This window comes from Intrasporangium calvum DSM 43043, assembly GCF_000184685.1.
Taxonomy (GTDB): Bacteria; Actinomycetota; Actinomycetes; order Actinomycetales; family Dermatophilaceae; genus Intrasporangium; species Intrasporangium calvum.
The window spans coordinates 281,213-395,139 of record NC_014830.1; the positions used below are offsets into that span (position 1 = coordinate 281,213).

General features: G+C 69.4%; 104 protein-coding genes, 5 tRNA genes and 3 pseudogenes (2 of these 112 running past the window's edge). 64 read left to right on the plus strand and 48 right to left on the minus strand.

Annotation, left to right across the window (positions count from 1 at the left end; genetic code table 11):
- From INTCA_RS01310 to INTCA_RS01325, 4 genes are all read left to right on the plus strand, one after another.
- A protein-coding gene (locus INTCA_RS01310) for an acyl-CoA dehydrogenase family protein (RefSeq protein WP_013491136.1) crosses the window boundary here: on the plus strand, positions 1-608 show its 3' portion. Its footprint begins 451 nt before the window's first position; only the last 608 of its 1,059 coding nucleotides appear in the window; its start codon lies beyond the left edge, outside the window; the stop codon is at positions 606-608.
- Between the two features lie 36 nt (positions 609-644).
- Positions 645-1,421: an enoyl-CoA hydratase-related protein gene (locus tag INTCA_RS01315; protein WP_013491137.1), complete on the plus strand. Its 777-nt coding sequence runs from the start codon at positions 645-647 to the stop codon at positions 1,419-1,421.
- 158 nt (positions 1,422-1,579) lie between these two features.
- On the plus strand, positions 1,580-2,716 hold the full coding sequence (locus INTCA_RS01320) for an MFS transporter (RefSeq protein ID WP_234423873.1): 1,137 nt from the start codon (positions 1,580-1,582) through the stop codon (positions 2,714-2,716).
- Positions 2,717-2,932: 216 nt separating this feature from the next.
- Positions 2,933-3,670, plus strand: coding sequence for a GAF and ANTAR domain-containing protein (locus INTCA_RS01325; protein ID WP_013491139.1), 738 nt, complete (start codon positions 2,933-2,935; stop codon positions 3,668-3,670).
- Positions 3,671-3,760: 90 nt separating this feature from the next.
- On the opposite strand, the gene INTCA_RS01330 is transcribed toward INTCA_RS01325, so the two are convergent.
- Positions 3,761-4,630, minus strand: coding sequence for a maleylpyruvate isomerase family mycothiol-dependent enzyme (locus tag INTCA_RS01330; RefSeq protein WP_013491140.1), 870 nt, complete (start codon positions 4,628-4,630; stop codon positions 3,761-3,763).
- A gap of 26 nt (positions 4,631-4,656) precedes the next feature.
- On the opposite strand from INTCA_RS01330, the gene INTCA_RS01335 reads away from it, so the two are divergent.
- The 6 genes from INTCA_RS01335 to INTCA_RS01360 all read left to right on the plus strand — a co-directional run bounded on the left by INTCA_RS01335 (position 4,657) and on the right by INTCA_RS01360 (position 11,858).
- Positions 4,657-6,693 carry a bifunctional copper resistance protein CopD/cytochrome c oxidase assembly protein gene (locus INTCA_RS01335; protein WP_013491141.1) on the plus strand — a complete coding sequence of 679 codons (2,037 nt, stop codon included), beginning with the start codon at positions 4,657-4,659 and terminating at the stop codon, positions 6,691-6,693.
- Between the two features lie 212 nt (positions 6,694-6,905).
- Positions 6,906-7,091, plus strand: a complete 186-nt coding sequence (locus INTCA_RS01340; RefSeq protein WP_013491142.1) for a DUF6767 domain-containing protein — start codon at positions 6,906-6,908, stop codon at positions 7,089-7,091.
- Between the two features lie 42 nt (positions 7,092-7,133).
- A complete protein-coding gene (locus INTCA_RS01345; RefSeq protein WP_013491143.1) occupies positions 7,134-7,949 on the plus strand; it encodes a carbon-nitrogen family hydrolase in 816 nt (271 codons plus the stop codon).
- A complete protein-coding gene (locus INTCA_RS01350) occupies positions 7,946-9,820 on the plus strand; it encodes an NHL domain-containing thioredoxin family protein (RefSeq protein WP_013491144.1) in 1,875 nt (624 codons plus the stop codon). Before INTCA_RS01345 ends, INTCA_RS01350 begins: the two co-directional genes overlap by 4 nt.
- A 275-nt stretch (positions 9,821-10,095) precedes the next feature.
- Complete coding sequence (locus INTCA_RS01355) at positions 10,096-10,377, plus strand: DUF6458 family protein (protein WP_013491145.1); 282 nt, start codon at positions 10,096-10,098, stop codon at positions 10,375-10,377.
- Between the two features lie 92 nt (positions 10,378-10,469).
- Positions 10,470-11,858, plus strand: a complete 1,389-nt coding sequence (locus INTCA_RS01360) for an acyltransferase family protein (RefSeq protein WP_013491146.1) — start codon at positions 10,470-10,472, stop codon at positions 11,856-11,858.
- Positions 11,859-11,864: 6 nt separating this feature from the next.
- Here INTCA_RS01360 and INTCA_RS01365 read toward each other — a convergent pair whose 3' ends face one another.
- From INTCA_RS01365 to INTCA_RS01380, 4 genes are all read right to left on the minus strand, one after another.
- Positions 11,865-12,869, minus strand: a complete 1,005-nt coding sequence (locus INTCA_RS01365) for a GNAT family N-acetyltransferase (protein WP_013491147.1) — start codon at positions 12,867-12,869, stop codon at positions 11,865-11,867.
- 144 nt (positions 12,870-13,013) lie between these two features.
- Positions 13,014-14,876, minus strand: coding sequence for an acyl-CoA dehydrogenase (locus tag INTCA_RS01370; protein ID WP_013491148.1), 1,863 nt, complete (start codon positions 14,874-14,876; stop codon positions 13,014-13,016).
- Between the two features lie 160 nt (positions 14,877-15,036).
- Positions 15,037-15,669 carry an alpha/beta hydrolase gene (locus INTCA_RS01375; protein WP_013491149.1) on the minus strand — a complete coding sequence of 211 codons (633 nt, stop codon included), beginning with the start codon at positions 15,667-15,669 and terminating at the stop codon, positions 15,037-15,039.
- Positions 15,666-16,301: an NADPH-dependent F420 reductase gene (locus tag INTCA_RS01380; protein ID WP_013491150.1), complete on the minus strand. Its 636-nt coding sequence runs from the start codon at positions 16,299-16,301 to the stop codon at positions 15,666-15,668. The genes INTCA_RS01375 and INTCA_RS01380 overlap by 4 nt, the downstream gene beginning before the upstream one ends.
- A gap of 88 nt (positions 16,302-16,389) precedes the next feature.
- Between INTCA_RS01380 and INTCA_RS01385 the strand changes: the two genes are divergently transcribed.
- A complete protein-coding gene (locus INTCA_RS01385; protein ID WP_013491151.1) occupies positions 16,390-16,842 on the plus strand; it encodes a MarR family winged helix-turn-helix transcriptional regulator in 453 nt (150 codons plus the stop codon).
- Between the two features lie 122 nt (positions 16,843-16,964).
- On the opposite strand, the gene INTCA_RS01390 is transcribed toward INTCA_RS01385, so the two are convergent.
- The 4 genes from INTCA_RS01390 to INTCA_RS01405 form a co-directional block, all read right to left on the minus strand.
- Positions 16,965-17,035: transfer RNA gene (locus INTCA_RS01390), tRNA-Gly, on the minus strand.
- Positions 17,018-17,917, minus strand: coding sequence for a hypothetical protein (locus tag INTCA_RS18885; RefSeq protein WP_013491152.1), 900 nt, complete (start codon positions 17,915-17,917; stop codon positions 17,018-17,020). The genes INTCA_RS01390 and INTCA_RS18885 overlap by 18 nt, the downstream gene beginning before the upstream one ends.
- Positions 17,918-18,046: 129 nt before the next feature.
- Positions 18,047-20,236, minus strand: a complete 2,190-nt coding sequence (locus tag INTCA_RS18470) for a cell wall-binding repeat-containing protein (protein ID WP_013491153.1) — start codon at positions 20,234-20,236, stop codon at positions 18,047-18,049.
- The gene (locus INTCA_RS01405; RefSeq protein ID WP_013491154.1) at positions 20,233-20,787 is read right to left on the minus strand and encodes a hypothetical protein; all 555 of its coding nucleotides are present in this window, start codon (positions 20,785-20,787) and stop codon (positions 20,233-20,235) included. Before INTCA_RS01405 ends, INTCA_RS18470 begins: the two co-directional genes overlap by 4 nt.
- Positions 20,788-21,296: 509 nt before the next feature.
- Here INTCA_RS01405 and INTCA_RS01415 point away from each other — a divergent pair.
- Both INTCA_RS01415 and INTCA_RS01420 read left to right on the plus strand, forming a co-directional pair.
- Positions 21,297-21,626, plus strand: coding sequence for a nucleotidyltransferase family protein (locus INTCA_RS01415; RefSeq protein ID WP_013491155.1), 330 nt, complete (start codon positions 21,297-21,299; stop codon positions 21,624-21,626).
- Positions 21,616-21,963: a HepT-like ribonuclease domain-containing protein gene (locus INTCA_RS01420; protein ID WP_013491156.1), complete on the plus strand. Its 348-nt coding sequence runs from the start codon at positions 21,616-21,618 to the stop codon at positions 21,961-21,963. The genes INTCA_RS01415 and INTCA_RS01420 overlap by 11 nt, the downstream gene beginning before the upstream one ends.
- Before the next feature lie 126 nt (positions 21,964-22,089).
- Here the strand turns inward: INTCA_RS01420 and INTCA_RS01425 are convergent.
- Positions 22,090-22,163: transfer RNA gene (locus INTCA_RS01425), tRNA-Gly, on the minus strand.
- An 83-nt stretch (positions 22,164-22,246) separates the two neighbouring features.
- Here INTCA_RS01425 and INTCA_RS01430 point away from each other — a divergent pair.
- The 12 genes from INTCA_RS01430 (at position 22,247) to INTCA_RS19360 (ending at position 32,474) form a co-directional block, all read left to right on the plus strand.
- Positions 22,247-22,678, plus strand: a complete 432-nt coding sequence (locus INTCA_RS01430; RefSeq protein WP_013491157.1) for a hypothetical protein — start codon at positions 22,247-22,249, stop codon at positions 22,676-22,678.
- A 166-nt stretch (positions 22,679-22,844) separates the two neighbouring features.
- Positions 22,845-23,708: a hypothetical protein gene (locus INTCA_RS01435; protein WP_148236447.1), complete on the plus strand. Its 864-nt coding sequence runs from the start codon at positions 22,845-22,847 to the stop codon at positions 23,706-23,708.
- Between the two features lie 9 nt (positions 23,709-23,717).
- Complete coding sequence (gene dcd / locus INTCA_RS01440; RefSeq protein ID WP_013491158.1) at positions 23,718-24,296, plus strand: dCTP deaminase; 579 nt, start codon at positions 23,718-23,720, stop codon at positions 24,294-24,296.
- A 23-nt stretch (positions 24,297-24,319) separates the two neighbouring features.
- Entirely contained in the window at positions 24,320-25,021 is a 702-nt protein-coding gene (locus tag INTCA_RS01445) for an alpha/beta fold hydrolase (protein WP_013491159.1), read from the plus strand.
- Positions 25,022-25,180: 159 nt separating this feature from the next.
- Positions 25,181-26,299 carry an ABC transporter ATP-binding protein gene (locus INTCA_RS01450; protein ID WP_013491160.1) on the plus strand — a complete coding sequence of 373 codons (1,119 nt, stop codon included), beginning with the start codon at positions 25,181-25,183 and terminating at the stop codon, positions 26,297-26,299.
- Positions 26,296-26,943, plus strand: coding sequence for an ABC transporter permease (locus INTCA_RS01455; RefSeq protein WP_013491161.1), 648 nt, complete (start codon positions 26,296-26,298; stop codon positions 26,941-26,943). The genes INTCA_RS01450 and INTCA_RS01455 overlap by 4 nt, the downstream gene beginning before the upstream one ends.
- Complete coding sequence (locus tag INTCA_RS01460) at positions 26,940-27,725, plus strand: ABC transporter permease (protein ID WP_013491162.1); 786 nt, start codon at positions 26,940-26,942, stop codon at positions 27,723-27,725. The genes INTCA_RS01455 and INTCA_RS01460 overlap by 4 nt, the downstream gene beginning before the upstream one ends.
- 2 nt (positions 27,726-27,727) lie before the next feature.
- A complete protein-coding gene (locus INTCA_RS01465; protein ID WP_013491163.1) occupies positions 27,728-28,651 on the plus strand; it encodes an ABC transporter substrate-binding protein in 924 nt (307 codons plus the stop codon).
- A gap of 111 nt (positions 28,652-28,762) precedes the next feature.
- A complete protein-coding gene (locus tag INTCA_RS01470) occupies positions 28,763-29,527 on the plus strand; it encodes an alpha/beta fold hydrolase (RefSeq protein ID WP_013491164.1) in 765 nt (254 codons plus the stop codon).
- A 2-nt stretch (positions 29,528-29,529) separates the two neighbouring features.
- On the plus strand, positions 29,530-30,864 hold the full coding sequence (locus INTCA_RS01475) for a cytochrome P450 (protein ID WP_013491165.1): 1,335 nt from the start codon (positions 29,530-29,532) through the stop codon (positions 30,862-30,864).
- A 57-nt stretch (positions 30,865-30,921) separates the two neighbouring features.
- Complete coding sequence (locus INTCA_RS01480) at positions 30,922-31,944, plus strand: WD40 repeat domain-containing protein (RefSeq protein ID WP_013491166.1); 1,023 nt, start codon at positions 30,922-30,924, stop codon at positions 31,942-31,944.
- Complete coding sequence (locus tag INTCA_RS19360) at positions 31,941-32,474, plus strand: WD40 repeat domain-containing protein (RefSeq protein WP_013491167.1); 534 nt, start codon at positions 31,941-31,943, stop codon at positions 32,472-32,474. The genes INTCA_RS01480 and INTCA_RS19360 overlap by 4 nt, the downstream gene beginning before the upstream one ends.
- A 193-nt stretch (positions 32,475-32,667) precedes the next feature.
- Here the strand turns inward: INTCA_RS19360 and INTCA_RS01490 are convergent, their stop codons facing one another.
- From INTCA_RS01490 to INTCA_RS01500, 3 genes are all read right to left on the minus strand, one after another.
- A complete protein-coding gene (locus INTCA_RS01490) occupies positions 32,668-32,856 on the minus strand; it encodes a hypothetical protein (protein ID WP_013491168.1) in 189 nt (62 codons plus the stop codon).
- Between the two features lie 117 nt (positions 32,857-32,973).
- Entirely contained in the window at positions 32,974-33,693 is a 720-nt protein-coding gene (locus INTCA_RS01495; protein ID WP_013491169.1) for a hypothetical protein, read from the minus strand.
- Between the two features lie 111 nt (positions 33,694-33,804).
- Positions 33,805-35,067: a GAF domain-containing protein gene (locus INTCA_RS01500; protein WP_013491170.1), complete on the minus strand. Its 1,263-nt coding sequence runs from the start codon at positions 35,065-35,067 to the stop codon at positions 33,805-33,807.
- Positions 35,068-35,226: 159 nt separating this feature from the next.
- On the opposite strand from INTCA_RS01500, the gene exaC reads away from it, so the two are divergent.
- The gene (exaC, locus tag INTCA_RS01505; protein WP_013491171.1) at positions 35,227-36,750 is read left to right on the plus strand and encodes an acetaldehyde dehydrogenase ExaC; all 1,524 of its coding nucleotides are present in this window, start codon (positions 35,227-35,229) and stop codon (positions 36,748-36,750) included.
- 4 nt (positions 36,751-36,754) lie between these two features.
- A complete protein-coding gene (locus tag INTCA_RS01510; RefSeq protein ID WP_013491172.1) occupies positions 36,755-37,213 on the plus strand; it encodes a DUF779 domain-containing protein in 459 nt (152 codons plus the stop codon).
- A gap of 214 nt (positions 37,214-37,427) precedes the next feature.
- Here INTCA_RS01510 and INTCA_RS01515 read toward each other — a convergent pair whose 3' ends face one another.
- The 7 genes from INTCA_RS01515 to INTCA_RS01545 form a co-directional block, all read right to left on the minus strand.
- Positions 37,428-38,225: a slipin family protein gene (locus tag INTCA_RS01515; RefSeq protein WP_013491173.1), complete on the minus strand. Its 798-nt coding sequence runs from the start codon at positions 38,223-38,225 to the stop codon at positions 37,428-37,430.
- A 5-nt stretch (positions 38,226-38,230) separates the two neighbouring features.
- Entirely contained in the window at positions 38,231-38,911 is a 681-nt protein-coding gene (locus INTCA_RS01520; protein WP_013491174.1) for a hypothetical protein, read from the minus strand.
- Positions 38,912-38,919: 8 nt separating this feature from the next.
- On the minus strand, positions 38,920-41,229 hold the full coding sequence (locus INTCA_RS01525) for a nitric-oxide reductase large subunit (protein ID WP_013491175.1): 2,310 nt from the start codon (positions 41,227-41,229) through the stop codon (positions 38,920-38,922).
- Positions 41,230-41,438: 209 nt separating this feature from the next.
- On the minus strand, positions 41,439-42,119 hold the full coding sequence (locus INTCA_RS01530; RefSeq protein ID WP_013491176.1) for a cupredoxin domain-containing protein: 681 nt from the start codon (positions 42,117-42,119) through the stop codon (positions 41,439-41,441).
- A gap of 13 nt (positions 42,120-42,132) precedes the next feature.
- Positions 42,133-42,936: a hypothetical protein gene (locus INTCA_RS01535; RefSeq protein WP_013491177.1), complete on the minus strand. Its 804-nt coding sequence runs from the start codon at positions 42,934-42,936 to the stop codon at positions 42,133-42,135.
- Positions 42,937-42,945: 9 nt separating this feature from the next.
- Positions 42,946-43,668 carry a hypothetical protein gene (locus INTCA_RS01540; protein ID WP_013491178.1) on the minus strand — a complete coding sequence of 241 codons (723 nt, stop codon included), beginning with the start codon at positions 43,666-43,668 and terminating at the stop codon, positions 42,946-42,948.
- A gap of 83 nt (positions 43,669-43,751) precedes the next feature.
- Positions 43,752-46,115, minus strand: a complete 2,364-nt coding sequence (locus tag INTCA_RS01545) for a (Fe-S)-binding protein (RefSeq protein ID WP_013491179.1) — start codon at positions 46,113-46,115, stop codon at positions 43,752-43,754.
- 238 nt (positions 46,116-46,353) lie between these two features.
- Between INTCA_RS01545 and cysK the strand changes: the two genes are divergently transcribed.
- On the plus strand, positions 46,354-47,283 hold the full coding sequence (cysK, locus tag INTCA_RS01550; RefSeq protein ID WP_013491180.1) for a cysteine synthase A: 930 nt from the start codon (positions 46,354-46,356) through the stop codon (positions 47,281-47,283).
- A gap of 15 nt (positions 47,284-47,298) precedes the next feature.
- Positions 47,299-48,009 (plus strand): serine O-acetyltransferase EpsC, encoded by a 711-nt coding sequence (epsC, locus tag INTCA_RS01555; protein ID WP_013491181.1) that lies wholly within the window; start codon positions 47,299-47,301, stop codon positions 48,007-48,009.
- Positions 48,010-48,186: 177 nt separating this feature from the next.
- Here epsC and INTCA_RS01560 read toward each other — a convergent pair.
- A tRNA-Ser gene (locus INTCA_RS01560) sits at positions 48,187-48,277 on the minus strand.
- 202 nt (positions 48,278-48,479) lie between these two features.
- Between INTCA_RS01560 and folP the strand changes: the two genes are divergently transcribed.
- Positions 48,480-49,418, plus strand: coding sequence for a dihydropteroate synthase (folP, locus tag INTCA_RS01565; protein ID WP_013491182.1), 939 nt, complete (start codon positions 48,480-48,482; stop codon positions 49,416-49,418).
- 225 nt (positions 49,419-49,643) lie between these two features.
- A complete protein-coding gene (locus INTCA_RS01570) occupies positions 49,644-49,847 on the plus strand; it encodes a cold-shock protein (RefSeq protein ID WP_013491183.1) in 204 nt (67 codons plus the stop codon).
- Between the two features lie 97 nt (positions 49,848-49,944).
- Here the strand turns inward: INTCA_RS01570 and INTCA_RS01575 are convergent, their stop codons facing one another.
- Together INTCA_RS01575 and INTCA_RS01580 are read right to left on the minus strand one after the other, a co-directional pair.
- Complete coding sequence (locus tag INTCA_RS01575) at positions 49,945-51,504, minus strand: LCP family protein (RefSeq protein ID WP_013491184.1); 1,560 nt, start codon at positions 51,502-51,504, stop codon at positions 49,945-49,947.
- A 92-nt stretch (positions 51,505-51,596) separates the two neighbouring features.
- A complete protein-coding gene (locus INTCA_RS01580) occupies positions 51,597-53,162 on the minus strand; it encodes an LCP family protein (protein ID WP_013491185.1) in 1,566 nt (521 codons plus the stop codon).
- A 172-nt stretch (positions 53,163-53,334) separates the two neighbouring features.
- Here INTCA_RS01580 and INTCA_RS01585 point away from each other — a divergent pair.
- Positions 53,335-53,424 (plus strand) — tRNA-Ser (locus INTCA_RS01585).
- 106 nt (positions 53,425-53,530) lie between these two features.
- Here the strand turns inward: INTCA_RS01585 and INTCA_RS01590 are convergent.
- Positions 53,531-54,028: a DUF6328 family protein gene (locus INTCA_RS01590; RefSeq protein ID WP_013491186.1), complete on the minus strand. Its 498-nt coding sequence runs from the start codon at positions 54,026-54,028 to the stop codon at positions 53,531-53,533.
- 139 nt (positions 54,029-54,167) lie between these two features.
- A complete protein-coding gene (locus INTCA_RS01595) occupies positions 54,168-55,988 on the minus strand; it encodes a phosphoenolpyruvate carboxykinase (GTP) (protein WP_041307128.1) in 1,821 nt (606 codons plus the stop codon).
- 508 nt (positions 55,989-56,496) lie between these two features.
- Here INTCA_RS01595 and INTCA_RS01600 point away from each other — a divergent pair.
- From INTCA_RS01600 to INTCA_RS01640, 9 genes are all read left to right on the plus strand, one after another.
- Positions 56,497-56,569, plus strand: a tRNA-Arg gene (locus INTCA_RS01600).
- 223 nt (positions 56,570-56,792) lie between these two features.
- Positions 56,793-56,993 (plus strand): helix-turn-helix domain-containing protein, encoded by a 201-nt coding sequence (locus INTCA_RS20615; protein WP_013491188.1) that lies wholly within the window; start codon positions 56,793-56,795, stop codon positions 56,991-56,993.
- Positions 56,983-58,182, plus strand: a complete 1,200-nt coding sequence (locus INTCA_RS01610) for a tyrosine-type recombinase/integrase (RefSeq protein ID WP_013491189.1) — start codon at positions 56,983-56,985, stop codon at positions 58,180-58,182. Before INTCA_RS20615 ends, INTCA_RS01610 begins: the two co-directional genes overlap by 11 nt.
- Positions 58,183-58,243: 61 nt before the next feature.
- Entirely contained in the window at positions 58,244-59,317 is a 1,074-nt protein-coding gene (locus tag INTCA_RS01615) for a tyrosine-type recombinase/integrase (RefSeq protein WP_013491190.1), read from the plus strand.
- Positions 59,314-60,249 carry a tyrosine-type recombinase/integrase gene (locus tag INTCA_RS01620; protein WP_041307131.1) on the plus strand — a complete coding sequence of 312 codons (936 nt, stop codon included), beginning with the start codon at positions 59,314-59,316 and terminating at the stop codon, positions 60,247-60,249. The genes INTCA_RS01615 and INTCA_RS01620 overlap by 4 nt, the downstream gene beginning before the upstream one ends.
- Positions 60,246-60,656, plus strand: coding sequence for a hypothetical protein (locus INTCA_RS20045; protein WP_199921606.1), 411 nt, complete (start codon positions 60,246-60,248; stop codon positions 60,654-60,656). Before INTCA_RS01620 ends, INTCA_RS20045 begins: the two co-directional genes overlap by 4 nt.
- Before the next feature lie 318 nt (positions 60,657-60,974).
- Positions 60,975-62,279: an ATP-binding protein gene (locus INTCA_RS01630; protein ID WP_013491191.1), complete on the plus strand. Its 1,305-nt coding sequence runs from the start codon at positions 60,975-60,977 to the stop codon at positions 62,277-62,279.
- A 119-nt stretch (positions 62,280-62,398) separates the two neighbouring features.
- Positions 62,399-62,980: a hypothetical protein gene (locus tag INTCA_RS01635; protein ID WP_148236449.1), complete on the plus strand. Its 582-nt coding sequence runs from the start codon at positions 62,399-62,401 to the stop codon at positions 62,978-62,980.
- A 155-nt stretch (positions 62,981-63,135) separates the two neighbouring features.
- Positions 63,136-63,516: a hypothetical protein gene (locus tag INTCA_RS01640; protein WP_041307134.1), complete on the plus strand. Its 381-nt coding sequence runs from the start codon at positions 63,136-63,138 to the stop codon at positions 63,514-63,516.
- 662 nt (positions 63,517-64,178) lie between these two features.
- Here the strand turns inward: INTCA_RS01640 and INTCA_RS18895 are convergent.
- The 3 genes and pseudogenes from INTCA_RS18895 to INTCA_RS01665 form a co-directional block, all read right to left on the minus strand.
- Positions 64,179-65,097 (minus strand): annotated as a pseudogene (locus INTCA_RS18895) (IS5 family transposase).
- A gap of 383 nt (positions 65,098-65,480) precedes the next feature.
- Entirely contained in the window at positions 65,481-65,666 is a 186-nt protein-coding gene (locus tag INTCA_RS01660; RefSeq protein ID WP_013491195.1) for a YegP family protein, read from the minus strand.
- Between the two features lie 93 nt (positions 65,667-65,759).
- Positions 65,760-66,677 (minus strand): hypothetical protein, encoded by a 918-nt coding sequence (locus tag INTCA_RS01665; RefSeq protein ID WP_148236450.1) that lies wholly within the window; start codon positions 66,675-66,677, stop codon positions 65,760-65,762.
- Between the two features lie 427 nt (positions 66,678-67,104).
- On the opposite strand from INTCA_RS01665, the gene INTCA_RS01670 reads away from it, so the two are divergent.
- Together INTCA_RS01670 and INTCA_RS01675 are read left to right on the plus strand one after the other, a co-directional pair.
- A complete protein-coding gene (locus INTCA_RS01670) occupies positions 67,105-67,659 on the plus strand; it encodes a hypothetical protein (RefSeq protein WP_013491197.1) in 555 nt (184 codons plus the stop codon).
- Between the two features lie 263 nt (positions 67,660-67,922).
- The gene (locus INTCA_RS01675; protein ID WP_013491198.1) at positions 67,923-69,239 is read left to right on the plus strand and encodes an ISL3 family transposase; all 1,317 of its coding nucleotides are present in this window, start codon (positions 67,923-67,925) and stop codon (positions 69,237-69,239) included.
- 784 nt (positions 69,240-70,023) lie between these two features.
- Here INTCA_RS01675 and INTCA_RS01685 read toward each other — a convergent pair.
- A complete protein-coding gene (locus tag INTCA_RS01685; RefSeq protein WP_013491199.1) occupies positions 70,024-70,458 on the minus strand; it encodes an IS110 family transposase in 435 nt (144 codons plus the stop codon).
- A 534-nt stretch (positions 70,459-70,992) separates the two neighbouring features.
- Between INTCA_RS01685 and INTCA_RS18900 the strand changes: the two genes are divergently transcribed.
- The 3 genes from INTCA_RS18900 to INTCA_RS19735 all read left to right on the plus strand — a co-directional run bounded on the left by INTCA_RS18900 (position 70,993) and on the right by INTCA_RS19735 (position 75,133).
- Positions 70,993-72,744, plus strand: a complete 1,752-nt coding sequence (locus INTCA_RS18900) for a cell wall-binding repeat-containing protein (RefSeq protein WP_013491200.1) — start codon at positions 70,993-70,995, stop codon at positions 72,742-72,744.
- Between the two features lie 390 nt (positions 72,745-73,134).
- Complete coding sequence (locus INTCA_RS01695; RefSeq protein WP_013491202.1) at positions 73,135-74,697, plus strand: outer membrane protein assembly factor BamB family protein; 1,563 nt, start codon at positions 73,135-73,137, stop codon at positions 74,695-74,697.
- Positions 74,698-74,974: 277 nt separating this feature from the next.
- Positions 74,975-75,133 carry a hypothetical protein gene (locus INTCA_RS19735; RefSeq protein ID WP_169312899.1) on the plus strand — a complete coding sequence of 53 codons (159 nt, stop codon included), beginning with the start codon at positions 74,975-74,977 and terminating at the stop codon, positions 75,131-75,133.
- A gap of 12 nt (positions 75,134-75,145) precedes the next feature.
- Here the strand turns inward: INTCA_RS19735 and INTCA_RS01700 are convergent, their stop codons facing one another.
- Both INTCA_RS01700 and INTCA_RS18475 read right to left on the minus strand, forming a co-directional pair.
- Complete coding sequence (locus INTCA_RS01700) at positions 75,146-75,391, minus strand: hypothetical protein (protein WP_013491203.1); 246 nt, start codon at positions 75,389-75,391, stop codon at positions 75,146-75,148.
- Positions 75,388-75,909 (minus strand): lectin-like protein, encoded by a 522-nt coding sequence (locus tag INTCA_RS18475; RefSeq protein WP_013491204.1) that lies wholly within the window; start codon positions 75,907-75,909, stop codon positions 75,388-75,390. The genes INTCA_RS01700 and INTCA_RS18475 overlap by 4 nt, the downstream gene beginning before the upstream one ends.
- A 204-nt stretch (positions 75,910-76,113) precedes the next feature.
- Here INTCA_RS18475 and INTCA_RS18905 point away from each other — a divergent pair.
- The 4 genes and pseudogenes from INTCA_RS18905 to INTCA_RS01720 form a co-directional block, all read left to right on the plus strand.
- A pseudogene (locus INTCA_RS18905) lies at positions 76,114-76,404 on the plus strand (ISL3 family transposase); the annotation flags it as partial.
- 65 nt (positions 76,405-76,469) lie between these two features.
- On the plus strand, positions 76,470-77,369 hold the full coding sequence (locus INTCA_RS01710) for an SMP-30/gluconolactonase/LRE family protein (RefSeq protein ID WP_013491205.1): 900 nt from the start codon (positions 76,470-76,472) through the stop codon (positions 77,367-77,369).
- A 340-nt stretch (positions 77,370-77,709) separates the two neighbouring features.
- A complete protein-coding gene (locus INTCA_RS01715; RefSeq protein WP_013491206.1) occupies positions 77,710-78,342 on the plus strand; it encodes a nucleotidyltransferase domain-containing protein in 633 nt (210 codons plus the stop codon).
- On the plus strand, positions 78,339-78,716 hold the full coding sequence (locus tag INTCA_RS01720; RefSeq protein ID WP_013491207.1) for a HEPN domain-containing protein: 378 nt from the start codon (positions 78,339-78,341) through the stop codon (positions 78,714-78,716). Before INTCA_RS01715 ends, INTCA_RS01720 begins: the two co-directional genes overlap by 4 nt.
- A 921-nt stretch (positions 78,717-79,637) precedes the next feature.
- On the opposite strand, the gene INTCA_RS01725 is transcribed toward INTCA_RS01720, so the two are convergent.
- Entirely contained in the window at positions 79,638-79,847 is a 210-nt protein-coding gene (locus INTCA_RS01725) for a hypothetical protein (protein ID WP_013491208.1), read from the minus strand.
- A 5-nt stretch (positions 79,848-79,852) separates the two neighbouring features.
- Positions 79,853-81,502, minus strand: coding sequence for a sigma-54-dependent Fis family transcriptional regulator (locus INTCA_RS01730; RefSeq protein ID WP_218916283.1), 1,650 nt, complete (start codon positions 81,500-81,502; stop codon positions 79,853-79,855).
- A gap of 318 nt (positions 81,503-81,820) precedes the next feature.
- Between INTCA_RS01730 and INTCA_RS01735 the strand changes: the two genes are divergently transcribed.
- The 6 genes from INTCA_RS01735 to INTCA_RS01760 all read left to right on the plus strand — a co-directional run bounded on the left by INTCA_RS01735 (position 81,821) and on the right by INTCA_RS01760 (position 88,451).
- Entirely contained in the window at positions 81,821-82,846 is a 1,026-nt protein-coding gene (locus INTCA_RS01735) for an NAD(P)-dependent alcohol dehydrogenase (protein WP_013491210.1), read from the plus strand.
- Between the two features lie 26 nt (positions 82,847-82,872).
- On the plus strand, positions 82,873-84,480 hold the full coding sequence (locus INTCA_RS01740) for an extracellular solute-binding protein (protein ID WP_013491211.1): 1,608 nt from the start codon (positions 82,873-82,875) through the stop codon (positions 84,478-84,480).
- Between the two features lie 88 nt (positions 84,481-84,568).
- Entirely contained in the window at positions 84,569-85,444 is an 876-nt protein-coding gene (locus tag INTCA_RS01745) for a carbohydrate ABC transporter permease (RefSeq protein ID WP_013491212.1), read from the plus strand.
- Position 85,445: 1 nt separating this feature from the next.
- Complete coding sequence (locus tag INTCA_RS01750) at positions 85,446-86,288, plus strand: carbohydrate ABC transporter permease (protein WP_013491213.1); 843 nt, start codon at positions 85,446-85,448, stop codon at positions 86,286-86,288.
- Complete coding sequence (locus INTCA_RS01755; RefSeq protein ID WP_013491214.1) at positions 86,285-87,364, plus strand: ABC transporter ATP-binding protein; 1,080 nt, start codon at positions 86,285-86,287, stop codon at positions 87,362-87,364. The genes INTCA_RS01750 and INTCA_RS01755 overlap by 4 nt, the downstream gene beginning before the upstream one ends.
- 4 nt (positions 87,365-87,368) lie before the next feature.
- Positions 87,369-88,451, plus strand: a complete 1,083-nt coding sequence (locus INTCA_RS01760; RefSeq protein WP_013491215.1) for an ABC transporter ATP-binding protein — start codon at positions 87,369-87,371, stop codon at positions 88,449-88,451.
- 415 nt (positions 88,452-88,866) lie between these two features.
- Here INTCA_RS01760 and INTCA_RS01765 read toward each other — a convergent pair whose 3' ends face one another.
- From INTCA_RS01765 to INTCA_RS01780, 4 genes are all read right to left on the minus strand, one after another.
- Positions 88,867-89,331, minus strand: coding sequence for a site-specific integrase (locus tag INTCA_RS01765; RefSeq protein WP_041308191.1), 465 nt, complete (start codon positions 89,329-89,331; stop codon positions 88,867-88,869).
- Positions 89,332-89,705: 374 nt separating this feature from the next.
- Positions 89,706-90,356, minus strand: a complete 651-nt coding sequence (locus INTCA_RS18480; protein WP_052337944.1) for a class I SAM-dependent methyltransferase — start codon at positions 90,354-90,356, stop codon at positions 89,706-89,708.
- A 53-nt stretch (positions 90,357-90,409) separates the two neighbouring features.
- Positions 90,410-92,020, minus strand: coding sequence for a hypothetical protein (locus INTCA_RS01775; protein WP_013491217.1), 1,611 nt, complete (start codon positions 92,018-92,020; stop codon positions 90,410-90,412).
- Positions 92,021-92,278: 258 nt separating this feature from the next.
- Positions 92,279-93,673 carry an IS1182 family transposase gene (locus INTCA_RS01780; protein WP_148236706.1) on the minus strand — a complete coding sequence of 465 codons (1,395 nt, stop codon included), beginning with the start codon at positions 93,671-93,673 and terminating at the stop codon, positions 92,279-92,281.
- Between the two features lie 224 nt (positions 93,674-93,897).
- Between INTCA_RS01780 and INTCA_RS01785 the strand changes: the two genes are divergently transcribed.
- Positions 93,898-95,508, plus strand: a complete 1,611-nt coding sequence (locus INTCA_RS01785) for a hypothetical protein (RefSeq protein ID WP_013491217.1) — start codon at positions 93,898-93,900, stop codon at positions 95,506-95,508.
- Positions 95,509-95,849: 341 nt separating this feature from the next.
- Here the strand turns inward: INTCA_RS01785 and INTCA_RS01790 are convergent, their stop codons facing one another.
- From INTCA_RS01790 to INTCA_RS01805, 4 genes are all read right to left on the minus strand, one after another.
- The gene (locus INTCA_RS01790) at positions 95,850-96,113 is read right to left on the minus strand and encodes a type II toxin-antitoxin system RelE family toxin (protein ID WP_013491220.1); all 264 of its coding nucleotides are present in this window, start codon (positions 96,111-96,113) and stop codon (positions 95,850-95,852) included.
- A complete protein-coding gene (locus INTCA_RS01795; protein WP_041307144.1) occupies positions 96,110-96,373 on the minus strand; it encodes a type II toxin-antitoxin system Phd/YefM family antitoxin in 264 nt (87 codons plus the stop codon). The genes INTCA_RS01790 and INTCA_RS01795 overlap by 4 nt, the downstream gene beginning before the upstream one ends.
- A gap of 158 nt (positions 96,374-96,531) precedes the next feature.
- The gene (locus tag INTCA_RS01800; protein ID WP_013491222.1) at positions 96,532-96,921 is read right to left on the minus strand and encodes a type II toxin-antitoxin system death-on-curing family toxin; all 390 of its coding nucleotides are present in this window, start codon (positions 96,919-96,921) and stop codon (positions 96,532-96,534) included.
- The gene (locus tag INTCA_RS01805; RefSeq protein WP_013491223.1) at positions 96,918-97,115 is read right to left on the minus strand and encodes a ribbon-helix-helix protein, CopG family; all 198 of its coding nucleotides are present in this window, start codon (positions 97,113-97,115) and stop codon (positions 96,918-96,920) included. Before INTCA_RS01805 ends, INTCA_RS01800 begins: the two co-directional genes overlap by 4 nt.
- Here INTCA_RS01805 and INTCA_RS18910 point away from each other — a divergent pair.
- The 5 genes and pseudogenes from INTCA_RS18910 to INTCA_RS18485 all read left to right on the plus strand — a co-directional run bounded on the left by INTCA_RS18910 (position 97,114) and on the right by INTCA_RS18485 (position 103,426).
- Positions 97,114-97,848 carry a GntR family transcriptional regulator gene (locus tag INTCA_RS18910; protein WP_013491224.1) on the plus strand — a complete coding sequence of 245 codons (735 nt, stop codon included), beginning with the start codon at positions 97,114-97,116 and terminating at the stop codon, positions 97,846-97,848. The two genes, INTCA_RS01805 and INTCA_RS18910, sit on opposite strands and share 2 nt — an antisense overlap.
- Positions 97,849-98,030: 182 nt before the next feature.
- Positions 98,031-98,177 (plus strand): annotated as a pseudogene (locus tag INTCA_RS19370) (dihydrofolate reductase family protein); the annotation flags it as partial.
- Between the two features lie 337 nt (positions 98,178-98,514).
- Entirely contained in the window at positions 98,515-100,146 is a 1,632-nt protein-coding gene (locus tag INTCA_RS01820; protein ID WP_013491225.1) for an AMP-binding protein, read from the plus strand.
- A gap of 131 nt (positions 100,147-100,277) precedes the next feature.
- On the plus strand, positions 100,278-101,321 hold the full coding sequence (locus INTCA_RS01825) for a DUF2157 domain-containing protein (protein WP_013491226.1): 1,044 nt from the start codon (positions 100,278-100,280) through the stop codon (positions 101,319-101,321).
- 167 nt (positions 101,322-101,488) lie between these two features.
- Positions 101,489-103,426, plus strand: a complete 1,938-nt coding sequence (locus INTCA_RS18485) for a sunset domain-containing protein (RefSeq protein WP_013491227.1) — start codon at positions 101,489-101,491, stop codon at positions 103,424-103,426.
- 171 nt (positions 103,427-103,597) lie between these two features.
- Here INTCA_RS18485 and INTCA_RS01835 read toward each other — a convergent pair whose 3' ends face one another.
- The 7 genes from INTCA_RS01835 to INTCA_RS01865 form a co-directional block, all read right to left on the minus strand.
- Positions 103,598-104,848, minus strand: coding sequence for a phenylacetate--CoA ligase family protein (locus tag INTCA_RS01835; RefSeq protein WP_013491228.1), 1,251 nt, complete (start codon positions 104,846-104,848; stop codon positions 103,598-103,600).
- Positions 104,849-104,859: 11 nt separating this feature from the next.
- Complete coding sequence (locus tag INTCA_RS01840; RefSeq protein WP_013491229.1) at positions 104,860-105,714, minus strand: ABC transporter ATP-binding protein; 855 nt, start codon at positions 105,712-105,714, stop codon at positions 104,860-104,862.
- Positions 105,711-106,928: an ABC transporter substrate-binding protein gene (locus tag INTCA_RS01845; RefSeq protein WP_013491230.1), complete on the minus strand. Its 1,218-nt coding sequence runs from the start codon at positions 106,926-106,928 to the stop codon at positions 105,711-105,713. Before INTCA_RS01845 ends, INTCA_RS01840 begins: the two co-directional genes overlap by 4 nt.
- A gap of 92 nt (positions 106,929-107,020) precedes the next feature.
- Positions 107,021-108,079: a branched-chain amino acid ABC transporter permease gene (locus tag INTCA_RS01850; RefSeq protein ID WP_013491231.1), complete on the minus strand. Its 1,059-nt coding sequence runs from the start codon at positions 108,077-108,079 to the stop codon at positions 107,021-107,023.
- 3 nt (positions 108,080-108,082) lie between these two features.
- The gene (locus INTCA_RS01855) at positions 108,083-108,955 is read right to left on the minus strand and encodes a branched-chain amino acid ABC transporter permease (protein WP_013491232.1); all 873 of its coding nucleotides are present in this window, start codon (positions 108,953-108,955) and stop codon (positions 108,083-108,085) included.
- Positions 108,952-110,988 carry an AMP-binding protein gene (locus INTCA_RS01860; protein WP_013491233.1) on the minus strand — a complete coding sequence of 679 codons (2,037 nt, stop codon included), beginning with the start codon at positions 110,986-110,988 and terminating at the stop codon, positions 108,952-108,954. Before INTCA_RS01860 ends, INTCA_RS01855 begins: the two co-directional genes overlap by 4 nt.
- Positions 110,988-111,836 (minus strand): ABC transporter ATP-binding protein, encoded by an 849-nt coding sequence (locus INTCA_RS01865; protein ID WP_013491234.1) that lies wholly within the window; start codon positions 111,834-111,836, stop codon positions 110,988-110,990. Before INTCA_RS01865 ends, INTCA_RS01860 begins: the two co-directional genes overlap by 1 nt.
- A gap of 161 nt (positions 111,837-111,997) precedes the next feature.
- On the opposite strand from INTCA_RS01865, the gene INTCA_RS01870 reads away from it, so the two are divergent.
- Positions 111,998-112,756 carry an IclR family transcriptional regulator gene (locus tag INTCA_RS01870; protein ID WP_013491235.1) on the plus strand — a complete coding sequence of 253 codons (759 nt, stop codon included), beginning with the start codon at positions 111,998-112,000 and terminating at the stop codon, positions 112,754-112,756.
- On the plus strand, positions 112,749-113,927 hold the 5' portion of the coding sequence (locus INTCA_RS01875; RefSeq protein ID WP_013491236.1) for an AMP-binding protein. It continues 720 nt past the right edge of the window; only the first 1,179 of its 1,899 coding nucleotides appear in the window; its start codon is at positions 112,749-112,751; the stop codon falls past the right edge of the window. The genes INTCA_RS01870 and INTCA_RS01875 overlap by 8 nt, the downstream gene beginning before the upstream one ends.

Sequence of the window (113,927 nt, forward strand, 5' to 3'; positions counted from 1 at the left end):
CGACGGAGCGAGTCGGCCTGACCCAGTCCCGCAACCTCGCCGGAGAGCCCTGCGACACGGTGGAGTTCGAGCTCGTCGACCTCGCGTCCGCGCCCTTCGTGGACGACTCGGTCGGCCACCAGTTCCACCTCCGAGGGGCGCTGGCCCGCTCGGCGCAGGTGTGCGGAGCGATGGAGCGGGTCCTCGAGGTCGTCCTCACCCACACCCGCGAGCGGGAGCAGTTCGGCCGGCCCATCGGCCGGTTCCAGGCGGTCCAGCACCTCGTGGCCGACATCGCCACGGAGTCGTCGCTGGCCCGCGCCGCGACCGACACGGCGGTGGCCCGGGCGGCGGCCTCGCAGTGGCAGGACCCCGGCATGCTCTTCGCCGTCGGGGTGGCCAAGTCCTGCGTGGGCCATGCGGCCTCGGTCGTCGTGCGCAACGCCCACCAGGTCCTCGGGGCCATCGGCACGACTCTCGAGCACGAGCTCCACGTCCTCACCAAGCCGATCCTCGTCCGGCGCAGCGAGTACGGCTCGGTGCACGAGTGGGACGAGACGCTCGCCGAGCTCGCGGCCTCCGCCGGACGCGACCGCCTGTGGCCGCTCATCCTCACCGGCCGACGCTGACCGCGGCCGGCCACGACCGAGACGAAGGAGACCCCCGTGAGTGAAGTGACCTACACCGTGGCGGACGCAGTCGCGACGATCACCCTGTCCGCCCCGGAGCGGCGCAACGCCCTGTCGGTCGAGATGTCCCGCGAGCTGATCGACGCCGCGCAGGCCGCGGGGCAGGACCACGCCGTGGGCGCCGTCGTCGTCACGGGCGGCCCGCACTTCTGCGCCGGCGCCGTCCGCGCCGTCCTCGCCGACACCGGCCTGGACCCCGTCGAGGACGAGGCCTACCGCAACCTCGAGACGGTCTACCGCGCCTTCACGACCATCGGCGACCTCGCCGTGCCGACCGTCGCGGCCGTCCGCGGGGCCGCCGTCGGCGCCGGCCTCAACCTGGCGCTGGCCACCGACCTGCGCATCGTCTCCACATCCGCCCGGCTGCTGCCCGGCTTCGCCCAGATCGGCATCCATCCCGGCGGCGGGCACTTCACGCTCCTGGGCCGGGTGGCCGGGCGGGAGGCCGCCGCGGCGATGGGCCTCTTCGGCGAGGAGGTCGACGGTGCGCGGGCCGTCCAGCTCGGCCTGGCCTGGGCCGCCCACGACGACGCCGACGTCGAGGCGGAGGCGCACGCCCTGGCCGCCCGCGTCGCCAAGGACCCGGAGCTCGCCCGTCGCCTCGTGCGCAGCTTCCGGCGGGAGACCGCCCCCGGTGGCATCCCGTGGGACGTCGCCGTCGAGCTCGAGCGCTCGCCGCAGATGTGGTCGCTGCGGCGCAAGCACGGTCCGCGAGCCGATCGGGCCGAACGAGCTGAACCAGACGGTCGCTGACGCAGTCGGTCGCCAGCCGTGCCACTATGGCTCGGGCCGACCCTGCGTCGGCACCCCACCCGCCCGGCCCTCCACCCGACACCCAGGATGCTCTTGTGCTGTCGTCGTACCGTCCTCTGTTCGAGGTGCCGGGAGCACGGACCTTCATCATCGGAGGGATGACCGCCCGTTCCGCGGGGGCGATGTTCGCCGTGGCCACCGTCGCCATGGTCGCGGCGCGGCGCGGCTCCTACGAGCTGGCCGGCGCGGTCATGGCAGCCGGGCTCGTGGCGCTCGCCGTCGCGGCACCCGTCCTGGGGAGGCTCGTCGACCGCTACGGGCAGAGCCGGGTGGCCGTCCCCTTCTTCATCTGGTCCGGGTTCTGGGCGGCCATGACGATGGTCGCCTCCTGGCGCGGGTGGCCCTCGTGGGTGCTGTTCATCACCTTCCCCCTGTGCGCCGTCATCCCCAACCTCGGCACGATGGCGCGCGCCCGGTGGTCGCACATCTTCGCCCACGACCCCCGCAGCCTCCACACGGCGATGTCGTTCGAGCAGGTGATGGAGGAGGTCACCTTCGTCATCGGGCCGGTCCTGGCCATCTGGCTGTCGACGACGTTGTTCCCCGAGGCCGGGTTCCTCTTCGCGGCGATCTGCTACGCGGTCGGCGTGCTCGTCTTCGTCTCGGCTCGCTCCACCGAGCCACCGATCGTGCCGCACCACGAGCGTCCGGGTGGGGGCGCGCACCGCCATCCCGGAATCTTGCCGCTCGCGTTCATCATGGTGATGACCGGCGCGATCTTCGGGGTGAACGAGGTCGTCACGCTCGCCGTCGCCGAGGACGCCGGTCACCCCAACGTCGCCGGGGCGGTCCTCGGGCTCTTCGCAGTCGGCTCCGCGGCCTCCGGCCTCGTCTTCGGCCAGATCTCGCACGGGCGCAACCTGCTCAAGCTGCTGCTCGTCGGCACGCTCGGAATGATGGTTCTCGAGGCGCCGGTGCTCCTCGCCGGAAACCTCTGGGTCCTCGCCGGCATCATGCTCGTCGCAGGCATGGCCACGGCTCCGACGCTCATCACGACGATGAACCTCATCGAGCGGATCGTCCCGAGGGCCCAGATCAACGAGGGCATGACGCTCGTCCTCACCGGGCTGATCATCGGCATCGCCGCCGGGTCGGCGGTCTCGGGTGCGGTGATCGACCGGGTCGGGCCGCGCCACGGCTACTGGGTCGCCGTCGTCGCCGGCGGAGCCGCTTTCCTCATGGCGCTCGCCACGCGGCGCTTCCTCTCGCGACGGGACATGCACAACCTCCGCTGACCCCGCCGACCCTTTCGCGTCACGTGCAGCGGGTGCCGGCTGAGCGGCATACGGCTGCCGTATGCCGCTGGGCTCGCCCCGCGGCCGAGGGCACCCGGGTGCCACCTCCCTCCCAGGGGGACCGGCCCGGGGGGCACGCATGGACGGGATCGTGCGAGGATGAGCGCAGCGGGGCGCAGCGCCCGGCTTGAGGCGACCACGAGCGAAGGACAGGGGATGAGCGAGCACCTGCCGGCCGACCAAGGCACTCGCGACGTCTTCGTGCGGCTGTCCGCACTCATCTACGCCGGGGCGGACGAGGCCGACGTCTACCAGACGATCGTCGATGCGGCGCGACGGCTCGTCGACGGGTGCGAGCGAGCCTCGATCATGCTCAAGCGGCGGGACCGGTTCGTGACCGCCGCGTCGACCGACGACATCGCCCGGCTCGCGGACCAGATCGAGCGGGAGGTCCGCGAGGGCCCCTGCTACGACGCGGTTCTCGACGAGGCCTACCAGCACGACACCGACCTCACGTCGGGGACCAGCCCGTGGCCCCGGTTCACCGAGCGGGTCCTCGCCGAGACCCCGGTGCGGTCGGCCATCGGCTACCGACTCTTCCTCGACGGCGACAAGGTCGGGGCGCTCAACCTCTTCGCCGACGAGCCGGGCGCGCTCACCGAGCGCTCCGCCGACCAGGGCGCGGTCCTGGCCTCGTTCGCGTCGGTGGCCCTGATGGCCGTCCGAGCGCGTGAAGAGGCGGCGACGCTCCGCCTCGGTCTCCAGAGCAACCGTGAGATCGGCAAGGCCGTGGGGCTGCTCATGGCGGCGCACCACATGGGTTCCGAGCAGGCCTTCGGCGTGCTCCGGCGGACGTCCCAGGAGCTGAACATGAAGCTGACCCAGGTCGCCGAGGAGGTGGTCCGAGGGCAGGAGCAGCAGTTCGGCAGCACGTCCTCGGACGGGCAGGGATGACCGGCGGCGACACTCGAGCCGTCCTCGCAGGGCGGCTCGACCCCGCCTGACTCGAGCTCGTCGCGGAGCAGCCCGGGGTGGCCGGATCAGTCAGGAGGCAGCGGGGCCGAGCACGTCGAGCGCATCGAGGATCCGGTGACCCACCGACTCGTCACCGAGGATGGTGAAGTGGATCTCGTCGCGGGTCCGCCGCCCCGCGGCCCTCCGGGTCAGGGCCTCCGTCGTCAGCTGGATCGTCGTCACGTCGAGGGGCTCCCCGGCCTCCGGGTCCTGACCGCTGAACAGCGCCTCGCCGACCGGTCGACCGTCGGGGCCCTCGACGACGCGGGCGCCGCCCCTCGCGAGGACCGGACCGGTCACGTCCAGGACGACTGCCGACCCCGGCTCGATCCCCGCGTCCCGGACGGCGACGAGGGGGAGGGCATCGACGATGGCTGCGGTGAAGACCGCGGCCGCCGGTGAGTCGAGGTTGCCGGGGCGGTCCAGGGCCGTCCGGACATCCTGTTCGTGCACCCACGTCTCGGTGATCTGCGCGCGGAGCTGGTCGCCGAACGTCGTGCGCTCCCGGAAGAAGCCGGCGATCTCGGTGTCGAGGTCGACGTCGAGGGAGCGCAGCTGGGACATCCGGTGCTGGTGGAAGTCAGCGAGCTCGGAGATGACGCTGCGCCCGGTCCACTGCCGGCGCGCCGCGACCTCGAGGTCCACCATCCGGTTGAACTCGTTGCGCACCTCGGCCCGGTTGGCGGGGCCGTGCGGCTCGCGCGGGAGGGCGGCGAAGGCCTTCTCGGTCGCGACCACCTTGACCATGTGGTCCTTGACGGTCCAGCCCGGGCATTCGGTCGGCTTCTCGAAGTCTTCCTCACGGCAGGCCCAGCCCAGGTCGACGATCGCCTGGACCACCTGCTCGAAGGCGTCGAGAAGGCCGCCTTGGTCGTCGGGTGCGGCCGGGTGCAGAGGCATGCCCCCAGACTACTTAGGCTGGAGCCATGCCCTCAGCCGCCCGTGACGTCGCCGTGGGTCGTTCCGTGCTGCCGTGGGCCGTCGCTCTGGCCGTCGTGGCCGGACTCGCCGCCAGCGTGCTCGCCGCAGTCTTCAGCGGCGCCGTCGCAGCGCCACCGGCCGGCCTCACCGACGCGGGTCCCGTGGTGCGCTGGGCCCTGCCCCTGGTCCGGGTCGTCCATGACGTCGCGGCGGCCCTCACCGTGGGCGCGCTGCTGCTGGCCGCGACGATGATCCCCGGTCCCACACGGGCCGCGTCTGCGGCGCTCGAGGAGCCCCGTCGGGCCGCGGCCTTCCGGGTCGCGACGGCGGCGGCGTTCGTCTGGGCCAGCGCCGGCGCGGTCGGCGTGGTCTTCACGTTCGCCGATGCGGCGGGGCTCCCGCTCGACCACCCGGCCTTCGCTGCCGAGCTGCTCCGCTCCGTGTGGTCCATCGACACGCTGCGGGTCGAGCTGATCTCGACGATGGCGGCCTTCATCGTCGCCTCCTTCGCCTCGCTCGGTCGCGCCCGGTCGGTGGCTGTGGCGCTGGTGGTCCTCGCCGTCCTCGGCGTCGTCGTGCTCGGACTGACCGGCCACGCCGGCGGGTCCGCGGACCACGAGACCGCGGTCAACGCCCTCGCGGTGCACCTGCTCAGCGCCACCCTCTGGACCGGTGGTCTGCTCGCCCTCATCCTGCTCCGGGGTGCCCTTGGTGATGCCCTCGCCGTGGTGGCCCGGCGCTACTCGTCCGTGGCGCTCTGGGCCTTCGTGGCGTTGGGCGTCTCCGGGGTGATGGCCGCCTCGACGCGGTTCGCCCGAGTGGAGGACCTGACGTCCCCCTACGGCGTCCTCGTGCTGCTCAAGGCCGGGGCGTTCATCGTGCTCGGCTTCGCGGGCTGGTGGCACCGGCGCGTCACGATCCATGCCCTCGAGCGGGAGCGCGCCGAGTCCCGTCCGGGCTGGGCCTTCCTCCGTCTGGCGATCGGCGAGATCGTCGTCATGGGTGTGGCGTTCGGCCTCGCCACGGCCCTGGCCCGGACCCAGCCGCCTGTCCCCGAGACCGTCGCGAACCCCAGTGCCGCCCTCGCGCTGACCGGCTTCCCCGAGCCGCCGTCCCCCACCGCCCTCTCCTGGGTGACCGCCTGGCGGGTCGAGTGGCTCTTCCTCGCCACGGCGCTGCTCGCGATCGGCCTCTACGTCGCCGGTGTGGTCCGACTGGCCCGCCGAGGGGACCGGTGGCCGGTGCTGCGCACCGTGAGCTGGGTCGCGGGCTGGCTCGTCTTCATCTGGGCGACGAACGGCGCGCTCGGGATCTACGGGCGGGTCGCCTTCTCCTGGCACATGACTCTCCACATGGTCGAGGCCATGGTCGTGCCGATCTTCCTCGTGCTCGGCGCCCCGGTGACCCTCGCGCTGCGCAGCCTCCGGGCCCGGCTGGACGGGACCCTCGGTCCCCGCGAGCTCCTCCTGGGCCTCGTCCACTCGCCGTACCTCAAGGTCGTCGGCAACCCCATCTTCGCGGCGGCGTTCTTCTTCATGAGCCTCGTCGTTTTCTACTGGACGGACCTGTTCTACCTGGCCCTGACGACCCACACCGGGCACCTCATCATGACCGCGCACTTCCTCATCGCGGGCTACCTCTTCGCCTGGGTGCTCGTCGGCTCGGACCCCGGCCCGGCGAAGTGGAGCCCGGCCCTGCGGCTCATCGTGCTGTTCGCGACGATCGCCTTCCACGCGTTCTTCGGGGTCGCGATGATCAGCGGCACGGCCGTGCTGGCTCCAGACTTCTTCACGGCGATCGACCTGTCCTGGGTCGACGACCCGTTGGCCGACCAGCGCAACGGCGGAGCGGTGGCGTGGGCCATCGGCGAGCTCCCGTCCCTCGCGCTCGCCCTCCTCGTCGCCGTCCAGTGGTCCCGGACCGACAAGGCGGAGGGGCGCCGACGGGACCGGCACGCCGACCGTGACGGCGACGCCGAGCTGACGGCCTACAACGAGCACCTGGCCCGCCTGGCCCGGCACGACGAGCGGCCCCGCCCCTGACCTCTCCCCAGTCGAGTGTGCACTTCCTGCCGAGGACCCGCTGGCATCTGCTGCACACTCGATGCGATGAAACCGGCAAGAAGCGCACCCTCGAGTGAGAGGGCGGGAGGGCTGGGACCCGCGCCGGTCTCGGGGAGCGAGCCCAGCGGCATACGGCCAAGTAGTTTCGCGTTTAACTACTACACAATGTAGGATTGCCGCAGGAGGTTCCCATGGCCGGTGTGCCCACGCCCAAGTGTCCGATCCGGATCGGCGAGCCGTGCACCCTGTGCTTCCCCGGGGCGAGCGGACCCCAGGACTGCGGCCTCGTCTACCTCGTCCAGTCCGACGACGAGTGGCGCGACCAGCTCGCCGACAAGCGGCGCGAGGTCCGGGCCGGCGGCACCCTCGCCAGCTGACACGAGGCGGCCGACCCAGCCGGCATGTGTGAGAGTTGGCGCATGAAGGTAGCCCTCATCCAGCTCGCCTACGGTGACGACGAGAGCGTCGCCGATCGCACGGCCCGCGTCGTCGACCTCGTCCTGGCCCAGGAGGGTCACGACCTCGTCGTCCTCCCGGAGCTGTGGCCGGCCGGAGGCTTCGACTACCGAGCCTGGGACGAGCGTGCGGAGCCCGTCGACGGCCCCGTCGCCCGGGCGCTCGCGGCCGCGGCCCGCGAGGCGCGCGTCACCCTCCACGGCGGGAGCATCGTCGAGCGAGCCACCCCGACCGACGGCGACGGCCACGGCCTCTGGAACACCTCGCTCGTGTTCTCCCCCGCTGGGGAGCTCGTCGCGACCTACCGCAAGATCCACCGGTTCGGCTTCGGCGAGGGGGAGCCGAAGCTGATGGACCCCGGCGCGGACCTCGTCGTCATCGACGTCCCCGTGGCATCGGCCGGGCCTCGCGCCTCCGTGGCCGTCGGCCTGTCGACGTGCTACGACCTGCGCTTCCCGGAGCTCTACCGCGCCCTGCTCGACCGTGGCGCCGAGGTCTTCGTCATCCCCGCGGCCTGGCCCGCCAAGCGGGTTGCGCACTGGACCCTGCTCGGCCAGGCCCGGGCGGTCGAGGACCAGTGCGTCGTCATCCAGTGCAACACCGCCGGCACCCACGCCGGCCACGAGATGGGTGGCCGGTCGCAGGTCGTCGACGCCCAGGGCGTCGTGCTCGCGACCGCCGGTCACCACGAGGAGGTTCTCAGCGTGGAGTTCGACCCCGCCGAGACCCACGCGTGGCGGGGGGCCTTCCCCGTGCTCGCCGACCGGCGGCTGCGGTGACGACTGAGCCATCCCTCCGGGCCCGGGTCAAGGTCCGGGCTCCCGAGCTCGTCGGCCGCGGCTGGCTCAACACCGGCGGACGGGCCTTGTCGCTGGCCGACTTCCGGGGTCGCGTCCTCGTTCTCGACTTCTGGACCTTCTGCTGTGTCAACTGCCTCCACGTCCTCGACGAGCTGCGTCCGGTCGAGGCGCAGTACCCTGACGCGCTGACGATCGTCGGGGTGCACTCGCCCAAGTTCGAGCACGAGGCCGACCCGGACGCACTCGCCGCGGCGGTCGAGCGCTACGCCGTCCACCATCCCGTCCTCGACGACCCCGAGCTCGTCACGTGGCGCGCCTACACGGCTCGCGCCTGGCCGACCCTCGTCGTCGTCGACCCCGAGGGCTACGTCGTCGCGTCGATGTCCGGCGAGGGGCACGGCCCCGGTCTGGCCGCCCTCGTGGGCGAGCTCATCGAGGAGCATGCGGCCAAGGGCACGCTCCAGCCGGGAGGCGACCCCTTCGTCCCGCCGCCCGCGCCCGACACGGCCCTCCGTTTCCCGGGCAAGGTCGTGGCCCTCGACGACGGATCCTTCGTCGTGTCCGACACGGCCAACCACCAGGTCGTCCACCTCGAGGCCGATCTTGAGACGGAGCGCCGGCGCTGGGGCGGTCCCGGTGTCCTCAACGAGCCCCAGGGACTCGTCCTCGCCACGTCCAAGGTGCGCGACCAGTACGGCGTCGACCTCGTCGTCGCCGACTCGGTGAACCATCAGGTCAAGGGAATCCGGTTCTCGGACGGCACGATCCACCCGCTGGTCGGCACGGGACGACAGCTGCGCCAGCGTCGCGGGGGCGCACCCGCGCGGCAGCAGGACCTCTCGACGCCGTGGGACCTCGCATGGCTCGATGGTCGGCTCATCATCGCCATGGCCGGCACCCACCAGCTCTGGGCGTGGTCGCCTGCCGGCCCGCCCGAGACGGCACCCACTCCGGGTGGGACGGTCGAGGTCATCGCCGGCACGACCAACGAGGGCCTGCGGGACGGTCCGGGCGCACAGGCCTGGTTCGCCCAGCCGTCAGGGCTGTGCACCTCCGCCGACGGGCGGCGCGTGTGGGTCGCCGACAGCGAGACGTCCGCCCTGCGATCCGTCGCGATCGACGACACCGGCGGCCTCACCGTCCAGACCCACGTGGGAACGGGCCTGTTCGACTTCGGCCACCGTGACGGACCCGCAGCCCAGGCCCTCCTGCAACACCCACTCGGCGTCACCGAGCTCCCCGACGGGTCGGTCGCCGTCAGCGACACCTACAACGGGGCGATCCGCCGCTACGACCCGGTCACCGGGGAGGTCACCACCCTGGCCCGCGACCTGGCCGAGCCGAGCGACGCGGTGGTCGAGGGTGATCCCGAGAGCGGCCGGACCCGCCTCGTCGTCGTCGAGTCGGCTGCCCACCGGCTCACCCGGATCGCCCTTCCCGAGGACGCCCAGCGGGTCGACGGCCCGGCCCGCCGGACCCAACGGCCGGCGACCGAGCTCGCCCCCGGGGAGGTGCGACTCGAGGTCACCTTCGTGCCGCCCAAGGGCCAGAAGCTCGACGACCGGTGGGGCGATCCCACCGTGCTCGACGTGTCCGCCTCCCCCGAGGGCCTCCTCCTCGACGGAGGCGGCAGGACACGGGGGCTGCGCCGCACCCTCACCCTGGCGAGCGGCATCCGGACGGGCACGCTGCACGTGTCGGTGCAGGCGGCGGCCTGCGACGGGGACCCAGAGACGGATGACCTGCCCGAGCACGCGGCCTGCCACCTGTTCCAGCAGGACTGGGGCATCCCGCTCACGCTCGTGGCCGACGGGCCGACTGAGCTGACGCTGGACCTCCGAGGAGCGTGAGGAGCCCGAGGTCGAGCGTGGATGGGAGGCGGGACTTCGCGACGCGTTCACCGAACTCGTCCCGGACCCCGTCGGCTCCGCCGTCATCGCCGCCGCCCACCAGCACGCCGAGGAAGGCCTGCCCGGGCGACGGCGCTCGCCCTGTGGGTGTCGGCGGGTTTGCTCGCGGTTGCGGTGATTCTCGGCTTGACGCGTGTGATCTTCGGCCGTCGCGGGTAAGTGAGGTCCGAGGCGGGCGCGTGGCCCGCCCGAGAAGGCACGGAGAAGGAGACGACATGGGTATCGGACTCGGTATCACGTTGCTGGTTCTCGGGGCGATCCTGACGTTCACCGGACTCGACGAGAACATCCTCAACTACAACCTCGACACCGTGGGGATCATCCTCATGGTGGGTGGCGCACTCGCCCTCATCATGGGCATCATCCAGAACGCCCAGCGCACGCGGCACACCACGGTCACCGAGCACCGCGGAGCGCCCGAGGTCGTCGAGCGTCGCGGCCCGGACGTCGTCGAGCGTCGCGACGAGATCATCGACCGCCGGGACGAGCGGTACTGATCCCTCCCTCATCAGGTTCCTCCCACGGACCCACGAAGGCGGGTTGGGCGCAAAGTGACGCGCCCGACCCGCCTTCGTAGTTCCATGGGAGAGTGACGACCCGTTCCACGACGGCCTCACCCGACCCGGCCGCGCAGGCTGCCGCGGCGACCCCCGCGCACCGGGATCGCTGGGTCGACGCCCTGCGGGCCGGCTCCCTGCTCGTGGTGGTCCTCGGTCACTGGCTCATGGTGGGTCTCACGCCGGGGGGCGAGATCACCAACGCGCTCACCGAGGTGCCCGCCCTGCAGCCGCTGACGTGGTTCCTCCAGGTCATGCCGATCTTCTTCCTCGTCGGTGGCGTGGCTCACTCGTACGCGCTGGAGTCGCTCGACCGCCGCGTGGCGCCGGGTACGCCGGGCCGCTACGCGACGTTCTTCCGGGGCCGGGCGGTGCGCCTCCTTCGTCCGACGCTCGCGTTCCTCGCGCTCTGGGTCGCGCTCGGTGTCGTCGCCCACGTGACCGGACTGACGGCGCGGCCGGGGACCGTCGGGCGGTTCGCCCGCGATGCCCTCGTTGGCGTGCCGCAGCTGCTGTGGTTCGTCGGCATCTACCTGGGGGCGTGCGCGCTCGCTCCGGTGATGCGGACGTTCCATGAACGATGGGGGCCGTATGCCGCTGGGCTCCTCGCCGGGGCGGCTGTCCTCGTGGACGTGGTCCGGTTCAATGCGGTGGGGCTCGCCGGCAACCTCAACTTCGCCCTGGTGTGGCTCGCCTTCCACCAGCTCGGGTTCCTGTGGCGGGACGACCGGCTCACCCCTCGCGTCGGATGGTTGATGGTCGTGGCCGGCTACGCCGGGATGCTGGTCGCCGTGACCGTCGGCCCCTACCCGACGTCGATGGTGGGCCTCCCGGGCGAGCCGGTCTCCAACATGGCCCCGCCGACCGTGGCCCTGCTCGCCCAGGGGATCGGCATCTGCGGCCTCGCCGTGGTGGCCCGGCCTGTGATGAACCGGGTCCTCCGGCGCCCCCGTGCGTGGCTGGTCGTGGTCCGGGCCGCGCCGTTCGCGATGACCGCCTTCCTGTGGCACCTCACGGCGCTCATGGTCGTCCTCGTCACCTTGTGGGCGCTGGGGGTCGAGCAGCCGGCGGTGGCGTCGTGGAGGTGGTGGTTGACGAGGCCGCTGCTCTTCGCGGTGCTCCTCGTCGTCACGGCTGTCGTCGTGGCGGTGTTCGTCCGTTTCGACCGGGGGCCCCGTACCGCGTCGGACGTCCCGACGACGGCAGCTCGTCGCTCCGATGTCGCGGCGGCGCTGTCGGCGGTCCTGGTCTTCTTCGGGATCCTGATGGTCTCGATCGTCGGGGTCGACGTTCTCGGCAGCCGACCCGTCTTCTTCCTCCTGGGGGAGGTCACTCCGGTCGTGGGCCTCGGGGTGCTCGCTGCCGGTTTGGCCGTGCTGCCAGGAGCCAGCCGCGCCTGGTGGCACCGCGCCGCTGGCTGACCGGTCTCAGTCCAGCTTGCGCTGGTAGGCCGGACTCAGCTCGACGACGTGGAAGCCGAGCGCCTCGTTGATGCTGACCATCCAGGAGTTGGTGCCGTCGTTGCCGGTGACGACCCGGCGGCGCTCGGGGTGGTCAGCCTGCAGCCTTCGGAGGTTCTCCACCTTGATCGCCATTCCGAGGCGGCGGCCACGGTGCTCGCGGTGGACGTAGGTGCCCCACTGGAACACGGTGGTCGGTGCACCGGCCGGCAGCACGAGGTCCGAGTAGCCCACGACCTCTCCGGCGGCACCCAGGGCGACCGTCGTGAGCCGGGTCCGGGCCATCTGCCGTTCCACGCCGAGGTGCTCCCGGTAGCGGCCGGGACTCATCGACTCGGGCTCGTACTCGATCTCCCCGGTAGGGGCGTCGACGATGAGCTGGTTCATCACCTCGCACAGGGACGGCTGGAGCGCCTCCGGCACTCCGTTGACATAGGTCTCGAGCCGGTAGTCGCCGGCCCACCTGGGCCGGCTCGCGGAGTCCAGGTGCTGCAGCTGGGAGTCGGGAACGGGAAGATCGAGGTGGCGGACGACCTCGGTGTTGCTCAGGGTGTAGCCGTGGCGCTCGACGAAGCGCCGGTACCCGTGCTCCGGCTCGTCGACCGGAACCATGAACTCGGTGACGAGCGAGGTACGGCGGGCATCCTTGGCCCGCTCCACCACGCGGTCCATGAGCGCGGAGCCGTGGCCGCGGCGGCGGTGCTCAGGGTGCACGTGGAGGTCGCACCACGCGAGCCAGGTGTTGTCCTCCATGGGCAGGTAGAGCATGGCGAGGCCGGTGACCTCACCGTCGTGCTCGGCGACCCAGATCTCCTTCGGCTCGGCCTGGTCCTCGTGCCGCCAGTCGACGACGGTCTCCTCGAACGACGGCGGCTCGTACCACGGTCGGCCGACCGCCCGGCTCGCGGTGAGCGCCTGGTGGGCCTGCCGGGTGAGGCGGTCGTCGTTGACATCCAGCTGAACGGTGCCCATGGACACGACGGTAGGCAGGTGCCCGAGGCGGGTGCCACCGAGTTTCCGCCGGCCCTCGTCGAAAGAGCAGTTCGTGACACGCCTCCCACATCGAAAGAGCAGTTCGTGACACCGCGGGTGTCACGAACTGCTCTTTCGATGGTGTCAGAAGGCCGACTCGGGCACGTCCATCAGGTCGTTGTCGATGCTCTCGGCGATGGCCCGCTCCGCGGCGAGCTTCGGCAGGACGTTCTTCGCATAGAAGGACGCGGCGGCCACCTTTCCCCGGTAGAAGTCGGCGTCCCTGCCCGTGGCGCCCGCGTCAAGGGCGGCCTGGGCGATGGCGGCCTGGCGGAGGAGGAGCCAGCCGACGATGAGGTCACCGGCGCTGAGGAGCAGTCGCGACGTGTTCTGGCCCACCTTGTAGAGGTTGGTGATCTCGCCGCCGACGCGCGGGTCGCTCTTCATCAGGTCGTTGATCATGTGACCGACGATGGCCTGGACGTCCTCGAGGGCCTTGCCGAGGAGCTCGCGCTCGGTGTCGAGCGAGCCACCGAGGTCCTTGGCGAACTCCTGGATCTGACCGGCGACGTGCTGGAGGGCCTGGCCCTTGTCCCGGACGATCTTGCGGAAGAAGAAGTCGAGCCCCTGGATCGCCGTCGTGCCCTCGTAGAGGGTGTCGATCTTGGCGTCCCGGACGTACTGCTCGATCGGGTAGTCCTGCAGGAAGCCGGAGCCGCCGAGGGTCTGCAGCGACTCGGTGCCGAGCAGGACCCAGGCCCGTTCCGACCCCAGGCCCTTGACGATCGGCAGGAGCAGATCGCTCACCCGGCTGGCGAGCTCGGCGTCGGAGCCCTTCTCGACCGCGACGGTACGGTTTCCGTTCTGGGCCTGGGCGACCGTGTCGAGCTGGGTCGCCGTGTACAGGACGAGCGCGCGCAGCCCCTCGGCGTAGGACTTCTGGAGCATGAGCGAGCGGCGGACGTCGGGGTGGTGGGTGATCGTGACGCGCGGAGCGGTCTTGTCGGTCATCTGCGTCAGGTCCGCGCCCTGGACGCGCTGCTTGGCGTACTCGAGCGCGTTGAGGTAGCCGGTGGAGAGGGTGGCGATGGCCTTGGTCCCGACGAACATGCGCGCGTTCTCGATGACGTGGAACATCTGGGCGATGCCGTCATGGACGTCGCCGAGGAGCGTGCCGACGGCTGGCTCCTTGTCTCCGAAGGTCACCTCGCACGTGGTGCTGACCTTGAGCCCCATCTTGTGCTCGACGTTCGTGACATAGGCGCCGTTGCGCTCACCCAGCTCACCCGTCTCGAGGTCGACGTGGAACTTCGGCACGATGAAGAGCGAGAGCCCCTTGGTCCCGGGGCCGGCACCCTCCGGCCGGGCGAGGACGAAGTGGACGATGTTGTCGACGAGGTCGGACTCCGCCGACGTGATGAAGCGCTTCACGCCCTCGATGTGCCACGTGCCGTCGGGCTGCTGGATCGCCTTGGTCCGTCCGGCGCCGACGTCCGAGCCGGCGTCCGGCTCGGTGAGGACCATGGTCGTGTGCCAGGCCTTGTCGACGATGTGCTTGGCCAGCTTCTTCTGGTCGTCGGTGCCCAGGTGGTAGAGCAGGTTCGCGAACGAGTAGCTCGCGGTGTACATGTGCACGGCGGGGTTGGCGCCGCAGACCATCTCGGCGGTCGCCCAGCGCAGTGACGGTGGGATGACCATGCCGCCGAGCTCGGCCGGGACGTCGAGGTTGCCCCAGTCGCCGTCGACGTAGGCCTTGAACGACTTGTGGAAGGACTCGGGCATCGTCACCGAGTGGGTGGCCGGGTCATAGACGGGCGGGTTGCGGTCGGAGTCGAGCAGGCTCTCGGCGAGCTCGTTCTCGGAGAGGCGGGCCACCTCGCGCAGGATGTCCTTGGCGGCGTCCACGTCGACGTCGCTGTAGAGGCCCTGTCCGAGGATCTCGCCTCGGCCGAGCACCTCGAAGAGGTTGAACTCGAGGTCGCGTACGTTGCTCTTGTAGTGGCCCATGGGGTCCTCCACTCGCTCTCGTCAGGAAAGATGACGCCCTTCGGGCGCACGCCAAGTTACTGGCGGGTCACTTCCATGATGCTACTGCTCGGTAACGAATGCAAGAGGGTGTGGGGAGTCGAACAGCCCCCGGCTCGGCACCGGGGGCGTTCCACGGGCGTCAGGCCTGCGTGATGGAGGCGACCCAGTCGCGCAGCTCGGCCGCCGTCTCCCCGGTGATGCCGTGGCCGCCCGGGTCGCGACGGGTGCGAGCCGTCGCGCCGGACTCGCCGGTGACGTAGTCCCAGGTGCGGTCGAGCAGCTCCCGCGGGATGACGTGGTCCGCGTCGCCCTGCGCCACGAACACGTCTGTGCCCGCCAGGTGCCCCGGCGTCACGGGCACGCCCGCGTCGAACGGGAGGGTTCCGTAGAGGATGGCCGCACCGGCGAAGCGCTGCGGGTCCGCGAGGAGGAGCCCCCCGGCGAACGCGGCGCCACCGCTGAAACCGACGAGCACGACGGGCCGGCCAGCGGGGGCCACACCGTCGAGCCACTCGCGGAACCAGGCCATGGTCGCCGTCAGCGACTCGGCCACGGGTCGCCCGATGCCGCGGTTGGCGAACCAGGCGTAGCCGCCACCCTCGCCGATGGGCGCTCGCACCGCAGCGTAGGCGGGGCCGTCGGGCAGATGGGGAGCGATCGAGAGGATGGAGCGCTCATCCGCTCCACGGCCGTGCAGGAGGACGACCAGGGGCGCGGCCGGGTCCTCGGACCCGGCCCACGCCACCTGCGCGGGACCGAAGTCCGAGCTCACTGGGCTTCCGTCGGGCCGACGAGCTTCCAGCCGCTCTGCCAGGTCCAGCCGTTGCCGGCGTTGAGCGAGATGTTGAGGAAGGCCATCTCCTCGAGGGCGCGCGCCATCCGGAGGCTGCCGGCGTCGATGACGCGGTAGCCGAGCGAACCGGCCAGCTCTGCGGCCTTGGCCTTGGCGGCGGCGTCGTCGCCGGCGATGTAGGCGTCCAGCGGCTGGCCACCCTCGCTCGGGTTGCCGTGACGGCTCGCGAAGATCGTGTTGAAGGCCTTGATGACGGGGACGCCGGGGACGCGCTCCTGCAGCTCCTCCGCAGCGGACCGGTCGGTGGTGAACGTGTCGGTGAAGCTCTCGTTGAGCGGGTTCGTCGCGTCGATGACGACCTTGCCCTGCAGGGCGTCGCGCAGCTCGTCGGCGACGGCCGGGACCGCGAGGCCGGGGATGGCGAGGACGACGACGTCCGCGTCGCGCACGGCCTCTGCGTTGGTCGCAGCTGCGGTCGCGCCGGTCCGGCCGGCGACCTCGGCGGCGTGGGCGGCGTCGGCCGCGGACAGGGTGACCGAGTGACCGGCTGCGATTGCGGCGCCTGCGAGCGCGCCGCCGACGTTGCCGGAACCGATGATTGCCACGTGCATGATGTCTCCTCAGTAGATTGATTGACTCGTCAACTATCTTGCACTCCGAGTGGCGGCGTGTCAAATAGTTGCGTGTTAAACTACTTTCATGACCACCACGACCACCGACCACGACCTGGTCTCCACTTTCGGCCTGCTCATGGAGGCGTACAACTCCTTGGAGAAGCAGCTCGGCGACTCCTTGGAGCGCGAGGCCGGCGTGCCGCACACCTGGTTCGAGGTCATGCTGCGCATCTCCCGGGCTGACGCCGGCCTGGCCCCCATGGGGTGTCTGGCCGAGCAGGTCGCCCTCACTGGGGGCGGCGTCACCCGGATGGTCGACCGGATGGTGGCGGCCGGCCTGATCGAACGGGTCCCCTGCGCGCAGGACCGCCGGGTCGTCTATGCAGCCCTCACCACGCAGGGCCAGCAGGTCCTCACGAAGGCGGTCGCGGTGCACGAGGGCAACCTGCAGCGCATCCTGTCCGACTTCGCCCCGGGCGAGCTCGACACGCTCGACGAGACGCTTCGACGCCTCCGCACCGCGCGCCTGCCCGACTGACCCCGCCGTCCACCCAGGGGGACGTATGCCGCTGGGCCGGCTCAGCGGCATACGCCTCCTTGGGTGGGAGGTTGCGGAGACGACGGAGGGCCCGGTCAGCTGACCGGGCCCTCCGTGCGTCGAGCGGGCGGCAAGAATCGCACTCACGTCTCCTCCCTGGAAGGGAGGTGTTCTGCTACTGAACTACACCCGCGGGGTGCGGGTCGATGTTAGCGGACACGGGATCGGAGACCGAATCGGGCTCGCCGAACTCGTCGTGTGGGTCGTCCAGGTCGCGGGCGCCGGCCGGGATGAAACCCAGTCGTTTGAGCAGGCGGGGGCCGGGCTCGGCCCAGATCGGCCAGCCGCCCTGAGGCTCCCTCGCCGCGATCTGGCGGTACAGCGCGGTCGTCATCTCGACCGTGACGTCGCCGAAGAAACCATCCGCGATCTGGGTCTCCTTCAGGTGGTTCGCGGCAAGGATCCTCGCGCGAGTGGCTGCCGCGAGCCGGCGCCACACCGCAGCCTGGTAGCGCTTGACGTCGCCGTTCCTGCGTCCGTGCTTGAGGTTGGCGACGGCGATGGTCGCCTGCGGTGCGGGTGGTCGCACGCCCTGCCGGTCGCTGCGGTACTGCTTCCACGTCTGGCGCAGATGGGTCCGGTCCCCGTCGTCGGGGTCGCTGCCGACGAGGCCGTTCCCACCGGAGTACCAGTCGCGCAGCTGGGTCCGCGCCTCCGGGGAGAGATGACGGCAGTCCTTGAGCAGCATGTGCAGGTGGGAGGACCACTTCTCACTGAGCCACTGCCTCCGGGTCGGCGACCACCATGTCGGCTCCCGGATGTCGGCGTAGAAGCCGATCCGCCGCGCCAGGCCCTCGAGCCGGAGCTTCTGCTCGGGAGTGAGGCCCCGCAGGGCGAGATCGACGTGTCCACCCCCGGAGCCCGTCCCCGCCGACGCAGTCCGGCCGACCTGGTACGAGCCGAACCCCTTGATGGGCGAGACGAGGATGTCCTTCCCGGATGCCCGCGCGAGCTCGTCGAGCGGCTCCTTCAGGCAGGGGCAGATCGTCACGCCACGCCACGTCGGATGGGTCATGCTGCCTCCTCACGGTTCGCTGTCCATGGTGTCCCGTGGAGGCTCCCCGCGGGAGGCGAATGCCCGGATCGTCAGGGGCTGGGTCAGGGGCTGGGTCAGGGGCTGGGTCAGGGCTGCGTCAGGGCTGGGTCAGGGGCTGGGCGGCACCTCGTAGTTGTAGAGCCGCTTGGACACTGCGTCAGAGACCGCAGCCGTGCCACCGAGCACGACGACCTTGCCGGGCGCGAGGCGAGTCAGCTCGTCGGCGGTCGTCGCCGGCAGGGTGTCCGGGCGGGTGATGAGGACGGGGCCGCCCAGGTCGCCTCCCATGGGTCCGCCGGAGAGCGCGTCCGGGAAGTTGGTCCCCGTGGCGACGAAGACCACGGGCACGCCCGGAGAGAACGTCCGTCGTGACGTCTCGGCCGCGGTGGCGAAGCGGTCGTCGCCGGCGACCCGGACCACGGAGGGCGCGTAGTCGTGGAGGACGGACTCGACCTCAGGCGAGATCGCGCTGGTCCCGCCCAGCACGACGATGCTCGCCGGGTTGAGGCGGCCGAGCTCGGTGAGCGTCGGCGCTGGCACGGTGGCACTGGTCGTGAGCAGGAGCGGCCCCCCTCGGAAACCGCCCGCGGGCCCGCCGGCCAGAGCGTCGGGGAAGTTTGCGCCGGTGGCGATGTAGGCGACCGGGACGCCGGTGCCGAAGGTTCGAGCGGACACGGCCGCCGCCGTCGAGTACCGGTCGGCTCCCGACACGCGCGTCACGGTCGGGGCCCACACGGCGAGCTCAGACCTGACCGCGTCCGAGACGGCCGCCGTTCCGCCGAGGATGACGATCTCGGCGGGCTTGAGCCGCTGCAGTTCGGTCTCGGTGTCCACCGGGAGCGAGCTCCTGGTCGTGAGCAGGACCGGCCCGCCCCGGTACCCGCCCGCCGGGCCGCCGGCGAGCGCGTCGGGGAAGCTGGCGCCGGTGGCGATGTACGCGACGGGGGCTCCCGGCGCGAAGGTCGCCGCCGAGGCCGCGGCTGCGGTGGCGTAGCGGTTGATGCCGGCGTATCGGGGGGCGCTCGGTGACAGGGCGGCGGTGGCGGTCCGCAACGAGGGGAGGGTGGCGTAGAGGTACTGCCCGGGGCATTCGGTCTGGTTGACGTTCCGGTGGCCCGAGATGTTGTCGTACGTGACACCGCCGATCGTCGTCGTGCCGAGGACGTCGAAGCGGTGCACGTCCGCCTTCCACGCGATGAGGTCGCGCAACGCCGTACCGATGGCCTGTTTGTCAGCATCCGGTGGTGCGGTCGTCTCGAAATCGCCCAGGACGGAGGCGCCCATCGACCAGGAGTTGACGCCGTAGGCGTGCGCGCCGACGACGGCCCGGTCCACGCCACCGTAGCGACCCTCCCAGATCCGGCCGAACCGGTCGACGAGGAAGTTGTAGCCGATGTCGCGCCAGCCCCTCGTCTTCACGTGGTACGCGTAGATGCCCCGGATGATGCCCGGCACGTCCGCCTCGGAGTAGCTGTTGGACCCGGCCGTGTGGTGCACGACCGCGAGGTCCACCGAGCCGTAGTCCGGCTCGGAGGGGTCGCGGAGCGTCTCGTCGGCGCCCCAGTCGGCACGGGTGCGGATCACCGGCTCGGCCACGCCGGTCATCGTCCCCGGCGTGGTCGAGGTGCCGGGTGTGCTGTCCGAGGTCGTCGGGGCCGTGGGCTGGGGGGAGGTCCCAGAGGTCCCCGGATCGATCACTGCGAGCTGCGCGTCGTCGGGCGTCGACCCGTCCGCGGCGAGGACTCGGACCTGGACCTGCTCGGAGTCCGTCGTCACGAGCGGTGCGGAGCCGTCGCGCGCCCCGCCGAGCTTTGCGGCTGCCTCCTTCGCTTCCGCGTCGTCAGGGGCGTGGTCGCCATCGAGCTCGAGGAACGCCCAGTCCGACCACGTCGACCCGTCGAGGGTGCGGTACTGGATGCTGGCACCGGGGGCGGAGCCGGCGCGCCAGGTCACACCGACGACGCCGAGGTCGGGAAGGGTGACGGGCGTCGAGGCGGAGACGACCTTGACGGATTTGCCGCCGGCGTGCTCGGCGGCCTCGGCGGAGTCAGCGGCGGCGAGGGCCGTGACGCCCGGCACCTGGTCGGCCCCGAGGAGCGCGTGGTTCGTCTGGCGCGTGGTCGGCGGGCGGGTACTGGCCGACGCGGTGACCGTTGACGAGGCGCGGGCCGGGGATCCGGTCTCGCTCGGCTGGACCTGGGCAGACGCCGAGGCTGCCGCGGAGAGCACGAAGGGCAGGAGGAGCGCGGCGGCCGCCAGGGTCGTCGGTCCCAGGTTTCGTCTGGTGGAGGGGGTCATGGAGAACCTTGGAATAGGGTGATTTCGGGCACAGGGACTCTACCTTCCCACGGTTGGGGCAGCACGGCTTCCGGGACGCTGAAGACGAGCGCGCGCCCGAGCTGGGGACTCCAGTCCTCGTCGGCGACCACTGGGCACTCGTGGTCGGCGATCGCGATGTCGGACCGCCGGATCACCTGGGCGAAAGTGCCGTCGAGTCCGGTGTCGACCGGCTGCACAGCGTGGTAGGGCTCGCGGTCGGGTGGGTCGACGACGGTCGGCGCGGCGTACCGTGCGGTCCCCCCACCGAAGACCCAGTCCCACCCCTTGCCTCGGGCCACGGCCTGGGTCGCAGCGCCGCGGTCGGCGCACAGGCTCCCCAGGTTCGTGAGAGTCCAGATCTCAGACGGGTCGTATGCCGCCCAGCTCGCTTCCAGCCCAGCCCCCGGTTCCGACGTGGCGAGGACCGGGTAGTCGAGGGCCCTGGCCTTCTCGTCCCCGAACAGGTCGGGGCCGAACATGCCGAACGGCCCCTTGCCGGTGATCGACAGCACCTTGGTGGCCGGCTGCACCAGGCCAGGAGGGAGGTTGGTCAGTCCGGTGACGACGGCCAGCGGGAACGTCGGGGGCGCTGCGGTGGGGATCGGGGAGGAGGAGGACGACGGTGCGCTGACCGAAGCTGTCGCGGTCGCGGCAGAACCGGAAGAGGCGGTCGGGGCGGTCGGCGCTCTCGCGGGTGGCCCCGCGGTGCTCGTGCAGGCAGCGAGAGTCAGCAGCGCGAAGGCGCCTGCAGCACTCCGGACTCTCCCCGCACAGTCCACTCGGCCAGCGTAGGCGCGCAGCCCGCCGAGGGTGGGTCGCGACCCGCTGGAGGAGGGTGTCAGTTCAGGATGTCTTGAGCCAGCACAGGGAGCGGCGGTTGGACGCGGTCGGTACGAGGGTTGGCCTTCACGGACGCGAGTGAGGTCGCGCGGGTGCGGGTGCATCGGAAGACGTCACATCGGTGGGTCGGTCGGTGTTTGCCGGGCGAGCCCGACGCTGGGGAAGTCGTGATGTGACGCGACGCCGATACGATGGGGCTATGACCGAGACTGCAGCACCGGCTCGTGGGCCACTCAGTGGCCCAACAGGCCGACTCGTCGCAGCTCACCGGGAGGAGTTGCGCGAGGTGCTGCGCCGCCACGGTGTGACCAACGCCCAAATATTCGGAAGCGTTGCGCGCGGGGACGATCGCCCCGGCAGCGATCTCGACCTGCTCGTCGAGCTCCCCCGCGGGACGAGCCTCTTCGACCTGGCAGGCATTCAGGTCGAGTTGGAAGAGGTTCTGGGCGTTGAGGTCGACCTCGGAACCATCGGAAGCCTCAAGCCGCGCATCCGTCCGCGCGTGGAACGAGACTTGGTTGCTCTATGAGCCGTTCGGACTCGACCGGCTCTATGACATCGCCGACGCAATTGCGGCCATTCGGTCCCATGTTGCACAGGGGACTCTCAGCGAGGCTGTGGTGTTCGACGCGGTGCGGATGCGACTCCTCGAAATCGGCGAGGCCGTCAAGGGTCTCAGCGAAGAACTCACAGCAAGGGAGCCTGCCATTCCGTGGCGCACGATTGCGCGGTCGCGAGACAACTTGGCCCATCACTACTTCGCGACCGAACTGCAGATCGTCGAGGACACCATCAAGGCGGACTTGGCGCCACTCGACGAGGCCGTCGCCCGGCTGATCGCGGAAGTCGAGCGGCCGAGAGGGTAAGGCGCCTCCTGTGCCGTGGAGCGCGCATCACCCTCTATTGCACGTATGTTGCCCGCTGGCTGTATGAGGCCTCGGGAACGACGAAGCCGCAGGCCGGGACATGTGGCCTGACCTGCGGCTTTGCGTTGGAGCGAGCGACGGGAATCGAACCCGCGTATCCAGCTTGGGAAGCTGGCGCTCTACCATTGAGCTACGCTCGCGAAGCCGCTGCACCGAGGTGTCGGCGGCACGCGGCGTCAGTGTAGCCGACGCTGTGCCGCTCCACCGAAGGACCCTCCACCGCATGGATCTCGTCAAGCAGGACGCCCTGATCACGCATGTCCGGGAGCGGGGCGGCCACGAGACCCAGGTGGCCGTCACCCTCGAGCAGTTCTTCGACGGCAACGACTGTGAGTGGTGCATCGCCCCGAACCGGTCCGAGGACCTCACCCTCGGCGACGTCCGCCGCGCCCTCGTCGAGCTGCGCGGGCACCCGGACGTCCACGACGTGCTCGTCGAGCTGGACCAGCTCGAGTTCGGGACCTACCCGGACGACGAGTGGCCGTACGCGAGCGGAGCCGCCGTCATCACGACCCTCATGCCGGACGAGGTCGACGCGTTGCTCCTGGAGGTGGAGGTCGACCCGAGCGGGGGGCCGGCCTCCAGCCTCGACTGGCTCGTCGACGCGCCGGCCATCCCGGCGGGGCACCACTACGTCGGCGTGTGGTGGAGCTGACGAGGTCAGGGGCGATCTTGGCGGCGGCGTGGATGTGCTGGAGGGCCCCACGGCTCAGCAGCACTGCCGTCGTTCCGGGAGTGACGCTGAGCAGGTAGCGAACCGTGTGCGTGTTGCTCGTCCCGGGCGGCCCGTAGAGCAGGACCCCGCGCTTGAGGTGCTGCCCGTGCCGCTGGAGCCGAGCGCGCTGCCGCCCGATGCCGACGACGTGGTGCTCGATGCGGTCGAGCGTCCCCGTCGGGAGGACGATGTCGGCCGCGGTGAGGTCGGGGCGCTCGAGGAAGGTGGCCCCGGCCAGTCCCGGGCCGTACGGGTCAGCGGCGAGGGTGATCACCTGGCCACGCAGGATGCTGCGCTCGTCCATCAGTGCGCGCAGGCGAGCCACGACCCGCTCCGCCCGCTCGCGCTCCGGAGCCAGGACCTCGAGGACCGCGGCCTCGCGACCGACGTGCGGGTTGCGACCCAGGATCCGAACGGCGACCGGCAACTCGTCGTGGCGGAAGAGGCGGATCCCCGAGCTGATCACCTGTCTCGTGTCCTCCGGGCGCGGCCCCGTGTCCAGCCGGAGGTAGTCGACCTGCCCCACGGGGACCCGGCCCGGCCCGTGCTGCCCGCTCTGGAGCAGGTCGCCGAGCGTGAAGTGGTGGCGCATGTCCCCGCCACCGATCCCGATGAGCTGCGCCCCGGGGTCGGGCTGCGCCAGCTCCTCCAGGGCGATGTCGGCGTCGACGAGCCGGTGCTGCGGGACCTCCTCGGTGACGACGGCGAGCCCTTCTGCGGCCATCCCGAGGTGCGCCGTCAGGACCTCGACCAAGGGCGTGCCTCCCGAGTCCGGGGGGCCGAGCTCGAGGTCCATCCGCCGGAGCACCCCTTGGAGCTGCCGCATGAACTCGAGGACCTCGCCGTCCCCGCCGAACCCCTGTCCCGTCATGTCGCCCAACCCAGGCCGACCCGGAGACCGCGGAAAGGGCTGGGAGCGAGCTGGGCGGCATACGACATCGACGCCGGTCAGCGGCACTGCGCGCGGTAGCCTCCCTACGTGCTGCTCTCAGACAAGGACATCCGGGCCGAGGTCGACGGCGGGCGGGTCGTGCTCGACCCCTGGGACCCGGCGATGATCCAGCCCTCGAGCATCGACGTGCGGCTCGACAAGTACTTCCGGCTCTTCGACAACCACAAGTACCCCTACATCGACCCCGCCCAGGAGCAGCCCGACCTGACGCGCCTCGTCGAGGTCGGGCCGGACGAGGACGGCTTCGTCCTGCACCCGGGTGAGTTCGTGCTCGGGTCGACGTGGGAGAAGGTGACCCTCCCCGACGACCTCGCCGCGCGCGTCGAGGGCAAGTCCTCGCTCGGCCGGCTCGGGCTGCTGACGCACGCCACGGCGGGCTTCGTCGACCCCGGCTTCTCGGGCCACGTGACGCTCGAGCTGTCCAATGTGGCGACCCTGCCGATCATGCTCTACCCGGGGATGAAGATCGGGCAGCTCGCGTTCTTCCGGCTCAGCTCGCCAGCCGAGAACCCTTACGGGTCAGGCGTGTACGGCTCGCACTACCAAGGTCAGCGCGGGCCCACCGCCTCCCGCTCCTTCCAGAACTTCCACCGCACCCGGGTGTGAGCGCCGTCCCGACACCAGGCCGTATGCCGCTCGCCTCCTTGGCGTGGGACGCGCGGCCCGCGCGGGCCGGGGCGGTCGCGCTCGTCCTGCACGGGGGAGCGGTCGACGGGCGCGAGCCCAACCACCCGTGGTCGCACAACGTGGCCCGGCTCGTGCCGTTCGCCCGGGCCCTGCGGAAGGTCCCCGGTCCGCTCGCCGTGGCCCGACTGCGGTTCCGATACCGCGGCTGGAACGGCGCCGAGGCGTCACCGGTGGAGGACGCCCGGTGGGCGCTGGCGCAGATCCGCGCCGACTACCCCGACGCGCCGGTCGCCCTGGTCGGCCACTCCATGGGAGGGCGTACGGCCCTGACCGTCGCCGACGAGGACAACGTGCGACTCGTCGTCGGCCTCTCGCCCTGGATCGAGCGCGGTGACCCGGTTCCGCGCGACGGACGGAAGACCGTCCTCATCCACGGTGACCGAGACATCATCACGCCGCTGTCCGCGTCGCGCCGGATCGTCGAGGGGCTGCTCGACGACGGGCGTGACGCGACCCTGATCCGCGTCGCGCGCGGCGACCACGCGATGCTCGTGCGGGCGGGCCTGTGGAGCACCCTCGTCGTGGACATCGTCGGATCGACGTTCGCCCGAGAGCTCGGGGGCTGGTCCGAGCCGCGGTCCGGGCCGATCGGCGCGGTCGTCGCGCGCGCGGTGCACGGCAGCGGTGGCATCCTCGACATCTGACGGCAGCGCGCCCCTGCCGCCGGATCGCCTCTCGCAGCATGGTTGGTCAGAGGTATTCAGCGACTCCCTGTGGTCGACCATCACCTCGAACGACGGTTCCTCGAAGTCGGCCACTCGGTTTCCCCGGCCGTGTCGCACCCGGTCGGTAGGTTGGGCGGCATGATCCGCTTCGAGCGCGTCACCAAGACCTACGGTGCCGGCACCGCCGGGGCGACGACCGCGGTCGACGACCTCACGCTCGAGGCCCCCACCGGCCGGATCACCGTCCTCGTCGGCCCGTCGGGCTGCGGCAAGACGACGACGCTGCGGATGGTCAACCGGATGATCACGCCGACGTCCGGCACCATCACGATCGACGGTCGGGACACTGCCGCTCTCGACGTCGCCGAGCTGCGCCGCAACATCGGCTACGTGATCCAGCATGCCGGGCTCTTCCCGCACCGCACCGTCGTCGACAACGTCGCGACCGTGCCCCGCCTCCTCGGTGTCGACCGGCGCACCGCCCGAGCCCGGGCGATGGAGCTCATCGAGCGGGTCGGTCTGGACCCCAGCCTCGCCCGGCGCTACCCGGCCCAGCTGTCCGGCGGGCAGCAGCAGCGTGTCGGCGTCGCCCGTGCGCTCGCTGCCGACCCGCCCGTCATGCTCATGGATGAGCCCTTCTCCGCCGTCGACCCGGTCGTGCGCGAGCAGCTGCAGAACGAGTTCCTCCGGTTGCAGTCCGACCTCGGCAAGACGATCCTCTTCGTCACGCACGACATCGACGAGGCGATCAAGCTCGGCGACCAAGTGGCGGTCCTGCGCGTCGGCGGCGTATTGGCCCAGCTCGACACGCCCGCTCGCCTCCTCGCCGACCCGGTCGACGACTTCGTCGCCGAGTTCGTCGGGCGCGACCGCGGCTACCGGGCCCTCGCCTTCGAGGACGCGCCGGAGCTTGCCCTGACCACCGAGCCGACGACCCGTCTCGGCGCGCCCGGCGACGAGGTGCGGGCGATCGGCCAGCCCTGGGTGCTCGCCCTCGGCGCTGACGGCGACCCGGTCGGCTGGGTGCGGGCCGACGCCGTGACGACCACCGTCGACGCCACGCTCCTCCACCGAGGCGGCACCGTCGCCCGGTCCGACGGCTCTCTCCGCGCGCTCCTCGACGCGGCCCTCAGCTCCCCCAGCGGTCGCGGCGTCGTCGCCGACCGTGACGGCCGCTTCCTCGGCACCATCCTCGCGTCGCAGGTGGTGCCCGCCATCGAGGCCCGTCGTGAGCACAAGGAGGTTCCGGCCTCGTGAGCTGGGCCCTCGACCACCTCGGCGAGATCCTCTCGCGCGCAGGTCAACACGCCTGGCTCGCCGGGATCCCCTTGGTGCTCGGGCTGCTCATCGCGCTGCCGCTCGGCTGGCTCGCCGCGCGCAAGGCGTGGCTCAAGGGGCCGCTGCTGAGCGGCACCGGCCTGCTCTACACGATCCCGTCGCTGGCGCTGTTCATCCTCCTGCCGAGCATCCTCAAACGCGGCATCCTCGACCCGGTCAACGTCATCGTCGCCATGACGATCTACACCGTGGCGTTGCTGACGCGAACGGTGGCGGACGCGCTGTCGAGCGTCGACCCGTCCACCCGGGCGGCCGCCACGGCGATGGGCTACGGCGGCTTCGCCCGCTTCCGTGCCGTCGACCTGCCCCTCGCCGTCCCGGTGCTCGCGGCCGGCCTGCGCGTCGCCGCCGTGAGCAACGTCAGCATCGTCAGCGTGGCCTCGCTCATCGGCGTCAACCAGCTCGGCTACTTCCTCACCAACGGCTATGCGCGCAGCTTCGCCACCGAGGTGTGGGTCGGCATCATCGCGTGCGTCGCGCTCGCCGTCGTCTTCGACGTGGCCATCCACGGGATCGCCCGCCTGCTCACGCCCTGGGCTCGAGCGGCGGAGGCGAGGTCATGATCGACGACCTGGTCACCTGGCTGCAGGACCCGGCCCACTGGAGCGGGCCCGACGGCGTGCCGGCGCGGCTCAGTGAGCACGTGGTGTACACGGCGGTCACGGTCCTCGTCGCCGTGGTGCTCGCCGTGCCGCTCGGGGCGTGGGTCGGGCACACCGGGCGCGGGCGCTGGCTCGTGACCGGCGCCAACGCGCTGCGCGCCGTCCCGAGCCTCGGGCTCCTCTTCGCCATCTCGATGCTCGTCGGGCCGCTCATCCAGAGCAGCCTCGCCTTCACCCTGCCGAGCATCATCGTCCTCGTCATCCTCGCCATCCCGCCGCTGTTGTCCGGCAGCTACGCCGGTGTCGAGAGCGTCGACCCCGCCGCCCGGGACGCAGCGCGCGGCATGGGCATGCGTGGTCCCCAGGTCCTGGCCCAGGTCGAGCTGCCCATCGCCATGCCGCTCCTCCTCTCCGGGCTGCGGTCCGCCACCCTGCAGGTCATCGCCACGGCGACGATCGCGGCGTCGATCAGCCTCGGCGGGCTGGGTCGCTACCTCATCGACGGGCTGGCCGCCCGGGACCTGTCCCAGATGGTGGCGGGGTCCGTCCTCGTGGCCCTGCTCGCGCTGTTCACCGACGGGGCGCTTGCTCTCGTCCAACGTTTCCTCGTCTCGCCGGGAATCTCCGGCAGACGCACCCGTGTTGGACCTACCGACGTCGCCCGGATCGGCTCCCCCCGAGCCGGCGTCAGCTCCACCCCACGTGGCACCAGCCCCGCGGTCTCCCCCAACGGAAGTGACTGAAGATGCCTCGCACGCGCACCCTGCTCGCCGGACTCCTCGCCGCCGCGGTCCTTCCGCTCGCCGCCTGTGGCAGCGCCGAGGATCCTCTCGCCCCCAGCCAGCCGGCCGGCACGAACGCCGGCACGGGCGGCGCCTCGTCGGTGACGATCGGTTCAGCCGACTTCCCCGAGTCCGCGCTCCTCGGCGAGATCTACGCGCAGGCGCTCGAGGCCAAGGGCGTCACCGTGCAGCGCCAGTTCAACATCGGCAACCGCGAGACCTACCTCAAGGCGATCGAGGGCGGGGAGGTCGACATCCTCCCGGAGTACACCGGCTCCCTGACGAACTACTTCGACAAGACCGTCACCGCGACCAACCCCGACGAGGTCTACGACGCGCTCAAGAGCAAGCTCCCCGGCGGCCTCACCGTCCTGGCGAAGTCCACGGCAGAGGACAAGAACTCCATGGTCGTGACCAAGGAGACCGCTGATGCGTGGTCCCTCAAGGCGATACCCGACCTCGTCGCCCACCAGGACGAGCTGTCGATCGCCGCGCCGCCCGAGTTCCGCACCCGACAGCAGGGCCTCGTCGGTCTCAAGGAGGTCTACAACCTCGAGCCGAAGGAGTTCCGCCCGCTCGCCAGCCAGGCCACCGTCGAGGCGCTCAAGAACGGCCAGGTCAAGGCCGCCAACATCTTCAGCACCGACCCCTCCATCGCCGCCAACGGGTTCGTCGTCCTCGAGGACCCCGAGCTGCTCTTCGGCTCGGACAACGTCGTTCCGCTGGTTCGCGACGACGTCGCCGGATCGGTCCAGGCGCCGCTCGACGCCGTGTCGGCCAAGCTCGACACGACAGCCCTCGCCGACATGGTCAAGCAGGTCGTCGTCGACAAGAAGGACGCGAGCGTCGTCGCCAAGGAGTGGCTCACCGGGGCGGGCCTCATCTGACGCGGGTGCCCCGTCCCCGACGGGGAGGGCGGGAGGAGCGGCGCGGCAGGGACGCGCGGACTAGGCTCAGCGGCATACGGAAACCTGTTTGTCGGAGCTCGAAGGAGAGTCATGTCGATCGCTCATCGCGTCGTCGGGTCCGGCCCGCGCACCGTCATCGTCAGCCACGGCTGGTTCGGTTCCTCCGAGGGCTGGGGGCTGTTCCCCGACTACCTCGACGGTGACGCGAACACCTACCTCTTCGCCGACCTGCGCGGCTACGGCGCGCGCAGGGACGTCGAGGGCAACCAGACCCTCGACGAGATCGCCGACGACCTCATCGCCCTCGCCGACGAGCACGGAGCGGAGCGGTTCGCCCTCCTCGGACACTCGATGAGCGGCGCCTTCATCCAGCGGGTCCTCGCACGCGTTCCCGAGCGCGTGGAGGCGCTCGTCGCGCTCTCGCCGGTGAGCAGCAGCCCGTTCCCCTTCGACGACGCCGGCCGCGAGCTCTTCTGGGGCGCCGTCGACGACCGCGACAAGCGGTACGCGATCATCGACTACACGACCGGCAACCGCAACTGCGCCCCCTGGGTCAACCGGATGGTCGACTTCTCGTTGGCGACGTCGACCCGCGACGCCTTCGCCAACGCCCTTGAGGCCTGGGCCAACCCGGACTTCGCCGACGAGGTGCGCGGCAGCGACGCTCCGGTCCTCGTCCTCGTCGGTGAGCACGACCCCGCGCTCAGCGCGGACTACGCCCGCGCCTACTGGCTGCCGCTGTTCACCAAGGCGAAGATCGAGGTCATCCCCAACGCCGGGCACTACGCGATGTTCGAGACGCCGGTCAACCTCGCGACCCGGATCGATGACTTCCTCAAGGACGTCGGCTCCTGACCGTGTCGGAGACGGCCGAGGCGACCCGGCTGCTGCACGACCCGTCCACCTATGTCGACGGCGTGCCCTTCGGGGTGCTGGCCGACCTGCGCCGGGAGCACGGTGTCGTGCGGGTCGAGGAGCCGGCGCAGGTCGGCTGGCCCGAGGGGCCCGGCTACTGGTTGGTGCTGCGGCATCCCGACGTGGTGCGGGTCCTCCGCGAACCGCGCACGTTCTCGTCCTGGCTCGGCGGCACGCAGATTCGTGACCCCGCGACGCCGGCGGACCTCGCCTTCGTCCGCCGGATGATGCTGAACATGGACCCGCCCGAGCACTCGCGCCTGCGCCGGATGCTGGCGAAGTCCTTCACGCCGCGGGCCGTCGCCGCCCTCGAGGGGCAGATCGGCGCCCACGCCCGGACCATCGTGGACCGGATGCTCGACGGCCCGCGTGAGTGCGACTTCGCCAAGGACGTGGCCGCGGACCTGCCCCTGCTCGCCCTCGCCGACATCCTCGGTGTGCCGCCTTCGGATCGTTGGCTCATGTTCGACTGGTCGAACCGGGTCATCGGCTGGCAGGACCCGGACTACGCGTCGAGCGCGGCGTTCACCGGCGAGGGCGGGTCCGATCTGGCGGCGGCAGCGTTGGCGGTCCGGCCGTCGCCCGGGCCGGACGGCCGGATGCCAGATCCCCGGAGTCGCGCGGGCATGCCCGACCTCTACACGTATGCCGCTGGGCTGGGTGAGCGCAAACGCGCCGACCCCGGACACGACGTCATGTCGATTCTCATGGCGCAGCGCGACGACTCGGCGGGTGGGGACGGGCACGTGTCTGTCGAGGAGTTCGAGAACCTCTTCTGGCTCTTCGCCGTCGCCGGCAACGAGACGCTCCGCAACGGCCTGCCGGGGGCGATGATCGGGCTGCTGGACAACCCCGATGCGCAGGAGGCGTTGCGCCGCGACCCGGCCCGGATCGCTCCCGCCGTCGACGAGCTGCTCCGGTGGTGGACTCCCGTGATGACGTTCCGCCGGACGGCGACGGTCGACACGGAGATCGCGGAGCAGCCGATCGCGGCGGGTGACAAGGTCGTGGTGTCGTTCGCGTCGGCGAACCGCGACGAGGCTGTGTTCGCCGACCCCGACGGGCTCGACCTCGACCGCAACGCCAAGGCCCACCTGGCCTTTGGGCACGGGCCGCACTTCTGCCTCGGGGCGCACCTGGCCCGGGTGCAGATGAGTGCGCTCTTCACCGAGGTGCTGACGCGGACGTCGTGGATCCAGGCCGCGGGGGAGCCTGCCCATCTGCGCTCCAACTTCCAGCGTGGGGTGAAACGGCTGCCGGTCCGCTGGACCGCCTGAGCCGCCGACACCGGCGAGCCGCGCTGGCAGGTCGACTCGGGCGGTCCTCAATTCCACATGCCCACCATCTCGCCCGATGCCCAGCGCGTGGCGGTGCAGCACTACGGCCCGGGCCAGACCCTCGAGCTGCGCTCGGCCGCTGACGGTGCGGTGCGGTGGAGCAAGACCCTCGAGGACCTGGGCGACCAGAGCCCCGAGGGACCCCTGGAGGACATGGCCGACGGCGTCGTCTGGCTCGATGCGTCGACGCTGGCCGTCGTGGGCGCAACCCAATGGCTCGAGCTCGACGCGGACAGCGGCGCGATCGAGAAGGCTCACCCCTTCCCCGACCAGCTGCCCTTCATCACCGAGGTCCGCGACTTCGGGGGTGGCCGGTTCGGGGTGTCCGTCGAAGGAGACCAGACGCTCGTCATCGACCGGAGCCGGCCGACTGACGGAGGACAGCGGATCGACGGTTACCTTTTCGGTCATCCCGGCACGGGCCGAGCGGTCACCGTGGTCGAGCACAAGGCTGACAACACCATGGCGCTGACTCCGCTGCGCTCCACCCGGGACCCACGGCCCGCAGGCGGGTCCGTGACCGTCGACGGCTTCGCCCCCTGGGTCAGCTTCACCCGGGACGGCGCGCAGCTCGTCGTCTGCGTGGAGAACCGGGTGGAGCTTCGAGATGCCCGGACCGGAGCCCTTCGACGAACGTTCGTCGGGCACAGCGGCTCGGTGATGCAGGCGCGCGTCGCCGGGTCGGCACGACCTGGTCTGGACGGCAGGGCGGGACGGCGCGACCGCTTCGGCGAGCTTCCCCTGGGTGAGTGCCCGGGCGACTGCCAAGTGGCAGCCACGGCGATGAGCCCCGACGGTGCGACCGCCTACGGCTCCGTCGAGTACATCGTCGACATGGGCCCGGGCGACCGGGGCGTCGTCGTCGCCTGGGACGCGGCCACGGGTGAACGCAGGGCGACGTGGCCGACGCCCTGGCCGGCCTACAGCATCTCCGTGACCCTCTCAGGACGCACGGCGCTCCTCAACGGCCGGTGGGGCTGGGGCCTCATGGACCTGTCCTCGGGCGCGCTGGTGTGGTGAGTCGTGACGACGGCCTGCACCTGGTCGACCTGCGAGACGGTCGGGTCGTGACGACCAGGACGAGCGACGACCTGGCGGCGTCGTTCACGTGGACGGCCGACGGGCGGACCTTGGTGGCGGGCACGATGGGGGGCCGGGTCCACTTCGTCGACCCGAGCACACTCGCCGACCGTGCTCCCTCGCGTCTCGTCGTCGGCGGGTTCGTCATCGACCTCGCGACGAGTCCCGACGGGAAGCTCATCGCCAGCCTCGGCACCGACGGCGACGTCATGCTGTGGGACCCCGCGACGATGCGCCCCTATGGCAGGCCCGTGACCGGGATGCGGTTGTGGGGCCTGTTGTCCTTCTCCTCCGACAGCGACACCGTGCGGGTCCTCTTCGAGAACGGCACCCGGACCGACATCGACGTCGACCCGGACGACTGGGTCCGGGCCGGATGCAGGGTCTGGGGCCGCGACCTGAGCGCCGAGGAGTCGGCCGTCATCCGCCCCGGCCAGCCGCCTCGCTCCACCTGCGCGGGCCTCATCTGACCGGAGCCACCTTCAACACGCGTGACCACCGTCGAGCCCCGGCCGCGACCGCGTCGGACGCGAATCCCCCGTCCCGGCCACCGCGCTCGCCGAGCGAACGGTGGGAGCGAGCCCAGCGGCATACGGCATCGGCTGGTCGGCACACGGAGTCGCCGGCCGCCCCCCGGCCAGCCGGCGCCTCCGCCCCCCACCCTCAGTCGTGCTGCTCGGTGTACTCCACCGCCGACTGGACGTCGGTCAGGTGGAACGGGTCGTGGGTCGTACCGACCTCGACGCCGCAGTGCGAGATGTTGACGTAGACCGTGGCCCGGAAGGTCGGCTCCATCTCGTCCGTGTAGCCGGCGTGCGTCGCCGTGCCCGCCTGGTCGAGGCCCTCGTGCACCGCGTGGACCGCGCCAACCCTCGGGCGGCCGGTGTGGCCGCCTCCGAGACGAGGGTCACGCGCCGTGGTAGCGGTTGGGTCGCGGTTCGGTCGCGACCCCACCGCTGGCCGAAGCCGTCAGTGGGCGGCCTGCGAGCGGACTTCCTGCATCGCCATCGGCAGGGCCGCGGTCGTTCGGCTGGCAGCCTGCTCGGCCGCGACCGCCTTGGTGTCGTCGATGGCCTGCCGCAGCAGTCGGACGAGGTCGGCCGACGGGTCGTCGACGCAGGCCCGGGCGATGCCGTTGACGGCCAGGGCCACGACCTTCGCGGCCGCTTCAGCGCGCAGGTCCCGCGTGCCCACCCGACGGACGAAGTCGTGGGCCCACTTCTCGGCGCCCGGGACGGCGGCGAGGGCGGCCGTGGTCTCCGGTGTGAGCTCGTCGGGGTCGCGGCCCGCGAGGTCGTTGAGGTGCCGCTCGGCACCCATCACGGCGAGCGCCATGATGTTCTGCCGCTCGGCCGAGGCGATGGGCAGCGCGGCCAGGGCCGCCCGTCGCATCAGCAGGGGTGCCACCCGCCGGTCGTCGGGGTTGAGCCCGACGACCTCCGGGATCATCACGGCGAGCTCCTGCCGTCGGACGTCGCCGAGGGCGTCGTTGACGCAGCGGGCCAAGGAGGCGAGGACGGCATGGGTGCACTTGGGGTGGTCGCTCCACCGTTCGCCCGCCAGGTAGGAGGCCATCTCCATGAAGCAGGCGCCCTTGCGGGGGTTCCGATGGCGGCCACGGGAGAGGACCGGCACTCCGTCCGGCACGGTGTCGAGCGGCTGGGGCGTGGCGGCTGGTCGACCGAACATGTTGGCTCCCTGGTGTGCGGTGCGCTGACCTCTACCCAGCATGCGCGCAGTGACACCCGCGTGACCAGACCTTTGGCGGATTCGGAGGAGCGCCTGCGTCAGGCGCCCAGCTCAGCGGGCAGTCCGTATGCCGCTGGGCTCAGTTCCCGTGCCGAGCTCGCGGTCGAGCCGGGCGAGCTGGGCGGTCACGAGGGGCCGGAGCGGGGATCGGGTGCCGAGAGCGCTCAGCTGGGCCTGCCACATCTCGTAGTCGTCGGCGCCCCAGGACGACCGTGTCCAGGTGGACATGAGGTCCGCCTCCCGGCTGGCAAGGACGGCCCTGCGGACCGACCCCGCGAGGCCGTCCCGCAGTCGCGACACGCCGGGGGCCGCGGACCGGGGCAGGAGGGGGCCGCGGTAGGCGCGGAGGGCCTGCCCGATGGCTCCCGCCGCGAGGTGAGACTCCACGGCGAGCCAGTCGGAGGAGACGTCCGCCACGAGCCGGTACGGACGCGACGCGAGGAGCTCGTCGCCGAGCAGCGACCTGAGCCGGCCGAGCTCGACGCGAAGCGTGGACGGGCTCACGTCGTCCTCGTAGAGCAGGACGGCGAGCTCGTCCCCGGACAGGCCGCGCGGGGCGGCCGCGAGGAGCAGGAGGATCTCGCTGTGCCTCCGGCTGAGGCGCAGGGTGCTCTGGCGGCCGTGTCCGTCGTCGACGCGGAGCAGCGCCTCGTCCCGCCCGAGGACCTCGAGCATCGCGCCCAGCCCGGGCCGCTGCCGCTCGGTCCCGGAACCACCGGGGCGGGACCGGACGAGCAGCTCCCGGGCCAGCTCTGCCTCCGCCATCCGGGCGGCGGCTCGCACCATGGCCATCGTCTGGGGGACGACGAGCTCGTCGGCGCAGGTGATGTCGAGGACGCCCAGCAGCGACTGGTCGCTCGGGTCGTGGATCGGCGTGGCGGCGCAGCTCCAGCGCTGGACCGAGCGACGGAAGTGCTCTGCCCCGATGATCCTGACCGGCGCGTCGAGACGCAGGGCCATTCCCGGGGCGTTGGTGCCGGCCACGCGCTCGTCCCAGTTCGAACCCTCGACGAAGCCGATCGCCTCGGCCCGTCGGAGCACGCTCGGCGTCCCGCAGACCCAGAGCAGCTGGCCGGCCGCGTCGGACACTGCCATGATCGCGTCGCAGTCGCGGGCCGCCTGGCCGAGCACGTCGTCGAGGGCGGGGAACACAGCCGCGAGCGGGTGGGCCTCGCGGTGGTCGTGCAGGACATCGGCCGCCAGGGTGATCGGTGCGTCGACGGTGTCCGCCTGCACCCCGGCCGCGGCGGAGCGCACCCAGGACTCGGCGACCTGGGCGCGAACCCCGCGGTCCCGGTACGGCTGCATTGCCATGTCCCTGATTGGACCCCACGGGAGTCCTCCCGGCAAGGAAACGGCCGAAACTCGATGCAACGTGGATGCAACCTCGTGCTGCCTAGCGTCACGCCAATGCCCGGTGAAGGTCACTCCGGTCCCTCACCGGGCCACCACCAAGGACGTTGGGAGAACACCATGACCATCTACGCCCCGCCCGGATCGGCGGACTCGCTCGTCAGCGTGGAGCCGCGCTACGGCCACTTCATCGGCGGCAACTGGGTCGAGCCGAAGAAGGGCGAGTACTTCGAGAACATCTCCCCGGTCACCGGGCGCGCCTTCTGCGAGGTGGGCCGCGGGACGGAGGAGGACATCGAGGCGGCCCTGGACGCCGCCCACGCCGCGGCACCGGCGTGGGGACGCACCTCGCTCGGCGACCGCTCACTCATCCTCAACCGCATCGCCGACCGGATCGAGGAGAACCTCGAGATGCTCGCCGTGGCGGAGACGTGGGAGAACGGCAAGGCCGTCCGAGAGACGCTCGCCGCGGACCTGCCCCTGGCCGTCGACCACTTCCGCTACTTCGCGGGTGTGCTTCGGGGACAGGAGGGTTCGAGCTCGGAGATCGACGAGAACACCGTCGCCTACCACTTCCACGAGCCGCTCGGGGTCGTCGGCCAGATCATCCCCTGGAACTTCCCGATCCTCATGGCCGTGTGGAAGCTCGCGCCCGCGCTCGCGGCTGGCAACTGCGTCGTCCTCAAGCCGGCCGAGCAGACCCCGTGGTCGATCCTCAAGGTCGTCGAGCTCATCGGCGACCTCCTCCCGGCAGGCGTCCTCAACGTCGTCAACGGGTTCGGCGTCGAGGCCGGCAAGCCGCTCGCATCCTCCCCGCGGATCGCCAAGATCGCCTTCACGGGCGAGACGACGACCGGCCGGCTGATCATGCAGTACGCCTCGCAGAACATCATCCCGGTGACGCTCGAGCTGGGCGGCAAGAGTCCCAACGTCTTCTTCGACGATGTGGCGCAGGAGCGGGACGCGTTCTATGACAAGGCCCTCGAGGGTTTCACCATGTTCGCGCTCAACCAGGGCGAGGTGTGCACCTGTCCGTCGCGCGCGCTCGTCCAGCGCTCGATCTACGCCGACTTCGTGCCGGACGCGATCGCCCGCGTTGAGAAGATCGTCCAGGGCAACCCGCTCGACACGACGACGACGATGGGTGCACAGGCGAGCAACGACCAGCTCGAGAAGATCCTGTCCTACATCGACATCGGCCGGCAGGAGGGGGCCAAGGTCCTCACCGGTGGGGAGCGCAACGTCCTCGACGGCGACCTCGCCGGGGGCTACTACGTGACGCCGACCGTCTTCGAGGGAAGCAACTCGATGCGGATCTTCCAGGAGGAGATCTTCGGCCCGGTCCTCTCGCTGACCGGCTTCGACGATGAGGCCGACGCGCTGTCGATCGCCAACGACACCCTCTACGGCCTCGGCGCCGGGGTCTGGACGCGCGACGGCTCGCGGGCGTACCGGATGGGTCGTGGCATCAAGGCCGGACGGGTGTGGACGAATTGCTACCACCAGTACCCTGCGCACGCAGCCTTCGGTGGCTACAAGCAGTCGGGCATCGGCCGCGAGAACCACAAGATGATGCTCGACCACTACCAGCAGACGAAGAACCTTCTCGTCTCCTACTCTCCTGACGCCCTCGGCTTCTTCTGAGCCGATGGACGAGACCCGGCTGAGCCGGGTCGAGCTGACGCGTGAGGCGGCGGACCTGCTCCGCCGCCTCACCGCGCGGCACGGCCCGCTGATGTTCCACCAGTCCGGTGGCTGCTGTGACGGCAGCGCGCCCATGTGCTACCCGGCAAACGAGTTCCTCACCAGCGACGCGGACGTGCTCCTCGCGGCGCTGGTCGTTCCCGACGTTCAGGACGCCGTACCGTTCTGGATGTCGCGGGTGCAGTACGAGTACTGGAAGCACACCCACCTTACGGTCGATGTCGTTCCCGGCCGGGGCAGCGGCTTCTCGGTCGAGGCCCCCGAGGGGGTCCGGTTCCTCATCCGCTCGCGGCTCCTCACGGACGCAGAGGCCGAGGCCTGGGGCATCCAGCCGCCCTCGCTGCTCGGGCCCGAAGCCCTCTTCGGTCCCCCTGGGGCGGCACCCCCGGGACTACGTCACTGACCCCCCACGCGAGTCAGTGGGTACCACTGACCCCCCACGCGAGTCAGTGGGTACCACTGACCCCCCACGCGAGTCAGTGGGTACCACTGACCCCCCACGCGAGTCAGTGACGTAGTCACGGCGGACGAGGAATCCCGGATGCCGCTGGGCCGGCTCCTGGTCTCGCGCGCGGTTCTCCTGGCGCGCGGTTGCCGCCAAGAGTCGGCTGCGACAACTAACTGCTGGCAGGCGGGTTCGCCGGCGGGTTTGCCGGCGGCGGAGCGAGCCGGTTGAGAAGCGGCCCCACGATGTCCATGGGCAACGGAAAGACCACTGTGGAGTTCTGGTCGGCCCCGAGCTCCAGCAGCGTCTGCAGGTAGCGCAGCTGCAGCGACGCGGGGCTCTGCGACAGCACGTCAGCGGCCTGCTTCAACTCACCGGACGCCTGAAGCTCGCCCCGGGCGTTGATCACCTTGGCGCGCCGCTCGCGTTCGGCCTCGGCCTCACGAGCCATGGCCCGCTGCATCTGCTCGGGGATCTCGACGTCCTTGATCTCGACGACGGAAACATCGACGCCCCACGGCTTGGTCTGCAGCTCGATGATCTCGCGCAGGTCGCGGTTGAGGTCGTCGCGGTGGGCGAGCAGCGTGTCCAGGTCGGCGCGGCCGAGCACCGAGCGCAGCGTCGTCTGGGCGATCTGCGAGGTGGCGACCGCATAGTTCTCCACCTGCATCACGGCGGCCTCGGGGTCGACCACGTTGAACAGGACGACAGCATTGACGCGCGCCGGGACGTTGTCCTTGGTGATGACCTCCTGCGGCGGGATCGTCAGGGTCACGACGCGCAGGTCGACGCGTTGGAGGCGGAACACGCCGGGAACGAGCAGGTGAAGTCCGGGCTGGTAGAGCGGCCGGAGCTTGCCGAGCCGGAAGACGACGCCTCGCTCGTACTGTGGGATGACCCGGAGCGACGTCGCGATGACCGCGGCGACGATGACCAGGACTGCGAGGACAGGGGCGATGAAGCCGGGCATTCAGTTCACTTCCGTGTCTTGGGGTCAGGCAGGTCGACGCGACGCCGGTCGCTCGCCCACCGGGTCTGGTAGCGGTCGAGCAGGTGGTCGAGCGGGGCCACGGCGGCATCAGCGGTCGGCTCGGGCATTCCGGGGGCGTCGCTGGAGGCGTCGCTGCGCAGGTGCTGAGGGAAGTTGGTGGGTGCGTTCCACAGGTGCTGGGCCAAGGGCACACCGGCGATGATCCCGACCGCGACCGTCGTCACGAGGACGATGACGTCGCCGGCCCCGTGGGCGCCGAGGAGCATCGCGGTCGGCATGAAGACTGCGACGGACGCCACGGCGAGAGCGATCCCGCGGTGGAAGCGGCCCGCCTCGGAGTGCGGCCACGGGTCGACCTGGCGGGTCAGCTCCCGAGGGCCGGGCGTGGGCGAGCACTCGGTCTTGACGGGGCAGCGCCCGCAGATCGCGTGCTGGCCCTCGTAGCGGATCACCCGCTTGTCGGGGTCGAAGGACGCGGGCCAGAGCCACTGGTCCTGGTGGCACTTCCAGGCGTCCTGGTCCTCGTGGTAGATGAAGTTCCCCGTCCGCCACCGCGCCGACCGTTCAGCGGATCGCGCCCCCATGCGGTCGAAGAGCCAGGCGACGACGAGGAGGACGGCAGAGTACCCACTGACGAGCAGCACGGTGACGGACGGGGTTCGCATGGTGGTGCCTACTTCTTCTTGACGGGCTCGAGCTCGACGAAGAGCACGTCCTGCGGCAGCTCGTCGACGACCGTGCCATCTCGGTAGTGTCGCAGCCCGAGCCAGGTGATCCAGAGGAACGGCAGCACGCCGCCGATGATGAAGATGAGGTCGCCGGGCATGCGGCCCCACTCGAGCAGCGCGTTGGTGTTGTTGGTGATGAACGCGAGCTCCCGCGCCTCGTAGTAGCCCTGGCCCACCGAGTGGTAGAGCTGCAGCACGCCGAGGGGCAGCAGGGTCGCGAACACCATCCACGCCAAGCCGATGTTGAGGCTCCAGAAGGAGACCTTGGCCCACTTCTCGGGCCACTTGTCCGGCGGGATGAGGTAGCGCAGGGCGAACATCGCCAGGCCGACGGCAAGCATGCCGTAGACGCCCATCATCGCGGCATGGCCGTGGTTGGCGGTCAAGGCCGTGCCGATCTCGTAGTAGCTGACGATCGGCAGGTTGATGAGGAAACCGAACACACCGGCGCCGAGGAAGTTCCAGAAGCCGACGGCGACGAGGAACATGACGGCCCAGCGGTGCGGGAACGGAGCGGACGTCTTGGCCTCCTGCCGGGCACCGAGCTGCATGAACGCCCAGGCCTCGACGGTGAGGAAGGTCAGCGGGATCACTTCAGCGGCGGAGAAGAATGCACCCAGCGCCATGTGCTCCACCGGCGTGCCGGAGAAGTACAGGTGGTGCATCGTCCCGATGACGCCACCCATGGAGTAGAGGATGACGTCCATGAAGATGATGCCGAGGGCGATCTTCTCCCGGACCACGCCGAGCATGACGAAGATGTACGCGACCATGACGGTCGTGAACAGCTCGAGGAAGTCCTCGACCCAGAGGTGCACGACCCAGAAGCGCCAGAACTCAGCGACCGTCAGGTGCGTCTCGCTCGAGGCGAGCAGGCCGACGGCGTAGAACGCCGGGATGGCGAGGGCCGAGAAGAAGAAGAGCCAGGGCATGTTGCCCTTGGACTCGCCCTTGAGGCGGGAGCGGATTCCCCTGAAGATCATGGTGATCCACAGGATCATGCCGACGGTGAGCAGGATCTGGAAGATGCGCGGCAGGTCGAGGTACTCCCACTGCTGCTGGAACAGCGGGCCCTTGGCCCATTCGACGCCGTGGATGGACAGCGCCTCCGCGGTGAGCGACCCGAAGACGACGACCGCGAGGGCCCCGAGGAGCGCGTAGGCGATCCGGTGCTGGCCCTTCGGCTCGCGGCCGGAGATGAGCGGCGTGAGGAAGATGCCGGCTGCGAGGAACCCTGCGGCGGTCCAGAAGAGGGACAGCTGGACGTGCCAGGTCCGCGCCAGGTTGTAGGGCAGCCACTGGGCCAGGTCGAAGCCGAAGAAGGACAGGATGTCGGCCCGGTAGTGCTCCGCCGCGGCCCCGACGACGACCTGGATGAGGAAGAGCAGCGCGATGACGAAGAAGAACCAGGCCGTCGCGCGTTGTGCGAGGGTGAGGCCGACGGTGCCCGGCTGCCGGAAGGCGATGGCGGGCGCCTCCTCGGAGTGCCAGCCGATCTTGCGGCTCCAGCGACCGTAGATGGCGAAGAGCAGCCCGGTCCCGCCGATGAGGGCGATGAGGGACAGGCCGGACCAGACGAGCAGGTCTGGGGTGGGGCCGTTCTCGACGCGGGGCTCCATCGGCCAGTTGTTCGTGTACGAGTAGTCGAACCCGGGGCGTTCGGCAGCGGAGGCCCAGGCGGTCCACGCGAAGAACGCGGTGAGCTGGTGGATCTGCTGCGGGTCGGTGATGAGACGCGGTTTGAGCCCGTACTTGGTGGAGTTCTCGCCGAAGAAGCCGGTGTAGTAGGCCTTGGCGTCCTGGAACGCGCTCACCTGGTTGTCGGTGAAGGTGAGTACCCCGGTGGTCTCGTCGTAGCGGTTGGTGCGCCACTCCTCGACGTTGAGGGTCCGGGGGTCCTGGGCGCCGCTGTCGCGGATCTGGTGCTCGGTGAACTCGGTGGCGTGGCGGAGGTACTCGGCGGTGAAGTCCGGTCCGAGGTACCCGCCGTGGCCCATGATCGAGCCGTACTGCATCAGCCCGCGGGCCTGGAAGATGACCTGGCCGGCGGTGATGTCCTCGGTGGTGAAGACGGTCTCGCCGCTCTGGCTCACCACCTTGTCCGGCTGGGGCATCGAGGCGGTGTAGGTCCGGTAGGCGAGGATCCCCATCACGAAGAACCCGAAGAGCATGACGAGGGCGACGCCCTGGACCCAGCCCTTTCCTACCAGCATCTGTCGTTGCGAGGTGTCCCTCTGGGTTGGCGTAGCAACCATGCGCTGCTCCTGGAGTTTTCTACGGTCAAGGCCAGTGAAAATCAGTGGAACTGTAGCAGTGGTTGGGACCGTACTACTGAGGGGGTCGGGCCGCGAGGGGTGACACGGTCGGACAGCCCCCCGCCGTCGTGGCGGGGGGCTGTGGCCGTATGCCGCTGGGCTCGGTTCCGTCTGCCGGCTCACTCGGGTGGTGGGCCCGATTGACCTGCTCAGCGGACGGGGGCGGCCTTGCGGTAGAAGGCTCCTCCCTTTCCGGGCCGGTCGTGCTCGAGGAGGGACTGGTCGGTGATGGTGATCCCGGGGCCGGCGACGACGGCGAAGAACACCGTCTGTCCGACGACGACATCGACCTCCGCCGGCTCGGCCTGGCCGTCGTTGACCATGACGACGGTGCCCTGGCGCTGGGACCGGGCCCAGGCGCGCTGCCCCTTGGCCGTGGAGACGTCCGGGTTGGTGACGCGGACAACGCCCCGGGCACCGGAGCCGTGCGCGTCGGCCCACTCGTAGACGCCCTCGCTCGTGAAGGCGTGGGTGTAGCCGGACTCGTTGACGAGGCGCTCGCTGGTGAAGAACTCCTTCTCCCCGACGACGACGAAGGGGCGCGTGCCCGCTCCGGGTGCGTGCCACATCACCATGTCGCCGGCGTTGATGCTCAGCTTCGGCTGGTCGGGCACGAGCGTGCGGCCCTCGCGGTGCACGACGACGAGGGTCTGGCGCATCTCGCCGCGCTTCGGCTCGCCCTCACCGACGGTGATGACGTAGGGGTGGTCCTGCGTGTAGCGCCCGGTCCCGGCGGGGCCCAGCGCGTAGCGGTAGGTGCCGGGCCGCATGAACCGCTGCCCGTAGGTGTCGGTTCCCCGCAGTGCCCTGCTGTCAAGGTGGTCTGTCATGGCTCGGCCCTCCTCAGGCGCTGATGTCGGCGGTGAGGACGAGCTCGTCCTCGGGTGCGTTGTGCTGGACCTCTGCGCCGATGGCGTCGAGGTGGACGAAGACGGCTGGGTCCGAGGCCCCGGCGGACGGGAGCACCTCGAACCACTCGGGTTGGTCGTAGACCGGGAAGCGCGTCCCCGAGATGAACGGCGAGATGATCGGCCCGAGCCACCCGGTGAGTCCGGCCACGCCGATGGCGGACGCGACGGCGATGGCCAGCCCGGCGAGGAACGGTCCGATGAAGGGGACCCAGGCGACGGCTGCAGCGACGGCGAGCCCGATGGCCGTGACGATGGCGGCGGTGCCGGGGCCGAACGAGAGGCTGGGCACACCCTGGACGACACCCTCGACCTTCCAGACGCCACCGGCGAGGCCGACGACGATGCCCAGGTCCACGGTCGCCTTGACGAAGTCGCCGAACGACAGCGGGACCGACAGGGTGGGCCAGGTGATGTCGATGGCCGGCGTGCAGACCTTGCCGACGCACGGGATGGTGACGCACACCTGTGGGATGTGGATCTCGGGCAGGAAGTCGCCGAGGTCGATGCTCAGCGTGAGGGTGGCGGTCCAGTCGAGCCGCAGGTCGGCGACCCGGATCGTGTCCGGCGGGATGAGGTCGACCGTACCGTTCGTGAGCGTGCCCGTGACGGAGTAGGACGCCCCGAACGGGCCGAGGCTCGAGGAGCCGGAGGTCGACTGCGGGCCGACTCCGGCGACGACGATGTCGAGGAAGTCGTTGGCGGCGCCCTCGTCGATGGCGGCGATGATCTCTGACATGGCTGGCTCCTAGAGGTTTCCGCGCGCGAGGACGACGTCGGTGTCGATGAGCGGCCCGACGGTCGGGGTCAGGCTGAAGGCGCCCGCCTGCAACGCCGAGACGGGAAGGCGGACCTGGGCGAGTGCGGCGCGCAGCATCTGGGCGAGGAGGCACTCGAGGACGGACTCGAGCTCGTCGGGGTGGATGTCGACGATCTCGACGGCGTCGAGGGCGAACCCGACGGCCGGTCCGCCGGCCGTGGACGTGCCCACGAGGTGCCCGACGGCGAAGACGTCGAGCTTGGTGCAGACCGGGTGCTCGACCTTGCTGGGCTTGTCGTCCCACGGCCGGTCCCGGTTGGGCTCGTCCGGGTGGTCGTGCCCGTCGTCCTTCCCGCCGTCGTCCTTCCCGCCGTCGTCGCGGCGCCCGCCCTTGCGGCAGTCGACGCAGAGCTCGACCGTGGTCGAGAGGCTGAACTGCCCGGGCCCGAGCGACAGCTCCGGCGGCAGCGGGCTGTCCTCGTCGAACAGGTCGAGGTGCGGGATCGAGAACCGGACGTGCCACTCGATCCCGCCGCTGCCCGGGAAGAGGATCGGTGGCATCTGCGTGTCGTAGACGTCCGAGGCCGGGACGAACGCGGGCGAGCCGTAGGACAGCAGGTGCGGCCTCGTCTGGCAGATCGCCGTGACGAGGTCGTTGATCGCGGTCTCGTGTGCGGACACGAAGACCTCTGAGCTCTCGGTGAGACTCATGTTTCCCCCAATGTGATGTGACAGCCGGCGTGGAGCCGACTGTCACATCAGATGGGGGGCGGACGGGCCGTGATACCTCTCGGTCAGATGGCGGGCTCCGGGGTCGGTGCGTCGGGCACGGCGTGCGCCTGCTCGACACTCGCGCCGCCGTCACCACGGCGGACCGCGGCGAGGAGCATCTGGGCGACGTCGACGACCTCGACCTCACCCTCGGCCTTCTTGCCTTCCTGGACGGCGGCGTTGAGGCCGTCGGTGAGCATCACCTTGCAGAACGGGCAGCCGATCGCGATCCGGTCGGCTCCGGTGGCCAGGGCCTCCTCGGTGCGGTTGGTGTTGATCCGGGTGCCGAGCTTCTCCTCCATCCACATCCGGGCGCCGCCGGCGCCGCAGCAGAAGGACTTCTCGCCGCTGCGCTCCATCTCGGCGTACTCGACGCCGGGCAGGATCTGGAGCAGCTCGCGCGGCGGCGCGTACACCTGGTTGTGCCGGCCGAGGTAGCACGGGTCGTGGTAGGTCACCTTCGATCCGGTCGATCCGGCGCGGGACATCCCGAGACCGTCCCCGTCGCCGGGCCGGGCGACCGGGGTGAGGCGCTTCTCGCGGACGAGCCGGTTGAGCAGCTGGGTGTGGTGCAGCACCTCGTAGGTCCCCCCGAGCTGCGGGTACTCGTTCTTGATCGTGTTGAAGCAGTGCGCGCAGGTGACGACGATCTTCGTCGCGCCGACCTCGTTGAGGACCTCGACGTTCTGCTGGGCGAGCATCTGGAAGAGGAACTCGTTGCCGGCGCGCCGAGCCGAGTCGCCCGTGCACGCCTCGCCGTCGCCGAGGACGGCGAACCTCACGTCGGCCAGGTGGAGCAGCTCGGCGACCGCGCGGGTCGTCTTCTTGGCCCGGTCCTCGTAGGCGCCGGCGCAGCCGACCCAGAAGAGGTAGTCGACATCTTCCAAGGCCTCGACGTCTGAGCTGCCTGAACCGCCGACCTGTGGCACGTCGAAGGGCAGGTCCTTGGCCCAGTCCATCCGCAGCCGCGGGGCGAGACCCCAGGGGTTCGCGTTCTTCTCGAGGTTCTTGAACAGGCCGCCGAGCTCGGACGGGAATGCCGACTCGATGAGGTTCTTGTAGCGGCGCATGTCGACGATCGCGTCGACGTGCTCGATGTCGACCGGGCACTGCTCGACGCAGGCGCCGCACGTGGTGCAGGACCACAGCACGTCCTGGTCGATGACCGCGCCGCCCCCGTCCGGAGCGCCGTACGGCTGGTAGGCGCCGAGCGGGTCGGTGATGTCGTACCCGGTCTCGCCGACGAGCTGGTCGACCGCGACGGCGGCCTTGGTCCTCTCGGAGAAGGAGCCCGCGTCGATCCCCTTGGCGCGGACCTCCTCGGAGGCCTGTAGCCACGGCGCCTTGGCGTGGGCGTGATCGCGCAGGGACATGACGAGCAGCTTCGGGGACAGCGGCTTGTCGGTGTTCCACGCGGGGCACTGGCTCTGGCAGCGGCCGCACTCGGTGCACGTCGTGAAGTCGAGCAGGCCCTTCCAGGTGAAGTCCTCGATCTTGCCCACGCCGAGAGCGGCGTCCTCGTCGAGGTCGTCGACGTTCTCGAAGTCGAGCGGCTCGCCGTTGACCCGGATCGGCTGCAGCTCGCCCAGGGAGGTGCGCCCGTCGGCGTGGCGCTTCCAGAAGATGTTGAAGAACGCGAGGAAGCGGTGCCAGGCGACCCCCATCGTCGGGTTGAGCGCGATGGTGATCATCCACGCCATGGAGATGAGGATCTTCAGGGTGGCGATGACGACGATGGCGCCCTCCAGCGCCGCGACGGACAGACCGGTGAAGGACTCGCCGAGCCAGGCAGTCATCGGGAAGTTCAGGGCGCTCGCCGTGTCGAGGCCCTCGACCTTGGCCAGGGCGTACTCGAGCACGCGCAGGGCGAGGATGCACAGGGTGACGCCGAGGATGGTCAGCTCGACGTAGTAGGCCTGCCACCACGTCGACCCGAAGAACCGGCTCCGACGGCCGTGCTCGCCGGCTGCGGAGCGCGGGTGGTTCTGCTGGCGGATCGCCATCAGCAGGACGATGCCGAGGAGGCCGGTCCAGGCGAAGAACTCGGTGATCCACTCGTAGGGCGGGAAGTGGCCGATGAGGGGCAGCGTCCAGGACGGCTCGAAGAGCTGCCCGAACGCGTTGATCAAGGTGAAGAAGAGGATCCCGAAGCTGACCATCGTGAACCAGTGGGCGATGGCCACCACGGGCAGGCGCGACATCCGGGTGTGCCCGAGGAACTCGCGCACCAAGGTGACGGTCCGGGCCCCCTTGTCGTCCCCGCGGTACTCCGGCTGGCCGAGCCGGAAGGTCGCCACGTAGTGGTTGATCGTCTTGGTGAGCAGCGCGACCCCCACCACGGTGATGGCGAGGCTGATCACGATCGCGATGATCTGGAGGACAGTCATGCGGGGAAGTGTACTGAGGCCTGAGCGGCCGCTTAGTGGTTTGTGACGGCGGTCCCAGCCTCCGGGTGGGGGACCTCACTCGGCGTTTTCTCCGCCCCGTACTTGGCAAGTGATAACCAAGTATTGGAATATGCATAAGGAGAACTCGGTTGTCGGGGACAATCGGGGAACCCAGACCATCCAGCTGCTCCGATCCCGCTCCGATCCCGCTCCGACAACCGCTCAAGAGGTGCTACCCATGCCGATCTACGACGACGTGACCAAGCTCATCGGCAACACGCCGCTGGTCCGCCTCAACAAGGTGACCGACGGGGCCGAGGCCACCGTCGCCGCCAAGCTCGAGTTCTACAACCCCGCGAGCTCGGTGAAGGACCGCATCGGTGTCGCCATCGTCGACGCGGCCGAGGCGAGCGGTGAGCTCAGGCCGGGCGGCACCATCGTCGAGGCCACCTCCGGCAACACCGGTATCGCCCTCGCCATGGTGGGCGCGGCTCGCGGTTACGACGTCGTGCTGACGATGCCCGAGTCGATGTCCAAGGAGCGCCGCGCCCTGCTGCGGGCCTTCGGCGCCGAGCTCGTCCTCACCGACCCGGCCACCGGCATGAAGGGCGCCGTCGAGCGCGCCGAGCAGATCGCCGCCGAGCGGGGCGGGGTGCTCGCCCGCCAGTTCGCCAACGAGGCGAACCCGGAGATCCACCGCAAGACGACCGCCGAGGAGATCTGGAAGGACACCGACGGCCAGGTCGACATCGTCGTGGCCGGCATCGGCACCGGCGGCACCATCACCGGCGTGGGTCAGGTCCTCAAGGCGCGCAAGCCGGGCGTCAAGATCATCGCGGTCGAGCCCGAGGAGTCGGCCATCCTCAACGGCGGCCAGCCCGGCCCGCACAAGATCCAGGGGATCGGCGCGAACTTCGTCCCCGAGGTCCTCGACACCACCGTCTACGACGAGGTCATCGACATCAACGCGTCGACCGCCGTCGAGTACGCCCGCCGGGCCGCCACCGAGGAGGGCCTCCTCGTCGGGATCAGCTCCGGCGCCGCCATCGCCGCCGCCGTCCAGGTGGCCGCGCGCCCCGAGAGCAAGGGCAAGACCATCGTCGTCATCGTCCCGTCGTTCGGCGAGCGCTACCTCTCCACGATCCTCTTCGAGGGTCTCGTCGACTGAGCCGAAGGGCCCATCATGACCACCGCCGCGAAGCGTGAGGACGTCGCACCGACGCCCGCGCACGCCACCCCGCTGAAGCTCGTCCGCACGCCCGACGGCGAGCCGGCTCAGCGGCATACGGCAAAGAAGACGTCGTATGCCGCTGGGCTCGGTCTCGTCCGGAAGGTCACCCAGCGCGTCCGCGAGGACCTCGACGGCGCCCTCGAGCGCGACCCCGCCGCGTCGTCACGGCTCGAGGTGGCGCTGACCTCGCCCGGGCTGCACGCCATCTGGGCGCACCGCGGCCTCCACGAGCTGTGGAAGCTGCCCGGTGGGCGGCTGCCGGCCCGGGTCCTCGCCACGGTCACGCGTTCGGTCACCGGCGTCGAGATCCACCCCGCCGCACAGATCGGGCGTCGGTTCTTCATCGACCACGGCATGGGCGTCGTCATCGGCGAGACGGCCGAGGTGGGCGACGACGTCATGCTCTACCACGGTGTGACTCTCGGGGGCCGCTCGATGGAGCACGTCAAGCGCCACCCCACGGTCGGCAACCGCGTCACCATCGGCGCGGGCGCGCGCGTGCTCGGCCCGGTCCTCGTCGGCGACGACACGCAGATCGGTGCGAACGCCGTCGTCGTCAAGGACGTGCCCTCCGGAGCCGTCGCCGTGGGTGTGCCCGCCGAGCTGCGGTTCCCCAAGCGGGACGCCACCAACCACTGGCTCGACCCCGCGATGTTCATCTGAGGGAGCCGGCGTCGGTGTTTGCCGGTCGCCGCCCCGGGTATCCGTGGAGCGAGGCGTTCTGCCTCCGAGCGGCCCCGCTGCGCACCCCCCGGCGCAGCGGGGCTCTCCCTTCCCGTCGAGCGGGCACTTCGCGCCGGGCTCGGCTCCCCTCGAGTGTGCACTTCGCGCCGGCGGCACTGGCGGAGGGCGTGGGATTCGAACCCACGATGGGCTATGAACCCATAGCGGTTTTCAAGACCGCCGCACTAGGCCACTATGCGAGCCCTCCAAGTGCGCCGAGTCTAGCCAAGCCGCCGCCGAAGCCCGAATCCCGCTGGCAAGAAGTGCACACTCGACCCGGGGGTGTGTCGTGGCAAGAAGTGCTCACTCGATGTCGGTGGTGGCGACGTAGGGTACGACTCGTGACCGGAGATGAGCCGAGCCGCCCGACGCGTCCTGGCGATCCCCGCCACGAGGCCCTCGCATCCGTCCTGTCGGGGCTCCGCCCGGTCGACCCGGTCCCAGCGCCACCCCTTGTCCTCCGGGGACGTACCTTCGACGCCGGCCGCCCGGCGGTGATGGCGATCGTCAACCGGACCCCGGACAGCTTCTTCGGCGGCAACCGGCATGCCGACCTCGACTCCGCGAAGCGCGCCCTGGAGGAGGCGCTCGCGCTCGGCGCCGACATCATCGACGTCGGCGGGGTCCGGGCCGGTCAGGAGGGCGAGCCGGTCGACGAGGACGAGGAGGTCCGGCGCGTCGTGCCCTTCCTCGAATGGGCTCGCCGAGCGCACCCGGACGTGATCCTCAGCCTCGACACCTGGCGCTCAGGCGTCGCCCTGGCCGCTGCGGGGGCCGGTGTCGACATGGTCAACGACACGTGGGCCGGCGCGGACCCGGACCTCGTCCGCGTCGCGGCCCGGCTCGGCGCCGGGTACGTCATCTCCCACACCGGCGGGCTGCCCCCGCGCACCGACCCGGTCGCGGTCACGTATGGCGACGACCCGCTCGACGTCGTCCGGGACGTCGTGACCACGCTGGCCGACGGTGCCCGCGCGGCTGAGCTGAGCGGCATACCGCCGGAGCGGATCCTCGTCGACCCGACGCTGGACTTCGGCAAGACGACCATGCACTCGCTCGAGGTGCTCCGGCACACCGCCGACGTCGCAGCTCTCGGCTACCCGGTGCTCCAGGCGCTCTCGCGCAAGGACTTCGTCGGCGAGAGCCTCGACGTGCCCGTCGAGGACCGTCTCGAAGGGTCGCTCGCGGCGACCGCGGTCGCGGCCTGGTTGGGGGCCACCGTGTTCCGGGCGCATGACGTCCGAGCGACTCGTCGGGTGGTCGACATGGTCGCGACGATTCGGGGCGATCGGCCCCCGGTCCACGCGAGGCGTGGGACCCCCCAGACCGGTTCCGCGAACTCTCGGTGAATCCCGCAAAACGTGCTGGATTCCACCAAGACGACCCGTCGGTAGCGTGCTAAGTTCGACGTGGTTGCAGTTGCAGTTCCGCGCAGTCGAGTAGGTGCCCGTCACCCACAAGGTGACGGGTTTTCAGTATCGACGTCGACGGGTTCGCCCGACGAGTGGCAGAAGCGGCAGCCTGGGACTCGCGAGGTGCGGGTCCCACTGGCTAAGAAGGAAAGAGTTACCCGTATGGCACAGGGAACCGTCAAGTGGTTCAACGCTGAGAAGGGCTTTGGTTTCATCGCCCAGGACGGCGGCGGCCCCGACGTTTTCGTCCACTACTCGGCAATCCAGTCGAACGGCTACCGTTCGCTGGACGAGGCGCAGCGCGTCGAGTTCGAGGTCACGCAGGGTCCGAAGGGCCCGCAGGCTGACGCAGTCCGTCCGCTCTGACCACGATCGCGCGCAACGAGCGACACACCTAGTCGTTTGTGACAGAGCCCCCCGGCTTGGCCGGGGGGCTCTGTTCGTCCCCCGGGGAGGGGAAGGCTCAGGCGCACTCGTCGACGTCGGCGGGCTCCGTCACCGTGGTGGAAGGCGTCGGGATCGTTGCCTCCGTCGGAGTGGTCACGGCGGGCTTGGGCTTGCTCTTCTTGGTGGGCGGGTCGATCGCCTTCTGGACGAGCTCGCGGACGAGTTGGTAGTCGGGGTTGCTGCTGTAGGGGAACCCGTTCTTGTCGGTGAACCCGAGACTCGTGATCTTCGCCTTCTGGACCCGTTCCACGAGCTCCGCGAAGGCGGGCAGGTTCGCCCCAGGGATGTCCGTGTAGACGTTCTCCTTGAGGATGTGCGCGATGCTCGCGTACTTCGCCAGCATGAAGGCAGGGTCGACCTGGTCGACGACGGCCTGGACGACGCAGCGCTGCCGGCGCTGCCGGTGGTCATCGTTGTCGGCTGCCCGTGTCCGGGCGTACCACAGCGCCTGGTAGCCGTTCAGCTGCTGCGGGCCGAGGTCGTCGAAGTAGTGGGCGTAGCTGCCGTCTGCGAACTTCTGTCCGTACGGGAGCGGGGTCTTGCCGTCGAAGCCGCCGAGCTTGACGTTCACCTCGACGCCGCCCATCGCGTTGACGAGATCCATGAAACCCTGGAGGTCGATGACGACGAGGTGGTCGATCTTCAGGCCGAGGACCTCCCCGACGACGTCTCGGGTCTCGCTTCGTCCCGGCACGACCTCGTCCGCGTAGGCGTCGGGGTTCGCTTCTCGGAACTGGTCGACCTCGGTCCAGATCGCGTTGATCGCGCAGGGGTCCGCAGCGTCGGCGGCCTTGCGCGGGCAGTCCGGCTGGTCGTGGGTGCCGCCATAGAAGCCGCCCGGCCAGCGCTCCCGGAGCGGGCTGTCCGCGGGCAGCGGGGCCCATTCGAAGTTGCGCGGCACGGAGATGAGGGCGGTGCGGCCGGTCCTGGTGTCGACGCTGGCGACGATCATCGAGTCAGGGCGCGTGCCGGTCCGCCCGATGCCGGCGTCGGAGCCCATCAGGAGCAGGTTGACCCGCGGGGTGTCCCGCCACGGGTCGACGTCCGGCTCGTTCACGACCTTGGCGCCTTCTCCGGGCCGGAGTCCCTCGGCGCTGAACACGCCGCGGATGGTGTCGGTGGTGATGAGGGCAGCCTCCGCCCCCTTGTAGGTGCCCGCGCCCACCAGACCGACCAGCAGGGTGGTGAAGACCGCGAGCACGCGCGTGCGGGTCCGGTCCAGCCGGTCGGGCCGTGCCGCCACCGCGGTGGCGATGATCGAGGCGCACCAGAAGAGGCCGCCCACAGCGAGGAGCACGCCGAGACCCTGGAGCACGTCCGGGTGGCTGAGCACATAGAGCCCGACGTCCTTCGCGCCCTGGGACACGATGAGGGCCACGCCGACCGCGATGGCCAGCAGAAAGGCCAGGAAGATGGCCCAGCCCGCCATCCGTGCCCGGGTGCGGATGAGTCCTGTCCCGGGAATCGCCGCGCTGAGGGCGACGAGCCGCATCGAGCGTCGGAAGTGCGTCCGGAGCTGGTGACGAGCTGAACGCCGCCCCACGGGCGCGGTCTCGCGCCGGTCGTGCACGGTCATTCGGTCCCCTCGATGGTGGCTGGTGGAGGCAGCCCCAACATTGTGCACGCTCCGGGCCGAAGTGCCAGCCGAAGGGTCGCGGACAGGCGGTTTCAGGCGCAGGGGTCCACGTCGGCCGGGTCCGTGGTGGGGGTGGTCGTCGTGCCCGGTGCGGGTGTGCGCGTCGGCGTCTGCTGTCCGCCGGTCGTGCTCGTGCTCCTCGGCTTCGGCGCCGGCGGGGTGATGGCCTGCTGGACGATCGTGCGGATCTTGTCGTAGTCGGGGTTGCCGGTGTTGATCCCGTGCGTCGGGTCGATGCCGACGCTGACGTACTTGCCGGCCTTCTGGATGCGCTCGACGAGCTCGACGAAGGCGGGCAGGTTCTCCGCCGGGATGTCCGTGTAGATGTTCTCCCGGGCGATCCGCGCGATCTCGGCGTACTGGCCGAGCATGGCCGTGGGGCTCACCTGGTTGACGACGGCCTGGACGACGCACCGCTGGCGTGACATGCGGTTGTAGTCGTCATCTGCGGCACGAGAGCGGGCGTACCAGAGCGCCTGGTAGCCGTTCATCTTCATCGGCCCGGGTTTGTCGAACGCGTGGGCGTAGGTGCCGTTGGCCGTGAGGGGGCCATAGGGGATGGGGGTCTTGCCGTCGTAGCCGCCGAGCTTGACGTTGATCGTCACCCCGCCCATGGCGTTGATCAGCTGGCGGAAGCCCTCGAGGTCGACGACGACCGTGTGGTCGATCTTGAGCCCGAGCACCTCGCCGATGACGTCGCGGATCTCCGAACGGCCGGGGGCCTCGTCGTCGGCCGGATAGGCGCCGGGGTTCTGGGCCCGGAAGGCGTCGACCTCCATCCAGATCGCGTTGAGCATGCAGGCGTCGGAGGCTTCCTTCTCCTGGCGGGGACAGTTGGGAATCCCGTACACGCCACCCGGCCACCAGGCCCGGAGCTTGCTCGTCTCCGGCAGGGGCACCCGCTGGAGGTTGCGTGGGAGGGAGATGAGGACCGTACGGCCCGTCTTGGTGTCCGTGCTCGCGACGATCATCGAGTCGGTCCGCGTCCCCTCGCGGCCGACGCCGGCATCCGAGCCGAGGAGCAGGATGTTGACCCGCGGGGTGTCGCGCCACGGGTCGACGTCCGGCTCGTTGACGACCTTGGCACCCTGGCCCGGCTTGAGGCCCGAGGCCTTGAAGATGACACCGACCGTGTCGCGTCCGATCAGCGCGAACTCGGCGCCCTTGTAGGCGGTTCCGCCCACCACGGCGACCATGAGCGTCGTGAAGATGGCGAGCGATCGAGTCCGAGCCCGGTCGAGACGTCTGGGCCTGGACTGGACCGCGGTCGCGATGATCGAGGCGCACCAGACCAGACCGCCCACAGCAAGGACCAGAGTCAGGATGAGCAGGTAACGGGTGTTGCTGGCGATGACCAGCCCCACCTTCGTCACCCCGCGAGTCGCGGCCAGGACGACCACCGTGGCGATGCTGCCGAGGAAGGTCAGCAGGAGGAACCAGCCCCAGGCGCGGCTGCGGGTGCGCGTCAGGCCGGCGCCCGGGAGGAGCGTCCCGAGGGCGGTCAGGCCCAGAGCGCGTCGGAAGCCCGTGGAGAGCTCACGACGCAACATCCTGCGGCCCCCGCTCGTCGCGGGCGGCCGGTCCGGCTGGTCGCTCATGGGGTCCTTTCGGGCATGCAGGCGCGGTGACCGCGCGTCATCATTCTGCACCGTTCATCTGTGAGGACGTCCCGAACGCCGAGAACGTTGTCAGGGGGGCCGGTTTGGGTCAGCGCGCGGTCCCCCGGTAGCCTGTGCTGGCTTGCGGTCCCCTGCTGGGGCTCACGAGTGGGGAGGCGTCGCATAGTGGCCTAGTGCGCCCGCCTGCTAAGCGGGTTGAGGATAAAACCTCTCGCGGGTTCAAATCCCGCCGCCTCCGCCAGACGAAGAAGGACCCCGACACGCCTTTCGTCGGGGTCCTTCCTCGTTTGAAAGGGACGGGGGACTTGGGAGGAACGGGAGCGGGAGCCAGCCCAGCGGCATACGGCCTAGCTCTCGGGCTTCTCGGGCGGCGCGACGCGCCGCTTACGGGCGGCGGGCACGAGGTACCACAGGACCACGGTGAGCGCCGCGACCGCTCCCCCGACCCACATGGCGAGCGTGTGGGCGATGAGCACGTCGAGGACGAGCACGAGGCCACCGACCACCGACAGGGCGAGCGCGACGAGGCCGACGGAGGCGAGCTTTGAGGTGTAGGCGACGATGAAGTCCTTCAGCCCCTGCCGGAAGAGCACGCGGTGGACGGCCACCGGTGCCGTGAAGAGCACCACCGCGACGGCCGACGCGAGGAGCGTGCCCAGGTAGATCTTCCGCTGGAAGTCGGTGAGCGTCTCGAACCGCTGCTGGAACGGCAGGGTGAGGAGGAAGCCGAAGAGGATCTGCACACCCGCCTGGGCGATGCGCGCCTCCTGCAGCTGCTCGTCGAAGTTGCGGTCGAGTCGTTCACCGCGGGTCTCCTCGCGGTCGTACGGGGCGTGCTCGCTCATCCCCGAATCCTCGCAGGCCCACGGGCTCGGCGGGCGGAGAAGGGCGCCGACACGGCCCCCGTGACGGGAGGGCCCGGCACCTGACGGTGCCGGGCCCTGCATCACGTCGTCCGATCCCACCGGAGGGACGGACTACGGCTCACTGCGCGGCGTTGATCCGCGCCTTGAGACCGTCGAACTCGGCCCACAGCTCCGCAGGGAGCTCGTCGCCGAACTTCGTGAACCACTCCTCGATGAGCGGCAGCTCCTCGGCCCACTCCTCAGGGCGGACGGCACCCGCCTTGGCGAGGTGCTCCTCCGTCACGTCGAGACCGTCGATGTCGAGCGCCCCCGGGGCCGGGACGAGGCCGATCGGCGTCTCCACGGCCTCGGCGTCGCCCTCGAGGCGGTCGACGATCCACTTGAGCACGCGGCTGTTCTCGCCGTAGCCCGGCCAGAGGAACGAGCCGTCCTCGTCACGACGGAACCAGTTGACCCCGAAGATCCGAGGCAGCTTCGACGCGTCCGCCTGCTTGCCGATCTGCAGCCAGTGCCCGAAGTAGTCGGTCGCGTTGTAGCCGAGGAAGGGCAGCATCGCCATCGGGTCGCGCCGGACGACGCCGACCGCGCCGGTCGCCGCCGCGGTGGTCTCGGACGAGAGCGTGGCCCCGACGAACGTGCCATGGGTCCAGTCGCGCGACTCGTAGACGAGCGGGATCGTCGTCTTGCGGCGTCCGCCGAAGAGGATCGCGGAGATCGGGACGCCGTCCGGGTTGTCGTACTCCGGCGCCGCGATCGGGCACTGCGCGATCGGGGTGCAGAAGCGGCTGTTCGGGTGGGCCGCGGGCTTGTCGCTCTCGGGGGTCCAGTCCTCGCCGAGCCACGAGGTGAGGTGGGCCGGCTTCTCGTCGGTCATCCCCTCCCACCAGATGTCGCCGTCGTCCGTCAGGGCGACGTTGGTGAAGACGGAGTTGCCCTGGTTGACGGTGGCCATGGCGTTGGGGTTCGTCGACTCGCCGGTCCCCGGAGCGACTCCGAAGAGGCCGGCCTCGGGGTTGACGGCGTAGAGGCGGCCGTCCTCCCCGAAGCGCATCCAGGCGATGTCGTCGCCGACCATCTCGGCCTTCCATCCGGGGATGGTCGGGTCGATCATGGCGAGGTTGGTCTTGCCGCACGCGCTGGGGAACGCTGCCGCGATGTAGTGGACCTTCCCCTGGGGGTTGGTCAGCTTGAGGATGAGCATGTGCTCGGCCATCCAGCCCTCGTCGCGGGCCATGGCGCTCGCGATGCGGAGGGAGTAGCACTTCTTCCCGAGCAGGGCGTTGCCGCCGTAGCCGGAGCCGTAGCTCCAGATGGTGCGCTCCTCCGGGAAGTGGACGATGTACTTGGTGTCACTGCACGGCCACGTGACGTCCTGCTCGCCCTCGGCGAGTGGTGCGCCGACCGAGTGGAGGGCCGGGACGAAACTGGCGTTGGTCTCCTCGATCTTGCGCAGGACCTTCTCGCCGCACCGAGCCATGACGAGCATGGAGACGGCGACGTACGCCGAGTCGGTGATCTCGACGCCGAACATCGGGACCTTGGCGTCGAGGTGCCCCATGACGAAGGGGATGACGTACATCGTGCGACCCTGCATCGACCCCCGGTAGAGGTCGGTCATGATTGCCTTCATCTCGTCGGGCGCCATCCAGTTGTTGGTGGGGCCGGCGTCGCGCTCCTCGACGGAACAGATGAAGGTGCGGTCCTCGACGCGAGCCACGTCGGAGGGGTCGGAGGCGCACCAGAAGGAGTTCGGCTTCTTCTCCTCGTTGAGCCGCACCAGGGTGCCGGCCTCGACGAGCTGGTCCGTCAGCTCGGTCCACTCCTCAGGGGTGCCGGTGATCCAGCGGATGTCGCGCGGCTGCGTCAGCTCGGCGACCTCGTCGACCCAGGCCTGCAGGCCCGCGTGGGTCGTTTGTTCGGTCTTCGGTGTCGTGGTCAACTTGGCCAATCCCTTCACGCGGTGTCCGGGTCACCGCGTTGTGCCGGTGGCGTTCATCTCGCGGTCCTGGGGCCTGCGCCGGTGTGCGTGGTCCGAGTGTCCGCATGGTGAACAAATGACGTGATGGGACCACGGTACCCAGCGCGGGGCGGGGGGTTTGACCACGGTTCGGGGGCTCAGCGGTGAAACCAGTCACAACCGCCCTTGCGTGCAAGGATTCTGGCAGTTGACTGCCCGTTTCTTGCAAGGCTTGCGGTGGTGCGCGCCCTCGGCCGGGGCCGCCTGCTGGCTCGAGCGGTGGGTCTGCTCCATCGGGCCGGTAGACCTCGATGCGTCGGGTTGAGGCGACGCATCCAGGTCTTGCCGACGTCTGAGACCGGTGCGGACGCGGCGGGGGCGGGCGCTGAGGGAGCCAGCCCAGCGGCATACGGCCGGAGTGCGCCCGATTTCGTGGTTGCGGCACCGAACCGCTAAGGTGACTCTTCGTCCGCCCCATGCGAGCGGCACTGCACCCGTAGCTCAACGGATAGAGCATCTGACTACGGATCAGAAGGTTAGGGGTTCGAATCCCTTCGGGTGCGCTCTGTGTTGAGACAGAAAAGGGCGGCCTGACCAGCGGAAACGCGGGTCGGGCCGCTTCTTTGTACGGGGCCTCCGAGCATTTCGCCGGGCTCTTGGGCCCTGGGATGGGCCCTAAGATGCTCACCGGCGAGCAGCAGTCGGGTGAGTGACACTGCCGGTGTGCTCCTGACATTTCCGGTCGGCTGTGACCCTGTGCCTCCGATGTCGCTCCTTAGGTTGAGCATGGAGACCACTGCCCAGGCCCCGACCCTTCTGCTGAACCTCAACGAGGTCGCGACCCACCTCAGATGCACCCGCCGCAGCGTCGAGCGACAGATCGCGCGGCGTCGACTCCGTGTCGTCCGGATCGGGCGGGCCGTCCGGGTGGAGCGCGAGGAGCTGGACCGTTTCATTGCATCGTCGCGGGACTGCGATGGCCGGTAGGCGTCAGAAGGACTCCGAGACCCACACGACCAAGTACCGCGGCAAGGATGGCCGGTGGCACGCACGAGTCACGGTCGGCCGCCGGATCGACGGTCAGCTCGATCGGCGCCATCTGCAGCGCAAGACCAAGCGGGAGCTCGATGAGGCGGTGCGCGCCTTGGAGCGGGACCGGGACGCGGGGAAGCGGACCTGGCTCCAGGGCGAGCAGACCCTTGGCGGGTGGCTCGAGCACTGGATCACCGCGATCCTGCCGCTCTCTGTGCGGTGGAAGACGCTTTCTACATACCAGAGCCTGATGAAGGTGCACGTCATCCCGAAGATGGGGGCAGCGCGCCTCGCGGACGTCCGTCCGGAGGCGCTCGAGCTCCTGTACGGGCAGTTGTTGAACGAAGGGCGTTCAGCCCACGTGGTCCATGCCGTCCACCGGGTGCTTCGGTCAGCGCTGGGCGAGGCGGTGCGGCGCCACCACCTGAGCCAGAACCCGGCCACGGTCGCGCGTCCACCGCGCGTGGCCACCGTCGAGATCGATCCCTTGACCAGCGACGAATGCCGTTCTCTGCTTGAGGCGGCACGGGGAACGCCGAACGCAGCCCGCTGGTCCGTGGCGCTGGCACTGGGTCTTCGACAGGGCGAGGCGCTTGGCCTGTCTTGGGATGACGTGGATCTCGATGCGGGTGTGATCCACGTTCGGCGTGCTGTGCAGCGACGGACCTGGCAGCACGGCTGTGGAAGTAAGCCCGGTGGCCAGCCGGCCTGCGGTCACGGACGCGGCGGCTACTGCCCGCAGCGCAGAGCGGGAGGTCTGATGCTGGTCGAGCTGAAGACCCGCGCCTCACGACGGCTCATCGTCCTACCGGGGCCACTGCTATCGGAACTTCAAGCGCATCGCTCCGATCAGCTGCGGCGCCAGGAGGAACGGCGAGGCCTATGGGACGGCACCCACAACCTGGTATTCGCGACGGACGTGGGTGGGCTCATCGACCCCGCGCGAGATTTCAAGGACTGGAAGAACCTCCTGAAGGCCGGCGGCGTCCGCACGGTCCGCTTGCACGACGCGAGGCACACCGCAGCAACCCTCCTCCTCGTCCAGGGCGTTGATCTGCGCACCGTGATGTCCATCATGGGCTGGACAGAGATGGCCACGGCCCAGCGATACGTCCACGCCGTCTCATGCTTGTTATGTACGTGATCTTGCAGGACATTTCGATGAGCCGTGGTGGCTGCTCGCCTCTGATGTTGGAGGGCCTGAAATGTCTGTCTTGTATCCGTGCCTGATCCGTTCTCGTCGGCCGTTGGGGGAGGTGGTGGTCCGCGTCGGGGTGCCGCTGGTGGACGAGTATCTCGAGTTCTTGCAGGGTCGGTGCCGGCCGAACACGGTGGTGGCGGCGGCGTACGACCTGAGGGTGTTCTTCGGGGTTGTCGGCAAGGAGCCGCGCGAGGTTGTGCCGGCTGATGTGCTTGGGTTCATCACGGCCCAGCGGACCGGCCGCCTCGAGCCGGGCCCGGTTCAGGCGGTGGTGGCCGACGGGGAGCCGGCGGGGGTCGCGACGAGCACGGTCGCTCGGCGGCTGTCGAGCATCTCGGGATTCTTCGGGTACCTGCAGGCCCGTGGGGACGTGGTCGTGAACCCGGTGCCGCGGGGCCTGCCGACGCGTCGTGAGCGTCAACGACCGAGCCAGGGTGTCCCGTTGACGCGCCGAGTCTGGCGGCTGTCGAGGATCCTGACCCCGGCCGAGGTCGACGCGCTGACCGGCGCGCTGCGCACCCACCGGGACCGGGCGATGGTCGCGGCGATGGTGCTCGGTGGGCTGCGTCGCTGCGAGGTCCTTGGGCTGCGGATGGGCGACGTGCGGGTGGCCGAGCGTCGGCTGTTCATCGCCGAGGGCAAGGGCGGGCACCAACGCCTCGTGCCGGTGTCCTCCCGGTTCTTCACGGAGCTGGCCAGCTATCTGGAGGCGGAACGACCGCGCGCCACCGGCACCGACCGCGTGTTCGTCGTCCTCAGGGGCCCGAACCGGGGGAATCCTTTGAGTGTCAGAGGAATCGACGAGGTGCTGGCTGGTGCGAGGCGGCGGGCCGGGCTGGCGCACGCAACCTGTCACGAGCTGCGGCACACCTGCCTGACCCGGTTACGGGAGGCCGGGATGGCGCTCGAAGCCGTCCAGGCCCAGGCCCAGGCCGGGCACGACTCGATCGAGTCGACCCGGATCTATCTGCATCTGGCCGATGACTGGCTCGCCTCGCAGTACCGCAAGGCCGCCGAGGTCATCGACGCGCAGGTCTTCGCCGGCCACCCGGACGGCAGCGGCGGGAGCCGGCGATGACCACGACGACGATGTCGAGCACCGCGACGAGCACGTCGATCAAGCGGCGAGGGACCTCTGGCCCGGCGCCCGGGTCGCCGAGCGGTAATCCCCGCGGCCACAACGGGACCGCGCCGATGCGGACCTGGGCCGAGCTGGACGCGGCGCGTCCGGAGCTGGCCGCGACGATGCGCCACTACCTGGAGCAGATCGGCTGCGTGCTGCGCCCGGGCAGCGTCCGCAACACCGACCAGGCGCTGCGCTCGTTCGCGGGGTTCCTGCTCGAGCAGGCCCCTGAGGTCACCACGCTCGCACAGGTCACCCGCCGCCACATCGAGGGCTACAAGCCGTGGCTGGCCGCGCGGCCCGGACAGCACCAGCCGCGGGTGTCGCCCGCGACCCTGGCGCACCGGCTCGGGACGCTGCGGATGTTCTTCCTGCGGGTCGACGAGTGGGGCTGGGAGCAGGCCCCGCCCCGGGTGCCGATGTTCCCGGCGACCTGCCCCGCCAGGACCACCCGCTGCCCAAGGCCCTGGACGACGCCGCCGCCGCGCAGCTGCTGCGCGCGGCGCACCACGACCCCTCGGCTGCTCGTGCGCGTGACCGTCGAGGTGCTGCTGCGCACCGGGCTGCGCGTGAGCGAGTTCACCGGGCTGCGCGCCGACGCCGTCGTGCTGATCGGCTCCGGCCCGTGGCTGCACGTGCCGGTCGGCAAGCTCCGCGAGGACCGCTACCTGCCGCTGCACCCGCAGCTCGTGCAGCTGATCGATGACTACCGCCGCGAGTACGTCCCGCCCGGCCACCCGCTGCTGCTGCCCAGGGAGAACGGGCGACCCGCCGACCGGCACTCCGTCACCCGGATCCTGAACACGGTCGCCGCCGCGGCCGGGCTGCCGCATCCACCCTCATGTCCTGCGCCACACGCTGGCCACCCAGTTTCAACCGAGGCATGAGTCTCGAGGCGATCGCCGCGATGCTCGGCCACAAGTCGCTGGACATGACGCTGCGGTACGCCAAGATCGCCAACCGGACCGTCGCCGACGAGTACTTCGCCGTCACCGAGAAAGTCGACGCCCTCTATGAACAGGCCCGCGCGCTACCGGCCGACGTCCTCGGACCCAACCTGGCCCGGCTGTCCCGCGAACACCACCGCCACCTCGGAAACGGCTACTGCACCAGGCCGCCCACCCTCGACTGCGCCTTCGAATCGATCTGTGAGACGTGCACCTTCTTCCAGACCAGCATCGAGTTCCGGCCCACCCTGCTCGCCCAGCACGACGACGCGGCCGCCAAGGGACAGACCCACCGGGCCGAGCTCTTCGCCAACCTGCTCGACCGCACCCACCACGAGGCCTCCTGACATGACCACCCCGACCCGCCCGCCGATCCAGCCACAACAGGCCCTTCCTCGATCCATGCCGCCCCATGCCGGTGCGCCCGAGGCGTCAACGTGGAGCACGCGCAGCGCAGCGAGCATGAACGACGTTGACACCGACCAGCACCGGCACACACTTGGCAGCGAGGAAGGACCGCTCAGCGACCCCGGCACCCACCCGGATCACGTGCATAATGCCGATCTCCGGTCGCTCAAGTTTGCCCAGCACAGGTCCTCATGTTTGCTAACTAGCCTCACTCACGTATGCACAGCTCGCGTCCTCATGTCTGCTAGGTTGGGACCATGATCCTCGACTCGCTCGTCCCTCGTAGGGTCAGCGAGCTCTTGGCAGGGTTGGTCGCGGTGGAGCCGGTGATCGCTCTACACGGGCCGCGCTCGGTCGGTAAGTCCACCGTTTTGCGCAGGTTCGCTGCCGACGTGGGGGGATCGGTCCTCGACCTGGACGATATCGCGGTGCGTGAGGCGGTCGTCGGCAATCTGGCCTCGGTTGCTGGTGGTCCGGCACCGGTGTGCGTAGATGAGTACCAGCGGGTGCCCGACATCCTGGATGCGCTCAAGGCACGGCTCAACCGGGAGGGCAGCCTTCCCGGCACTGCCGTGATCACCGGCTCGACCCGACAGGATGCCTTGCCCGCCACGGCGCAGGCTCTCACGGGGCGGCTTCACTCGCTGACCATCTGGCCGCTGTCTCAAGGCGAGATCGTCGGGATCAGGGAGGACCTGCTCGAGACGTTGGGGGCCGACGCTGATGGAGTGGTCAGCCAGGTTCCCTCCTCGAAGACCGTTCGCCGGGATTACGTGGAGCGCGTCTGTGCAGGCGGGTTGCCTTTGGCTCTGCGACGTTCCGGCGCGGCTCGTGCCCGATGGTTCGATGACTTCGTGAGGGCATCGGTCGAACGAGATGCTTTGGAGCTGAGCCGGATCCGTGAACGACAAGCCATGACCGAGCTGCTGGGTCTGGTTGCTGCGCAGACAGGGCAGCTGCTGAACCTCTCCGCTGCAGCGGAGAAGCTCGGTGTCAGTAGAGCCACCGTTGAGAGTCATCTGCGGCTGCTCGAGGACCTCTTCCTCGTGGTGCGGCTGCCCGCGTGGGGCAAGACCCTGCGCTCACGAGTCAGTGTCAAACCCAAGGTTCACGTCGTCGACTCCGGGTTGGCTGCCCGACTGCTCCGGCTCACGCCCGACAAACTCGCAGGACTCGATCCGGCATCACTGGCCGACTTCGGGCACCTGCTGGAGACCTTCGTCGTTGGCGAGATCCGCAAGCAGGCCTCTTGGCTCGATGAGCCGGTCACCTTGGGCCACTGGAGGACCAGCGATGGTGTAGAGGTCGACCTGGTCATCGAGTATGACGACGGCACGGTTGTCGCAGTTGAGGTCAAGGCCAGCGAACGGGCACCCGGCTCGGACTTCCGCGGTCTGGCCCAACTTCGCGACGCCCTTGGACCACGGTTCGCCGGCGGGATCATCCTGACCACAGGGGCTCGTTCCTACACCTACTCCGACCGCCTCCACGTCATGCCCATCGACCGCCTATGGACCCCCGTCACACCCGAACCGCGCACCGCGCTCCCACACGGAGACTGAGGCTCGCCTTGCCGCAGGTGGTGCGAACGGGCGTGCTGATCGGTGAGCAGTGAGCTAGACGCGCTCGGGAGAGGCTCGGCGATCCTCGGCCTTCGTCTTGGGCGGGCACAATGGCCATCGTGGCATCCGGAGAGCGCCCGAAACCGAGCCAGTCACCCTCCCCGTGGGAAGACGGCCCAACACCGGTCGTCACCGCTGGTGACGCAGTCCTCGTCCGCGGCGACCTACGACTCATCTGGCGTGCCGCGTTACAGGCCTTGGTGGTCGCTGCTTTTTTCGCCCTGTTGGGCGCAACGGCGGGCGACGATGACACCGCCTTCACGTGGGTCGTGGCGGGACTCTTCGTCATAGCCGCTGCCCTACGAGTGCTGATCTGGTTTCGTGGCCTGGCGGCTCGGGCTCTGATCTCCACCGAGCAGTATCTGGTCGTGATGCGCCGAGGAAGGGTCGAACGCTGGATGCCGTGGGCAGCCATGACCGTTATCCGCGTGTGCCCAGGCGACCTCCTCCCGGAATGGCACCGCGGTGGTGGTACCTGGTTCACGGTCACAGGCGAACCCGTCACTGCGATGCGCCCCATCTCGCCCTTCGCGGGCGAGCTTGGAGAGTACTTGGTTCGTAGGCGCGACCGGGCTCACGCCACCGCCACCATCGAAGCGGCAGCGGATGCTCACGGCGTTCGCCTCATCGTGAGCCAGTAGCCGAGTTCAACCCCCGCTACCCGGGGAGACTGGGCGCAAGTGTCAACACACGGACCTGAGTGTGAGACGTTTACCGGATTTGCCGACGCGCGGGCGGACGCCCTGCTAGGCGCCGGTCGCGGTGATGATCGCCGCCAAGGGCTAGCATCGCGCTCATGCGTAGGTGGCTCCGGGCGGTGCTAGTCCTCGTCGGCACGCTCCTGATAGTCACGACTGCCGCCTACCGCTATGCCTACGGGACCTGGTGGCAGGCGCCAGAACGCATCCCCTACTGTGGCCGGACTTACATCGCGGTCACGCCGCACTTGAGCCTCGCAGATATTCGTCAACGCGAGCGCCAGACCTCGTTGCCCGGCGACCAGCCATACGCCGTCGTACCCATCGGCAAGGCGCCCCCTATCGTCGGGGCGGAGATGTTGGCCGCCGTCACTCCCGTGGCCCAACGCGAGAAGTTGGGTGTGCCCTGCGCGATGGGGCTGTACGTCAAGACAGGCGATGACCAATACACCTCGTACGGGATCACAGGCGGCCCGTAGCTCTCGGCCAGCCCCGAGAAGCAACTCGCACATCGGCGTGTAGCGGTTACCGGAATTGCCGCAGATGGTGTGCTCGATCGTGCCGAATGGCGGACGTGCAGCCCTCGCTACCCGGCCGATCCTGTGCCCGATTCGCTCGGGGAGCCCTGAACCTGGAGGAGCCCAAGGGCGATGTACACGAAGAGCCCGAGGCACAGGCCGACCCCCAGCCCGAAAGCAATAGGCCGAGCGCGCCGCGATGTGATGCCCACCGCCACGCAGACCGCACCAGCGACGAGCGGGAACCACAGATCAAAGGCCGTCAGTAAAACACCCACGACCACGCCGAGGACGGACGACCAAACCGCCTTCTCCATGTGGTGGCTCGGGTTGGTTCGCGTGCTGGACGTAGCCATCCCCCATTGTCGCCGAGAGGGCCAAAGTAAGAAGCCGCCTGTCGTCGAGCGCCAGGACGAGCAACCGCAGCTGGGGAAGCGGGTGTCACCATACTCTTTGGCCGTGAGCGCTTCTGCCGCACTGAGGGCGACGACGGTCGTCCGAAACTGCCACGGAGTACGTGGCGAGTTCGTCGAGGGCCAGCCTCCCGGGACTGACCGAGCACACCCCGGTTGCGTACAGCTCGAACGCGTCTGGTCGCACTAGAGCGTGTCTCTTGATTCCCATCAGTGGGTCGTGAAGTAGATGAGGCTGGCACCGAGCAGGACACCACCGAGGAACGTTCGGGCCTGTTTGTCGTAGCGGGTGGCGATGCCGCGCCACTGCTTGAGCCGCAGGTAGCTGCGCTCGACGGTGTTGCGCTTCTTGTAGGCGCCCGGGTCGAAGCCCGGTGGGCGCCCACCGCGGCTGCCCTTGGCCTTGCGGCGCGCGATCTGGTCGGAACGCTCCGGGATCGTGTGCGCAATCTTGAACGCTCGCAGTCGAGTTCGTGTCGACGGGTGCGAGTACGCCTTGTCGGCCAGCAGCCGGAACGGCGGACGCTTCCCGGCCGAGCGGTAGTCCTCGATCAGCGGGATCAGCTGCGGGTTGTCCCCGGCCTGCCCACCGGTCAACCGGATCTGGACCGTGGCGGTGGCCTGGTCGGCCAGCGTGTGGATCTTCGTCGACAGTCCGCCGCGGGAGCGCCCCAGCGCGTGGTCAGCCGGCTCGGGCGGCAGATTCTTGTAATTCGATCCTGCCCCCTGTGTGGCCTGCAGGCTCGGAAACGACCTCCGCGGTGGCCGAGTCGTGCCGGGCGCCGGCCGCGTGCTGGTGCGCCCGCACGATCGTCGAGTCCACCGACAGGAGGTGCTCAACATCGTCGGTGGCGTTCTCATCGACCAGTCCGGCCTGCTGCACCGCGGCCATCATCAGGTGATACGTGCCGTCGGTTGACCAGCGGAAATGCCGCTTCCACAAGGTCTGCCACGGACCGAACTCCTCGGGCACATCCCGCCACGGAGACCCGGTGCGATACCGCCAACAGATCCCCTCCAGAACCCGACGGTGATCGGACCAGCGCCGCCCGCGACGACCCGCCGAACACGGCAGCAGCGGCTCCACGACCGCCCAGAACTCGTCAGAAACCTGACCCTGTCGCACCATGAGTCCGACACTCTCAGGATGGGCCGCTCAAGTTTGGGAGACACGCTCTAGCACCTCACGTCCGACGATGCCCAAAGGCGGATCGCCAAGCACGTCGAGAAGGACAATCGCGGCGTCGACCCCACCTCCGCCACGCACGGCTGTGTTCGTGGGGTTGGCGATCGCATCCGCGTCCTGCCGAGTGAGGTCGCCGTGAACCGCAGTCAGAGTTGCCACGACCACAGTCTGCCGGTCACCGACGGAGTAGCTGACCAGTAGGCCCTACGCTCGGCTTCCGTGGCCCTCACCGCGGTCGCGAGGTGCGACTCTGCGCCGCAGAGCGTCGGGACGATCCGCCAGGGGTGAGGCTTGGGTCGGGAGGGGATGCCTACCGCCGCTGGAGATCAGGAGGCGGTCTGGTCGTCGACCTGCGCCGTCTGCGCGTTCTTGCGGACGGACTCGATGCCGTTGAGGGCGCTGGCCTTGGTCTTGTAGCCCTCGCCGGTGGCGATGATCTGCCCGTTGGTGGCTTTCAGCCGGAAGCGGTACTCGCCGGAGGCGCTCTTGTAGAGCTCGAACTTGCCTGCCATCACATCACTCCTTTGAGAAGGAACTCGACAGTGCCGACGCTAGGGGCGAGGCGCTGTCCACGGTGGACGACTCGCCGACAACGGCTCGTTGCTCTACCCGGACGCCGAGGCTTCCAGGAAGGTGCGGGCCTTGGCGAGCCAGCGTTGTCCGGTTCGTGGTGTCGCTTTCCAGCCGCGTTGGGTGAAGGCGTCGGCGACGTCTTGTCCGCTGACTGTCTGGTCGCGCCGGACAAGAGCGACAGCGACTTCCAGGCGCGCTGCCGGGTCGTCGACAGCGGCGGCGCTGTCCGCCGGTAGGTCCCGGCCGGGGACGAGACGCTCCCTGGCGTTGGCGTTTGGGACGACATCGCGGGAGGCGAAGTGGCCTGCAAGGTGCTCGACGCGGCCGACTTCGGACAGCCACTGCGATAACTGTCCGGACAGCTGCTTATCGGTGGCGGGGATGTGCTTCAGCAGCGCGCGGTGGTGTCGGTCGAGCCTGCGGTGGGCACGCAGGGTCGCGCGTGAGTTCGGCTGGGCATGTTGGACGCGTTGAAGGTCGAGTCCGGCGGTGGCGACAGCGAGCATGAGCCGGTGTCGCTTCGCTTCCCGACGTGTCGGCGCGGTGTCGCGGTCGTGTCGGTCACCGGTCAGGATGCGGTGCCAGAGCCAGACGGCGACGAGCGGCGCGGCGACCCGCACCCCCGCGGCGAGGGCGGCGCGGGCGTCGGGCTGCCAGTCTCGAAGGCCAGCCTCGCCGGCGGGTCCGAGGAGCTCGTGGGCCGCGGAGAACATGCCGCTGATCGCCGAGAAGACCCACGTCGACACCAGGTCGGCCCGCGCCGACCGGCCGCGGAACACGGCCGCCCGCGCGAGCAGCGCGGAAGAGACCAGGGCGAGCTCGAGGAAGACGGCCAAGGAGAGCGCGACCGCGACCGCCAGCCCGAGGACATCGACGCCCACGAAGATCATTCCCTGGGCCGAGAGCAGGGTGGGCATCAACGCCGCAACCGCGGTCAGGATGACTGCCACCCCCTCCACGGAAGGCGCTCGTGTCTGGGGCGGGTCTGGGAGCCGGGCCGGGTCTGATCTCACGTTGGGCCTCCTCGCGGCGGGGGTCGGCCCGAGTGGCCGACCCCTCCAGTAGCCCCAAGGGCGGCTGACCCGCGCGGGCGGTCCGTTCTCGCTGTGGATTCCGAGAGTTCATCGAGGTGGGTTGTGGACAACCGCGTCTCGACGAGCGAGGTTGCCCGTTTTGTGGTGACATGGACGCGAACGCAGCGAAGGGCCGCTCCGCACCACTGCTGGGGCCGGACCGTGGAGATCTTGGGGGCAAGACGCAGCGCACCGCCAGGTCCGCACTCTCCACTTCCGCACGCGCCTTGAAAGAAACCCCGGCTGGGGTGATCGCAACATGAACATCCTCGCCTTAGGCCAGATGAGACCTGAAGGAGATGCCATGACCAGCAACGCCCGCACCGGCGTCATCGGACTTGCCATCGTGGCGGTCCTCGCGACCGGCGGGTGCACCGACCAAGGTCTGCCGCCCGCCACCACCTCCAGCCCCTCGGCGACCGGGACGACACCGATCACCACGAGCACAACCATGACGGCGCAGGATCCCGAGCTGGCGGCGGCGGAGGCGACCGTGGAGAAGCTCTGGAAGCTGGTCGACGCCCTGGGCGCCGACAAGCAGCGCAGCCTCGACGAGCTCAACACGGTCGCCCGCGACCAGACTCTCGAGATCTGGCGCGAGCTGCTCACAAAGAGGCGGCGGGAAGCGATTCGCCAAACCGGCAGCACCTCAATCGTCTCTACGGAGGCATCGTCGGCCAGAGGCAAGCTCACCGTCGACACGTGCTTCGACGTCAGCAAGACGAACCTGCTCGACACGGACGGCAAGTCCGTGGTCTCCGAGAACCGTGCCTCACGAGTGCGTTACACCTCCGTGGTCGAGCGCGGGAGCAACGGCAACTACTACGTCGTGCAGGACAAGGCGGTGGAGACATGCTGACGCGATCCGCGCTCGTCCCCGCGCTGGCACTCGGGATAGGGCTGTTCTCGCCGGCTTCGGCCACCGACCCCGTGAACATGTGCACCGCCCTCATTTCTGGGACTCCTCGGCTTCCTGTGGGTCCGGGAGGGGTGGTTTGTGACCGAATCGCCTTGTGGGGGTTGATGCGGGTCGTTCGAGTGAGGTTGATGCGTGACGCGCACGCGTCGGCTGCCTAGGTTCGGAGCTGCCAAGCAAACCGGGCCTGCGACAGGAGCGGCCGCGTGCGCGCCACCACTGCATTCAACAAGATGCTCGCCATTCCCGGTGCCCATGTCACCGGTGTCGTGTTCACCCCGGACGGGATCGTGGTCGACCTGGGCCGGCGGGCCAAGCGGCTGCGCTGCCCGTGCGGCTGGTCGACCCGGGCTGTCTACGACCGCTCGAGGCGGTCTTGGCGCGGCTTGGACCTGGGCACGGCCAAGGTGTTCCTGCGCGCTTCGATCCGCCGGCTGATGTGTCGACGCTGCGGCCGGGTTCGTACCGAGGCGGTGCCGTGGGCGCGGCCGGGAGCGCGGTTCACCCGCGACTTCGAGGACGTCGTGGCCTGGCTGGCCCAGCGGATGGACAAGAGCGCGGTCACCCGGCTGCTGCGCTGCTCGTGGGAGGCGGTGGCCAACATCGTGACCCGGGTGGTGGCCGAGCAGCTGGACGAGACGCGGCTGCGCGACCTCTACCGGATCGGGGTCGACGAGGTGTCCTACCGCAAGGGCCACCGGTACCTGACCGTGGTCGCCGACCACGACCGCGACGGCGCGGTGGTCTGGGTCGGCGAGGGCAAGAGCGCGGCCACCCTGGGCGCCTTCTACGAGCAGCTCGGCGAGGATGGTTGCGCCCAAGTCCAGGCCGTCTCAATGGATCTGGGCGCCGCGTTCAAGAAGGCCACCGACGCCCACGCGCCGACGGCCCGCCAGTGCGTCGACCCGTTCCACCTGATCGCGCTAGCGAACGAAGCGATCAACAAGGCCCGCCGGTGGGCCTGGAACATCGAACGCGACAAAGCCAGACACGCCGCCGCGCAGGCCGGCCCGAAACGCCGCGGCCGACCACCCGCCGGCAGCCCGCCACCGACGCGGGACCAGGCCCGCTGGGTCAAGCACACCCGCTGGGCGCTGCTGAAGGACCCCGAGCACCTGAACGCGTCCCAGCTGCAGGTGCTGCACGAACTGCGCCGCAGCCACTCCGTGCTCTACCGCTGCTGGCAGCTCAAGGAAGGCCTGCGCGACCTCTACCGACTCGCCGACCCCGCCGACGCTCCCGAGCACCTGAACTGCTGGCCTGGGCCTGCCGCAGCCGGATCCCCGCCTTCATCACCCTGTCCAAGACCGTCCGGGCCAACCGCGACCGGATCCTCGCCGCCGTGCAGCTCGGCCTATCCAACTCCAAGCTCGAGGGCCTCAACTCAAGATCCGCCTGATCAACCATCGCGGCTGCGGACACCACAGCGCCGCCGCCCTCATCGCGATGATCTACCTCTGCTGCGGCGGACTGACCATCCAGCTACCCACACAAAGGTGAGGAGAACCGCATTTAAGGCATGATTCTCGTCAGCTAAACCTGCAATTCTGGTCGATCTGGTGGCCTGCCGCCAGCAAGTTCGGCAGCGTCAAGCCACGGTTCCCAGGTGCGCCGTGATGATGACCGAGCCGACGTCGCGATGTCCCCCTGCGGCCACGATGTGTGCGGAGATGTCCGTGACCCCGTTCGCTGCGAGGACCGCTAACCAGCTGCTTATGCGACTCGAGGACCTCGACTGTCAGCTGGTCGTCGCTCAACATGGCCGCGCGAGTCGTTGGAGTGCCTCGAAGTAGCCGCGGGTAGGCGTACATCTCGGGCCGGGCCGTCCACGTCCAGTGCGTCTTCCACACGATGAAGAAGCGTTCCCCGGTGATGGTCCGCCGTAGCTTGGCCACGCCGCCGGACACTTGGGGGTGGAACCACCTGAGGAACTCCGGGACGAGGGCGTCGGCGCTGGTGACGGCCTTGGCCTCGATGGCCGCCATGGGTGGCCGCTGGGCAAGTCCTGGGTCGTCAGATCCTTCCGGGCGACCCCGAGATATGACTCGCGCCTGGCGATGTGGCCACGGTCGCTGCCGTTGATGTTGATCGCGGCTCGCAGTGCGTCGTTCGCCTCGCTCTCAGGCTTCCTCAAGCACATGGCCACGAGGTCCTCGCGGGGCCGGCCACGGAGGCAGAGGGGGAGTGCGTCTTCGATCAGCTTGCGCATGCTTCCGGTCTCGTCAGAGCTCACGCCGGCACCCTATGAGAGGACGCACCAGAGATCCGGGACGCCGAGACGCGAAAGCATCTGCTCCGCAGGGTCAGTTACTCACTTCGGGCGACCAGCATCCGCAGCGCCTCGAGCTCGACGTCGTAGGCCAGGACTCGTAGCCCCGTGGTGCGGACCGCGACGACGGCGACGGCGTGCGCGTCGTGGGCGTCGGTCTTGCGGTTGTGGCCGGTGTCGAGCGCTCGGGCTCGGCGGCTGAGGCTGGCCCGCACGTCGACGACGTGCTCGCCGTCGGCGAGCAGCCGCTGCGCCAACGGCCGGCCCGCGCCGTTGCTGCCCTCGACCGCCCAGACCCGCTCCCGGTAGGCCGCGACGTGCCGGCGCATCGCGGCATAGCCGGCCCTGTCGGTGCCGAACCGGCCCGTGGCCAGCACTCGGTCGTCGACGACCTCGATGGTCGCCGACAGCTTGTGGGGATCGACGCCGATGAACACCATCTCTAGCACCCGCTCTCCGTCGTAGGCCTCCATGGGGTCGCGAGGCGGGCAGTGCTACTGAGAGCTGGGCAGAGCCCTCTGGAGCCACACCTCACGGGCGGCACTCGGCGGGAACGCAAACCGATGTAGAGCCACACCGATCACGCTGGTGGGCGGCCGCTTGGAGAGCTTCCCGCCGGGCACCTGGACCGAGTCTGGCCGGACACCGGTCCTACCGAAAGTGTCAAGTAGCCGCGTGTCGGCTGGCCGGCTTCGCGCCGGCCTCCCGAAGTCAGGCGCTTGAGAAAGGTGGGGAGGTGCAGCCGCGTCACGGCGTGCAGTTCAGGAGTTCGTGACCCCGCCGCGCGGGCCGAGGCACGGCGTAGCTGGCCCCGTTTCGGACCATGCGATGGAATCCTCGGGGCGTAGAACTCCGAGACCTACGGCCACGTGACCCGCACCATAGATTTCCCGATTCGTGTCTCATCGGGTGCGTACGCGGCCTACCGTCCATGTACCGCGGCCCGCTGAGTCCGCCGGTGCAGTGCTGGGGGCGGTTGCCGTGGTTTCTCTGGCGGGAGCCTGCTCATGCACCCTTGGTCAAGGCTGACATCGTTCCTCGCCGCGGGCGTCGTCTCGTTCGCGGCCGCCGTGGCGGCGGCCCCGCCGGTCCAGGCCGCTCCCGTCACGGCCGCGAGCTTGCCGGCGATGCTGAGCGTCCAGGCCGAGGACGGCGCCCATGACTACAGCCGGGACTACTTCCCGCTCTGGATCGACGCGGACCGCGACGGCTGCAACACCCGCTACGAGGTCTTGATCGCCGAGTCCACCACGCAGGTCACCGTCGGCGCGGGATGCAGCCTCTCAGGGGGCGCCTGGCTGTCCCCGTACGACGCCGCGACGTGGACGGACCCGGCCGACGTGGACATTGACCACATGGTCGCGCTCGCGGAGGCGTGGCGTTCCGGCGCGTGGGCGTGGACCACCGACCAGCGCACCCAGTACGCCAACGACCTCGACGTCGACTACGCCTTGGTCGCCGTCACGGACAACGTGAACCAGGCCAAGGGCGACCAGGACCCCGCCGAGTGGCTACCGCCGTACATCCCGTTCCAGTGCCAGTACGTCATCGACTGGGCACTGGTGAAGTACCGCTGGTCGCTGTCCATCGACCCCGCAGAGGAGGCAGCGGTGGTCGCGATGCTCTCCGGCGCCTGCGGCGACACCATCGTCACCCTGCCGACCCAGCAGGTGAGCACCACCACCCCGGCGGGCGGCGCGGTGACCGGCTTCCCGGATGGGATCACCCGCCTCGCGGGAGCCACCCGGTACGAGACAGCCATCCAGGTCTCACAGCGCTACGCCCCGGGAGTGCCCGCCGTGTACGTCGCTACCGGCACGAACTTCCCCGACGCGCTCTCCGCCGCAGCCGCCGCCGCCCAGGTCGGCGGCCCCCTGCTGCTAACCAGCCCGACGGCGCTGCCGAGCGCGGTCAAGACCGAGATCACCCGACTGAACCCGGCACGCATCTACCTGCTCGGCGGAACCGCAGCAGTCTCCTCCGCAGTTGCCACCACACTGGCAACGATCGCCCCCGTCACCCGCTACGACGGCGCCGACCGGTACGCCACCGGCCTGAACATCGTCAACAGCACCTTCGCCTCCGCCGCCACGGCGATGATCGCCACCGGACGATCCTTCCCCGACGCCCTCGCTGCGACCGGCGCGGCCGGCAAGGTCGACGCCCCCGTGATCCTCGTCGACGGAACCCGCAGCACCGTCACCAGCGACACCCTCAGCGCCCTGACCCGGCTGGGCGTACGACACGTCACCGTCGCCGGCGGCACCGCCGTCGTCTCCACCGGCATCGTCACTCAACTGCAGAGCCTCGGCTTGACCGTCACCCGGTACGGAGGCTCCGACCGGTACGCCACCGCCGCGCTCATCAACAACGCCTACTTCCCCACCGGATCCACCGACACCATGTTCCTGGCCACCGGCACGAACTTCCCCGATGCGCTCGCCGGGGCCGCTCTGGCAGGGCGCCTCGGCGCGCCCCAGTACGTGACCGCCGCGGCGTGCGCACCAGCTCCGATCCACGACTCGGTGGCCGCCCTGGCCCCAGGCAAGACCGCTGTCCTCGGCGGCACCGCGGTCGTCTCGGACATCGCGGCCATGAACTGGGAGTGCCCTCCCGGCAAGCTCTTCCCCGACCCCGTCACCCCCGGCGCCTTCTGCGCCAGCACCTACAGCGGCTGGTACGGCTACACCACCACTGGGACGTTGATGCGCTGCACCACCACCGCCACCGACAGCAGGCTGCGCTGGCGAGCCGCCTGAACGAAGGGTCCAGTTGAACCGCAAACGGATCCCCCAAGGTGGACGGCATCTCGTGTCTGGGCGGCCGCGCTGCGGAACTCTGCCCCAGACGCTCGCAGCACGAAAGGAGGGGGCGGTGCGCGAGCGCCGGCCCCTCCCCATACCCACGCCGTATGCCGCCGAGCTGGCTCCCAGTGACACCGGCGTCCGCAGTGAGGTGAGCTTGACCCACACGCCGCTGAGGGCAGGGACTCCGCGTGGCTTGACCCGATTCGCGGCATGCCTCCCACGGATTCAGAACCAGTTCGCCCGAAAGCCCGGGTGTGAGGCATCTCACAGGTCTAGTTTCGTCTCGTCCATCAGGGGGTGACTCGACGGCCCCTTGTGGTCGTCTCCAGACGAGGAGCAGAGATGGTCAGAATCATGCGTCGTGCACGACTGGCGTTGGTCGCAGGGGTATCGGGGGCCCTGCTCATGGTCGGGCAGGCGGCAGCCGCTCCGGGAGGAAATGGCTGGAACTCGGCCGGCGGTGACCGGTCGAACACGAGGAACGCGGCGAGCGAGACGAAGATCTCGCCGAGCACGGTTGGGGACCTCACGCCGAAGTGGGTCCTCACGGCGGGTGGAGACGTCTCGGCGACGCCCGCCGTGGACGGCACGCGCGTCTACGTGCCCGACTGGGCGGGCAACCTCTACGCCGTCGACCGGATGACTGGCGAGGTCGCCTGGCAGGCGTCGATCCCCGACATCACCGGTGTGCCCGGGAACAAGGCTCGAGCCACGCCGGCGTTCACCGACACGACGCTCGTCGTCGGGGACCAAGGACCCTTTGGAGGCGGTGGGCGCGTCATCGCTCTCGACAAGGCCACCGGGGCGGCGCGTTGGGTGACCCAGGTGGACAGCAACCCGGGGGCGATCATCACCCAGTCAGCGACGATCTTCGACGGCGTGGTTTACGTGGGCGTCGCGTCCCAGGAGGAGGCGTACTCCGCCCTCGTCCCCGGCTACGACTGCTGCACGTTCCGCGGCAGCCTCGTGGCTCTCGATCTCGCCACCGGCAGCATCCTCTGGAAGACGTACATGACACCCGAGGACTTCCCCGGCGTCGCGGTCTGGGGCAGCTCCCCCGCCGTCGATCCCAAGCGCGGGACGGTCTACATCGCGACGGGGAACAACTACGACGTCCCGCAGGACGTGCTTGACTGCGTGGCCGCGGCCGGAACCGACCCCGTAGCGCAGCGTGCCTGCCTCCCACCGGAGGATCTCTTCGACTCGATCGTCGCACTCGACATGCGCACGGGCGCGGTCAAGTGGGCCACTCACGCAATCTCCTACGACGCCTGGACCGTCTCCTGCATCTTCGGCAACCCCTCCAACTGCCCGTCACCGGCCGGGCCCGACTACGACTTCGGCCAGGCGCCGGCGCTCTTCAAGGTCGCGAGCGGGCCGGCCAAGGGGCGCGAGCTGTTGGGGGCGGGGCAGAAGAGCGGCCAGTACTGGGCGCTCGACCCCGACACCGGGGCGGTCGTGTGGGAGACCCAGGCTGGACCGGGCGGCACCGCCGGCGGGCTCCAGTGGGGCTCGGCGGTCGACGGCAGGCGCATCTACACGGCCAACGCGAACAGCAACCTCGTCGAGTTCCCGGACGGGTCCGGAGACACGAGCGGCGTCTGGTCGGCGCTCGACCCGTCCACCGGGGCGATCCTCTGGCAGACGCGTCCCACCCACGGCGGCAGCACGTCGGGGCCGGCCACGACGGCCAACGGCGTCGTCTTCGGCTGCGCGCTCGACGCGGACGGGTACATGTACGCGCTCGACGCCGCTACCGGAGAGATCCTGTGGTCGTTCGAGAGCGGTGGCTCGTGCCTGTCCGGGGCGGCCATCTCCAACGGAATGGTCTACTGGGGCTCGGGCTACAGCAACTTCGGCTTCGGCACGGCGAACAACAAGCTGTACGCCTTCGGCCTGAACTGACCCGGCGCGGCGGCGTCGGTGGCGGCACGGCGACGGCTCGCCCATCCCGGGCGGGCCGGCGCCACTGCCCGACCGAGCCAGCTTGTCCGGACGCCCGAGCTTCGGCTTCGTGTCGTAGAAGAAGAACGCGACCGCCCCAACCGGCAGCACGGAGTTCCAGTTCACGGCCGGCAACCTGAACTTCCACTCCGACGACTACCAGTGGCTCGTCGTCGCCGGCGACAAGGCGCAGTACAAGGGCACCGGCACCGTCAACGACGCGAGCGGCTACGGCTTCATGCTCACCGCGACCGACGGCAGCCCGGACACGTTCCGGATCGAGATCTGGAAGACCGCGGACGACACGATCGTCTACGACAACCAGATCGGTGGCGGCGACACGGCCGACCCGACGACCGCGAGCGCGGGCGGCTCGATCCAGATCCACAAGGGCTGACGCCCCCTCACTTCAGGTCCCAGCCGTATGCCGTGAGGCACGGGCTCCGACATGAGTGTCCTCAGCTGGTGGCGGGGACGATTCGGATCGCGTCGGAACCTTGACGTTCTCACCGGAGTAGGTCTTCGCCGTCAGGTACGCCGTGGCGTCACCCAACGAGTAGGTGCCGTCGGTGTCCTCGATCTGCACGACGAGGTCGAGGTCCCCGTCGCCGTCGACGTCCTGGAGTGACCCGGCCTGGCCGCTCTTGCCCTTCATTTGGACGCTGGCGCCATCGAGAGCGACCGTGGCGGGGTCGACCGTGGACGCGTCGAACGCGGCCGTGGTGAGGATGGCCACCGGGATGACACCGTTGCCGTCGTCGTTGATGCTGTTGTCGTCGCTTCCGGGCTTGATGTCATCGCGACCTGACGGCCCTCGTACTCCACGACGTAGCCACCCGAGGCGCCGTAGTTGTACAACTCGGGCGCGTCGTTCCACTTTCCGTTTGTGCCCAGGAAGGCGAGGGCGTCCTCGCCCCCGGAGTTGTTGGGCTCGCCCAGGAGCCAGTTGGTGTAGCCCCAGGTTTCGCCGGTGATCCACGTCCAGCCACCCGCTGGCTCGGTCGCGCCGTCCGTCTGGTAGCCGCCCAGCCACGTCGTGTGGAGACCCTCCCCGAAGGTGCTGAAGAGGAAGGCCTGCTCGTCAGCCGTCGTGATCGTGGCGAGGTGGCCTGCGCAGAGCGGACCACCCTGCGTACGCTCCGCGGCCGCGGAGCGGGCCTGGTGCCAGGTCATCCCGTCTGGGACGACTTCGTAGCTGTTGCCGTTTGCCGGCGTTGAGCGTTGCGGCTGAAGCGGCGGAGGTTCCGGCGATGCCGAGGCTCAAAGCGGCTCATCACAATCGAGGGTGTAGAGATGGTCGGCGCGTCGGTGCCTGAGTAGGGGTCGAGGTCTTCCGATGATGGGAGTTCTCACACTGCCCATCTGGAAGACCTCGACGTGTCTGACGCTACCTTCGCTTCCCCTGCCCTGACCACCCTCGCTCGCCTCGATGGGCTCGGGCTGGTGGTGACGGGGCAACGACTCGAGCCGGATCGCGCCGTGCTGGCCTGCCGTGTGGTCGAGCCCGATCAGTGGTGTCGCCGCTGCGGCTGCGAGGGCCTCCCACGCGACACCGTCGTGCGGCGGCTGGCGCACGAGCCGCTGGGCTGGCGTCCCACCATGCTGGAGGTGACGATCCGTCGCTACCGGTGCGCCGGGTGCGGGCACGTGTGGCGGCAGGACACCAGCCTGCGGCACGACACTGCGCGCCGTTACTCAATGCGCAGGTCACACGGGTGGCTAGGATCAACGGCATGACCGAGCGGGCTGTCCACAGCGTGATTTCCGGGATGTCCTACACCGAGTGCCCACGATGGCATGAGGGCCGGCTGTGGTTTGCCGATTTCTACACCGATGCGATCTATTCGGTGACCGAGGCGGGCGAGGACTTGCGTACCGAAGTCGAGGTACCGGCCCAGCCATCCGGCCTCGGCTGGCTGCCGGACGGCCGGCTGGTGTTCGTGTCGATGAAGGACCGCAAGGTTATGCGCCGCGAATCCGACGGCAGCGTTGTCGTGCATGCCGACGTCACCGATGCCGTCACAGGCCATCCGAACGACATGGTGGTGGACGGCGAGGGTCGATGCTGGCTGGGCAACTTCGGGTTCGACCTGATGGGCGGGGCAGATGTGGAGACTGCGAGCCTGCTACGGATCGATCCCGACGGCTCCGTGACCGAAGTGGCACATGACCTGTGGTTTCCCAACGGCAGTGTGGTCACGGGCGACGGGGGCACTCTCATCGTCGATGAGACGTTCGGAAACCGCATCAGCGCGTTCACGATCCAGTCCGATGGTCGACTCGGCGAGCGCCGCGACTGGGCGAGGTTCGGTGACCTGCCCACCTCTCGGGTAGTCGCCGAGGCGGTGCCGCAGGCCGTCCTAGCCCCGGATGGGTGTTGCCTCGATGCGGAAGGGTGCCTCTGGGTTGCCGACGCGGTCGGCGGTCGTGTCTGCCGGGTCGCCGAAGGCGGTGAGATCCTCGAGGAGATCATGCCGGGCAGCGGGGTGTTCGCCTGCATGCTCGGTGGCAGTGACGGGCGCACCCTTTTCCTCAGTTGCGCGCCGGATTTCGACGAGCACGCGCGCAGCGCGGCTCGCGAAGCAGAGATCCGAGCCGTGCGGGTGGATGTGCCGCATGCCGGTCTACCCTGACCGGATCGCGGCTCTGCGAGCCGCATCATTCTGGCCGGAGTGACGCGGGGACTCCACTCTGGTTTGCCAGCGGAGACTCGAGCGTTCTAGACCGTCACGTGGTCACTCGGTACCACGCGCATGGGCCCTGACATGGGCCCTGAGATGGGCCCTCAGATGCCTCGCAATCTCGGTTGCGTAACGATGGGTCTGGACCCGACTTGGGATGCCTGCAAGGCCTTGACCTGCGCAAACGCCATCTCCCGGTGGGGTACGGCCCGACGCGAGTGAATGGCTGCAATACCTTCTCTGTGGGAGATATAGTTGCCGCGCGGTAAGTATTTCTGCCATTCTCGATTGCGTGGACTTATCCCAGCCCTTGAGCACGGTTGCGCCGACGCTCGATGCTGATGCGCTGACCGTGCTTGCCCGCACCGACACCCCGCTGACCGGCCGGGGCATCGCCTCGCTCGTTCGCCGGGGCAGCCGCCCGGGCATACAAGCAGTGCTAAACCGGCTCGTAGAGCACGGGCTGGTCACCGCCCAGCCCGCCGGCTCGGCCACGCTGTACCGACTCAACCGGGAGCACCTGCTCGCCGAGCCACTGCTGGCCATGGTGACGGCGAACGCCACCCTGACGCGCCGGATCCGTGATGAGATCGGCAGCTGGAACCATCCGGCTGTCGCCGCGGCACTCTTCGGCTCGTACGCCCGAGGGCAGGCGCACGCCGGCAGCGACATCGACCTGTTCCTCGTGCGCCCAGACGGCACCGACGAGGGTGCCCCAGGCTGGCGTGCCCAGGTGGACTCCCTCGAGGTGCGCGTGCGGGCTTGGACTGGCAACCTCCTCGAGGTACTTGAGGTCGACGAGCGGGAGGTGGCGGCCATGGGCGCCAGGAAGGATCGGCTCGTCGAAGAACTGCTCAACGACGCGCTCCAGCTGGTCGGACCAGAGCCCCGGCATCTCTTCCGTTCCAGGCGGAGCGCTCGATGAGCGCGCTCACGCAAGCTCGCGACCACCTGAACAAGGCGCGAGAGTTCCTCGAGGCGGCTGAGATTGACCTGGACCTCGAATTCTTCTCAGCCGCGACCTCCCATGCTGTTATCGCCGGTATCAACTCGAAGGACGCCATCTGCCTCAAGTTGACCGGGCGCACCACGAAGGGCGATAAGCATCACGAGGCCGTCGCGGAGCTGAAGCCGGCAGGCCCGGAAGGCGCCGACGTGGCCGCGACGATGAGCCGCCTGCTGAAGTTGAAGACGAAGGCCCAGTACCTCGCGCCCGCGATTGGCAGAAAGGATGCAAGTAAGGCGGTCGAGTGGGCCACGCGCATGGTCGAGCAGGCGATAGCCGAGGTGAGCCGCTGAAGTCCCCGGCGCAGACGCTCCGGCAACCCTCTGACAGACTGAGGGCCGACAGGCAGTCGACGGGCCGTCAAGCCATCTCCTCGATGCGTCAGCGGGGCGGGTGGGCCATCGCCGGCCATGTCTGGATGAAGGTGAGCGAGTGTCAGTGGGTCGCCTCTCGGGTCCAGCGGCGCCGCTGGTGTGGGCCCTGAGATGGGCCCTGAGATGGGCACTGAGATGCCTCGCGATGTCGGTTGCGTAACGATGCGTCTTGGCCCGACTTGGGATGCCTGCAGCCCTGTGACCTGCGCAAAGTCGCGTCCGCGGGAGGCGTGGGTCGTCAGATGTCGGCCCGGGTCGGGGTGTCCGGTTTCCTACGGATCAGAAGGTTAGGGGTTCGAATCCCTTCGGGTGCGCACTGTGTTGGGACAGTAGATGGCGGCCTGACCTGCGGAAACGCGGGTCAGGCCGCTTCTTCGTGCGCTCCGTGAGCACTGCTCATCTTTGGGCCCATGGGCCCTGAGATGCTCGAGCCGATCTCCCTTCGGCCAGCTCGCCTCGGGCAGTGCAGATTCGTGCCGCAACATGCGGTGTGGCACGCCAAAGCTCGCCGTGCCGCTCTCGGGCACGGCCCGTTGAGGTCAGCCTGTGTCGCGCCAGCAGACGGGTCCCGTTCCCACGCGACGTCCGCGGCATGAGCGGACGCCCGCGTCGTGGCGGCGCCAGTGATCGTGCCCGGCGATGGATGGCACCCTGTGGGCGTGGTCCGGTGCGGTGTGGGAGCGTGCTTCGCGGTTCTTCCATGACGAGGACCCAGTGCGATCGATGCGGCGGTAGGTGCTGGTCCCTGCGTCGGTGGTCGACAGTTCTGGGAGGGGCTGTACGTCCGGTTCGCAGCGGCCTGCTCGGTTGCCCTAGTCGCAGGATTGCTCCTGCTGGCCATCACCCCAGACGGAGCGAGCGTCGCCGCGACGTGGTGAGCAGCCCCGCGGACGGATTGTCCGGAGTGCTGGCGGCGGGCCACCGCCGCGCCGCAGTATCCACGGCGTCGCCGAGCACCGCGAGGACGGCGTAGTCCTGGTCCGCGACGAGGAAGTCCTCTGTCGAGCTGGTGGCCAGGTGCGAGAGCCGGGCCCCGGGCCTCTTCCTCACGTTCGTCAGAGGCGCGTCGTGTCGATGCCGTACCTTCGCATCTTCCGGTAGATCGTCGCTCGCGAGATCCCGAGGTCCCGGGCCGTCTGGAGCACGTTGCGATCATGTTCGACGAGTCCCTTGAGTATGGCGTCGCGCTCCACCTCCTCCAGCGTCGTGAGCTTGCTGCGCCCCTGCACTCGGAACTCCGGCGGGAGGTCGGTCGGCTCGATCGTGCTCTTGGTATGCCGCCTGCTGAGCAACCGGACGGTCTGCTCGAGCTGCCGGACGTTCTCCGGCCATGGATAGCGCTGCAGGGCGTGCTCGGTGGCGGGCGAGAGGTGGAGGTCCTCGTGCGGGCGATACCGCCTGAGGAAGAAGCGGATCAGGGCCAGGACGTCATCGTGTCGGTGACGCAGGGGCGGAATGTCGATGTGGGTGCCGCACAACGTCACCAGCTCGTCCTCCGGCGCCACGGCGGACGCCTGCGCGGTCAGGACGATCCGGGCAGAGTTCGCCGGCGAGCGGAGACTGAGCTGGTCGACGACGAGAGTGCGCAGGCGGGCGCTCATCCAGTGGGCGTTGCGCACGATGACCACGTTCTCCGGGTCGGTGACGCTGAGCGCGAGCGAGGCGACCCAAGCGCACTCGGTCTCCGGGCTTTCCTCAACCGGCGGGTCGAGCACCAGCGGGGGGGTGCCCCCGTGGGCGCGATGAATCGCTCCGATGAGATGGACCTTCCCCGCGCCCGCCTCCCCGAAGATGCAGATCCAGGAGCGTGCCCGGTAGGCGGCCTCCGCCTCGGCGACGGACTTCACCCACGCCGGGTCAGAGCCGACCAGACCCGAGATGCGCCGGGGCGGGTGGGCCCTCACTGAGCTGCGGGGACGGCCCACGAGACGCACCTGGAGCACCTCACCGGCTTCCTGGGCCTCGTCGTTCCCAACGGGCGAACGCCGGATCTCGACGACGAGTCCCGACGGGAGGATGAGCGTCCTGCCATCGGCCAGGCTTCCGTCCTGCGCGATCTCTCGGGCGTGCGAGAGCAAAGCGGTCTGGTCCCCGCCGGTGATCGAGGCCCGGAGACGGTCGTTCATCATCACAACATCCGCGTTGAAGGCGAGCACCGGCGTGTGGCGGATCGCCCTACACGTCTCCAGGTAGCGCTCGAACAGGACGTACTCGCGCTGGGATGAGATGAGCGCGAGCTCGCGCTCGATCTGGCGGGCCGTGGAGGCGGCCAGGGCCAGTGCCATGCTCCCAGAGCCCGAGGCGACGGTGGCAGTGAGGTTGAAGGCCCCAAGCGCGACCCTGCGGGTGGGGTGGAGGATCGGCACCGCGGCACAGTGGAAGAACCGGAGCTCCTCCACGTAGTGCTCAGGCCCGCTGATGACGGTCGGCCTCGCGCTCGCGAGGGCGGTGCCGATGCCGTTGGTGCCGACAAACTCCTCCGCGTACACATGCCCGGGCGCGAGGCTGACGTGGTTCAGCCGGGTCGTGAGGCCCTCGTGCGTGACCCTGCGCTCGAGCACGAGGCCGCTCTTGTCGGTGAGCATGGTGGCGACAGGCTCGTTGGCCAGCTGCTCGTGCAGCGCCTCGAGGATCGGGGAGGCCGCCTTGACCAGCGGGGTGTCGAGGTCCGGGTCCTCGACGAAGGGTGCGTCAAGTCGTGTCATGTTCACCTGGTGGCCGATCGAACGCTGCCATGAGGCGATCACCATCGGCCGTACGGTGGAAGATCTCCCCTGAGCGGCGAGGTACTGCTCGCGCGCGACCTCCATGGCTGAATCGGCCATACGAGCTCCTTGTTCGCGCTGGCGGACGTCGTTATCCAGCCTGCGCTCGACATTGCACACCCCTGCGGTACGCCTGACCAGCCCCCCGTCTCAATATGAGACACCCGGCGACGCATTGTGAGACAACGCATCTGGCCAGATTCCGCTCTCCTAGACCCACGCGCACGGCGACCTGTCCGGCGGTGAGAGGAGATCGTGGTGAAGGCAGTCAGGCTCGTCGGGTACGAGCAGCAGCCCCAGTTGATGGACGTCCCGGACCCGACCCCGAGCAGCCCGCTCGATGTCGTGATACGCATCGGCGGTGCCGGCGTGTGCCGCACCGACCTGCACATCATCGAGGGCCAGTGGGAGGAGAAGTCGGGAGTCGCCCTCCCATACACGATCGGACACGAGAACGCCGGCTGGGTCGAGGCCGTCGGGTCGGCCGTCACGAACGTCAAGCCGGGGGACCCGGTGATCCTCCACCCACTGGCCACCTGCGGCCTCTGCCGCGCCTGCCGAGCCGGGGACGACGTGCATTGCGTCAACTCGTCCTTCCCCGGGATCGACAGCGACGGTGGGTATGCCGAGTACCTGCGCACCACAGCCCGCTCGGTCGTCCGGCTTGACGACTCCCTCGAGCCGGCGGACGTCGCGGCGCTCGCGGATGCCGGCCTCACGGCATACCACGCCGTGGCTAAGGCCGCGCGCGTCCTGCGGCCCGGTGACACGGCCGTTGCCATTGGTGCCGGCGGGCTTGGCCACATCGGCATCCAGGTCTTCAAGGCCCTCTCGCCGGCACGACTGGTCGTCGTCGACCGGTCGCCGGAGGCGCTCGAGCTCGCGAGCGAGCTCGGTGCCGACGTGACCCTGCGCGCCGACGGCACCCAGGTCGAAGCCATCCAGGAGCTCACCCAAGGCAATGGCGCCGAGGCCATCCTTGACTTCGTCGGGGAAGGGGGCGCTGTTGAGGACGGGGTCCAGATGCTGCGCCGCGCCGGAAACTACTACGTCATTGGCTACGGCGGCGAGATCCGCGTTCCCACCATCGACGTGATCTCCACCGAGATCAACTTCATCGGCAATCTCGTGGGGTCGTACAACGACCTCGTCGAGTTGATGGTCCTCGCAGCGGAGGACCGGGTTCGCCTGCACACCCAGCGCTACGCGCTGTCCGACTTCCAGAAGGCCTTGGACGACCTCGACGCGGGCCTGGTCCGCGGCCGGGCGATTCTCGTCCCGTGACGGCCTACGGACTCAAAGGAGCATCAATGAAGTCACGAAGGACCCAGGCGGCTCTGGGCATTGTCGTTGGGATCGCCGTCACGACCGCAGCGTGCACCGGCGGTGGCAGCCAGACGACGCAGAAGCCGGACAAGACGGCGATGTTCGGCTCTGGCTCGGACATCAGCTACGCCAAATACGGCTCGGACTACCCGAGCACGACCACCAAGGACGTGCCCGGCAAGTGCAGCTACGAGTCGATCAGCAAGCGTGACTACTCGGACGTGACCCTCAAGGTCATCGCCAACGCCGTGCCCGTCATGGGCGAACCCGCCCAGCTGCACGCCAAGCAGTTCCACGACATCACAGGCGCGAAGGTCGACGTCGTCAATGTCCCCTTCGGCGAGCTGTACCAGAAGATCCTCACGCCCCTGCAGGCCGGCCAAGCCGCGTACGACGTGATGTTCTACCCCTCACTATGGATCGGAGACATGGCGCCGTACCTCGCGCCTGTGCCGCAGGACTACCTGCAGACCTCGGGCATGAAGGACGTCAGCAAGGCGTTCATGGACGTGGCGACGTGGAACGGCACGGTCGTGCAGTACCCGGTGGACGGAGACCGCCACTACCTCAAGGTGAGGACCGACCTCCTCGAGGACCCGAAGAACCAGGCTGACTACAAGGCCGCAACCGGTCAGACGCTGGAGATCCCGAAGACGTGGGAGGAGTACCAGCGCGTCGCCACGTTCCTGACGGGAAGGGACTTCCCGGGTGGAAGGAAGGGGTACGGCAGCGCCGAGGTCACCAAGCGCGACGACCTGATGTTCTCGGCATTCATCAGCCGGGCCGCCGCCTATGCCAAGAACGCGGACGTCAAGGGCGGATTCTTCTTCGACGTGGAGACGATGAAGCCGCTCATCAACACACCCGGATTCGTCAAGGCGCTCGACATGTTCAAGGCAGCCAAGTCGACGTGGCCGCCGGGCGGCGCAAACTTCGGGCTCGGCGACGAGATCCTCTCATTCGGTGGCGGGCAGGCTGCGATGTCCTACTCGTGGGACGACGCCTTCATCCAGGCCCAGCAGGAGAACAGCAGCATCCGCAACAAGGTCGCTGCCGCACAGCTGCCCGGTTCTGCCGAGGTTTGGAACAGGAAGACGAACAGCTGGGACAAGCCCAGCACGCCGAACCAAGCTCCGTACTTCACCTGGGGCTGGACCTCGGCCGTGGCCAAGAGCAGCAAGAACCAGCAGGCGGCCTTCGACTTCCTCTGCTTCTTCAGCAACGAGGCCAACACCTCGCTCGACCTCACCATCGGCCGTTTCGGGGTGAATCCCTACCGCAACTCCCACTTCGACGCCGCGTTCTGGGAGAAGCAGGGCTGGAGCACGGCGACCGCTGAGACGTACGTCAAGACCTTCGCCGACATGGAGAAGAACACCAACCGGGTCTTCGACCTGCGCGTGCCCGGAGTCAACCAGTACATGTCCTCACTCGCGGCAGGTGTCGCGTCCGCACTTGCCGGACAAAAGAGCTCGCAGCAGGCCCTGGACGACGTCGCAAAGGAGTGGACCGACATCACCACGCAGGTGGGCAAGGACAAGGTCCAGGCGGCCTACCGCAACGTGGTGAAGCTCGAGGACAACGTGGGCTAACCAAACCCGGTGGGCGGCGCTCGACGCGCCGCCCACCGGCCGCCAGCCCGTTCACACCACTGCCCTTCTACACAGCGAAGGAGGACCGATGACGTCCGTTCGGCGGTACAAGGCCGTCTTCCTGCTGCCCGGCCTGCTCACCCTCTTCTTCATCATCATCTTCCCCCTCCTGTTCACGATCCGCGTCAGCTTCTCCAGCTGGAACGTCAGTAGCCCAGAGCTCGACTTCATCGGCGGAGCCAACTTCGCCCGGATGCTGCAGGACGAGCGGTTCCGGGCATCGATCCTTCACCTGTTCGTCCTGGCGGGTGGAAGCGTGGCCCTGCAGTACCTTCTCGGCTTCGCTCTGGCTCTCGCCGTGTGGCGCGACGTCAGGGGCCGCCGCTTCCTGCGGGTGCTGTTCCTAGTGCCGATGATGACGACTCCGGTCGTCATGGCGGCCATCTGGCAGATGATCTTCCACGAGTCCCTCGGCCCGGTGAACGACGTCTTGACCCGCGTCGGCCTCGACCCGGTGGGGTGGCTGACCTCGAGCACCCCGTCCTACGTCTCGCTCATGACGGTCGAGGTGTGGCAGTGGACCCCGTTCATGTTCCTGTTGCTCCTGGCCGGCCTGCTCAGCCTGCCCCATGAGCCCTTCATGGCGGCGGCGATCGACGGCGCGGGCCCGGTGCGGACGTTCTTCAAGGTGACCCTGCCACTCATGGCGCCCGTATCGGTCACCGCCCTGATCATCCGACTCATCGAGGCGTCGAAGATGTCCGACTCCATCTACGTCCTCACCTCGGGCGGCCCCGGCTCGGCCACCGAGACACCTGGCTACTACCTCTACATCCGGGGCCTCAAGGAGCAACAGACCGGCTACTCGGGAGCCCTGTCCATCACGTACCTGGTGCTGATGATCGTCACGCTGACCATCGTCTCCGCCCTGCTCGTGCGAGCCTTCCGGACGAAAGTGGACTGACATGCCCCGGCTCTACCCCATCTTCAAGTACGCGTTCATCACCGTCTGGGCCTGCTTCGTGGCCGGGCCGTTCCTCTGGGCACTGACGACGAGTTTCAAGGACGACAATGGCGTCCAGCACGGAGCCACCTACCTGCCGTGGGTGCAGTACCGGCCGACCACCCTCGCCTGGCGCAACATCTTCGGCGGAGCCGGTGGCGTCGATGTCATCAAGCCCTTCCTGAACAGCCTGATCGTGACGGTCAGTGCATCCGTGGTCGCCCTCATCCTCGGTTCGCTCGCGGCCTATGGTCTGTCGCGCTATACGTACCGGTTCGGCCCGATGAAGAACCCGGACATCGTGTTCTTCTTCGTCTCCCAGCGCATCATGCCCCCGATCGTGCTCGTCATCCCATTCTTCTTCCTCCTGCAGTTCGGAGGTCTGCTCGACTCCATCCCCGGTCTCGTCATCGTCACCGTGTCACTGCTCCTGCCGATCTCGGTGTGGGTGATGGTCGACTTCTTCGACAACATCCCCAAGGAGATCGACGAGATGGCGATGCTCGAGGGCTGCACGCCACTCGGAGCGTTCACGCGAGCCATCCTCCCCAACTCCCTACCAGGACTGACCGTGGCGGCCATGTTCTGCGCCGTCTTCGGGTGGAACGACTTCTTCTTCGCCTTCCGCCTCACATTCACCGAGGTGCAGACGCTGCCCCAGGCGGTCGTGGCCCTCAACTCCTCCATCCCGCCCTGGTGGACCCTTTCGGCCGCTTCGCTCTTCGGCGTGGCGCCGCTGGTCCTGCTCGCGATCATGGTCGAGCGCTACCTCTCCAAGGGGAACCTGTCGGGGGCGGTCCGATGAGCCTGACGCTGACCGGGGTGTCGCTCGCCGTCGACGGGGCCGCCCACTTGGACTCGATCGACCTCGACTTCCAGGCGGGACGGATCTACACGATCATCGGTCGCACTCTCGCGGGCAAGACCACGCTGCTCCGAGCGCTGGCCGGGCTCAGTCCGGTAGACACCGGCCGCATCGAGCTCGACGGCGCGGACATGCAGGACGTGCCCCCGTGGAAGCGGGACACCGCGATGGTCTACCAGCAGTTCATCAACTACCCGCACCTCTCGGTCATGGACAACGTCTGCTTCCCCCTCAAACGGGCGGGCCTCGATGCTGCCGAGGTGCGCCAGCGCGCCGAGGAGAACCTCGAGAAGGTGGGTCTGACGCCATTCGCCCACCGCAGGCCGCGCCAGCTGTCCGGCGGTCAGCAGCAGCGAGTGGCACTCGCCAGGGCCCTGGCGAGACGGTCCCGGATCCTGCTGCTCGACGAACCGCTCGTCAACCTCGACTACAAGCTCAGGGAGCAACTGCGCGAGGACCTCCGCGGGCTGTTCTCGGGGGTCGGTGACGCCATCGTGGTCTACACCACCACGGAGCCCACCGAGGCACTGATGCTCGGCGATGAGGTCGTCGTCATGCATGAGGGCCGTGTCCTGCAGGTCGCGGCTCCGGCCGAGGTGTTCGAGCGGCCTCTCAACACCGACGTGGCCCGGATCATCAACGACCCGCCGATGAACCTCTTCGACGGGGTCGTGGCCGGGGACTGGATCTCGTTCGGGGGGCTCGCGGAGATCCACTGCCCCGCGCACCTTGCGGGTCTGCCCGACGGGCCGTACCGATTCGGGCTGCGAGCGACAGACATCCGTCCTTCGAGCCGCAGCCCGGTCTCAGGCGAGGTGACGTTCGTCGAGATCTCCGGTTCGGAGACGTTCGTGCACCTCAGTGTCGGCGATGCCGCCCTGGTGATGAGGGCCGAGGGGATCCATGATCTCGCGATCGGGGACCCGGAGCGGGTCGAGCTGCGCGCAGAGCGACTGTTCGTCTTCGGCCCCGACGGACGCCTGCGCGTCGCTCCTGAGACCAACGAGAGGTTCTGATGACATGGCACGGATCGACCTGACCGATGTCGGCCACGCATACTCGCGCGGCGACGGCTCCGAGGACTGGGCGTTGAAGCCCCTCAGCCTCTCGTTCGACTCCGGCAAGACGTACGCCCTAGTGGGCCCGTCAGGCTGCGGCAAGACGACGATGCTCAACATCATCTCCGGTCTGATTCGGCCGAGCCAGGGACGGGTCAGCTTCGACGGTGTCGACGTCACTGCGCGGCCGACGAGGCACCGGAACATCGCACAGGTGTTCCAGTTCCCCGTCATCTACAGATCCATGTCTGTGAGGGACAACCTCGCCTTTCCCCTCGAGTGCCGCGGCTGGGAGCAGCCGAGGATCGACACGCGCGTGGGGTCTGTCGCGGAGGCCCTGGGCCTCTCGCACCGGCTGGACCGGGCCGCCCGCCACCTGAGCGCGGACGAGAAGCAGTTGATCTCACTGGGCCGCGGACTCGTGCGCGACGACGTCGCGGCCGTCCTGATGGATGAGCCGCTCACGGTGATCGACCCCCAGCTGAAGTTCTCCCTGCGACGCAAGATCCGTGAGCTCAGCGAGCAGTTCCAGCCGACGGTCATCTACGTCACCCACGACCAGTACGAGGCCATGAGCTTCGCCCAGGAGGTCCTGGTCATGCGTCATGGCCGGATCATGCAGCAAGGAACACCGGAGCAGCTGTTCGAGAGCCCTCGGTCCACGTACGTGGGGTATTTCGTCGGATCGCCCGCGATGAACTACCTTGATGCCGCGTGGGACGGTTCGGCCGCCACGGTGGCCGGAGTCCCGGTCACGCCGGCTTGGGCTCCTCCGGTCCGTGCCGGCGCGCGGTTCCAGCTCGGCATCCGCCCCGAGTACGTGCGGTTGGTGCAGCGCTCCGGCCCCAACACGCTGCCGGCCACCTTGCACTCCGTTCGCGACCATGGTCCGACCCGGGTGTGTCATGTCGATATCGGCGGACAGTCCGCGACGGTCAAGGTGCCGCGCGAACATCCCATACCGTCGGAGCCGCTCCTCTACCTGGAGATGCCACGAGCCAAGGTGCTGCCCTACGTGGAGGGAGAGCTCGCGGTGGTGGACTAGTACACGGCCCGGCGAGGGCAGAAGAACCACGGCGCGCCCGAGCCTCGTGTCAGGCCTGCTCGCGAGTGGTCTGTGGGCCCAATGATGGACCCAGAGATGGCGGGTCATGTCGGTTGCGTAACGATGAGTCTGGACCCTACTCGTTATGCCTGCAAGGCCTTGACCTGCACAAACGCCGTCCGCCGGTGGGGTACGAGTCGTGCCGTGTCGGCGCCGTTCGGGGTGATCGAACTCCTACGGATGAGAAGGTTAGGGGTTCAAATCCCTTCGGGTGCGCTCTGTGTTGAGACAGAGAACAAGGCCCTGACCAGCGGAAACGCCGGTCGGGGCCTTGTGCTTTGTGCCCTGGGGCCCAGGACGAGGGGGGCCATTGACAGCAACGCTGACAGCAACCGGGCCGCACGAGCACGCCAGATCACGGTCCGAACACCCCGTCGAGGGCGTCCGCGGCCGAGCGCAGCGACGACGGCATGACGTGCCCGTAGAGGTCAGTCGTCATGCTCAGCTGCGTGTGGCCCAGCAGCTCCATCACGACCCGGGGCAAGACTCCTTGGGCGAGCAGCAGGGACGCGCACGTGTGCCTCAGGTCGTGGAAGCGGATGCGCCGGACGCCGGCGCGCTCGATGGACTGATCGAGGAGCCGGTTGAGGTTGCGGGGCTCGATGACCGTCCCGCGTCTGGTGGCGAAGACGATGCCGCGGTCCTGCCAGCGTGACCCTGCCTCCTCGCGCGCCGCCGCTTGTGCTGTGCGGTGGGCCTTGAGTGTCGCGACGAGCACGCGGGGGATTGGCAGCGTGAGACGGCTCCGAGCCGTCTTGGGCGAGCCGGTGACGAGGCCGAGGCGCTTGCCCAGCCGCTGGACCGTGCCTCGGACTTTCATGGCCGAGCTCTTCCCCACCCGGGTCCGCTTCACCGGTGCCTCTCTCACCTTCCAGTTGGTCTCCGTGCTCGGCGCCGGGTTCGCCCCATCAATCGCCGCGGGACTGGTCCTCGCCGACCAAGGGGGGCGTCGGGCTCCTCGGAGTCGTCTGGGTCGGGACTCTGATCTCCTCTCTGGCCCTCGTCCTCTCCACGAAGGACGCCCGCCACCGCAGCCTCACCGACATCAACTAGGGGCCGGGCGGCGGCTGGCCGCCGCGGACCATCAGCAACGGGCGTGACGCCTAACGAGCTTGGGCTGGAAAAGGACGGCGAGCGCCTCCCGCAAAGCAGCCACTCCGGCGTGCGAGCCGCCTTGAGATTGGAGAGGTCGGCTCAGCCAGTCCCGCGGCGGGTCAGGACGTACACGGCCATGTTGCCGCCGCCCACAAACTTCGTGTGTTGAAGTTCCATGCCGAGCAACTCGGCCAACCGGGGCACCCCACCTGCGGCGAGGAACGTCCGCGAACGTTGCAGGTGCCGCGCAGTCAGCTCGGCCAACACGGAGAACCCTCGCAGTCCCCAGCCCTTGAGTCCACGAAGCGGCCCGGGGGAGAAGTCGATCACGACCAACCGTCCCGAGTCGGTGAGCACGCGTGCCATTTCCTTCCCAACGGCCTCACACTCCAGCGGTCTCAGCTCGTGCAGCACCAGCGTGGCCGTGACGACGTCGAACATCGCGTCCTCGAAAGGAATCCGCTGGGCGTCAGCGAGCCGAAGGTCAGCCGCGGAGCCGAGCCTCTCGCGGGCCCGCGCCAGCATCGCGGGCGAGGTGTCGATCCCCGAAACGTCGCAGCCTGCGGCGAGGTACCGCTCCAGCTGGGTCCCCGTCCCGCAGCCGACGTCGAGCACCCGTGAGCCCCCACCCACCCCGCTCACTCGAACCGCGATTTCGCGCAGCGGCGCGTTGAGCGGCTCGAGGGCCGCGTCCTGCAACCGGGCCAGGCGGCCGTAGGCATCCTTCTTCATGACAGGCCCCTCATCCATGTCTCGAGGCTAGCGATCCTTGGGGCCGCAAACTCTGACGCCAGTCTTGAGTTCTACGCGGCGGTTCCGAGCCGCGCGGTGTCGATGTAGCCGCGGACGTGTCGGTCGATGGTTCGCAGGGCTTGGCGCAGTTCGAGCGGGGCGGGTCGGGTGTTGGCGGCGATCAGCGGGCGCAGGAGCCGGTCGTGGACCTTGGTGTAGAAGATCGCCACGCGTTGCCCGTCGGGGGTCAGGTCGTAGGTGTTGGCTCCGGGTCGGCGTCCGATGAGGCCGTTTGAGCGGAGTCGGGCGAGGTCGTAGCTCATCTGGTTGACGGTGTAGGGAACGCCGAGCAGATGGCTCACCTGGGCGCGCAGGCTCCGGTTGGTGAATCCGAGGGCGTTCAATCCGACACACAGGGCGCCGAGCAGGGCCATGACCCGAGGATCTCCGAACCGTAGCGCGGGCGACCTCCGGCCATCCTCGGTGAGGGTGGACTGTGCGACCCGCTCAAAGGCTGGGCTCGCAAGGACACAGCCCTGCCCGACACGTTCAGTATCGAGCAGGCGAGCGTTGACGTCACGGGCCTTGGACTGCAGCTCGTGAAGATGGATCAGGCGGCGGTGGCACTGCAGGTCGTCGGGGCAATTGATGACAGTCTCGATCCGCAGCGCGCGACCGTCTTTGAGGTACTGCTTGAGCCGGGAGTGCTTGAAGAACGCGTTGACGGTCACGTCTGTGTCGCGGGTGACGACTTTGGTCTTGGGCTGGCAGCCGATCTTGAACGGGCGACCGCGCTTGGGTGGGCCGGTGAAGATCAGCTCCACCGACTCGGGCCGGCCGATGTCGAGGTTGTCCACGACGAGGGCCTCGAAGAAGGCGCGGGCCTGGCGGGGGGCGTCGAACACGATGGTGCGGGAGACCTCGACCTGGCGCATCGACAGCTCCCACCAGTACCCGGCGCTTCGGTCGTGGTCGGTCAGCGGCAGCGGCAGCACGCTCATCCAGCGGTCGAAGAAGGCCCCGATGACCTCCGGTCCGAGCCGGTCACAGATCGCCTGCAACGCGGCGGGGTCATCGCAGGTAGCGAACCCGTTGGACAGCTCGGTGAACCCGATCCCCGCGAGGGTGGCTTGCCGTTTGGCCCACTCGTGCCCATTGAGCCAGACCTTGACCGGGTACGGGAAGTACGCGCAGACCTTGATGAAACCCGGCCCGAAATCGGCGTCCCACAGGTAGAAGTAGAAGCAGGTGACACGCCGGTCGGCCTTGTGGAACGAGAACCAGGGCATCCCATTGCGTCCCTGCCGCTCACTCGAGGCGTACACATTCTGGTACTCCTGCGCGACCCCGATCGCGGCCACCCCCGACGCGCCCGTCTTGGCCTGCGCGTTCAGGTAGCGGCGCATCACCTCGACCTTCCGAACCCCCTTGGCGAACTTGACCACCGGGACACCCCGCGTGTCAGCGAACTTCCTGACCGAGCGGCGAAACGCGGTGCCGATCTTCTCCATGATCGCCGGCGACGGGAGCGGCAGTCCCAAATGCGTGGTCATGAACGAGACCACCTGACCGGGCACCTGCAGGTTCGGCACGTAGCCGTTAAGGTAGATCCGGTCCAAGCACTGCACATCCAGTGCCACGTGCCCATCGAGCAGATCATTGACCGTCACCGTCGCGCCCATCACCCCAGCGTGATCCCGCCCGACACGACAAACCAGCCCCGCACCTCGGCGGTCAGAGGCGAAGCCTCGTTAGGAGCGTGGGTCAGTAACACGCCAGTGGGGTCCGCGGCGGGCAGTGTGAGGCGCTCGGGCTCGGTGCCCGTCGTGCTGTGGAGATTCATGAATGTGGGTCGGGTTCCGGCGCGGTGAAGGACTGGAATGGCATCAGGCGCCGAATCAGGTTCCGTGACAGGCGATTCGCCAGCCGTGGCGGGCCAGTCAGGTGGTCGCGAGCCCGGCCAGGCCGCCGGTCCCGACGTGCCGGTGGAGTTTGCGCAGGTTGTGGCATGCCGCGAGCAGCAGCCACTCACCCCGGGCGCCGTCCAGCCCGCGTAACAGCAGCTGCTTCCCGTTCTGCAGGGTGGCCATCTGACCGAACACCGGTTCCACGATGACCTTGCGCCGCGCGTACGCGGCCCGCCCCTTCTTCGTGGTCAGCTTCCGGGCCATCCGTTCCCGCGGGCTGGCCGCGGTCGGGATCCGCCCGCGGGGTGAGGTCGGGATCGGCGCGTCGTGCTTGCTGCGGCCGGTCGCGATGAAGAACTCGGTCCCGGTCGCCGCGGTCACCGCGGCAGCCTGCGCCAGGTTGTCGGCCGAGCAGTAGCCGGCGTCGGCGACCATCTCCCGCGGCGCGGCTCCGGTGTTGGCGGTGACCTGCTCGGTCATCGGGATCAGGTTGGCCACGTCCGCGGCGCAGTCGCTCACCTCGGCCGCGACGATCACCTGGTGCGTGTCATCGACGACGGCTTGGGCGTTGAAGCACTGGTGGAACGACCCGTCCGCGGTCTTCATGATCCGCGACTCGGGGTCGGTGAAGTTCCGCTGCGCCTTCGGTTTCGGGACCGCCGCCGCGACCGCGTCGGCCACCCGCTGCGCGCTCGACTCCGCGCCCTCGCCCCGGGCGGCGGCCTTCTCCCGCGCCGCGGCCTCGGCCCGCTCCCGCGCCTCGGCCTCCAAGGCCGCCTTGGCTTCCCGGATCCTGGCCAGCCGCGACTCGCGGCGGCGCAGCTCCTCAGGGAGCTCGTCCCCGCGGCGGTCCTTGCCGAACTTCGCGTCCTCCGCCTGGTCGGTCTCCTCGGCCTGCGCGAGCAGGTCGGACACCTCCTGGGCGAGGATCTTCTCCTTCTCACTCATCCGGGCGTAGCTCATCGCCTTGCGGCGTGAGGCGTTCGCGCGCAGCTTCGTCCCGTCGAGGGCGACCCGGCCCAGCTTGACCATGCCGGCGGCCTGGCACAACGCCAACGCCTGCACGAACAGGTGCCCCAACGCGGCCAGGTGCCGCTTGCGGAACCGGCCGATCGAGCGGAAGTCCGGGCCCGCCCCGGCGGCCAGCCACCGGAACGCGACGACGTCCACACAGGCCGCCTCCAACTGGCGGGAGGACCGCACCCCGGTGGTGTAGCCGTACAACAAGATCCGCACCATCAGGCGCGGGTCGTACGGCGGGCCACCCTTGGCCTTCGTGTACGACGCGTGGATCCTCGACAGGTCCAGATGCTCATCGACGAGATCGGCGATGAACCGGGCCAGATGATCGGCCGGGAGCCACTCATCCAACGACGGCGGCAGCAACAGGTCTTGGTCCGGTGCGAACGCCCGGAACGTCTTCCTCACCCCGGCCACCGAACCGGTCGGCGCCGGCGCCGTCACCTGCTCGCTCAGCTCGAACAAGGCCTGCGCGTCGTCATCATCGGGCACACCGAATTCTCTCCAGAACCAGCGCCGCGACCCAGTACCCCGGCTGGCGTGTTACTGACCCACGCTCCTAACGAGGCTTCGCCTCTGACCGCCGAGGTGCGGGGCTGGTTTGTCGTGTCGGGCGGGATCACGCTGGGGTGATGGGCGCGACGGTGACGGTCAATGATCTGCTCGATGGGCACGTGGCACTGGATGTGCAGTGCTTGGACCGGATCTACCTTAACGGCTACGTGCCGAACCTGCAGGTGCCCGGTCAGGTGGTCTCGTTCATGACCACGCATTTGGGACTGCCGCTCCCGTCGCCGGCGATCATGGAGAAGATCGGCACCGCGTTTCGCCGCTCGGTCAGGAAGTTCGCTGACACGCGGGGTGTCCCGGTGGTCAAGTTCGCCAAGGGGGTTCGGAAGGTCGAGGTGATGCGCCGCTACCTGAACGCGCAGGCCAAGACGGGCGCGTCGGGGGTGGCCGCGATCGGGGTCGCGCAGGAGTACCAGAATGTGTACGCCTCGAGTGAGCGGCAGGGACGCAATGGGATGCCCTGGTTCTCGTTCCACAAGGCCGACCGGCGTGTCACCTGCTTCTACTTCTACCTGTGGGACGCCGATTTCGGGCCGGGTTTCATCAAGGTCTGCGCGTACTTCCCGTACCCGGTCAAGGTCTGGCTCAATGGGCACGAGTGGGCCAAACGGCAAGCCACCCTCGCGGGGATCGGGTTCACCGAGCTGTCCAACGGGTTCGCTACCTGCGATGACCCCGCCGCGTTGCAGGCGATCTGTGACCGGCTCGGACCGGAGGTCATCGGGGCCTTCTTCGACCGCTGGATGAGCGTGCTGCCGCTGCCGCTGACCGACCACGACCGAAGCGCCGGGTACTGGTGGGAGCTGTCGATGCGCCAGGTCGAGGTCTCCCGCACCATCGTGTTCGACGCCCCCCGCCAGGCCCGCGCCTTCTTCGAGGCCCTCGTCGTGGACAACCTCGACATCGGCCGGCCCGAGTCGGTGGAGCTGATCTTCACCGGCCCACCCAAGCGCGGTCGCCCGTTCAAGATCGGCTGCCAGCCCAAGACCAAAGTCGTCACCCGCGACACAGACGTGACCGTCAACGCGTTCTTCAAGCACTCCCGGCTCAAGCAGTACCTCAAAGACGGTCGCGCGCTGCGGATCGAGACTGTCATCAATTGCCCCGACGACCTGCAGTGCCACCGCCGCCTGATCCATCTTCACGAGCTGCAGTCCAAGGCCCGTGACGTCAACGCTCGCCTGCTCGATACTGAACGTGTCGGGCAGGGCTGTGTCCTTGCGAGCCCAGCCTTTGAGCGGGTCGCACAGTCCACCCTCACCGAGGATGGCCGGAGGTCGCCCGCGCTACGGTTCGGAGATCCTCGGGTCATGGCCCTGCTCGGCGCCCTGTGTGTCGGATTGAACGCCCTCGGATTCACCAACCGGAGCCTGCGCGCCCAGGTGAGCCATCTGCTCGGCGTTCCCTACACCGTCAACCAGATGAGCTACGACCTCGCCCGACTCCGCTCAAACGGCCTCATCGGACGCCGACCCGGAGCCAACACCTACGACCTGACCCCCGACGGGCAACGCGTGGCGATCTTCTACACCAAGGTCCACGACCGGCTCCTGCGCCCGCTGATCGCCGCCAACACCCGACCCGCCCCGCTCGAACTGCGCCAAGCCCTGCGAACCATCGACCGACACGTCCGCGGCTACATCGACACCGCGCGGCTCGGAACCGCCGCGTAGAACTCAAGACTGGCGTCAGAGTTTGCGGCCCCAAGGATCGCTAGGAAGACCGCGGGGCGGATCGGTAGGGGCGTAGGTCCCCCGGGCGTCACCCACCCCCACGCCATCCGGCGAGGGTCTCGGCACGGACCCCGAGCCGCGCTGCCACCTTCCCCACTCTGGGCTGCTAGAGGACTTTCCCGCTTTGGTCTACCTGCTGTGCAGGAACAGCCGGACTCGTCAGGCAGCATGTGGCGCGTCGAGACGTTGGACGCCGTCTGTGTTGTTGACCAGCTCGCCAGCGCAATCCGCGTAGCCCGGACCGGCGGTGTGACACAGCTGGTTACACCCCGCCAGATCTGTCAGCGGCGGCTGTAGATGTCTCGCCGGTGCCCGATCGCCACGACGAACAGGAGGAGGACTTGGTCGTGGATCTCGTAGATGATCCGGTGGTCACCGGTGCGGACCCGCCATTCGCCTTCACCGCCTGTCAGCTTCTTGGCCGCCGAGGGTCGCGGCTGCTCGGCCAGCAACTCGATCGCCGCCTGCACCCGGCGTCTGGCGGCTGGGTCGAGCTTGCGCAACTGCCGCAGCGCGGCGGGCGCGACGTCGATTCGGTAGGTCATGCCAGGCCGAGGTCGGCTTTGACCTGCTCCCACGGGATCGCTGCTTCCCCGTCAGCGATCTCCGCGCGCGCCGCTCGTGCGGCCTCAATGTCGGCCAGGTCCTCGGCTGCGGCGATCAGCCGGTCCAGGTCGTCGGCATCGATCACGGCGGCGACCCGCTGCCCGCGCCGAGTCAGGTAGACCGGGTCGTGCTGGACGCGAGCAGCGTCCACCACATCGGCCAGCCGGGCTCGGGCATCGCTGACGGTCATCTCACTCATTTGTCCATGTTAGCGCTGAAACCGCGCTTTTGTACAACACAGCGCCGCCTGGCGCATGTCCTGCCTTCGGGGCGGTCAGACTGCGGCGACGTACGCGGTCACTTCCAGGCCATGGATGGGTCCGGCCCAGAGGACATCAGCCTGGTCGACTGGCGGCTCTATGACGTAGCTTCCATGTGCGCTCCCAGCCAGCTAGCGATCTGGGGCACGTCGAGCTGCCCTGCTGCGGCGTCGACCATCAGGCCCTCGGCGTCGTCGACGTCGTACGTCAGGTCCCGCCCGTTGAGTAGGCAGAAGACACGAGTCGCGGACCATGCCAAGCGCTTGTTCCCGTCGACCAGGGCGTGGTTGCGCACCAAGGAGTGCAGCAGCGCTGCGGCCTTGTCTTCGAAAGTGGGGTATGCGTCGTCGCCGAAGACGGTCACCCGCGGGCGTGCGGCGGCTGCGGCCAGCAGGCCCACGTCTCGGACCACCACCTCGTCCATCACGCCGGTGGCGATCTCCAATAGATCCTCGAGCGAGAGGTAGTCGAGGTCCTCATTGCTCACTGGCTCAGTCGCTCGAGCAGATCGTGATCCTCGGTGCGCACGCGCTGGATCGCGGCAGCCAAGCGCTGCGGACGGTCCGAGACGTATTGAGCGATCGCGCTGCGCGCCACCTCCTGCATCGAGCGACCCTCTTGCTCCGCCTTTGCGCGCAGGGCTTCCGATTCGGCATCGGTCAGCCGCAGGTTCATCGCCATGCCCACATGGTACCACCGCGGTACCATTTCGGCCGAGCGGCCGACAGGCCGCGCCCTAGGGGCCCCACAGTGGGCGGAACGACGCTCCCTCAGCGGAAACCAAGCTCGTTATGAGCGGCTCGGCAAGACCGACGTTGACCCGTACCTGGGCGGCGAGGCGTCGATCACGACGGAGGTCCTTGAGTATGCAGTTCTGGAGGCCCCCGACTCCGTACCTGTACTTGCAGGAAGGTCGGCTCTCCGGGTTCTTCGCCGCAGAGCCACCAACGGTGAGCCCTATGCGGTGATCCGCACCTGGATGCCCGCGGAGTTCGCTGCCGCGATCCCATCCACGAGCCTGGAGAACGCATCGGTCCACGAGCGTTTCGCCACGGCGCTGCAGCGCCCGGTGACCGGCGGCCGGCGGCAGGTGCGAGCGGTAGCCGCAACGCCCCAGGTCGCACGACAGCTCGGCATCGCGGAGGGCGACCCGCTGCTTCTCCTCGAGGGCCAGAGCGTGGACCGTGAGGGCCGTCTCCTCGAGGTCTTCCAGACCTGGCACCGTGCCGACCTCGTCACCTTCGACGTGGCGGCCACCCCCGGCCCACGACCTGCCGTCACCGAGCCGCATCCCGCCGAAGCGTCGGTGGGGCTCGATCAGCGGGTCGACGCGATCGCCGCTGCCATCAAGTCTGTCCAGCAGAGCCTCGAGGCGATCCGTGCGTCCTTGGATGAGGTGCGCCGCGACCTGTAGATGCCACCCAGGGTCGGCGTGAGAACCCCGCAACCCGGTCCGCGCGGGGGCACCTGCTCAGCCCAGCGGCATACGACCAATCGAGCCGTATGCCGCTGGGCTGGCGAGCGCGCGATGGCGCTGGCACGCTGGAGCTGGGTCGCGAACTGGAACCATCACCAGCTTTCCGAAGGGGGACCACGCTGCCAGAGCTGCTCGTCGACTTCATCACCTCGCTCGACGGTTGCGGGTCGGCCGATGGGTGGCCCGGCTGGTGGGGGCTGGAAGGGCCGGAGTACCTCGCCTGGCTGCAGCAGCAGCCGGGCGACTCCACGGAGCTCCTGTCCGGACCGCCCGCCACCACCAACCCGAACGCGTCCGCGTAGGGCGCGAAGGAGCGCGGCCAGGCTCCTGCTGGTCATCGGTCTCGTGAGCCGCCCCCTCCACCCACGGCCCTCCACGACACGCGTGCGGAGGGGGAGGCCGACCAAGGAGGCGCTCGTCCCAGCTCGGGGGGTACTGGGACGAGCGCTCTGCCTTGAAGACGGACGAGGCGCTGGATCGTGACACGGTTTCTGTGACCTTTCTCGAAGATCTCTCCAGACTCCCCGTTCGCCGTTGTGCAACGGCACCCTGTGTGGTGAAGTCGGGCTGGACCCGTCCGCCGTCGCACGATCCGGAGAGACCATGACCGACGTCCTCGACCCGACGCTGTCGCACACCCGCGGGGAGACCGACATCCCGCTGCTCGAGCAGACGATCGGGGACAACCTCGACGCCACTGCGGCCCGCTTCCCCGACCGCGAGGCCCTCGTCGACGTCAGCCAGGGCAGACGCTGGACGTATGCCGCTCTGCTGGCTGACGTGGACCGGCTCGCTCGCGCTCTCCTGGCCATCGGGGTCAAGACGGGTGACCGGGTCGGCATCTGGGCGCCCAACTGCTCGGAGTGGACCCTCGTCCAGTACGCGACCGCGAAGATGGGCGCGATCCTCGTCAACATCAACCCCGCCTACCGGGCCCACGAGCTGCACTACGTCCTCGGCCAGGCCGGGATCTCCACCCTCGTCGCGGCCGAGTCGTTCAAGTCGAGCAACTACCGCGAGATGATCGACGAGGTGCGACACGACGTGGCCTCCCTCGAACGGGTCATCTACATCGGCACGGACGACTGGGACTCCACCCTCGCGGAAGCCGACCGGGTGAGTGCGACCGAGCTCAGCGGCATACAGGCTGCGCTGAAGCCCAGCGACCCGATCAACATCCAGTACACGTCCGGCACGACCGGGTTCCCCAAGGGCGCCACCCTGAGCCACCGCAACATCCTCAACAACGGCTTCTTCGTCGGCGAGCTGTGCCGCTACACCGAGGCCGACCGGGTCTGCATCCCGGTGCCCTTCTACCACTGCTTCGGCATGGTCATGGGCAACCTCGCCTGCACGACGCACGGCGCCTGCATGGTCATCCCGGCGCCCGGCTTCGACCCCACGGCCACGCTGAAGGCGGTCCAGGACGAGCAGTGCACGAGCCTCTACGGCGTCCCGACGATGTTCATCGCCGAGTGGAGCCTGCCGAGCTTCGCCGACTACGACATCTCGTCCGTGCGCACCGGCATCATGGCCGGGTCGCCCTGTCCCGCCCCGCTGATGAAGCAGCTCATCGCCTCGGGAATCGAGGAGATGACGATCTGCTACGGCATGACCGAGACGTCACCGGTCTCCACCCAGAACCGCACCGACGACACCTTCGAGCAGAAGACCGGCACCGTCGGCCGGGTCCACCCGCACCTCGAGATCAAGATCGTCGACCCGGGCACCGGGGAGACCGTGAGACGCGGGCAGGCCGGGGAGTTCCTGACCAAGGGCTACTCGGTGATGCTCGGCTACTGGGAGCAGCCCGACAAGACGGCCGAGGCGATCGAGGACGGCTGGATGCACACCGGCGACCTCGGTGTCATGCACGACGACGGCTACGTGGAGATCACCGGCCGGATCAAGGACATGGTCATCCGCGGCGGCGAGAACGTGTACCCCCGCGAGATCGAGGAGTTCCTCTACACGCACCCCGACATCCTCGACGCACAGGTCATCGGCGTTCCCGACTCCAAGTACGGCGAAGAGCTCTGTGCCTGGGTCCGGATGAGGGAGGGCGCCGAGCCGCTGACGGCGGAGGCGTTGCGGGAGTTCTGCACCGGGCAGCTCGCGCACTACAAGATCCCCCGCTACGTCGAGGTGGTGGACGAGTTCCCGATGACGGTCACCGGCAAGATCCGCAAGGTCGAGATGCGCGAGCTGACCGCCAAACGGCTCGGGCTCGTCTGAGCCGCGGGAGTCGGGCGACGACCTGAGTAGCGAAGCTCAGGTGGACTGCTCGCCACCAGCAGTACGGTGCGAGACAACGCCGCTCCTGGCGTCGGACGAGCGGGTAGGACCCGCAGCGGAGGAGGCCTTCGATGGCCGTCGGACTCGAGATCGTACTGACCCGCGGAGTCGCCGAGGGGGTCATCACGGGGGAGCAGGCAGAGCGGCTGCGACACCTCGGCGAGGACGGGACGGGGCCCGTCCCCGGTGAAGGGGCCTGGCAGTCGCCCACCAGGCGGGGCCCTTCGCTCGTCACGGAAGCGCTCGGCTACCTCGGCGGCATCATCCTGCTCGTCGGCGCGATCCTCATCGGCTCCCAGTACTGGCCCGACGTCGACCCGCTCGTGCGTCTGGGCGTCGTGGTCCTCGTGGCAGTGGCCTTCGTCGTCGCCGGCGGCCTCGTGCCACGGGGACTCGACGCAGTCGGGACTCGGTTGCGCTCCGTCCTCTGGGCCCTCAGTGTGGCCGCCGGGACGGGCGCGGCCGCGATCCTCTTCTATGACGTCGTCGACCTCGACGACGACCACGTCCCCGTACTGATGTTCCTGCTCGCCACGGTCTACGCGCTCGCGCTCTGGACCTGGCGTCCCACCGGGCTGCAGCTGGCCGTGGCCGCCGCCGGTACCGCCGTGACGGCCGGCCTGCTGGTCATGCTTCTCGTCGAGTCGTTCGATGCAGCGATCGCGGGCGTGCTGGTGGTGGGTGTCGTCTGGCTCGCGTTGGGCTGGGCCGCGGTGATCAGACCGCCGCGCGCTGCACTGGTCGTCGGGGCGGGCATCGTGTTCTTGGGCAGCCAGATGTACGTCGTCGGCGGGTCAGGTCCGATCTGGGCCGTGCTGGCCTCAGCCGGACTGGTCGGCGTCGCCCTCTACCACCGCGACCTGATCATCCTCGGGATCGGCTCGCTCGGACTGCTGTTCGCCCTGCCGAACCTCATCTACGAATGGTTCCCCAGCGTGGTGGCGGCGGCCGTGAGTCTGCTCGTCGTCGGTGGCCTGCTCGTCGTCGCGGCCCTCTACACAGCCCGGCGCGGCCGGCAGCATCCCGGAGACGGTCCCGCAAAAGGCCCGGCAAACGGCGCCGCTGGCGGGCCAGCGAACGGCCCTGCCACCACGCCCGCCGGTCAGGAACGCTGAGCCGAGGTGGGTGGGTGCAGCGATCGGGGGCGCGACCCGATCGCTGCACGCAGGTCTGGAGCCGACTCTCGCCCAAAGAGCGAGGGTCGGCTCCTGCGCCGGCGCTCCTCTGCGCAGTAGGTTCTCCGGAGGAGGCTCGACTCAAACCGTCACCTGAAGGGGTTGGCATGCCGGACAACATGCAGACGATCCTGTGGATCGTCCTTGCGCTGGTCGTCGTTGCACTGGTCATCTGGTTGCTGGTCTCGTCATCGAGACGCCGAAAGCTCGAAGCACGGCAACGCGCCGATGCGGCCGCGCTGCGGGCCCGAGCGGAGGAGCAACGGTCCCGGGTCCAGGTCGTGGAGGATCGCGCCTCCGTGGTCGGCGCGATCGCGGATGACGCCCGGGCCGAGGCCGAGGCGAAGGCCGCGGAGGCGGCGCGCCTCGAGCGCCAGGCCGAGCACGAGCGCGCGGCGGCGGAGGCGGCCCGACACGAGCGCGAGACATTGGTGCGAGAGGCCGACCGCCTCGATCCCGACGTGCGCACGGATGACGAGGGCTACCGGGTGGACCGGTCCGGCCATCGGCTGGAGGGCGACGGGCAGCGGGCGGAGGAGCGGGGGGCCTTCGGCCGGCCCGGCGGCGCACCCGGGTCGGTGGCTGCGGGCGTGGCGCTGGGGTCCGCCGGAGCAGCAGCGGCCCCCACCGACCGTCCTGGCGGTCCCCGGCCCTTCACCGAGGAGGAGGACGAGCCCGATCTCGCGGACGCAGAGAACCCCTTTGCGGGACGAGATGACTCGGAGTCCCGAGCCGAGCACGTGGCAGACGCCGCGGTCCAGCTGGCGGCAGACGAACGTGCGCCGGAGACGGCGGATCCTGACTGGGTCAACAGCCCCGTCGAGGACATCGACGACGACGAGCTGGCCGCCTCGGCCGCGGAGGAGACCGCAGCTGAGGACTGGATCAACGGCCCCGAGCAGACATCCGGCGGCGCCCCGCCCTACACGTCGGAGGGCGCGCCGGCCGTCGAGGTCGACGAAGCCGGGGCTGTTGCGCCAGGTGCTGCCGCGGGTACCGGTCCTGCGAGCACGACCGACGCGCGAGAGGACGAGGCGATGACGAACGAGGACGCCGACTGGGTCAACGGTCCGGTCGAGGACGTGGACCAGGAGGAGATCGATGCCTCCGCGGCGGCAGAGACGGACGCCGCAGACTGGATCAACGGACCGTCGGACGACGAGGCGGTGACGTCGCACGGCGGGTCACCCCAGGATGCCGGGTCGGCTGCGTTCGAGGAGCAGCTGGCGGCTGATCCGATGACGGTCGACCACGTGGACGTGCCGGCGCTGGACGACCGGGACGACGTGGTCGTGGGCGGCGGGACCCCGAGCGACGACCCCGGTGACCACCGGGGACAGCCGTGGTCGACGGATCTCACCACGCCGGGCGGCGCGGGCTCGACCTCGGCCGCGACGAGCGGGGCGGCCCAGGAGCCGGCGGCCCCCGCGGGCCATGGTGAGGAGCAGGAGCAGGCATCTCGGGCCGAGGTCCGATGGAACGACGAGCAGGAGCCGGACGCCGCGGGGGAGGACGGCGCCGAGGCGCACGCAGCCCGGAACCCAGGACCCATCGAGCACTCCGGCGATGCTCCCCTTCTGGACGACGCCGCGGGGACCGACGAGGGCGACGAGGCAACTTCCGAGTCGTCCGAGTCGTCCGAGTCGGAGTTGGAGGCGGAGGCGGAGGCGGTGGCGGAGCGGTCCCAGCCGCCGTTCGGACGTGATGAGCGCCTCGACGTCGAGCCGGCCGCCGAGCCTGCCGGCTCCGAGGTGCCGCCCCTCGACGACTCCGGGTTGCTTGACCAGGACGAGACGCCCGCGGCCCCGCCGCAGGAGCGCCGGATCTCGAACTTCGACGAGGTGCGGGACGGTGGCTTCGGGATCGGCTCGGCCGCACCGCTCGACGACCGTGCGCAGCCCCTCGGCCATGCGGTCAAGGGCTACCGTGACTCCAACACCTTCCTCGCTCCCGGCGCGTCCGGTTATGAGGACCGCGAGCCCGACGTGTGGTTCTTCAACGAGGAGGCCGCGCGCCGAGCCGGCTTCAACCCCACCAGCGAGTAACCCAACGATCGAAAGAGCAGTTCGCGACGATCGAAAGAGCAGTTCGCGACGCGTCCCAGCGGAGGGCTGAGGCCGCCGGAACCTCCTTCACGGCTGAGTGTCGCGAACTGCTCTTTCGATCTGGTGTCGCGAACTGCTCTTTCGATCTGGTGTCGCGAACTGCTCTTTCGATCAATCCCAGGTGCGGGCGTCGACGATGCGGCCGAAGTCGCCTTCGGGCAGCGCCTCGACCCGCCGGACGTTGGCCGCGAAGCGCAGCCCCGACCGCACCGACGACCGGACCTGCTCGAGGACCCGCTCGGCGTCCCCGCCTGACTCACCAGCGTTGACTGGGTCGTCGAGGACGACCTCGCAGGCCAGCTCGTCCTTGTGGTTGACCCGGTCGATGACGAAGCGCCACGCCGCGACGCCACCCACTCCGCTCATCACGGAGGCGGCCTGCCTCGGGTGAAGGAACATCCCCTTGACCTTGACCGCCTCACCGACTCGACCGAGCACCCCGGCCAGCCGCGCCGAGCCATCGGCCCCTGTCATCCACGCGGAAAGGTCACCGGTGCCGAAGCGGATGAGCGGGTAGTCGAGCCGCTGGAGGGTGACGACGACCTGGCCCTCGCCGTCTGAGACCGGAGCCCCGGTGGCGAGATCGCACACCTCGACGTGCAGGCCCGGCCCCGGCAGCAGGCCACTGCCCGGTGCGGTCTCGTATCCGATCAGCCCGACCTCGGCGGTCCCGTAGGACATCAGCACCGTGGGCACCCGTTCCTGGAGCAGCGCTCGCAGCGAGTCCGGAAGCGGCTCCGCCGTGACGAGCGCCTTCCGGAGGCGCCACCGGTCGACGGGCAGGCCGAGCTCGTCGAACCGGTCGATCAGCGCCTTGAGATAGCTGGGCAAGCCGACATAGGCCGTGACACCAAGGTCGGCGATGGCCCTGGCCTGCAGGTCCTGGTTGCCGATGCCACCGGGCACCACCACGGCCCCAACCGCACGGCAGCCCTCCTCGAACATCGCGCCCGCGGGGGACAGGTGGTAGCCGAAACAGTTGAGGACGACATCGCCGGAACCGATCCCGGCGGCAGCCAGGGCCGACGCCCACCGCCACGGGTCGGTCTCGTCGAGCTCGGGCTCGTAGATCGGCCCCGGTGACTGGAAGATCCGCCGCACGCCAGCACCGGGAGCGAGCAGACCACCGAACGGCGGGTCTGCCTGCTGCTGGGCGAGGACGTCGTCCTTGGTGAGGATCGGCAGGGCGGTGAGGTCGCCCGCGGCCAGGTCGTCGACCGTCAGACCTGCCTGCAGGACGCGCTCGGCGAAGGCCGGCACGACAGACGCAGCCCGGCGCACGACGTCGCCGACAGCGGGAGCCAGCTCAGCGGCATACGCCTCGACTGCCTCGGTGAGCGTGTGGGAACCATCGACCGACACGGGAGCCCCTCTCAGAGCCAGCGCTTGCGGCGCTTGTAGTGCTTGACGTCGCGGAAGCTCTTCCGCCCGCCGGACTCGCCGAGGCCGAGGTAGAACTCCTTGACGTCCGGGTTCTCCTGCAGCTCCTGGGCGGTGCCCTCGAGGACGATCCGGCCCTGCTCCATGATGTAGCCGTGGTCGGCGACCTCGAGGGCGCGCCGGGCGTTCTGCTCGATGACGAGGACGGTCAGGCCCATCTCCTCGTTGACCCGCTTGATGAAGGCGAAGATCTCCTTGACGAGCAGGGGGGCGAGGCCGAGCGACGGCTCGTCGAGCATGAGCAGCTTGGGCTTGGCCATCAGGGCGCGACCGATGGCGAGCATCTGCTGCTCACCGCCGGAGAGATAGCCCGCGACCCGGGCCCGCATGTCGCTGAGCTTCGGCAGGAGCGCATACACCTCGGCGAGGTCGCTCTGGATGTCGATGCGCCCGCGGAAGTAGGCGCCGGAGATGAGGTTCTCCTCGACCGTGAGGTGCTCGAAGATGTGCCTGCCCTCCATGCAGAGGGAGAGGCCCAGGCGGACCCGCTCGGCGGCGTCGAGGTGGGTGACGTTCTTGCCGCCGAAGAGGATCGACCCGTCGGTGACCTCGCCGTGCTCGGTCGGGAGCAGCCCGGAGATCGCCTTGAGGGTCGTCGACTTGCCGGCGCCGTTCGAGCCGAGCAGCGCGACGATCTTGCCCTCGGGCACCGCGAGCGAGAGCCCGCGGAGCACGAGGATGACGTCGTCGTAGATGACCTCGACGTTGTTGATGGTGAGCAGGTCGGTGGTGGCCGGCCCGGGCGCTACCGCGCCGGCCACCGTCCCGCTCACAGGGGTCGAGGTCATGACTCCGGCGTCTGGTTCGCTGCGAGCTCGACCATCTGGCCCGCCTTGACCTCGTAGATGCCGGTGCCGGTGGACCCGCGGTGCGAGTCCGCCGTGAAGGAGACCGTGCCGGCTCCGACGACGCCGCCGGTGTCGACCGAGACGGACTCGAGGGCCTTCTTGATCGACTCGCCGGTCAGCTCGCCACCAGCGTCGAGGGCCTTCTCGATGCCCTTGGCCATGACGTCCATCGTGTACCAGCCCTGCGCGTAGTGCAGACCCTTGTCGGCGAGCGAGGAGCCCTTGCTCTTGAGGTAGTCGTCGATGACCTTGTGGCCGGGCTTCTCGGCGGTCGGCGGGGCGAACGGCTGGACCATGACGTGGCCCTCGGCGTTGTCCGCGCCGGCCGTCTTGATGAACAGCTCGTCAGAGCACCAGTTGAGGCAGACGATCTTCATGTCGAGGCCCTGGGCCTTGATGTCCTTGGCGACCTGGGCCGCCGGCGACGAGACGTTCTGGATGACGATGTACTTCGCGCCCTGGCTCTTCGCCTGGGTGAGCAGGCCGACCTGGTTGGGGGTCTTGGGCATCGGGTAGGCCTTGTAGCCAAGGTTGAGGCCCTTCTCGGTGACCCACTTCTGGCCGTCGGCGACCGGCGCGAGGCCGAACGGGCTGTCGTTGTGGAAGACCGCGACCTCGGCCTTGCCGCCGGCGTCCTTGGCGATCCAGTTGAGCGCGACGCGCATCTGGTCCGAGTAGGTCGGGGCGACGACGAAGTTGTAGGCGGACTGCTTCGGGTCGGTCAGCGGCTCCGCGTAGGAGGCCGACATGAACGGCAGCTTGTCGGCGGCGACCTTGGTGCGCAGGGCCTCGGAGTCACCGGTGCCCCAGCCCTGGATGGCGACGGCGCCGTCGTTGACGTACTTCTTGTAGAGCTCCTCGGCCCGGGGCACGAGGTAGGCGTAGTCGTTGGAGTCGGCGTCGATCTGGTGGCCCTTGATCCCGCCCTTGGCGTTGATCCAGTCGATGTAGCCGAGCATGCCGTCGTTGTACGGCGTGCCGACGTCGCCGGTGGCGCCGGTGCGGTCGGCGATGATGCCGATCTTGATCGGGGCGGTGTCGCCCGAGCCGCCGTCGCCGGGGCTGGTGTCGGTCGCTGCTCCGCCGCACGCGGACAGGGCGAGTGCAGCGGCTGCCGTCGTGGCGACCGCCGCTATGCGGGTGCTGAACTTCATTTCTTCTCCATTCATCGGTCGCCTGGTGGCGGGTGGGGGTCTGCCTGAGTGGTGCGGGGTGGGACGTGGGGCCTGGTGGGACGAGGGGCGCGCTAGTAGCGGAACGGCCAGAACCGGACGTAGTCCTTCATCCGGGTCCAGATCCGGTCGAGTCCTCGAGGTTCCACGAGGAGGAAGACGATGATCGCGATGCCGAAGACCGCGTTCCTGAGGGCCGGGAGCTGGTCCGACAGGGACGGCAGGCTCGAGCCGAGCACGTCCACGAGCTCCGTGAGCAGGGCCGGGAGCAGGCCCATGAAGATCGCGCCGTAGACGGCGCCGGCGATGCTGCCGAGGCCACCGACGATGATCATCGCGAGGTAGAGCACCGAGACGTCGAGGGTGAAGCGCTCCCAGGTGACGGTCTCGGTGTAGTGCGCGGTGAGGGCGCCGGCGAGGCCGACGAAGCCGCTCGAGACGGCGAAGGCCGTGACCTTCGCGCGGGTGATGTTGACACCGATGGCCTCGGCCGCGATGTCCTGGTCGCGCACGGCCATGAAGCTGCGGCCGAGCGTGGTCCGGAAGAGGTTGCGGGCGACGACCACGGCGAGGGTCGCGAGCGCGAGGAGGATCCAGTACCACTGGACCTCGAACATCTGTCGCTCGACCTGGAACCCGCCGACGTGCAGCCGCTCCACCTCGAGGTAGCCCTTGCCCTCCGTCAGCCACTCCCAGCGGCGTACGACGAACATGATGATCTCCTGAGACGCCAGGGTCGCGATCGCGAGGTAGAGGCCCTTGAGCCGCAGGGCCGGCAGGCCGAAGAACGCTCCGACGGCCGCGGTCATGAGGACCGCGATGGCGATGCTGATCGGCACCGGCACGCCCGCCCGGTCGGAGATGATGACGGAGGTGAAGGCTCCGACGGCGAGGAAGCCGCCCTGGCCGAGGGAGATCTGCCCGGTGAAGCCGACGAGGATGTTGAGGCCGACGGCGCCGATGACCGAGATGAGGATGACGTTGGCGATGCCGAGCCAGTACTTGTCGAGGACGTAGGGGGCGGCGAGGAGCAGCACGAGCATGAGCGCGAGCCGGAAGTACTCCGCCTTCGTGTGTCGCAGCCGCAGCTCGGACCGGTAGGTCCGGTGGTGGATGCCGGTGGCAGTCGCCATGGGTCAGACCCTCTCGATCCGTGTCTCGCCGAAGATGCCGTAGGGCCGAACGACGAGGATGGCCACCAGCACGATGTAGGGGATCACCTCGGCGAGGCCGGGATCGGCGTACCCCGAGACGTACTGCTTGAGCATGCCGATCACCAGCCCGCCGACGACCGTGCCGGGCACGGAGTCGAGACCGCCGAGGATGACGACCGGGAAGACCATGAGGCCGAACGCGGCGATGCCCTGCTCGACCGCGGAGAGGTCCGCGAGGAGCACCCCGGCGATGAGAGCCGAGACGGCCGCGAGGACCCACGCCAGGCTGAAGATCCGCTTGACCGAGATGCCCATCGTCAGGGCGGCCTGCTGGTCGTCGGCCACGGCCCGCATGGCGACGCCGTGCCGGGACCGTTGGAAGAACGCCGAGAAGGCGAACAGCACGATGACGGCGATGCCGATGACGATGAGCCGGTTGACGGGGACCGTGGCGCCGGCGACCTGGATCGAGCCGGTGGGCAGGATCGGTGGCTGCTCGCGCACGGACGTGCCGTAGAAGATCTGGACGAGGGCCTTGAGCACCGACGACAGACCGATCGTGACCATGATGACGCTGATGGCGTGCTCGCCGATGAGCGGTCGCAGGATGAAGCGCTCGACGACGACGCCGAGGACGATCGCCACGAGGACGCCGAAGACAGCGGCGAAGATGAGCGGCAGTCGCATGACGACGAAGCCCGTGTAGAACATGTAGGCGCCGACGAGGAGGAACTCGCCCTGGGCGAAGTTGATGACGCGGGTCGCCTTGTAGATCAGCACGAACCCGAGCGCCGCGAGGGCGAGCAGCGCGCCGTCGGACAGGCCGTAGATGGTGAGCGAGATGAAGGTGTTCATCGGCGGCCACTCCAGACGGGTCGGCGCCCCCGGCCTTCGGGAGCGCGGAAGGTGGACATGTCGACGATCTTGAGCACGAGGTTGCGCTCCACCTGGCTGCCGTCCTGGTAGGTGACGAGGCTGCGGATGGTCACGTCGTCCGAGCCGCCGGCCAGGCCGTTGATGATGTCGGCGTAGCGCTCGGCGATGACGTTGCGCCGGACCTTGCGGGTGCGGGTGATCTCGTCGTCGTCCGGGTCGAACTGCTTGTGGAGCAGGACGAACCGCTTGATCCGGATGCTCTCGGGAAGGTCCTCGTTGGCGCGCAGCACCTCCTCGGCGATGAGGTCGCGGACCTCCTGCTTGCCGGCGAGGTCGGTGTACGTCGTGTAGCTGAGGCGCTCGTGCTCGGCCCACGACCCGGTCGTCATCGGGTCGATGGTGATCATCGCCGTCATGCCGTGGTCCGTCGGGAAGGTGACGGCCTCCTCGACGTAGGGCGAGAACTTGAGCTTGTTCTCGATGAAGGCGCTGGAGAAGCGGGTGCCGTCGCTGGTCGTCAGGACGTCCTTCGCGCGGTCGATGACGACGAGATGGCCCTGCTCGTCCAGGAACCCGGCGTCCCCGGTGTGGAGCCAGCCGTCCGCGTCGACGGCCTCGGCCGTGGCCTCGGGGTTGCGGTGGTAGCCGCGGAAGACCGACGCCGATCGGAGGAGGATCTCGCCCTCGTCGGTGATCCGGATCTCGGTGCCCGGGATCGGCGTGCCCACGGACGCGAAGGCGATGTCGTCGTCGCGGTGGACGACGGCGATGCCGCAGATCTCGGTCTGCCCGTAGATCTGCTTGAGGTTGACGCCGATCGCGTGGAAGAAACGGAAGACGTCGGGTCCGAGCGGGGCGCCGCCGGTGTAGGCGTGGTCGATGCGGGCGAGGCCCAGCTGGTCGCGGACCGGCCGGAGGGCGACCTGGTCGGCGAGCCAGTAGAGCGGGTCGATGGCCTTGGCCTTGCCGTGGATCCGCTGCTCGGCGACCCGGTCGCCGATCGCATAGCCCCAGCCGAAGACCTTGCGCTTGAGCCAGCCGGCCTCGTCGATGCGCACCTGGACCTCGGAGAGCATCGACTCCCAGATCCGCGGCGGCGAGAACATCACGTTGGGACCGATCTCGCGCAGGTCGGTCTTCTGGGTCGCGCTGTCCTCGGGGAAGGAGAGGGTGAGCCCACGGGAGAGGCCGCACGCGACGGCCAGCATCTGCTCGCCGATCCACGCGAAGGGCAGGAAGGACACGTAGCGGTCCCGGGCGCCGATCGGGTCGATCGTCGTGAGGTGCTCGGCCATGGCGAGGAGGTTGGCGTGGGAGAGCTCGGCGAGCTTGGGTCGGGAGGTGGTGCCGGACGTCGTGCAGATGACGGCGACGTCCTCGGGTCGACCTGAGGCGATCTGCTCGTCGAGCCACCCCGGGTGCTCGTCGCCCCATTCGCGGCCCTGCGCCTCGACCGCGGTGAAGTCGGTGAGGAACTCGTCGGTGTAGGCCTCGAGCCCGTGCGGGTCGTAGTAGACGACGGTCTCCATCGGCAGGTCGGCGGCCTCGCTGCGCAGCCGGATCAGCTTGTCGACCTGCTCCTGGTCCTCTGCGATGACGACCCGCGCGCGGGAGTGCGTGAGGATGTGGTGCAGCTCCTCGCCGATGCTGGTGGGGTAGACCCCGACCACCGAGGCGCCCAGGCTCTGGGCCGCGAGCTCGGCGATGAGCCACTCTGGACGGTTGTCGCCGAGCACGGCGACGATCTGGCCGCGCTCCACGCCGAGGGCGGCGAGTCCGTGGGCGAAGTCGCGGACCCGCTTGTTGTACTGGGCCCAGGTCAGCGGCTGCCAGATACCGTAGCGCTTCTCCTGCAGGGCCGTGTCGTTCGGGCGCTGGGCGGCGAGCCCGGCGAGGAGGCGGGGGAAGGTGTCCCCGGAAGCAGTTCCGTATGCCGCTGGGCTCGCCCCGCGCGAGCCGCTGGGTTCGCTGGGAGCGAGGTCAGCGGCATACGGCGTCTTCTCGGTGCTCATCAGTGCTCCTCCGCCCCGAGGTAGGCCTCGACGACCTTGGGGTTGGCCTTGACCTCGTCCGGGGTGCCGTCGGCGATGAGCCGGCCGAAGTCGAGGACGCTGACCCGGTTGGAGATGTCCATGACGACGGCCATGTCGTGCTCGATGAGGATGACGGTGACGCCGGCGAGCTCGTGGACGTCGAGGATGTAGCGGGCCATGTCCTCCTTCTCCTCGGCGTTCATGCCGGCCATCGGCTCGTCGAGGAGGAGCAGTGCGGGCTGGAGGCACAGGGCCCGGCCGAGCTCGACGCGTTTCTGGATGCCGTAGGCGAGCGACCCCACTGACTTGTGCCGGAAGGGCTGGAGCGAGAGCAGGTCGATGACCTCCTCGACGAGCGCGCGGTGGGCGATCTCCTGGCGGCGCGCGGGCCCGAGCCAGACGAGGGAGGCGAGGACGCTCTTGCTCATGTGGATGTGCCGGCCGAGCATGAGGTTCTCGAGGACGGTGAGCCCGGAGAAGAGCTCGATGTTCTGGAAGGACCGGGCCACGCCGAGCCGGGCGATCTTGTAGGGCGGGAGCTTGGTCAGCTCGTGCGAGGTGCCCTCGACTCCGGTGTGGAGGACGATGCTCCCGTGCTGGGGGTGGTAGAGCCCGCTGACGCAGTTGAGCAGGCTCGACTTGCCCGCACCGTTGGGGCCGATGACGGCGTGGATGTGCCCCTGCGTGACGGTGAAGCCGACGTCGGCGAGGGCGTGGACGCCGCCGAACCGGAGGCCGATGTCCTTGACCTCGAGTGCGGGTTGGCCGGACGGGACGGCCGAGGAGTTCAGCGAGTGCTGGTACGCCCTGGTGAGACCGGTGGTCACGCGGGGTCCTCTCCTTCGTTGGCTGGGGACCCGCTGAGAATAGGTTTCCACTATCTGAAAGTGCAAGGGCTGCTTGTGAAATTGTTATCCACGCAGTTACAGTCTGATTCCGGATCCGGGTGCCGCCCGGGAGCGAGCCAGCACGAGGAAAGAGGACACGCGTGCCGCCTACGGAGGTCGGGGACCGCGACTCGAGGGGCAGCCTCGGCACGGTCCGCAACGCCGTAACCCTCCTCGAGCTCCTCGGCGAGGGACCGGCCTACCAGCAGCTGACCGACCTCGCGGACCGCTCCGGGATGTCGGTGCCGACGGTCCACCGGCTGCTGCGCTCCCTCGTCCTCGCCGACCTCGTCGAGCAGGACCCGAGGTCCTCGCGCTACAGCCTCGGGCCCGAGCTGGTCCGGCTGTCGCACCGCTACCTCGCCCGGCTGCCCATCCTCGGTGCGCTCGCTCCCTACCTCGCGCAGCTGCGCGATCTCGTCCGCGCGACGGTCGTCGTGCAGACCCTCGTGCGCTCGGCCGTCGTCACCATCGACCGGGTCGACGGGCCGGACGCCGGGCTCTACCGCGAGCCGCACAGTGTCCGCAACCCCTTGACGACCGCCACCGGACGGCTCCTCGGGGCCCGCGCCGGCGACGACGAGTGGAAGACGATGCTCGAGCTGTGCCCCGAGTCCGACCGAGCCCGCGCCGAGGCGTCGCGGGAGGCCTGGGCCTCGGCCCCCTGGCTCCTGGTCGAGGGGAACCCCCTCGGTCCGCCGGGCCACGTGGCCGTGCCCCTGCTCGGGGGACAGGGCACCGCCCTCGCCACGCTGGCCGCCACGGTCGCGCCGGGGACCTCTCGCGAGGACGTCGAGGCCGTCGCCGGGCACCTGGCGCGCGCCGGTGCTGCCGCCGTGAGGACCCTGGGTCATGCCTGACGCCGTCCTGAGGTGCGACGAGGCTGCCTGGCGGCGGGCCGCCGAGCTCGTCGGGTGGTCGACGCCGTTCCGCTCGGTGTGCGAGACGAGGGACGGTCGGCCGGTCTGGTTCCCGGGCGGCCGCCTCAACGCGTCGGTCACCTGTGTCGACCGCCACGCGGCAGTCGATCCCGACCGAGTCGCCATCAGCTGGGAGGGCGAGCCGGGGGACCGCAGGGTCATCACCTACGCAGAGCTGCTCGACGAGGTCTCGAGCCTCGCCAAGGGCCTGCGCTCGATCGGGGTCAGGTCCGGGGACGTCGTCGCTCTCCACCTCGGCCTCGTGCCCGAGGCGGCCGTCGCGATGCTCGCCTGCGCGCGGATCGGGGCCGTCCACGCCGTCCTGCCGGCCCCTCTTCCCGCGGAGGCCCTCGCCGACCGCCTCGAGAGCCTTGGCGCCTCCGTGCTCTTCACCCAGGACGGCGCCTGGCGGCACGGCACGGTGCTGCCGCTCAAGGTCCGGGCCGACGAGGCGCTCACCGCCGTCGCCGGCATCGAGCACACCATCGTGGTGCGGCGGACCGGCATGGACGTCGCCTGGTACGAAGGGGACCGGTGGTACCACGACCTCGTGGCGGCAGACCGGACCCGCGGGCGACGATCCGCCAGGGGCCACCGCGGTGCGGAAGCCGCGGTGGACCGATCCGCGCTGGACGCCCCTCGCGGTGTGGGCCGGGTCGGCGGCGAGGCCGTCGACCTGCCGAGCGACCACCCGATCTACCTGATCAGCCAGGCGCACCGGCGCGGCCGCCCGGTCGTCGTCACCCACGGCCTCGCCAACAGCCTCGTCACGGCAGCCGCGCTGCACGAGTGGGGCGTCGGTGAGGGACAGCGCCTGTGGAGCGCCGGCGACGTGTCCTGGCTCGCGGTCCAGACCCACGGCATCTACGGACCGCTTGCCCGGGGCGTCACCACCGTGCTCTACGAGGGCACCCTCGACGTGCCGACCCATGCTCGCGCGTGGGAGATCATGCGCCGCCACCGCGTGACGACCATGATGACCACCCCCTCGGTGCTGCGGACCATGCGTGGGTGGGCCCCCGCGCTCGCCGACACGAGCCGGGTCGAGTCGCTGCGCCGGGTCGTGCTCTACGCCGAGCCGTCCGACCCCGACCTGCGCAGCTGGGCCGCC

Coding starts and splice junctions, on each gene's coding strand:
- exaC (WP_013491171.1), top strand. CDS start 35,227: ATGACCATCTACGCCCCGCCCGGATCGGCGGACTCGCTCGTCAGCGTG.
- INTCA_RS18900 (WP_013491200.1), top strand. CDS start 70,993: ATGCACCCTTGGTCAAGGCTGACATCGTTCCTCGCCGCGGGCGTCGTC.
- INTCA_RS18475 (WP_013491204.1), bottom strand. CDS start 75,909: ATGACCTGGCACCAGGCCCGCTCCGCGGCCGCGGAGCGTACGCAGGGT.
- INTCA_RS01845 (WP_013491230.1), bottom strand. CDS start 106,928: ATGAAGTTCAGCACCCGCATAGCGGCGGTCGCCACGACGGCAGCCGCT.
- INTCA_RS01330 (WP_013491140.1), bottom strand. CDS start 4,630: ATGCCTCTGCACCCGGCCGCACCCGACGACCAAGGCGGCCTTCTCGAC.
- INTCA_RS01470 (WP_013491164.1), top strand. CDS start 28,763: ATGTCGATCGCTCATCGCGTCGTCGGGTCCGGCCCGCGCACCGTCATC.
- INTCA_RS01450 (WP_013491160.1), top strand. CDS start 25,181: ATGATCCGCTTCGAGCGCGTCACCAAGACCTACGGTGCCGGCACCGCC.
- INTCA_RS01535 (WP_013491177.1), bottom strand. CDS start 42,936: ATGTCAGAGATCATCGCCGCCATCGACGAGGGCGCCGCCAACGACTTC.
- INTCA_RS01640 (WP_041307134.1), top strand. CDS start 63,136: ATGCGTAGGTGGCTCCGGGCGGTGCTAGTCCTCGTCGGCACGCTCCTG.
- INTCA_RS18885 (WP_013491152.1), bottom strand. CDS start 17,917: ATGACCCATCCGACGTGGCGTGGCGTGACGATCTGCCCCTGCCTGAAG.
- INTCA_RS20045 (WP_199921606.1), top strand. CDS start 60,246: ATGAGTCTCGAGGCGATCGCCGCGATGCTCGGCCACAAGTCGCTGGAC.
- INTCA_RS01795 (WP_041307144.1), bottom strand. CDS start 96,373: ATGAGTGAGATGACCGTCAGCGATGCCCGAGCCCGGCTGGCCGATGTG.
- INTCA_RS01850 (WP_013491231.1), bottom strand. CDS start 108,079: ATGGCGACTGCCACCGGCATCCACCACCGGACCTACCGGTCCGAGCTG.
- INTCA_RS01385 (WP_013491151.1), top strand. CDS start 16,390: ATGACCACCACGACCACCGACCACGACCTGGTCTCCACTTTCGGCCTG.
- INTCA_RS01510 (WP_013491172.1), top strand. CDS start 36,755: ATGGACGAGACCCGGCTGAGCCGGGTCGAGCTGACGCGTGAGGCGGCG.
- INTCA_RS01745 (WP_013491212.1), top strand. CDS start 84,569: ATGACGTCCGTTCGGCGGTACAAGGCCGTCTTCCTGCTGCCCGGCCTG.
- INTCA_RS01630 (WP_013491191.1), top strand. CDS start 60,975: ATGATCCTCGACTCGCTCGTCCCTCGTAGGGTCAGCGAGCTCTTGGCA.
- INTCA_RS18470 (WP_013491153.1), bottom strand. CDS start 20,236: ATGACCCCCTCCACCAGACGAAACCTGGGACCGACGACCCTGGCGGCC.
- INTCA_RS01765 (WP_041308191.1), bottom strand. CDS start 89,331: ATGAAAGTCCGAGGCACGGTCCAGCGGCTGGGCAAGCGCCTCGGCCTC.
- INTCA_RS01590 (WP_013491186.1), bottom strand. CDS start 54,028: ATGAGCGAGCACGCCCCGTACGACCGCGAGGAGACCCGCGGTGAACGA.
- INTCA_RS01320 (WP_234423873.1), top strand. CDS start 1,580: ATGACCGCCCGTTCCGCGGGGGCGATGTTCGCCGTGGCCACCGTCGCC.
- INTCA_RS01615 (WP_013491190.1), top strand. CDS start 58,244: ATGTCTGTCTTGTATCCGTGCCTGATCCGTTCTCGTCGGCCGTTGGGG.
- INTCA_RS01545 (WP_013491179.1), bottom strand. CDS start 46,115: ATGACTGTCCTCCAGATCATCGCGATCGTGATCAGCCTCGCCATCACC.
- INTCA_RS01580 (WP_013491185.1), bottom strand. CDS start 53,162: ATGAGCGACCAGCCGGACCGGCCGCCCGCGACGAGCGGGGGCCGCAGG.
- INTCA_RS01750 (WP_013491213.1), top strand. CDS start 85,446: ATGCCCCGGCTCTACCCCATCTTCAAGTACGCGTTCATCACCGTCTGG.
- INTCA_RS20615 (WP_013491188.1), top strand. CDS start 56,793: ATGGAGACCACTGCCCAGGCCCCGACCCTTCTGCTGAACCTCAACGAG.
- INTCA_RS01495 (WP_013491169.1), bottom strand. CDS start 33,693: ATGTTCGGTCGACCAGCCGCCACGCCCCAGCCGCTCGACACCGTGCCG.
- INTCA_RS01380 (WP_013491150.1), bottom strand. CDS start 16,301: ATGCACGTGGCAATCATCGGTTCCGGCAACGTCGGCGGCGCGCTCGCA.
- INTCA_RS01500 (WP_013491170.1), bottom strand. CDS start 35,067: ATGGCAATGCAGCCGTACCGGGACCGCGGGGTTCGCGCCCAGGTCGCC.
- INTCA_RS01685 (WP_013491199.1), bottom strand. CDS start 70,458: ATGGAGGCCTACGACGGAGAGCGGGTGCTAGAGATGGTGTTCATCGGC.
- INTCA_RS01775 (WP_013491217.1), bottom strand. CDS start 92,020: ATGGGCGCGACGGTGACGGTCAATGATCTGCTCGATGGGCACGTGGCA.
- INTCA_RS01695 (WP_013491202.1), top strand. CDS start 73,135: ATGGTCAGAATCATGCGTCGTGCACGACTGGCGTTGGTCGCAGGGGTA.
- INTCA_RS01820 (WP_013491225.1), top strand. CDS start 98,515: ATGACCGACGTCCTCGACCCGACGCTGTCGCACACCCGCGGGGAGACC.
- INTCA_RS01370 (WP_013491148.1), bottom strand. CDS start 14,876: ATGGGCCACTACAAGAGCAACGTACGCGACCTCGAGTTCAACCTCTTC.
- INTCA_RS01515 (WP_013491173.1), bottom strand. CDS start 38,225: ATGCCCGGCTTCATCGCCCCTGTCCTCGCAGTCCTGGTCATCGTCGCC.
- INTCA_RS01525 (WP_013491175.1), bottom strand. CDS start 41,229: ATGGTTGCTACGCCAACCCAGAGGGACACCTCGCAACGACAGATGCTG.
- epsC (WP_013491181.1), top strand. CDS start 47,299: ATGACCACCGCCGCGAAGCGTGAGGACGTCGCACCGACGCCCGCGCAC.
- INTCA_RS01855 (WP_013491232.1), bottom strand. CDS start 108,955: ATGAACACCTTCATCTCGCTCACCATCTACGGCCTGTCCGACGGCGCG.
- INTCA_RS01340 (WP_013491142.1), top strand. CDS start 6,906: ATGGCCGGTGTGCCCACGCCCAAGTGTCCGATCCGGATCGGCGAGCCG.
- INTCA_RS01710 (WP_013491205.1), top strand. CDS start 76,470: ATGACCGAGCGGGCTGTCCACAGCGTGATTTCCGGGATGTCCTACACC.
- INTCA_RS01530 (WP_013491176.1), bottom strand. CDS start 42,119: ATGACAGACCACCTTGACAGCAGGGCACTGCGGGGAACCGACACCTAC.
- INTCA_RS01365 (WP_013491147.1), bottom strand. CDS start 12,869: ATGGGCACCGTTCAGCTGGATGTCAACGACGACCGCCTCACCCGGCAG.
- INTCA_RS01760 (WP_013491215.1), top strand. CDS start 87,369: ATGGCACGGATCGACCTGACCGATGTCGGCCACGCATACTCGCGCGGC.
- INTCA_RS01415 (WP_013491155.1), top strand. CDS start 21,297: ATGACCGAGACTGCAGCACCGGCTCGTGGGCCACTCAGTGGCCCAACA.
- INTCA_RS01805 (WP_013491223.1), bottom strand. CDS start 97,115: ATGGCGATGAACCTGCGGCTGACCGATGCCGAATCGGAAGCCCTGCGC.
- INTCA_RS01460 (WP_013491162.1), top strand. CDS start 26,940: ATGATCGACGACCTGGTCACCTGGCTGCAGGACCCGGCCCACTGGAGC.
- INTCA_RS01740 (WP_013491211.1), top strand. CDS start 82,873: ATGAAGTCACGAAGGACCCAGGCGGCTCTGGGCATTGTCGTTGGGATC.
- INTCA_RS01480 (WP_013491166.1), top strand. CDS start 30,922: ATGCCCACCATCTCGCCCGATGCCCAGCGCGTGGCGGTGCAGCACTAC.
- INTCA_RS01785 (WP_013491217.1), top strand. CDS start 93,898: ATGGGCGCGACGGTGACGGTCAATGATCTGCTCGATGGGCACGTGGCA.
- INTCA_RS01335 (WP_013491141.1), top strand. CDS start 4,657: ATGCCCTCAGCCGCCCGTGACGTCGCCGTGGGTCGTTCCGTGCTGCCG.
- INTCA_RS01345 (WP_013491143.1), top strand. CDS start 7,134: ATGAAGGTAGCCCTCATCCAGCTCGCCTACGGTGACGACGAGAGCGTC.
- INTCA_RS01575 (WP_013491184.1), bottom strand. CDS start 51,504: ATGACCGTGCACGACCGGCGCGAGACCGCGCCCGTGGGGCGGCGTTCA.
- INTCA_RS01430 (WP_013491157.1), top strand. CDS start 22,247: ATGGATCTCGTCAAGCAGGACGCCCTGATCACGCATGTCCGGGAGCGG.
- INTCA_RS01840 (WP_013491229.1), bottom strand. CDS start 105,714: ATGACCTCGACCCCTGTGAGCGGGACGGTGGCCGGCGCGGTAGCGCCC.
- INTCA_RS01790 (WP_013491220.1), bottom strand. CDS start 96,113: ATGACCTACCGAATCGACGTCGCGCCCGCCGCGCTGCGGCAGTTGCGC.
- INTCA_RS01540 (WP_013491178.1), bottom strand. CDS start 43,668: ATGAGTCTCACCGAGAGCTCAGAGGTCTTCGTGTCCGCACACGAGACC.
- INTCA_RS19735 (WP_169312899.1), top strand. CDS start 74,975: ATGCTCACCGCGACCGACGGCAGCCCGGACACGTTCCGGATCGAGATC.
- INTCA_RS18910 (WP_013491224.1), top strand. CDS start 97,114: ATGCCCACATGGTACCACCGCGGTACCATTTCGGCCGAGCGGCCGACA.
- INTCA_RS18485 (WP_013491227.1), top strand. CDS start 101,489: ATGCCGGACAACATGCAGACGATCCTGTGGATCGTCCTTGCGCTGGTC.
- INTCA_RS01445 (WP_013491159.1), top strand. CDS start 24,320: ATGCCGCTCGCCTCCTTGGCGTGGGACGCGCGGCCCGCGCGGGCCGGG.
- INTCA_RS01730 (WP_218916283.1), bottom strand. CDS start 81,502: ATGACACGACTTGACGCACCCTTCGTCGAGGACCCGGACCTCGACACC.
- cysK (WP_013491180.1), top strand. CDS start 46,354: ATGCCGATCTACGACGACGTGACCAAGCTCATCGGCAACACGCCGCTG.
- INTCA_RS01465 (WP_013491163.1), top strand. CDS start 27,728: ATGCCTCGCACGCGCACCCTGCTCGCCGGACTCCTCGCCGCCGCGGTC.
- INTCA_RS01660 (WP_013491195.1), bottom strand. CDS start 65,666: ATGGCAGGCAAGTTCGAGCTCTACAAGAGCGCCTCCGGCGAGTACCGC.
- INTCA_RS01670 (WP_013491197.1), top strand. CDS start 67,105: ATGACCAGCAACGCCCGCACCGGCGTCATCGGACTTGCCATCGTGGCG.
- INTCA_RS01755 (WP_013491214.1), top strand. CDS start 86,285: ATGAGCCTGACGCTGACCGGGGTGTCGCTCGCCGTCGACGGGGCCGCC.
- INTCA_RS01355 (WP_013491145.1), top strand. CDS start 10,096: ATGGGTATCGGACTCGGTATCACGTTGCTGGTTCTCGGGGCGATCCTG.
- INTCA_RS01720 (WP_013491207.1), top strand. CDS start 78,339: ATGAGCGCGCTCACGCAAGCTCGCGACCACCTGAACAAGGCGCGAGAG.
- INTCA_RS01570 (WP_013491183.1), top strand. CDS start 49,644: ATGGCACAGGGAACCGTCAAGTGGTTCAACGCTGAGAAGGGCTTTGGT.
- INTCA_RS01620 (WP_041307131.1), top strand. CDS start 59,314: ATGACCACGACGACGATGTCGAGCACCGCGACGAGCACGTCGATCAAG.
- INTCA_RS01520 (WP_013491174.1), bottom strand. CDS start 38,911: ATGCGAACCCCGTCCGTCACCGTGCTGCTCGTCAGTGGGTACTCTGCC.
- INTCA_RS01325 (WP_013491139.1), top strand. CDS start 2,933: ATGAGCGAGCACCTGCCGGCCGACCAAGGCACTCGCGACGTCTTCGTG.
- INTCA_RS01825 (WP_013491226.1), top strand. CDS start 100,278: ATGGCCGTCGGACTCGAGATCGTACTGACCCGCGGAGTCGCCGAGGGG.
- INTCA_RS18480 (WP_052337944.1), bottom strand. CDS start 90,356: ATGGATGAGGGGCCTGTCATGAAGAAGGATGCCTACGGCCGCCTGGCC.
- INTCA_RS01700 (WP_013491203.1), bottom strand. CDS start 75,391: ATGAAGGGCAAGAGCGGCCAGGCCGGGTCACTCCAGGACGTCGACGGC.
- INTCA_RS01860 (WP_013491233.1), bottom strand. CDS start 110,988: ATGAGCACCGAGAAGACGCCGTATGCCGCTGACCTCGCTCCCAGCGAA.
- INTCA_RS01610 (WP_013491189.1), top strand. CDS start 56,983: ATGGCCGGTAGGCGTCAGAAGGACTCCGAGACCCACACGACCAAGTAC.